Origin of the sequence: Cupriavidus basilensis, from assembly GCF_008801925.2 — a bacterium.
GTDB classification, from domain to species: domain Bacteria; phylum Pseudomonadota; class Gammaproteobacteria; order Burkholderiales; family Burkholderiaceae; genus Cupriavidus; species Cupriavidus basilensis.
In genome coordinates this window covers 1,751,044-1,863,717 of sequence record NZ_CP062803.1, presented here as the reverse complement: position 1 = coordinate 1,863,717, position 112,674 = coordinate 1,751,044, and the positions used below count along the sequence as shown (strand labels likewise).

Below are 112,674 nucleotides of genomic sequence, written 5' to 3'. Positions count from 1 at the left end.
GCATAGTAGCGTTCGCCCTCCGGCGTCAAAGATAGCTTTCGCGTAGACCGATGGAGCAAGCGCGTCTGCAAGTGATCCTCCAGAGCCGCCACATAGCGGCTGACATTGGGTTGCCCCAGCCCTAGATCGCGCCCTGCCGCCGAAAAGCTCCCGGTTTCTACGGCACGCGCGAAGCATGTCATCAAAAGGAATCGATCCACGCTTTCACCTCAATTCATGCTGAATTTGCATGAATGATATACGAACAGACAATCTTATGTAGATTTCTGCATGAGCGCATATTTCTCCCTGTCGACCGCGGTGGTCGTCATTCACCGGAGAATTCAAATGTCGCGCTTGCAAGGTAAACGTACCCTCATCACTGGCGGCACCAGTGGCATCGGGCTGGAAACGGCAAAGCAGTTTCTGGCGGAAGGCGCCCGCGTGATCGTCACTGGCGTCAATCCCGATACGATTGCAAAGGCACAAGCCGAACTGGGCCCGGAAGTTCTGGTGCTGCGCGCTGACTCGGCCAGCGTTGGAGCACAAAAAGAACTGGCACAAGCCATCAAGGACCAATACGGACAATTGGACGTTGCCTTCCTCAATGCCGGCGTATCCGTCTGGCTGCCTATCGAAGAGTGGACGGAGGAGATGTTCGACCGTTCTTTCGACATCAACGTCAAAGGTCCCTACTTCCTGATGCAGGCACTGCTCCCGGTCTTCGCAAATCCTGCGTCAGTCGTACTGACCACCTCCGTGAGCGCGCATGCCGGCGCGGACCGCTCGTCCGTGTATGCCGCCACGAAGTCCGCCTTCCTGAACATGTCGAAGACGCTTTCGACGGAATTGCTGGGCCGCGGCATCCGTGTCAACGCAGTGAGCCCCGGACCGGTCGAGACTCCGTTGTACGACAAGCTCGGGATTCCGGACGCGTATCGCGAGCAGCTCAACAAAGAGATTGCGGCAAGCATTCCGCTTGGGCGCTTCGGTACGTCCGACGAAGTGGCCAAAGCCGTGCTGTATCTGGCTTCCGACGAGTCGCGCTGGACGGTCGGCTCTGAAATCGTCGTTGACGGCGGCCGCTTGCTGAATGGTTAAGCGCGTAGCCCAGGAATTGGGCGAATTCCGTGCCACGGTTTCTGTTTGATAAACCATCCAGGGCCACAAGACTCAATGAACAATTGGCCAGGCTAAGCCGTTGCACGATTTTGTCTCTCGTCTGCGCGTAGCTCGCCGCTTAGCCAATCGATCAACCGCTTGGTCTCGGAACGCTCCGTCAGGTGCGAGGCCACCCAAATCGTGAGTCTGTTGGGCCCGGCAACGAAGCCGAACGGCGCAACCAAAGTGCCGCTGTTCAGGTCGTCCTGAACCAGCATGCGCGGTACGTTGGCGATGCCCAATCCGCATCGAGCTGCCTGGATCAGTAGATAAAAGTGCGGAAAGCCCTCATCTAAGATTAGCTCTCCCATCTCCGGGGCATAACATGCCTTCCATTCCAACCAAGCACGTTCACGCGTGTGTGAATAGATTAGCCGGGCCCGCTGCAAGTCTGAGGTCGTGCGTAGCTTGAGTGTCCTTAGATATTCGGGTGAGCAGACAGGGCCTACCCATTCACTGCAGATATCTGTGCGGATGACATCCCGCGGCGGTTCCTGCGACGACAAGCGAATGGCTACGCTTACCTTGTCGCGCGTGAAGTCGAGGGGCCCGGACGTCATGTGGTACTGCAGGAGCACGTCAGGATTCTTCTGTTGGAAGCTGGACAGTCTGGGCAGTACCCAGTACATCATGATGGACGTTGAGCACGCGAGCGTCAGCGGCCCAGGCTTAAGCTGATCGACGCTGCTTTGGATTTCATCAAAGCCACGCTTCAAACCGGCAGCTAGACGCTGGCCTTCCGGCGTAGGTTCTGCGCCTTGGGCCGTACGCCGCAGCAGGGATATCCCGAAGGTTTCCTCGAGCATGCGGACTTGGCGGCTGACGGCACCATGGGTAACAGCCAGTTCCTCTGCAGCGGCGCTGAAACTGCCATGCCGCGCGGTAGCCTCAAAGGCGCGCAATGCATTCAATGAAACGCGTGGGGCAACCATACATCCTCTCCTTCCATAAAAAAACGGACGACTCGCTGCGCGGCTAACGATGTGAGTTTTTCTCACAGGATGAGAAATTATATCGCTTGCTGCACCCTGCTCGCCTACCTAAGATCGTCTCATCCACGAACTTCGGTGTCACGATTGCCCGGCAACTGCTGGGAGAAAAAATCAGAGGAACCCATGACTATTACCGCTGCACGCGCCGAGTTTACTGCTCGGTATTTCGTTGAGAGTTCGCTTCCCGCCGAGAAGATTGCACAAGTCATCGCCGGCGAGCAATCAAGTGGCACCTTTTTGACGCTGCCCGGCGAAACTGCCCAGCTCAAGGAACGCTCCCGCGCCCGTGTCGTGAATATCCATTCATTACCGCCAACGCTAGAGCCTTCACTGCGGAGCGCCTATATCGAACGCCGCGGCAGCCAGGGCGTATTTCACCGCGCCGAAATTGAGATCGCTTTCCCGATCGAAAATGTTGGTCCCAATCTGCCGGTGTTGCTCGCAACCTTGGCCGGCAACTTGTTCGAGTTGGGGGAAGTCACTGGTCTGCGCCTGCTTGACCTGGATATGCCGGTGGACTATGCGTCTCAATTTCCGGGACCCGCATTCAGCATCGAAGGCACCCGCCGCCTGGCGGGCGTTCATGGCAGGCCAATGATCGGTACCATCGTCAAGCCCAGCATCGGGCTCACCGCGGAACAGACTGCCGCGATGGTTGACGAACTCTGCGGTGCTGGCATCGACTTCATCAAAGATGATGAGCTGATAGCCAATCCGCCGTACGAACCGTTCGAGCGCCGCGTGGCGGCTGTGATGTCGGCGCTGCACAAACATGCCGACCGTCTGGGGCGCATGCCGATGTACGCGTTCAATATCTCGGGCTCGATCGATGACATGCTGCGCCAGCACGATACGGTCCTGCAGGCCGGCGGCACGTGCGTGATGGTAAGCGTCAACTGGGCAGGATTCGCGGGCGTGGAACACCTGCGGCGGCACTCACAACTGCCAATCCATGGCCACCGCAACGGCTGGGGCAGCCTGACGCGCCATCCCTCGCTCGGCTTTAGCTTTAACGCCTACCAGAAGCTTTGGCGCCTGGCCGGCGTCGATCATCTGCATGTCAACGGCTTGCGCAGCAAATTTTGGGAGCCGGATGAGTCGGTGCTGTGCTCTGCGCGCGCCTGCCTGTCTCCATTTGCCGGTGTACCGGCAGTCATGCCGGTGTTCTCATCGGGACAATGGGCCGCCCAAGCGCCGGATATGTATCGGCAGCTGCAATCGACGGACCTGATGCATCTCGCCGGCGGCGGCATCATCGGCCACCCGGACGGCATTCGTGCCGGCGTGGCCAGCATGCGCGAAGGCTGGGATGCCGCAGTTGCGGGGAAAAGCCTTGACTCCGATGCCTTAACCCACCCGGCGCTCGCCCGCGCCCTCTCTCACTTCGGGCGGATGTAAAGCATGGATGCCAAGTCACAGCTGCGCCTGGCTTTTTACGGCGACGACTTCACCGGCTCCACCGATGCGCTGGAAGTGCTTGCATTCGCCGGACTGCGCTGCGCCCTGTTCCTGAAGCCACCCAGCGTCGAGACGCTTAACGCACTGGGCTCGTTCGATGCCATTGGCGTCGCTGGCGACAGCCGTAGCATGTCCCCCGAGGAAATGGATCAAACCCTGCCGCACACCCTGGGCGCGCTGGCAGCGCTACCTGTGCCGTTGGTGCATTACAAGGTCTGTTCCACCTTTGACAGTTCCGCCGCCGTCGGAAGTATCGGCCGCGTCATGGATCTCGCTCGCAAGGCATTCGGTGCGGGCCCTATTCCGATTGTCGCGGCAACGCCTGCGCTCGGCCGGTATTGCGCCTTCGGCCACCTCTTTGCCCGCTCTGGCACGGATGGTCTGGTGTACCGGCTGGATCGCCACCCCATCATGAGCCGCCATCCGACCACGCCGATGTCCGAAGCAGACTTGGCAGCGCACTTGGGGGCGCAAACTCGCCAGGCTATCGCCAACTTCACGCTGCCGCTGTACGAAGCAGGGCACCCAGCGATGGATAGCGAGCTGGCAGGCATCTCTTCGAGCGAGTCAGGCGGCATCGTTTTCGATGGAACTACCTCAGCCCATCTGACGCAAGTCGGACGCCTACTTGAACGTCTCAGCGCCGGCCGCTCCCGTCCGCTGTTCTGTGTCGGCTCATCGGGACTGGAATACGCGATGACCCAATGGTGGCGCGAGGCAGGAAAGGCAGCCGCCGTGGATACCACGCAATATGAATACTTCAAAGCCATCCCGCAGGTGCTCGCCGTGTCCGGCAGCGCTTCGCCACTAAGCAAGATGCAGGTCGACGCCGCCATTGCACATGGATTCGTCGACCTTGCTGTAGATGCATCCAGCCTGGTCGCGGATGAACGATGGGAAGCCGAGTTGGAGCGCCTGCATGGCGAGGCGGTGGCGGCATTGCGTGCGGGGCGTAGCGTCATGGCACATACCGCCCGCGGTCCCGACGATAACCGGATCGCGGCAATGACATCGCTGCTGATAGGACAAGGCATGAGCAAGGACATGGCCAAGCACGTTGGCGGGCGGCTGCTTGCACAGCGCTTAGGCCGCCTTGTCGATGGCGTATTACGTGCGGTGCGCATCAAGCGCCTGCTCGTTTCGGGCGGCGACACCTCCAGCCATGTCACCCAGCACCTAGCGCCCGACGCTTTGGTAGTTGCCGCCCGCCTTGCGCCTGGTGCCCCGCTGTGCCGTGTGCTTTCGGATCAGCCGCATCTTGCCGACCTGGAGATTGCACTGAAGGGCGGCCAGATGGGCCAGCCCGATTACTTTGTCAAAGCTCTACACGGAACTGCACGGAACTGAAGTGTAGAAACACAAAGATGTTATCAGAACGATAAGGAGACAAAAACCATGAATCGATTCACACGCCGTCAAGTCCTGATCAGCGCCGTAGCTGCAGTGGCCGCTCCAGCGCTGATCATGCCGAAGTCCGCTCGCGCCGCTGAAATCCGTCTCAAGTTCGGCACCAACCTGCCGGCAAACCATCCGCTGAACATTCGCGCCAACGAGGCAGCCGAACGCATCGTGAAGGAAACGGGAGGACAGGTACAAATCAACGTCTTCCCAAACAATCAGCTCGGAAACGATGCCGACATGCTGTCTCAATTGCGAGCCGGAGCCATTGATTTTTTCACTGTCTCCGGAGTGAATGTCTTATCACAGCTGGTAGCGGTGTCGTCGATGTACGGGCTAGGCTTTGCTTTCCCTAACGACGACGCCGTGCACAAGGCACTGGACGGCGATCTGGGCAAATTCCTGCGCAGTCAGTTCACCAAAGTCGGGCTGATGGCCATGGACAATATCTGGAGTTCGGGCTTCCGCCAGATCACCAACAGCGTTCGACCGATTAACACGCCCAGTGATCTCAAAAACCTGAAGATACGCGTCCCGGTGAGCCCGCTGTGGACATCACTGTTCCAGCATCTTGGCGCGGCGCCGGCTTCAATCAATTTCGCCGAAGTGTACTCGTCGCTGCAAACCAAGGTCGTTGATGGCCAGGAAAACCCGCTGTCTATCATCTCGATCGCCAAACTCTACGAAGTGCAGAAGTATTGCTCCATGACGAATCACATGTGGGATGGCTACTGGTGCATGAGCAGCGTGAAAGCATGGAACCGCTTGCCGGAAAAGGTACGACCGATCGTGGCGCAACACCTTAACCGCTCGGCCCTAGACATGCGTGGCGACGTCGCCAGGTTGAACACCTCGCTACACAGCGATCTGCAGGCAAAGGGAATGGTCTTCAACACGCCGGATCCGGCTGCGTTCCGCGCCATGCTGTCGAAGTCGGGTTTTTATGCCGAGTGGCGCAAGAAATACGGCGAGGAAGCATGGGCGATGTTGGAGAAGTACACCGGAAAATTGGGGTGAGCCATGCACATCGCACGCACGAATGCCGCGGCAAATCAGCCGCGAGACGCCATCAGCGCCGGCGCGGCGCGCTTACAACGCCTGCTCGGGCACTGCCTGGCGGTACCTGCCGCGCTGCTAGTGGCGGTAGAAATTTTCGTTCTACTGGCCGGAGTGATCGGCCGCTACGTTTTCCACACCCCACTGATCTGGTCAGATGAACTTGCCTCCATCCTGTTCCTGTGGCTGGCCATGCTGGGCTCCGCCGTAGCCTTCGAAAAAGGCGAGCACATGCGTATGACAGCTGTGGTAGGCAAGCTTTCTCCAGCCACGCGCGCATTCGTCGACGTGCTGGCAACGGTGGCTGCGCTGGTGTTTCTGTTGCTAGTGCTGCCACATGCGCTGGAGTATGCGCAAGAGGAAGCCATGATCAGCACGCCGGCACTGGATATCGCGAATAGCTGGCGCGTAGCGGCTATGGCTGTGGGTTTTGGCATGATGGCGCTACTTTCCTTGTTGCGCCTGGCCCAGTTCTCCGACCGAAAGACCGTGGGCAAGGCGCTTGCGCTCGCGGCGGTGTTAATAGTCGGCATGTGGATGCTGCAACCGCTATTCCAGAAGCTCGGCAACTTTAATCTGGTGATTTTCTTTGTTGTCGTGGTCGCGGCCTGTGTCTTTGCCGGCGTGCCGATCGCATTTGCATTCGGTCTGGCCACGCTGGGATACATCATGCTGACCACCACGACGCCGGTGCTGATCGTGGTTGGCCGCATGGATGAGGGAATGAGCCATCTCATCCTGCTTTCGGTGCCGCTGTTCGTGTTTCTGGGGCAGTTAATCGAGATGACTGGCATGGCGCGCGCGATGGTGGGCTTCCTGGCGACCCTGCTGGGCCATGTGCGCGGCGGCCTGCACTATGTGCTGGTGGGCGCCATGTACCTGGTATCAGGGATTTCCGGCTCCAAGGCGGCCGACATGGCTGCGATCGCGCCGGTGCTGTTCCCCGAAATGAAAAACCGCGGTGCAAGGGAAGGCGATCTGGTTGCCCTGCTGGCGGCAACCGGCGCCCAGACAGAGACCATACCGCCGAGCATCGTACTCATTACGATCGGCTCGGTGACGGGCGTGTCGATCTCGGCCCTGTTCACAGGGGGCATGCTACCGGGCATTGTGCTCGCCATTGGATTGATCGGCGTGGTGTTCTGGCGCTATCGCGGTGAGGACTTGTCGCAGGTGACGCGGGCAAACCGGGCCGAGATCGCAAAGGCCTTCGTGGTGGCCTTGCCTGCAATCGCGCTTCCCTTCATCATCCGCGCCGCCGTGGTCGAGGGCGTCGCGACGGCAACGGAGGTATCAACGATCGGCATCGTCTACGCGGTGGTCGCCGGGCTTCTCATCTATCGCAAGTTCGACTTCCGGCGCTTGTACCCGATGCTAGTGGAAACGGCGAGTCTGTCCGGCGCGATTCTCTTGATCATTGGCGCGGCCACCGCGATGGCCTGGGGGCTCACACAATCCGGTTTTTCGCGCACCCTCACCGATGTGATGCGCTCGCTGCCAGGCGGCGCCGTAGGCTTCATGGCTGTTTCCATCTTGGCTTTCGTGATCCTCGGCAGCGTGCTGGAAGGGATACCGGCCATCGTACTGTTCGGGCCTTTGGTATTTCCAATAGCACATGCCATCGGCATCCACGAAGTCCATTACGCGATGGTCGTGATCCTGTCGATGGGTATCGGCCTTTTTGCGCCGCCCTTCGGGGTTGGCTATTACGCGGCATGCGCGATCTCGAAAGTTCACCCGGACGAAGGAATTCGCCCCATCGTCGGATACATCGCCGCCATGGTTGTCGGATTGATCATTGTCGCGGCGGTGCCATGGATCTCCATCGGCTTTCTGTAACACAGGAGAACAGAATGCAAAATCAGAGCAATAAGGATCGCGTTGCCGTCGTGGTTGGCGGCGCTATGGGCATAGGCGCGGAAATCTGTCAGCGCCTTGGTGCAGCGGGCTACACGGTAGTCGTCGCAGATCGCGACATGGAAGCCGCAAAAGGTCGCGCGGGGGAGCTCAGCGCAGCAGGCTTGCGCGCTGAGGCCCAACAGATCGACGCTGGCGATGCTGCGTCCGTGGCACAGGCCTTTACCGAAATTGAAAGCCGGCATGCCCGCTGCGATGTGCTAGTGAACTGCGCCGGCATCGCAAAGGTTTTTCCATTCCTGGAATTTCCGCTTGAAAATTTCCTCGCAACGATGAATGTCAACGTCACCGGCACGCTACTGTGCGCCCAGCATGCAGCGCGACTGATGCTGAAGCACAAGTGGGGGCGCATCGTGAACCTGGCATCGGTCGCCGGGCAGCGTTCTGTGGGCACGGGGCGCACTGCCTACGGTACATCGAAGGGAGCAGTCATTGCGCTGACGCGGCAGATGGCCGTGGAACTCGCCGAGCATGGCATCACTGCAAATACGGTATCGCCTGGCCCGGTCGACACGCCGATGACCCGCGTGCTTCACACGGACCAGTTCCGCAAGGAATATACCCACGCCATTCCTATGGATCGCTATGGATCGACTGCGGAAATTGCTGCGGCCGTGATGTATTTTGTCGGCGATGAGGCCGGGTACACCACCGGTGTAGATTTGCCGGTAGATGGTGGTTTTCTGGCATCGGGAGCGCGCAAGCTGACGTAAGGGTGGACTTGAGTATTTCGGCAAGCAGAGAACGCAAACGGCATTGAGGAAAAAGTAAGTCAGCCGCAATCTGCGGCCGTCGTCCGGGGGAAGCTGACCGTAATCATCCCGAACTGGAACGACCTGGTCATGATGCATTCATCGCTGGGCAATCCTTACAAACATGAATGATTCTCGCGCGACGTTGATCACAGCAGCGGACTAAAGAGAGACTGGCATGCACCGCAATCGCAAGGCAAAAATTGTCGCTACCATCGGACCGGCAAGCAATACCAAGGAAACCATTGAAGCGCTATTTCATGCCGGGGTCGACGTATTCCGGATGAACTTCAGCCATGGCACGCACGAGGATCACAAGAGACGGCTCGACATCATCCGGACGGTTGAAGCGGAGGTAAGGCGTCCTATTGGCGTCCTGCTCGACTTGCAGGGGCCAAAACTGCGTATTGGCACATTCTCTGACGGACCGGTCATGCTGGAGAACGGTGCCCGGTTTCGTCTTGATCTGGACAATAAAAAGCCAGGAGACCAGCGCCGCGTCTCGCTTCCCCATCCGGAAATTTTTGCTGCATTGACCGAAGACGCAAGACTGCTGCTCGACGATGGCAAGATCCATTTGAAAGTCGAGCGTTGTGGCCCCGACTTCGCTGATACCAGGGTGATTAACGGCGGCATGCTGTCAGAGCGCAAGGGGGTCAATGTCCCCGGTGTGGTTTTGCCCATGTCTGCAATGACCGAGAAAGACAGAAGAGACCTCGACTACGGGCTGGCGCTGGGCATCGACTGGGTTGCGCTTTCCTTTGTGCAGCGGCCCGAAGATATCGAAGAAGCCAAGGAAATCGTGAAAGGCCGGGCGTCAATTCTGGCGAAGCTGGAAAAGCCGGCAGCCATCAACCAGCTCGAACAGATCGTGCAGGCTTCCGACGCCATCATGGTTGCTCGTGGCGACCTCGGGGTGGAAATGCCTGCGGAGCAGGTGCCGGCCATTCAAAAGCGCATCGTACGCATGTGTCGGCAGTTGGGAAAGCCCGTGATTGTGGCTACGCAAATGCTTGAGTCGATGATTAATGCGCCGGTGCCCACCCGCGCAGAAGCGTCGGACGTCGCAACCGCGATCTACGACGGGGTTGATGCGGTGATGCTGTCAGCCGAGTCCGCATCGGGAAAGTTTCCGATCGAAGCGGTTCGCATGATGAGCAGCATTATTGATCAGACCGAAGCCGATCCATTCTTCGTCGAGACGATGAAGGAATCCCATAGCCCTGCACGTGCTGAGATTGCCGACGCAATCGGATTGGCAATGCGCAATGTCGTAGACCTGCTGGGTGTCGCCGCCACCGTCGCTTATACCAGCTCTGGCTACTCCGCTTTACGCATGGCGCGGGAACGTCCAAAAGCACACATTATAGGCATGACGCCCAAGCTCAGTACCGCCCGCAAGCTTGCCCTGGTGTGGGGGGTACACCCGGTCGTGAACCACGACGTTGCAGCAGTCTCGGAAATGACCGTATTTGCGTGCCAGACCGCAGCACGCGAGGGATTGGCAAAAAAAGGCGAGACCATTGTCATCGCGGCGGGCATGCCATTTGGCACAGCTGGGACGACGAACCTGTTACGAATTGCGCAGGTTGAATAAGCGCGTCCTGATCTCAAATCCAAACTGTTTCAAGGAGATAAAGTTGAGCACTATCGTTGATATCATCGGCCGCGAAGTAATCGATTCCCGTGGCAATCGGACCGTGGAATGCGACGTGCTGCTGGATATTGGACGGTATTCCTGACGCTGCACCAGTCAAAGTCGCCTGCGCTCGCTACACAGAAGCGGGCCATCCATGCCGGCTGAGATGCCGCCGAGTTGACGCCGAAATGCCGCCGAGACGCCGGCGGGGATGGCGCCGGCCACCGCTTGCCATGCCCGCCTAGTCCAGCGCGTATGAACGAAGATACTCCGGCATCGTGACCGCCCAGCGCAGCTCCCGCTCGATCCGCTGGCGCAGGGCGTCGCTCGCGCACGGCTCGCCATGCACCACGAAGGTCTGCCGGGGCGGGCCGCCGAAGCCGCCAAGCCACGTCATCAGTTCATTGGCGTCGGCATGGGCCGAGAGTGAAGTGATCTGCTCCACCGAAGCCTGGATGGCGACCTGCTTGCCATGGATGCGCAGTTCACGCATGCCCGAGGCCAGCGCCGCGCCGCGGGTGCCGGCGGCCTGGAAGCCCGAGAGCAATATCGTATTGCGCGCATCCTGGCCATAGGTCTCCAGGTGATGCACCACCCGCCCGCCGGTTGCCATGCCGCTGCCGGCCAGGATGATCTTGGGTGCGCGGTCACGGTTCAGCCACATGGACTGCTGCATGCTCTGGATCAGGATGGCGATATGGCAGGCCGCCGCGCAGGCGGCGCGATCGATCCGCAGTTCGTCCGGGTGCAGGGCGAAGATCGTGGTGGCGTCGATCGCCATCGGGCTGTTGAGGTAGACCGGCACCTGCGGAATACGGTTTTGCTCGCGCAGCTTGTAGAGGCAATACAGCAGCGCCTGGGTGCGCCCGACGGCAAACGCGGGAATCACCACGCTGCCGCCGCGCCCGATGGTGCGGCTGACGACCTCGCCCAGCGTGTCGAGCGGATCCTCCGCGGGATGGGCGCGGTCGCCGTAGGTGGACTCGATCAGCAAGTGATCCGCTTCGCGAAGGATCTCCGGGGCGCGCATCACGACGTCGTGCTGGCGTCCCAGGTCGCCGGAAAACACAATCCGCTTGCCATCCACATGCAGCGTCACGATGGCCGAGCCGATGATATGCCCGGCGCGATGAAACTCCGCCTCCACGTCGGGCGTCACCCGCACCCGCGTGTCGTAGTGAAACGGGTCGAGCCGGCGCAAGGCGCGCACGGCGTCCGCGCCGTCGTAGAGCGGCAACGCCGGCTGATGCCGCGAGTAGCCCTTGCGGTTGGCGTAGTGCGCGTCCTCCTGCGCCAGGTGCGCGCTGTCGGGCAGCAGGATCTGGCACAGCTGCGCGGTGCCCATGGTGCAGAACACCCGCCCCCGAAAGCCGTTGCGCACCAGCAGCGGCAGGTATCCGCTATGGTCGATATGCGCGTGCGTGAGCACTACCGCGTCCAGCGTGGACGGATCGACCGGCAAGCGGTCCCAGTTGCGCAGGCGCAGCGCCTTGTAGCCCTGGAACAGCCCGCAGTCCACCATCACGCGGCTGCGGCCGGTGTCGAGCACATACTTGGACCCCGTGACGGTATCGGTCGCGCCGAGAAATTGCAGCTGCATGGCGCGCTCCGTCAATGCGACAACAACAGTGGCACCGGCGCGTGATGCATCAACGTGCGCGTGGTGCCGCCCATGATCAGTTCGCGCATGCGCGAGTGGCCGTAGCCCCCGGCCACCAGCATGTCGGCCCCCAGCGCGCCAACCGCGTCGAGCAGACAGGTGGCGACGGGCCCCGCCTTCTGCACGTTGCGCACGCCGGCCACGATGCCATGGCGCTGCAGGTAATGCCGCAAGCCGGCCACCGGCTCCGAGTCCGCCCGCGGTTCGCCGCGATCGTCCCAGACGCCGATGATGGTGACGTGGCTGGCGCGCAGCAGCAAAGGCATGGCGTCGGCCACGGCCCGGGCCGCTTCGCGCTGCCCGTCCCATGCGATCGCCACGTGCCCGCCATGCAGCCGGCGAAACGCCTGCGGCACCAGCAATACCGGGCGGCCGGCGTTAAGCAGCACGTACTCGGCCGCCCCGGCGCCCAGCGATGCCACTTCCTGCGTTGCCACCGGCCGAGCCATCACGGCCAGATCGGCTACGCGGGCCTCCTGCGCCAGGACCCAGCCGGTTTCCTCCTCCACCACGCGGTGCGAGAACGGTACGCCCGGCGCCTGCGCCGCCATGGTGCTGCTCAGTATCTCGCCCTGCAGCGTGGCCTGCGACAGCAGCCTGCCGCGCGACGCCGCCATATGCCGCGCAGCGTCATCGCCCGCGCCCCGGATCGGGTCCAGGCGCAGGCCGGTGGCGCTGACGCCGGTGACATGCGCGCCAAAAGAGGCTGCCAGGTCGGCAGCCATCCTGACGCGGGATGCGCAGTCGGGATCCGCTCCGAGCGCGACCAGCACGGTCCGGTAGTCCATGATGTGCTCCATGTATTGGCGAGCATGCCTGCTGGCAGACCCGGTCCAGTTCATGGTGGCACAGCGCGCCTGCCGCACTTTGTCCCAGATCAAGCGCAGCAAACGCGGGAAGCGCGGTAAGCGCGGGAAGCGCAGGAGCTAGATATCGCCTTCGTCAAACAGGCGATGCTGGATCGCATAGCGCACCAGCGCCGCCTCGCTGGGCAACCGCAGTTTTTCCATCAACCGCATCTTGTAGGTGCTTACGGTCTTGGCGCTGACGCACAAGGCGGCAGCGATCTCGGTCAGCGGCTCGCCCAGCACCAGGCGGCGGTAGACTTCCATCTCGCGATCCGACAGGCGCAGGTGGGGATCCTCGCGGCGCTCGTCCTGCAGGCTGTTGGCCAGCTTCTCGGCCATCGCGGGACTCACGTAGGTGCCCCCCGCCGCGACCTTGCCAATCGCGCTGACCAGCTCCGTGGCCGCGCTTTCCTTGGTCAGGTAGCCCGCCGCCCCGGCCCGGAACGCGCGCACCACGTACTGCTCCTCGGCATGCATGGTCAGCACCAGAATACGCAGCTCGGGCTGCTCCACGCGCAATTGCCTGATCAACTCCAGCCCGCTGCGCCCGGGCATGGAGAGGTCCAGCAGGATGACCCGGGCCTTGCAGTCGCGCGCCATCTGCAGCACGGCAGCGCCATCCACCGCCTCACCCACCACCTCGAAGCCACCCGCGCGGCTCAGGATGTGGCGCAGCCCGTCGCGCATCACGGCGTGGTCGTCGGCGATCATCACGGGGATCATGGGCTTGCCTCCGCGCTCGCGGCTGTGGCTGTGGCTGTGGCTGTGGCCAACGGAAAGCGCACGGTCAGGCAGAAGCCCTCGCCAGGCGCTTGGCTTGTCGCCACGGTGCCCCCAAGCAGCCGTGCGCGCTCCCGGATCCCCACCAGCCCCAGCGATACCCGCTCGCCACCGGCAGGCTGCGTGGCGGCATTGCCGTGGCCATTGTCCCGCACGGTCAGCTCAAAATGGTCGTCCTGGCGAACCAGCTCGATATCGACCCGGTTGGCCTGCGCATGCTGCACGACATTGCTAAGCGCCTCCTGCACGATACGGAATACCGCGGTGGCCGCGTGCTCGCCGACGTCTTCCTCCTCGGCGGCATGGGTGATGACATTGACGCCATAGCGGGCGGAGAACTCCTTTGCCAGCCATTCGATCGCCGGGATCAGGCCGAGCTCGTCCAGCAACGCCGGGCGCAGGTCGGCGGCGATGCGTCGCACCGAAGCCACGGTTTCGTCGATGACCAGGTGCATGGCGGCGGCCTGGTCCAGCAAGGCAGGCGCCGTTCCGGCATCCATGAGGTCGCTGACGAGGATAGCCAGGTCCATCTTCAGCGCGCTCAGGCGCTGGCCCAGGTCGTCGTGCAACTCGCGGGCGATACGGCGGCGTTCCTCTTCCCGCGATGCCTGGACCCGGTCGGAGAGTTGCTGGAGCTCCTCGCGCGACTGCCGCAGGGCCGTCTCCACCCTCACCCGCTCCGTGGTGTCCCGCAGGATGACGGTAAACAGCTTGCCGGCGCCGTCCTGCGTCTGGGAGATGGAAGCCTCGATGGGGAACTCCGTGCCGTCCTGGCGCAGCGCATGCAGTACCCGCTGCTGGCCCATCTGCCGGTCCGTGACCCCGGTGACGCCGAACCGGCGTACGTGCGCCTCATGTGCCATACGAAAGCGCGCCGGAATCAGGTCCGCCAGGGGGCGGCCGGTCACCTGGGCGGAGGTGTACCCGAAAAGACGCTCCGCCGTGGGGTTGAACAACACAATGCACTGCGCTTCGTCCACCGTGATGATCGCTTCCATCGACGAGCGGATGATCCCTGCCAGGCGAGCCTCGCTGTCCTGGATGCGCGCCAGGTTGTCTTCCCCCGCGCGCCGAAGCCGCCGCAGGCGCACCAGCAGCAGCGACAGTACCACTGCCACCGCCAGGCCCCAGGCGCCGAGCATCGGCGCGGCCAGGCCGCCTGGCCGGGGGGCAAGCACGGTAATGAACCACAGTGCCAGCAGCAGGAGCAGCGCGAGCACGGCGCCACCTGCCGCCAGTTCGCCAAGCGTGGCGTGAAGCGATGCCTTGCGCGCGGAAGGCAAATTCGGTGAAGGAGGCTCGTTGGTCGCCATGGCTGGTCGCGAAGTGCTCCCGGAGGGTCGGCAAGTCCTGCGTGGATCCCGCGAGGATCGCCGGAGGCTCTCCTGTAAAGGTAGGCGATTTGGGTGAAATGCACACGCCCTCTGTGATGTGCTCGCAATATAGCGAGGTGGGCATAGGGGGTGCCATCGTCCGGATAGCCTATGGTCTTTGTCAGGTTTGCCTGACAGGGGCCTTCCTCATTCAGACAGCACTCTCAGCGACCGCTTCTTTTTTCCTGCCACGGCGCAAACCATACTCGATGGCATGAACACCATGTTTCTTCCCGATCGTCTGAGCGTCCTGCTGCTCGAGGACTCGGCCCTGATCGGCGCGCGGCAGGCCAGGATGCTCAGATCGATCCAGGAAGTGGAACTGCTCGCCCAGGCCCGCGAGCCACGCGCCGCACTGCTGGCCGCGCAGATCCTGTTGCCCGACGTTGTCATCCTCAGCCTGAGCCGGTATGGCCGATCGGGGCTGAGCGCACTGCAGGGCCTGCGAAAAATGCGCCGCCAGGCGATCGTGGTCGTCCTGAGCAACTGCCCGGCGGCGCCAATGCGCAGTGCTTGCCTGCGGGCTGGCGCGTCGTACTTCTTCGACAAGACCATGGAATTCGACGCGTTGCGCAGCACCCTGCTGCGCCTTGCGGCGCAGAAGATAAGCGCTCGGGCGGCGGCACCGGAACACACCGCGGCATAGCGCGCGCAGCGCTTTGCCCGGCATCGGCGGCAAACACGCCCGAGCGCAGTGGCCAGTCCGAGCGGCCAGGGGCAAGAGATAAGAGACCAGAGACAAAGGAATCAGCCATGTCAGCGTACCTGCAACAGCAAGCGAAAGCGCCTGCGGCGATGCCCCAGGCCTTTCACAGCCCCCAATTGCTGGATTTCCTGCCCCTGGAACCCACCCCGCCGGCCACGGTGTCTCACAAGGCAAATTGCTCAAGCTGCGCCATGCGCGCCATCTGCATGGGTGGCAACCTGAACGATGCGGATCGCTCCAGGCTCGATGCCGTGATCCACAACTGGCGCATGGTCCGGCGCGGCGAAGCACTTTACCGGGCCGGCGACGCCTTTCAGAGCATCTATGCGCTGCGTTCCGGATCGTTCAAGACGGTGTTGGCGCACCAGAACGGCTGCGAGCAGGTCAGCGGCTTCTTCCTCACCGGCGAGACGCTCGGGCTGGATGGCATCTGCACGGAGCACCACGCCTGCGACGCCATCGCCCTGGAAGACAGCGCGGTGTGCGTCATTCCCTTCCATCTGCTAGAAGCGCTCTGCCGCGAGATGCGCTCGCTGCAGCAGCACGTGCACCGCATGCTAAGCAGCGAGATCGTGCGCGAATCGGGCGTGATGCTGCTGCTCGCCAGTTTGTGCGCCGAGCAGCGCGTTGCGGCATTCCTGCTCAATATCTCGGCGCGCCAGCATGCGCGCGGCTACTCCCGGCGCGACCTCGCGCTGCGCATGACGCGCGAAGAAATCGGCAGCTACCTGGGCATCAAGCTCGAGACCGTCAGCCGCACCTTGTCGCGCTTCCAGCGCGATGGCCTCATCGAGGTCAAGGGCAAGCGCGTGACCTTGCTGGATCTTGACGCGCTGGACCGCATCTAGGCGGGCACCGTTGCACAAGCCGCCCCTTGCGGCTGCAACCGTAGTGCCTAGACTGGCAGAAAGCTGCCGCGGCGTGCCCGCGGCGCTCGCCTTTCCCGTGCTCCGCCTTGCACTTCATGGCGCCGTCCTTTTTGCACCTTCCTTGTTTCTCTTCCCCGGGGTCGAGGCCATGACCATCAAGATCGTCTTTGCAAAAACCATCCCCTCGTATCGCCCGGCTGATCTCTGTCTCGAGTGCGCTGCCAGCGTCGACGGCATCCCGGCCAGCTACGCGATCACGGCGGAGGCACTGGAAGACCACTTCGGTGCGCGTTCGTACCGGCCGGACGACCTCATCCAAGCCTTCGAAGGGCACCGCGAGGATATCGAATGCGTGGCGCAGCAACTGTTTGAAATGACCTCGGCTCACCACATCGTGCTGCACAGCGGTCATTTCCGTTTCGCGCGCTAGACGCAGGCGTGCGCCGGCTGGCGCGGCGCCTCGATGGCAGCGGCAGTGGCTGCCAGCAACGGATCGGACAGGCGCATGGCATTCCAGGCGTGCATCGGGGCGGCGGGCGCGATCGCGTCGGCCTTGGGCCTGGGCGGCCGCCACCACTCGGGTCCCGGCGCGCAACCAGCGCAAAGCATGGCCGCCAGGCAAGCCGCAAGGCCGCGCCGGCTCACGCAGCCGCCCGTAGCAAGTTGGTGGGGAACTGTCATCTTCATCGCCGCCTCCGGTTGCCGGCGCTTGCGCGCACCGGCTTGTCACGCCCGTGGCCTGCCGCGCCGAACCCTCGTTCCGCTTCAATATAGGCGCGTGGTTGCCGCTCGGCTTGATCCGCATCAAGCTAACTTCCAGGCACGTGCATAGCATGGGTACATGACCTGTCCAATCGGGGAGACAGGCACCTGGGAGAACGCGGCATGGAACCGGCGGCACTCACGCAAGCGTTGATGCGGCCCGCGGCTTACCCGCATCCGGTGGGCAAGGTCAGCCTGATCGAGACGCACATCTCGCAAGTCTTCCTTGCCGGGCCCTTTGCCTACAAGGTGCGCAAGCCCGTGCGCCTGGACTTCGTCGACTTCGGCACGCTGGCCGCCCGCGAGGCGGATTGCCAGGCCGAACTCGAACTGAATCGCAGGATGGCGGCGGCGCTCTACCTCGGCGTGGTGCCGATCGTGGCGGGACCCGACCCCGGGGAGGTCCGGGTAGGCGGTACCGGCCAAGCGCTGGAGTACGCGGTAAAGATGCGCCGCTTCCGCCAGCAAGACCTGTTCTGCGCGATGGCGCAGACAAACCGGCTAACCGGCACCCATGTCGAGACGCTGGCCCGCCGGCTTGCCGCGATCCACCTGGCCGCGCCGGTCGCCAGCGGCGGCACCGGGCATGGCACGCCGGCACGGATCGCGGCGGTGGCGCAACAAGCCATGGCGGGCGTTGCCGCCCTCGCCTCGGGCACCGGCGCGGCGGCACGCGTGGCGGCGCTGCTGCGCGAGCGGGCCGTGGCGCTGCAACCGGCATTTGCCAAGCGGCTGGCAAGCGGCCATGTCAGGGAGTGCCACGGCGACCTGCACCTTGGCAATATCGCCTTGATCGATGGCGAGCCCACGCCATTCGATTGCCTGGAGTTCGATGCGGGGCTACGCTGGATCGACACCATCAGCGATACCGCCTTTGTTTTCATGGATCTGCTCCATGCCAGCCGGCAAGACCTGGCCTACCGGCTGATCAATACCTACCTGGAATGCAGCGGCGACTATGCCGGCCTGGCGATATTGCCGTTCTACACGGCGCTGCGCGCCGTGGTGCGCGCCCGCGTGCTGCTCGAGCGGGCGCACCAGCGCAGCGCGGCAGGCACCGGCACCGGCACCGCCGCGGAAATGGCGGCGGCGCAGATGCGCTGCAACGATCTGCTCGCGCTGGCCAGTGCCGCGCTGACGCGCAATCCGGGCGCGATCACCATCATGCATGGCCTCTCGGGCAGCGGCAAAAGCACCGTTGCCCACCAGCTGGCGCTGGCCGCGGCCATGGTGCGCGTGCGCGCCGACGTGGAGCGCAAACGCCTTGCGCTTGCACATGGCCATCAACTTGCCGATACACCTGGCAATCCGGACGCGCACGGCGACCTTTACACGGCGCAACACACCGCCCGCGTCTACCGGCGGCTGCTGGCAATCTGCCGGCTCGGCAGTGGCGCCGGATTCCCCATGATTGCCGATGCGACCTTCCTTGCGCGCGCCGAGCGGCGGCGGTTTGCGTCGCTGGCCGCGCGCCGTGGAGCTGGCTTTTCCATCGTCGACTGCCATGCAAGCCTGGCCACCCTGCGCGAACGGATCGTCACGCGCGCGCGCCAGGGCGGCGATCCTTCCGAGGCGGACCTCCAGGTGCTGGAGTGGCAGCGGCGCGCCCAGGAGCCATTGGGCAGCGATGAATGGCGCCATGTGGTGCGCATAGGCGATACCGTTTTGTCCGGCTGATTGGGCGGTTCGTGGCAACTTGCCCGCTCAGGCTTCCTTGGGCGACAGCCATGCTGGCCGCTGCGCGCCGCCGCTGCGGCCATTGGCGGCTTCCACCTGCTCGGTAAGCGCGCGCAGGGCCTGCATTGCCGCCCCGCTGGCCACATCGGCCTGGCGCAGCGCCAGTACCGGCGACGGCGGCTCCGTGGCCAGCCGGGCGACCTCCTCTGCCGCCCGGAAAGCGCCTTGCCGGGCCATCACGCAGATCACCGACGTCTTGCAGGTCAGTGGCATGTGGTCACGCAGGAAGCTGCGCATGGGTGCGGCCAAGTGGCCGATCCAGATGGGTGCGACGATGACAAGCCGCTGGCAATCGTCCAGCGCCGGGCCGGCGTAGCGGTAGCCTACATGGCGCTGCAACAAGATATCGAGCACGCAGCGCACATCGCCCAGCAAGCCGGCGCGGCTGGCCTGGTCGCCGACCTCCGCCAGCGGCCAGCCGGATTGCGCCGCCAGTTCTTCCGCGGCCTGGCGCGCCGTGCCGGTGCGCGAGTAATAAACGATCAGGATCTTTTCCATCGATGGCTCCTCAGCTCTCGATCCGGGTTATCCGCGTGCCGACCAGCGACAGGCTGATCATGACGCCGCCGTTGGCCAGCACGAAGCCCGCAATATCGCCCCGCACGGTGTTGCTATCCAGGCTGGCACCGATGCCCAGGCTCAGGACGGACACCGACCCGTCCACGCCCACGGTCCAGCCCTGGCTGGCACGGAAGCGTTCCAGCGCCTGCCCGGTCAGGAACACCAGCACCACGGCCCTGGATGCCATGCCCGCCTGCGCCCCGAGCGAGGCGCCAATCAGCCGGTAATAGGCCTTGTCCCCGCCTGCGCCACGCATCATGCCGTCGCCCTGCTCCACGCCCGCCACCGCGCCGCCGGCAAGCACATCGGGAAACACCAGCACGCCGCTGGCCTTGTCCAGCAGGGCCCGCACGCCGGGGTTGCGCGCCATCAGGCGCACCAGCACGGCTTCGCAGCGCGCATCGAGCTCGTCGGCATCCAGCACGCGCTTGTCGGCGGCTGGACCTGCCCACGCGGGCGCCGGCAGGCCTGCTGCGCAGCACAGCACGGCAGCTCCGGCGAGCGCCCGGCATGCCAGGCGCCGCCGCCTGGCGGCAGCCGGCAACGTTGGGGTCATGGCTTCGCCGTCGCGCCGGATGCCAGCTTTGTGGCCGCGTTCGCCTCAGCCTGGGGCGCGTGCACCAGCAGAACCGGCTGGCGGCATTGCCGCACCAGCGCTTCGGCAACGCTGCCCATCAGCAAGCGCCGCACGCCGCGGCGTCCGTGCGTGCCCAGCACCAGCAACTCCGCCCCGGTCTGCTGCGCCACCTGCTCGATCGCGTTGGCCACGTCGCCCAGCGCCAGGGCTTCATCCACCATCAGCGTCTTGCATGTCACCTGCGCAGCCGCCGCCTTGGCCTTGGCTTCGTCCAGCAGGATCTGCCCGCCTTCGAGCAGGCCGGCACGCAGGTCTGTCAGGTCGATGTAGCCGACCTCGTACCTGAGGTAGCTGTTATCGATCACATGCACCACGGTGAGTTCCGAGCGCAGCGCGGCGGCCAGGCGCAGCGCCTCCCCCAGCGCCCGATCGGCGGACTCGCTGCCATCCACGGCAACCAGGATCTTGCTGTACATCTTGTACCTCCCGCTGGAAAGACAGGCGCCGCAGCTTGCGGCAGACGCTTCCAGTGTGTACGCCCGGGCAAGCATGGTGTTGATGTAGATCATGGCATTTGCTGCTTTCCCGGGCACGCGCCGCTTGCGCGCTTTGTGCGCAGCGCCCGGGTGGCTTGACGTGCATCAATACGTCCCGTGCCCAGCCCTCTAAGCTGCAGATGGAAGCCGCTCCCATGCGCGCTTTCCTATCGACTATCGACATTGCAACATGGCGACATCCAGCCAGGAGGCACGGACCATGTACCAGAGAATATTGCTCGCGGTGGACGGCAGCCGCTCTTCGGAACTAGCGCTGACCCAGGCCATCACGGTGGCCAAGGCGACCGGCAGCGAGGTAAAGGTGCTCTTCGTGGCGGACGACAACGATATCTTCTTCACGGCGGGCAGCTACGACCCCCGCAAACTGATGGAAGGCATCCTGGCCGCGGGACGCGATGCGCTGGCAGCGGCCGCCGCGCGCCTGGCGGATGCCGGCGTCCCGCATTCGACGCTGATCCTCGAGAAGCCCGTTTCCCCCGGGCAGATCTCCACCACGATCGTGGAGCAAGCCGACCGCTGGAATGCGGACCTGATCGTGATCGGCACGCACGGCCGCCGCGGCTTCCGGCGCCTGGTCATGGGCAGTGTGTCCGAAGGCGTGGTGCACAAGAGCAACAAGCCGGTGCTGATGGTGCGCAGCGAGATCGAGGAATGAGGGCGCCCCGGGTCCTTGCCGGCCTGCTGGCCGCATGGGCCTTGAGTTGCCATGGCATCGCGCTGGCCGTGCAGGCCGCGCCGGCAGCGCTCTGGTTTTCGCAGGGCCATCCCAATGCCCAGGCCTGGCAGGCCGCCGGCATCCTCGACGGCGCCACGGCCGACGGGCTGGACCCCCGCGATTATGATGCCGAGGGCCTGCACCGCGCGCTGGGCCAGGCCGCGCACGGGCCGCCACTGACGCCCGAAGCCGCCGCCTCGCTGGACGAGAGGCTGACGGCGGCAATGCAGCGCTATCTCGCCGACCTGCACGGCGGCCGGGTCGATCCCGGCACGATCCACGAGAAATTTGCCCCGGCGCCGGACCGGCAGTTCGATCCGTCGCGCCTCCTGCGCGCAGCCGTCGCCGGGCAGGACCTGCCCGAGGCAGTCCGGCAGGCGGCGCCGTCGTTCCCGCTCTACGCCAGCCTGCGCGCGGCGCTTTCACGCTACCGCGCGCTGGCAGGCCACCCGGCCTGGCAGGCACCGCTGCCGCCGCTGCCCGGCAGGAAGCTGGTGCCCGGGCAGGCCTACGCCGGGCTGCCGGTGCTGGCGCAGCGCCTGATCGCACTAGGCGACCTGCCCGCCGCCACGCCGGTCCCGGAACGCTACCAAGGCGAACTGGTGGAGGGCGTCAAGGCGTTCCAGGTTCGCCACGGGCTGGAGGCGGATGGCGCCATCGGCGCGGGCACGTTCGCGCAACTGAACGCGCCGCTCGCCGGCCGCGTGCGGCAGATCGAACTGACGCTGGAGCGCCTGCGCTGGACGCCCCTGCTGGAGGGCCCGCGCATGATCGTGGTCAACGTGCCGGAGTTCGTATTGCGCGCCTACGAAATCCACGACGGCGCCATCCAGGTCAAGGCGGAAATGAAGGTGATCGTGGGCAAGGCGCTCGATACGCGCACGCCGCTGTTCAAGGAGGACATGCGCTTCATCGAGTTCAGTCCTTACTGGAACGTGCCGCCGTCCATCGCGCGCGCGGAAACCGTGCCCCGGCTGCGCCGCGATCCCGGCTATTTCGAGCGGCAAGGCTTCGAGTTCGTCACTGGCGACGGCAAGGTGATCACCACCCTGTCGGCTGCCAGCCTGGATGCGGTCCAGCGCGGCCAACTGCGCATACGGCAACGCCCGGGCCCGATGAATGCGCTTGGCGACATCAAGTTCGTCTTCCCCAACAACGAGAACATCTACCTGCATCACACGCCCACCCCGCAACTGTTCGCGCGGGACCGACGCGACCTGAGCCATGGCTGCATCCGTGTCGAGGCGCCGGAGGCGCTGGCTGGCTTCGTGCTGCAGGACACGCCCGGCTGGACCGAGGCGCGCATCCGCCAGGCCATGGAGAAGGGAGAATCCAGCACGCTGCGGCTGCGCCAGCCCTTGCCGGTTGTGCTTGCCTACGGCACGGCCATCGTCAAGGCCGATGCTCGCATCTACTTCTTCCCGGATATCTATGGGCTGGACAGCGTGCTTGACGAGGCGCTGCGGCAACGGTCGGCCCGCCTGCGGGCTTCCGCCTTGGCCAGCACGCAGGCAAGATAGGGCAATTGCACCAAAGGGGAGTGCTTTCGATGACCAGACCGCCCAGCGATCCTCGCCGCCGGTTCCTGCGGCACGCCGGCGGGCTTGTGCTGGCTGGCACGCTGCTGCCGTTGCCGGCCCGGGCCGCGCTGGCAAGCTTGCCCGATGCCCGCAGCTTGTCCTTCGAGCACACCCACACCGGCGAGCGCATCGCCTTGGTCTACGCCGTCGGCGATCAGTTCGTGCCCGGGTCGCTGGCCGCGCTCAATCACTTCCTGCGCGATCACTACTCGGGCGAGGTCGGCGTGATCGATCCGCAACTGTTCGCGCTGCTTTACCGCCTGAGGCAAACCCTGTGCTGCGAGACCCCCTTCCAGGTCATCTCCGGCTATCGCAGCCCCGCCACCAACGCGCGGCTGCGCAAGACGCGCGGTGGCGGCGTGGCCAGCCATAGCCTGCATATGGACGGCAAAGCCATCGATATCCGCCTGCCCGGCGTTGCGCTGTCCGACCTGCGTGACGCCGCGCTCTCGCTGCGCGCCGGCGGCGTGGGCTTCTATGCGCAGGAACAGTTCGTGCATACGGATACGGGCCGGGTGCGGGATTGGTAGGCAAGGCGCCGTTGAAGGCCATCGGCAGGTTCCGGCCAGGCTCACGCCTCCGGGTTTTCCCCATCGGCGGCCCCCCCTAGCCTGGGCGGCCCGGACAAGTTATGCTCTTGGCCGCATATTAGCCCGCACGGGGTAGACTAGCGCTCAATCGACAATCGCCCGGCAACGGGCGGGCATATCTGGACGGAAATCAGCCATGCGCACCCCTGCACAATCAATCTCTTGCCCGCGCGCATGCCACTAAGCCGGTTGTTGTTGCCCCCAGAGCCGCCCACGCTCGCGCCCGGCATCGCGCACAGCAGTTTCAGCGTGCAAGGCGACGCCCGCCAGAGCTTGCTGGCCTGGCAGGAGCGGATGAGTCCGGTCTATGATATCCGGCCTGCCACGGCGCAAGGCGAGCAGACGTTCGAAGCCTCGCTGTCTCGCTACTCCATCGACGATCTGAGCTTCTTCGACATCCGCACCGGTCCCAATCTGGCCGAGCGCTCGTTGGGGCGCGTGTCGACCGAGAACATTCGCGACATCACCTTCAGCGTGTTCCTGGAAGGCATGCCAGCCCAGTTCCTGGGCGGCAAGCCCGGGCCAGACGCGCCGCGGCGGCCCGGCGTGCCAAGCATCCTTGCGCTGGACATGGACCAGCCATGCACCATCCGGAGTTTTCATGGCCGCATGCTGCTGTTTTTCGTGCCACGCGCCTTGGTGGAAATGGCCTTCCCCGACGCCGCCTCGCTGCATGGCCGCCTGGTTGAGGCCACCACCCCGCTGATGCGGGTGCTGATCTCGCATCTGGTAGCACTGAATCGGCAAATCGTAGGCCTGTGCAAAGAGGAAGCCGAGCGGGCATTTCGCACCGCGGTCGAACTGCTGGCCGCTGCGTTCAGCCGGCACGCGGGGCTCTCCGGCAACGCCCGCGCTGCGGTGCGGGCGGCGGTGTACGGACAGGTGCGGCGCTATGTCGAGGCCAATCTGCATGACCCCGACCTGACCCCTGACAGCGTGCTGCAATCGCTGCATCTGTCACGCGCCAGCGTGTACCGCCTGTTCATGCATGAAGGTGGCCTGGCCGCCTATATCCGCAGCCGCAGGCTGCGGGCAGCGGCCGATGAACTGGTGCGGTTTCCCGACATGGCGGTGCAAGACATTGCCTCAGGGCTCGGCTTCAACAATGCATCGAGCTTTACGCGCGCCTTTCGCCGCGCCTACGACATCGCGCCGCAGGAATTGCACAGCTATGCCGCGCTGCTACAGCGCGAACAGGCAAGGCTGCAGCGCCATGCACCCTGGCGCGCGGCGGGATTCAGGTAGGAATCCGTTCGGGACACTGCCCCCCCCCCGCCCCTCTTGCCCCTTCTTGCCCCGTCACTCCACCGGCGCCGCCGACATCCACCCGTTTGCCGCATTCGCCGCCACGACCTGTTTCGCGATCGAATCGCCCAGGCGCCTGGCATCCGCGGAGATACTGTCGCGCTTGACTTCGGACACGCCATGCACGCCCGCGCCGGCCGCGGCGGACATCGCGAGATGGCCGGCGGCGGCACCGACGCCGGCGGTTTCCGCCACGCCCGGCATGTGGCCGCTGTTGGCCTCGGCCGCGAAGCTCTGCAGCGGCATGGGCGCACCGTCCGCCGGCTTGTACAGGATCTGGACCGACGCGCCGACCTCGCTCTTGCCTGCGCCAAGGCCGATCAGCAAGCGGCGCCGACGCTTGCCCTCGTCGATCTTCTGGATGCTTCCCGCGACGATCAGCGCATTGCTGTGCGCGGGCGCGGGGCCGTCCGCGCGTACCGCGTGCAGTCCCTGGGACTGCAGCTGGCGCACGATTTCATTGGACACCTGCTCGCTGGCTTCGCGCGCCGCCTGGCTCTGCTCGCTGGCGGCGGAACCGCCGGCGGCCATCGTCTTGAGTTTCTGAGCCATGCCGCTGTCGAGTTTCACCTGATCCGGGCTGGCATCGAAGGCTTGCACATAGATGATGTCCGCCTGCACCTGTGCCTGCGGCATGGCGCTGGCCTGGGTCACGCCGGTGACGCCCCAGGCGCAGCCCGCCATCAAGAGCGATCCTGCCGCCAATGCCGTCATCGCTAGACGCGTGGCGTTGTGCTTGATGAGTGAGTATGAATTCCGCATGTTGTTCCTGTCATCGGCTCCATCGAGCTGCCAATTGCTGCCAATTGCTGCCGATTGCCGAAATTGCCGAAAAATTGCCGAGAAGATGTCACCGACAATCATTCGATCCACAGGATCAGAAGCCATCGGAGATCACGCCTGCTTGCGTGCGGCTCATCTGCTATCGGTGTGAGCCGCAACCCGCAGACGCAAGTATGGGAGGAACCGGCTGCGCGCGCCATGCAGGAAATATGTCGCGCGATGTCATGCTTGCGCCGGGCCCGTGCGTACGGAATGCGCGGCTTCGCCTGAGGCCGGTGGCCGGTGCAGCGGCAACGCCACCACGGCTTCCAGCCCCCCGCCCTCGCGGGCGCGGAACTGCAAGGAGCCGCCGTGCAGGCGCGCAATGCGCTCCACGATCGCCAGGCCCAGGCCGGTGCCGCCCGAATGGCCGCGCGCGTTGCTGCCACGGCTAAAGGGCGCCTTGAGCTGCTCCAGCTCCTGCGCACTGATGCCGCTGCCCCGGTCGCACACGGCGGCATAGGCCATATCGCCCTCGGCCCAGGTGCGCACGAGCAAGCCGGTGCGTCCGTAGACGACCGCGTTGTGCATCAGGTTCATCAGCAGCCGCATCAGGCTCACCGGCCGGAACGAAAGCGCCGGCACGCTGCCGAGCGAAAGCGCGAACTCGTGCCCAAGCCCGGCATAATCCGCGGCGAGCTGGCTAACGAGCGCATTGAGGTCGCCAGGCTGCGGCACCTCGCGCTCGCCACTGCCCGCGTAGTCCATGAACTGCTGGAGGATCGTGTCGATCTGATCGAGATAGCCCTCCGCCGATGCCACGAACTGATCGGCGGCGCCGCGCGGCATCGCCATGGCCATCGCCAGGCGCAGCTTGGTGAGCGGCGTGCGGATATCGTGCGACACGCCGGCCAGCATCAGCGCGCGCGTCGCCTCCGCCTGCTGCAATGCCTGCGTCATCTGGTTGAATGCGCTGCTCACCTGGGCGATTTCCGTCGGCCCGCTGGTGGGCAGAGGCACGGGGGCTTCGCCGGCGCTGACGTGGCGTGCCGCGCGCGCCAGATCCTGCAGCGGACGGTTGATGTGCAGCTGGATCAGGTAGCCCGTGAGCGCCGCAAGCAAGGCGAAGGCCGCCGACAGCGCCAGTGCGGTGGTGACGCCGCTCGCCTGCGCGTCTTCGGTCATCGGCAAGGCGATCCATTGGGGCGCGCCGCCCACGTGTACGCGAATCCAGAGTTGCTCCCCTTCCCCCTCCCTCTCGCCTTTCCCCGTCTGCCATCGCACCGCCATGTCCGGCGGCAGGTAGCGCTGCAATGCCTCCATGAAAACATCGCGCTGGTAGGTACGAAAGATGTGGAGCGGACTGGCATGCGGCGCCTCTGCGCCTTGCTCCGGCGGCTGCGCCCGCGCCCCGAGCCGTGCGGCCGCCGCGCGGCCCTGTTCGGGTGGCATGGCGGCAAAGACGCGGTCGAGCGTCTTCACGTAATCCGAAAAGATGATCGCCGCACGCTCGATGTGCGGGCGCTGCACGAAATGCAGCAACACGGTGAGCGCGCTGACCTGGGTCAGCGCCACGAGCGCCACCAGCAGGGCGATGTTGCGCGCGAGCAGCGAGCGGGGCAACGCGAGCCGCATCACGGCCCGACGCCAGCGACCAGCATGTAGCCGACGCCCCACACGGTCTTGATGAAGCGCGGCTTGGACGGATCGTCTTCGACGATCTGGCGCAGCCGCAGGATCTGTACATCGATGCTGCGGTCAAGGGCGTCATGGTCGCGGCCGCGGGCGCGCGCCAGCAGGTTCTCGCGGCTCACCGGGCGGTTTGGCGACGACCCTAGCGCGTGCAGCAGCAGCATCTGCGCGGAGTGCACTTCGACCGGCTCGCCGCCGCGCTCCAGCGTCTGCTTGCCGACATCGAAGGCGAAATCGCCGAAGCGCAAGGTCTGCGAAGTCACGGTCGGATCTCCAGCCGCCATCTTCTGCCGGCGCAGCAGCGCGCGGATCCGTGCCACCAGTTCGTCCGGGAGGAATGGCTTGGCAAGATAGTCGTCGGCGCCGGTCTCCAGCCCCACCACCCTGTCGACCGGATCGCCCTTGGCGGTCAGCATCAGGATGGGCAGCGTCTGCCCTTCGGCGCGCAGCCGGCGGCAAATGGCCAGGCCATCTTCCGGTTCCATCATCAGGTCCAGCACGAGCAGGTCGTACGGCTCGCGCTGCAGGTAGCGGTCAAGCCGCTTGCCATCGGCAACCGCGCGCACCTGGAAGCCGTGCCCGGTCAGGAACCGTTGCAGCATGTTGCGCAGCTCGGCCTCATCATCGAGCACGATAATCCTGTTCACCTGCTCCATGGCGCGTCTCCGGCAAGGACCGCGAATCCCCTGAGATCCGCGGTGATCCGTGGTGATCAGCGGGCCATTGCCTTCTGTCTCATGAACCCCTCGATCTGCGCCAACGTGACGTATCCGGCCTGCTGCGTGTCGATCTCGTCGAAATGGCTGGCGACCATCGGCATGCCCGCCGCCGCTTGCTCCCGGGTCAGCTTGCCGTCACGCGTGGTGTTGGCATTGGCGAAGCGCATCTGCAATTGCTGCATCGCACGCTCCACCCGCGCACTGCCGGCCGCTGGTGGCGCGACGCTCTGCGCGGATGCGCCTGCAGAAACAATACACAAAATCAAAACCGCGATCATCTGCTTCATGGTGTTCTCCGTGGTGTAGCCGACATTCCATGCCGGCGGGGGTAATCGATCCGCATCGATCCCGAGCAATCAGATAGGGCGGATGGCCGTCAGGCCCAGTGTGCAGGCACCCAGACGCGGCCGACCCAGTGTCCGGGCACCATGACCGCCGCGCGCGGCGCCCGTGCCACGTAGACGGCACGCGGCGCCATATACACAACCCGCGGCGGGGGCGGCGGCGCGACCACCACCACCTTGGGCGCCGGCGGGGCGACGTAGACCGCCTTCGGGGGCTGCGCGGGCGGCAGGTAGACCGGCGTGGGCTGCACATAGGCCACCGGAGGCGGCGGCACATAGGCCACTGGCGCGGGCGTGACGACCACCGGCGCGGTGCCAACCGCCACGGTGGCGCCCACGGTGGTCACCGTGGCGCCGGTCGTGACGGTGCCTGCGGTCGTGACCGTGCCGCCATGCACCACCGTCGTGCCGCCGCCCGTCGTCACGACACCCGGCGCCACGCGCGTCGCGGTGCCCGAGTGGGTGACGGTGCCGCCATCCGCGCCGGTCACCGTGCCCGAGCGGGCGCACGTCGCGCCGGCGCAAGTGGTCGATGCCGCGTGGCTGACCGTGTTGCCGTTCGAGTCGGTGATCGTGCCCGACGACGAATACTGGCCTGGCGCATCACGCGTCACGCTGCCCGCCGTGGAGGCAGTCTGGCCGTTTGGCCCGGTGAGGTTGCCCGTGTGCGAGCAGGTGCCGCCGGCACAACTGGTGTCGCCAGCGTGCTGTACCGAGCGGCCGTTGGGCCCGGTCGCCGTGCCCGAGTTGGAGAACTGTCCCGGCGCGGTACGGGTCACCGTGCCGGTATTGGTCGCGATCCCGCCGTAGGGACCGGCGACGCCACCGGCGTGTGAACAGCTTGCGCCTGCGCAGGAACCGGCATGCGCGCCGTTATAGACGCCGTGCGGCGTGTAGGCCGTGCCGTGGCCCGACCAGCCGGCGAAGGCCGGGGTGCTGGCGAGGAGGATCAGCGAGGCGGCCGCTGTGACAAGGTGATGGCGTTTCATGAGATGTCCTTCGGGTTCGGTTTCGGGTCAGGTCACGCACTGCGGCCTGGCAACGGGTCGAACTATAGGACGAGGGGGCGAAACATTCGCCCTGGAAAACATGTCGCGGTGTTACACCGGCCGGGCAGGCGGATCGGCTGACATCGGGCGACATAGTTTCCGACTGGTTCCGGCGGCGGCCGCCCACTACAGTGGCCTCACCCGACGCGACGGCGGTCACTGCCGCAGACGACGCGTCCCACCCCAACCTGTTCCGCGCCCATCATGCACACCACTGGAAACATCGCGCTCTATCTCGCGTTAGCCACGTCGTTCATCGTCGCCGTCTCGCTCGTCGAGGCGTTCGTGCTGGCCCGAAAGCTGCGCCACAGCGCCGCGCCATTCGACTGGAATGAAACATGGCTGTCGCTGGCCGACCTGGCCGGCGGCAAGCTGTTCGCGCTGCTGCCGCTCTCGCTGGCAACGCCGATCTTCGCCTTCGCCTGGGATCATCGCCTCTTTACCGTCACGATCAACAGCGCGCTGATGGCGCTGCTGCTGTTTGTCGGCCAGGAGTTCTGCTACTACTGGTATCACCGCGCGTCGCACCGCATCCGCTTTTTCTGGGCCACGCATGCGGTCCATCACTCGCCGAACCAGTTGACGCTGTCGTCGGCCTACCGGCTTGGCTGGACCAGCAAGCTGAGCGGCTCGGCGATGTTCTTCGCGCCGCTCGTCTGGCTTGGCGTGCGCCCTGAGGTCGTGCTCGCCACGCTGATGTTCAACCTGCTGTATCAGTTCTGGCTGCACAACACGTGGATGCCCAAGCTCGGCTGGCTCGAATACGTGTTCAACACGCCGTCGGCGCATCGCGTGCACCACGCGTCGAATGCCGATTACCTGGATGCCAACTACGGCGGCGTGCTGATCGTGTTCGATCGCCTGTTCGGCACCTACGTCGAGGAACGCGCCGACGAACCGTGCCGTTACGGCCTGGTAACGCCGACGCATACGCGCAACCCCCTCGTCAATCAGTTCGAGCACTGGGTCAGCCTGGCGCGGGATATCGCGTCGGCCGGCAATGCATGGACCGCCATCCGTTACGTGATGCTGCCGCCCGGCTGGCGCGCGGACGGCACTGGCGAGACCACGGAGAACCTGCGCCAGCGCCACTGCGCCGCGCCACGGCCCGCGTCTACTCGCTGACCCCTTGCGCCAGCCAACGAATCGCAGGGTGTTCACCGGGCAGCGCCGCGCGGGCGGCGTCCTCCATCAGCCGCAAGCCGGTGTTGCTGTTGGTGAGCAGCACGACGCCCGCGCGCTGCTCGGTGCTGCCCATCACGAATGCCCTCACGCCTTGCATCTTGCCCCACTGGAAAAACGTGCCCCGGCTGGGCTCGACACCCCACCCCAGCCCCCAGCCGATGTCCGGCTCCGTGGCAGCCGGCGCGCCATCGAGGTAGACGATTTCTCCTTTTGGCACCATGACGGCTGCCGTCAGCCATTGTTGCCAGGTCGAGGCACTCAGCCCGTCGCCCCGAAGCACGGCGGCAACAAAGGCGCCGTAGTCGCCGGCCGTGGTCTGCAGCGAATAGGAGGCGCTCGCCGCGGGCGGGCGATGCACGTCGAGCCGCTGCGCCGCCTCATGCGGGTTGGCCGCATTGGCGAGGAACCGATCCTGCCACTCCAGGCTCGATGAGCGCATCCCGAGCGGCTCGAACACCAGGCGCCGCAGGATCGCTTCCAGGGTTTCCCCTGTTTTTGCCTCGACGGCGGACTGCAGAAACGTGAACCCCAGGCTGGAGTAGCTGAACCACGCGCCAGGCGGAAAGTGCAGCCGCAGCGGATTCTTGTCGCGCAGGTTCTGCAGGCCACAGGTATGCGTGAGCACGTGGCGCATGGTGATGCGCGCCGAGGCCGCATCGTCCGGCACGATCGGCTGGGCCGGGCGCGACAGCGGCTCGTCAAGATCCAGCACACCGGCGTCGACAAGCTGCAGCAAGGCGTACGAGACGATCGGCTTGGTGAGCGATGCCGCGCAGAACACAGTGCTGGCATCCACCGGTTCGGCGGTGTCGTGGTTCCTCACGCCGGCGGCGGCCACCTCGACCGAGTCCTCGCGCACGTGCGCCAGGCAGGCGCCGGTAACGGATTTGTCGGCCAGCAGATGCGCAAGGCGCATATCCAGCGATGCCCTTCCATAGCCCATGTTGCCTCACTCCGTTTGACAAAGAATCAGATCATCAGATCGTGCCCGTGAAGTCCCGGAGCGCCGTACTCACCGCCATGATGGCCGTGCGCCAGTCGTCCCTGGCCGGCTGGCGGAACAGCCGCGCGGTCGGATACCAGGGGCTGTCCGTGCGGGCAAGCTGCCAGCGCCAGTCCGGGGTGAACGGCACCAGGATCCACACCGGCTTGCCAAGTGCGCCGGCCAGGTGCGCAATCGCCGTGTCGACGCAGATCACCAGGTCGAGCTCGGCGATCAGGGCGGCGGTATCCCAGAACGTTTCCAGCTGCGCCGACGGATCGCGCATCGCGGGTAGCGCGCGCAAGGCGTCGAGATCGGATGCCCTGACGTCCTTCTGCAGCGAGACGAACGTGGCATCGGCCTCGAACAACGGGGCCAGGTCGCGCAGGGGTATCGACCGCTTGCGGTCGTTGAGGTGCGTGGGGCTGCCGCTCCACACCACGCCGACACGCGGACGGCGCGCGTCCTCGCCGAGCCAGGCTGCCCACCTGGCGCGGCGCGCGGCATCGGCGTGCAGGTACGGCGTGGCCGCGGGGATGGCGGTGCTCACCTTCCAGAGTGCGTACGGCAGGCTCAGCAAGGGGCAGTGATAATCGAACGCCGGCACCGCCTCGCTCTGGCCGATCACCGCGCTGACCCCTGGGAAATCCGCCAGCAAGGCACGCAGGGGTTCCTGCACGCGCAGCACGATCCGCGCGCCGATGTCCACCAGCAACGGGATGTAGCGCACGAACTGCAGCGTGTCGCCAAAGCCTTGCTCGCAATGCAGCAGCAGCGTCTTGCCGGCAAGCGGCGGCGCGCCGAGCCAGAGGCTATCCCCAAGGCCGTGCGGCCGCTGGATCCCGATTTGCCAGCGGCACTCGTATTCGCGCCACCCGTGCTCGAACTCGCCCAGCAGCAGGTTGGTGCCGGCCCGGTTGGCGCGCGCGCCGGGATTGTTCGGGGCGATCTGTATGGCCTTCTTGAACATGCGCAGCGCTTCCTCGAAGCGATGCGACTCGCCCAGCGCGACACCGAGGTTGGTGTAGGCGTCGGCGCAATCAGGCTTGAGCTCGATCGCGCGCCGGTACGCCGCCATCTCGGCATCGTACTGGTCCAGCAGGCCCAGGGCACGGCCCATGTTGTAGTGGATCTCCCAGGAGCCCGGGCTGAGGGCGGCGGCACGCTTGAGCATTTCCAGCGCGCGCCCGTGCTCGCCCAGCGCTGACAGCGACATCGCCGCCGCGTGCAGGGACGGCAGTTGGCGCGGGGCCAGCCCGATGGCCTGCTCCAGCAGGGCAACGGCGCGCGCATGGTTGCCCGCGGCCTGGTGCACCAGGCCGGCGGCATGGCAGCGCTCCGCCTGGGCCGGGAGGACAGTCAGGGCGCGGTCGAAGTATCCGGCGGCTGCCGCGGGGCTTTGCTTGCGCGCGGCGATGTAGGCGAGCCCCTCCAGGGCATCGCCGTGATGCGGGTCCGCGTCGATGACTTCCTGAAGCCATTGCGCTGCCGCGTCGAGCTGGCCAGCGTCGAAGTGGCGCTGGGCGGCTTCGAGCTGCGCGGTGAAATGCTGATCCATTACCCCTTCTGTCCTTCAATTTGATAGCAAGGCGGCCATTATCGCGCAGTCGCGGCCAGGTCCTCCTCCGTCCTCGCTCGCCTCCACAAAGTGCATGATCGCCGCCCGGCCCGGGGTGCTGGCAAGCCGGGGACGCACGATGCATAATCCTGAAACTGGTTTCACCGAGACCAACCTCCCATGCCACGCGCCGTGACACAAGCCAAGTCCGACCTGAAGCCCGCAGAGAAACTCACCATCCAGGACGTTGCCAACCATGCGGGCGTCTCGAAGGCAACGGTATCGCGCTACCTGAACCGGGGCGGCGAGCAGTTGTCCGCCGACGTGGAGGCACGCGTGGCCGCGGCCGTGCGCGCGCTGGGCTATAGCCCGAGTCCCATGGCGCAGGCGCTCAAGCGCGGCAAGTCGCGCCTGATCGGGCTGGTGGTGGCGGACGTTTCCAATTCGTTCTCGGTGGCCGTGCTGCGTGGTGTGGAAAAGGCCTGCCGCGACGCCGGCTATATGGTGATGCTGTTCAACCTGGGCAATGACGAGCAACTGGAGCGCGAAGCCATCCGCTCGCTGTCGGCCTACCGGGTCGAGGGCTTCATCCTGCACACGCTGGGCCACGACGGCGGCGCCCTCGCCGATGCCGCGCAACTGGGCAAGCCGGTCGTGCTGGTCGACCGCAAGGTCGGCGACGCGGAAGTCGACCTGGTGGCCCTGGATAACCTCTCCGCGGTCCACGAGGCTGCCGGCCACCTGCTCGAAGCCGGCTACCGGCGCCTGCTCTTCATCAGCGAGCCGATCAAGGCCATCAGCTCGCGCAACGAGCGCGCCCGGGCCTTCCAGAACTTCATCGCTGAGCATGCGGACTCGCTTGGCGGAAGCGTGTTCGAAGCCCGTACCGGTGACGACGCCGCCCTGGACGAAGCGCTGCGCGCCCTGCGCCGCGACGCCGGCGAGGCGCCGGTAGCCGTGCTGGCGGCCAATGCGGTGATCTCGCTGCGCGTGGCCGCCGCCGCGGCCAGGCTGGGGTGGCAGCTGGGCACCGACCTCGGCCTGATCGGCTTCGATGATCCGGAATGGGCTGCCCTGGTCGGCCCCGGCCTGAGCACCATTTCCCAGCCGACCGACGATATCGGACGCGCCGCCACCAACTGCCTGATCGAGCGCCTGCAAGGCGCGCAGCTTGCGCCGCGCCAGGTCCTGTTGCCTGGCACCCTGGTCAAGCGCGGGTCGACGCGCCGCGGCTGACAGGAACCCGGCAGTGGTTCCTGGCCACGCGACGGCGTAACGGGCGCCCACCCTCTCCCCCCGCTCCATCCCCCGGTTTCATCCGTAAGGGTTTCCACTGCTGGAGTTCTGAAACCGGTTTCCTATAATCCTGAAACCGGTTTCAGAACCGTACTTGCCGATCGCTGCGACGCCAGCGACGCATTCCACAGAACGTGCAGGAGACATTGATGACTATCCAACGCTTGTTGCGCCAGATTGCGGCGCCCGTGCTCACGCTGCTGGTCCTGGCCAGTGCCTCGGTCGGCGTCCGGGCACAGACCGTCGCCGAGATCGTCAAGAGGGGCAAGGTCACCATCGGCGTGGTGACGGGCGCGCCGCCCTTCGGCACCACGGACGCCACCGGCAAGCCCGCCGGCTACGATGTCGACGTGGCCAACCTGTTGGGCAAGTACCTCGGCGTGCCGGTCGATATCGTGCCGCTCACCTCGCCCAGCCGCATTCCGGCGCTGGAGGCCGGCAAGGTCGATTTCCTCGTCGCCACCCTGGCGCCGACGCCCGAGCGGGCGCGGGCCATCATGTTCAGTTCGCCCTACAGCGCGTTCGAGCTGACCATCTTCGCGCCGGTCGCGGCCAAGTACGCCAAGCTGGCTGAGCTTGGGAAGAAGAAAGTTGGCGTGACGCGCGGCACCACGCAGGACACGGCGCTGACCCGCCTGGCGGTGCCCGGCATGAGCATCGTCCGCTTCGAGGACGACGCCACTTGCGCGCAGGCGCTGATCAGCAACCAGGTCGAAGCCATTGCCCTGCCCAGCACCACCGGCAACGAGATCATGAAGGCGCGCGGCGCCGGCAAGTTCGATGCCAAGTTCGCGTTCTCGGTGCAACCGAACTCGATGGCCGTGCGCAAGGACGCCTTCGAGCTGCGCCAGTGGCTCAACACCACCATCTCCTACGTCAAGCTCAATGGCGAACTCGACGCCATTGCGCAGAAGTGGACCGGCAAGGCGCTGCCCGCGCTGCAAACGTTCTGACCCCGGCACGTCCGACGTTGCGCGCGGGCGTCAGCCGGCGCGCCAGGAGACCCGCATGAACTATCAATTTGAATGGAGCCCGGTGCTGTCGCAGCTGGACCGCTTTGCGGACGGCGCGGCCATGACGCTGGCGCTCAGCTTTGGCTCGATCCTGCTTGGCACGCTGGTCGGTACCGCCGGCGCCATCGCGGCAGCGTTTGGCGGCCCCTGGCTCCAGCGCGCCGCCAGGGCATACGTCGAGGCGATCCGCAACACGCCCTTCCTGATCCAGCTCTTCATCATCTTCTTCGGCTTGCCTACCATCGGCCTGCAGATCGATGCCATCACCGCCGCGGTGATTGCCATGACGGTCAACCTCGGTGCTTACTCGACCGAGATCATCCGGGCCGGCCTGCAGGCGGTTCATCGCTCGCAGCTCGAAGCCGCCGCCGCGCTGGGCATGACGCGCTGGCAGTTGATCCGCCACGTCGCCCTGGTGCCAGCCTTCGAGAAGGTCTATCCGGCGCTGACCAGCCAGTTCACGCTGATGATGCTGACCTCGAGCGTGGTGTCGGCGATCTCGGTGGAAGAGCTGACGGCGGTCGCCAGCCAGGTCGATTCGCAGACCTTCCGCACCTTCGAGAGCTACATCCTCGTCATGTTCATCTACATCGGGCTGGCACTGCTGTTGCGCGCCATGTTTGCCCTGATCGGCAATCTGGTGTTCAGGCGGCGCCGCGTGGTGGCGCGCGCCAGGAAGGCCGCGCGCACTGCCCGCGTTGCGCCCCTGGCGCATGCGGCGCTGACGCCGGCTGTTGCAGGGAGCGCGAAATGATTACCGAGTTCTCCTGGAATCATCTTGAAATCCTGCTCCTGGCAGCACGCTGGACGCTGTGGGTGACCTTGCTGGCCTTCGTCGGCGGCACGCTGGCCGGCTTCCTGGTCGCGCTGGGGCGGACCTCCAGAAGCGCCCTGCTGCGCCTCGCCAGCACGGTCTACATCCAGATCGTGCAAGGCACGCCGGTGCTGATCGTGCTGTTCCTGAGCTACTACGGCCTCTCCGTGCTCGGGCTCAAGCTGTCGCCGATGGTGGCGGCCATGCTGGCGATGTCGATCTATGCCAGCGCTTACCTTGGCGAGATCTGGCGGGGCTGCATCGAGGCCGTGCCGCAAGGGCAGTGGGAGGCCAGCGAGGCGCTCGCCCTCACCCGCTGGCAGCAGTTGCGCCATGTCGTGCTGCCGCAGGCCGTGCGGCTGGCCCTGCCGCCCACGGTGGGCTTCTCGGTCCAGCTGGTCAAGAACACCTCGATCACTTCCATCATCGGCGTCATCGAACTCACCCGCGCCGGCCAGCTGATCAACAACGCGACCTTCCAGCCCTTCGCGGTCTTCGTCGTCGTCGCACTTATCTACTTCGCGCTTTGCTTCCCGCTTTCTTCGGCAGCCAGGCGCATGGAAAGGAGGCTCCATGCCCATCGTTGAAGCACAAGGCGTGCACAAATCCTATGGCCCCGTCGAAGTCTTGAAGGGCGTGTCGTTTGCCATCGAGCCGGGCCAGGTGGTCGCCATCATCGGCCGCAGCGGCTCCGGCAAGAGCACCATGCTGCGCTGCCTGAACGGCCTGGAAACCATCAATGCCGGCAATATCACGGTCGCCGGGCACAAGCTGGATCACGACAGGAAGCGGCTGCTCGACCTGCGCCGCGACGTAGGCATGGTGTTCCAGAGCTACAACCTCTTTCCGCACCTGACGGTGGGCGAGAACATTGCGCTGGCGCCTGCCATCGTCAAGAAGATGGCCACGGGCAAGATCGACGGCATCGTCGACCAGGTGCTGGCCCAGGTCGGCTTGCTGGACAAGAAGGACTGCTACCCCGAGCAGCTCTCGGGCGGCCAGCAGCAACGCGTGGCCATTGCACGTTCGCTGGCGATGGAACCCAAGGTGATGCTGTTCGACGAAGTGACCTCCGCGCTCGATCCGGAGCTGACGGCGGAGGTGCTGCGCGTCATGGAGAACCTGGCCGCTTCCGGCATGACCATGGTGCTGGTGACGCATGAGATGGAGTTCGCGCGCCGCATGGCCCATACCACCATCTTCATGCACCAGGGCAAGGTGCACGAAGCGGGCCCGTCGAAGGCGCTGTTCGCGCAGCCACGCACACCGGAACTGCAGCAATTCCTCAGCGCGGGAGCCCTGAAATGACCCGGCGGCAACAAGATGGCGCGTTCCAGCCGCCGGTGCTGATCTCGCTCGCGGCCTACGGCGCGGACCTCGCCCGGCGCGACGGGCAAGCGGCCCTGGCGCGGATTGCCGCGGCGGCTGGGGCCGATGGCGTGGAATACCGCGGCGAACTCCAGCGCGGGCATAGGGATGAAGTCAGCGAGCAGCGCGCGGTCGCTGAACAGCATGGGCTAAGCGTGGTCTGGTCCAGCCCCGAAGGCCTCTGGAGCGAAAGCGGCAACCTCGACCTCGCCGCGCTCGACCGCGCCTTCACAACCGCGCTGGCGCTCGGTGCCGGCCGGGTCAAGATGTCGCTGGGTGGCTATCGCCAAGGCACGGCGCTGGAAGGATTGCTCCCGTGGCTGCGGCACGGCGGCATCGAGCTCGTCGTGGAAAACGACCAGACCACCAGCGCCGGCACCGCACCGCCACTGCGCGACTTCTTCGCGCGTGCCACGGCACTCGGCAAGACGGTACCGATGACCTTCGATATGGGCAACTGGCACTGGACAGGCGAAGATCCGCTCGACGCCGCGCAGGTCTTCGCCGCACAGGTGGGCTATGTGCACTGCAAAGGTGTGCTGCGCACGCCCGCCAAGTGGATCGCGGTGCCGCTGGACCAATCGGCTGCACCATGGCGCAGCGTATTGCGCCGCCTGCCCGCCGGCGTTGCGCGCGCCATCGAGTTTCCGCTGCAAGGCGAAGACCTGGTGCAGGTCACGCGCAACCATGTCGAACTGCTGCGTTCGGTGGAGATTCCCGCATGAGCCCCGATCTGGATGTGGTGACGCTGGGCGAGGCAATGCTGATGCTGGTGGCCGGTGAAGCCGGGCCGCTCGAAGGCGTGCAGACCTTCCACAAACGCACTGCCGGCGCCGAGACCAATGTGGCCATCGGCCTGTCGCGCCTGGGCTTGAAAGTCGGATGGGCCAGCCGCCTGGGCGATGATTCGATGGCGCGCTACCTGCTCGGTGAAATGCGGCGTGAAGGCGTGGATTGCAGCCAGGTGGTGTGCGAGCCCGGCGAGCGCACCGGGTTTCAGTTCAAGGGACGGGTCGACGACGGCAGCGATCCACCCGTGGAATATCACCGCCGTGGCTCGGCCGCAAGCCGCATGAACCCGGGGCATCTGGACGACCGGTGGCTGCGGCGCGCACGGCACCTGCACGTCACCGGCGTGTTTCCCGCGCTGGCCGAAGGCACGCAGGCCGCCACACGCCAGGCCATCGCCACCATGCGGGCCGCCAGCCGCACGATCTCGTTCGATCCCAATCTGCGCCCCGCGTTGTGGGCCACGCCCGAGCTGATGCGCGAGACGTTGAACAACCTGGCCCAACAGTGCGACTGGGTGCTGCCCGGCATCGAGGAAGGCCGCTTCCTGACCGGCCATGCCGAGCCCGAACGCATTGCCGCCTTTTACCGTAAGCGCGGCGCCAGGCTGGTAGTCGTGAAGCTGGGCGCTGAAGGCGCCTACTTCGATGGCGAAGCCGGCACCGGCCATGTCCCGGCGTTCAGCGTCGAGCGTGTCGTCGACACCGTCGGCGCCGGAGATGGCTTTGCCGTGGGCGTCATCAGCGCGCTGCTGGAAGGCCGGCCGGTGGCCGACGCCGTCCGGCGCGGCGCATGGATCGGCGCGCGGGCGGTGCAGGTGCGCGGCGACACCGAAGGCCTGCCGACCCATGCCCTGCTGGCGGCCAGCAACCTGTGAAGTCACAGCAAGGATTTGCGATGCGCAAGAATGTACTGGTGTTCCGTCCCATTCCGCCCGACCTGCTCGCCCGGATCGAATCGGAGCATGATGTGATCGTCGCCGACCCGCGCCAGCCGGCGCAACGGCCGGCCTTTCGCGCCGCGCTGGCAAACGCGCACGGCCTGATCGGCTCCAGCGTCAAGCTAGGCGCGGCCGAACTGGCAGAAGCCGGCCAGCTGGAGGTGATCTCGAGTATTTCGGTGGGGGTCGACAACTATGACCTCGCCTGCCTGCGCCGGCGTGGCATCGCGCTGTGCCATACGCCCGGTGTACTCACCGAAACCACCGCCGACACGGTCTTCGCACTCATCATGGCGGCCAGCCGCCGCCTGGTCGAGCTCGCCGCCCATGTGCGCGAAGGCCGCTGGGCCGCCAATATCGGTGAAAGCCTGTTCGGCTGGGACGTGCACGGCAAGACGCTGGCGATCCTCGGTTTCGGGCGCATCGGGCAGGCGGTGGCACGCCGCGCGGCGCTTGGCTTCGGCATGGAGGTGCTCTACGTCAACGAGACCGCCGCCGAACCACTCGATCTCGTGGGGCGCGCCACCCGCACGGAACTCGATGACGCCTTGCGGCGCGCCGATATCGTTGCCGTCACGCTGCCGTTGACCGAGAGCACGCGCGGCTTGATGGGGCAGCGCGAGTTCGCGCTGATGAAACCGGGCGCCATCTTTGTCAACGGCGCCCGGGGCCAGATCGTGCAGGAAGACGCGCTGCTCGCAGCGCTCGACAGCGGCCACCTGCACGCCGCCGGCCTCGACGTCTTTGCCACCGAACCGCTACCGCAGGATTCGCCGCTGCGCTGCCATCCTAAGGTGACAGCCCTGCCTCACATTGGCTCGGCCACGCATGAAACCCGCCGCGCCATGGCGGAACTGGCCACACGCAACCTGCTGGACGCGCTGGCCGGGCGGCCACCCGCCGCGCGCTTCGACCTGACAGCCACGGCCGCTTAGGCCGCTGCCCAAACTTTTCCGCAAGGAGCATCCGCAATGCCCCGTTCCATTCCCACGCTGTGCGGCTCGATCATGGGCGAGCCTTTCACCTTCAATGTGCGCATCCACAATGCTGCCTACCGGGCGCTGGAGATCGACTACACCTTCGTCTGCTTCGGCGTGCAGGACGTGCCCGGCGCCGTGCAATCGATCCGCGCGCTGGGCGTGCGCGGCATGAATGTATCGATGCCGCACAAGCAAGCCGTGATCCCTCACCTCGATCACCTCGACCAGACCGCGCGCGCCATCGGCGCGGTCAATACCATCAACAATGTCGATGGCGTGCTGACCGGCTACAACACCGATTGCATCGGCGCAGTGCGTGCCTTCCAGGAGGTGACCGAACTGCCGGGCAAGCGCATCGCGCTGCTTGGCGCCGGCGGCGCGGCGCGTGCCATGGCCTATGGATTGCGCGAGGCCGGCGCCAACGTGACCGTATTCAACCGCACCGCGGCGCGCGGCGAAGAACTGGCCGCCTCGCTTGGCCTGCGCTTTGGCGGCGCGTTGTCCGACTTCCGGGCGGCAGACTTCGACATGCTCGCCAACGCAACGGCCGCCGGTTTTCGCGCCCCCGATGTCAACCCCGTGGCCGGGCAGCTCGCCGCCCACCTGATCGTCATGGACGCTGCCTTTATCCCGGTCAGGAGCAAGCTGATCCGCGATGCCGCCGCGCTTGGCTGCCGCACCATCGACGGCACGCGCATGATGCTGCACCAGGCCTGCGCCCAGGTCGAGTACTACACCGGCTGCGCACGCGCGCCGATCGAGGCGATGGAAGCGGCACTGCTGGAGGAGATCGCACGCCTGTCCTAGCCACCCGGCGCTTGCCGCTTGCCGCCGACTCTCGCCGTTACCGGCTAGTCACTGGCTGCGAACCGTGCGGGCTTCGCGGTGAGGAACCCGGTAGCGGAAGCCTTGCCTATTCCCTCATCGCGATCGGGGCCGGATGGCTCTGATCGAGCCTTCTGAGTCATTTGTCTGCGCGGTGCCGAAGGACCGTGACGGCGAATGAAGCGGCGATCTCCGCCCCGCCCTGGATGACCACTCATGAGCCCTCAGCGGCAGCTCTTTTCGCTGGCCGAGCTCCAATATATGGTCGTCGGCGAAGCAGGCCCAGGGTCGGAGGCCGTCGGTTTTCGAGTCGAATCGTCCATTCCGCACCCGGTCAGCCCATTTTGATCGCACGCACCTCCGCAGCGCGTTCATCGACCGGGATCACGGGCAGTTCGCCCTTGCTCTTGACCGGCAGGCGTCGTAAATGATCCATGATCGCCTGCCACTCCTTGATCTCGCGCAGAGCGCCTTTCCCAGTCCCGGTGGCGACACTACTCTTGTCCACCTTGCCTGGCGGCGGTAGCAGGTAACCGGAGTTCTCGTGAGGCGCGTCAAGCGCCTCTACCCTCGATGTGAGGGCGCGACCCGCCTTGTTCTTCGGAACAAGAGCTAGTTTGCCTTTGCTCAGCTTGGGGATGCCCACGACAATGACACCGAGCATCAGAGGGCAGGTGAAGCTGTGCAAGCGATCGTCCTGTCCGGTAATGTCCATGGCGTGGTAGCCGCGATCAAGGTCTCCCAATTCGATAGCGGTCACGACATCGAACTGTGGCCGGGTCGTGTCGTACCGGAAGCGCATGCCGGAAGCGCGCGGGAAATACTCGCCGGGATGGGTCGGGTTGTCTACGAGGAAGAATTCGAGCAGATTCTTCAATTCCTGGCCAGTGAAGTAGCCGGTCACGAGTGCGCTGCCGGCCGTGGTATCCACCACGCCGTAGCCGAGGGGCGCCACCGCGAACACATCGTAGACCGTTTGCACACCTGATTTTCCTCGGGTAAGACCGGAGCGCATCAGCCCGTTGACGGTGAAACCAATATCGGCTTTCGTGGCGTTTCTGAATGCATCGGTGATGAGGTTGGCAAGGAGCGTGCTAGCGGCAATGTCGGTAAACGTGTTGGGCAGGTCTCGTGGCGCTACCGCCAGCGGCTGATCGATGCGGTAACCACGCGACACGAACACGGCCTCGTTGACCGTCTTCTTGAGGCTGTCGATCTCGCTGGCGATGGCGCGGTCGCCGAACAGGGTGTCGTCGATCGGGTGGAGCCGATAGGACTCAACGGTCAGCTTGCCACCGTCCAGGGTGACCAGCAGTTCTCCGAGGTTTTTGCCCTCCTTTCCCGTCTGCACCACAGGTGTGCGGCCGTTGACAATGATTGGCTCCTGCAGTTCGGTATGGCTATGCCCGCCGATCACGACATCGATGCCCGGGACAGCTTCGGCCAGTCGTATGTCGTCGCCTGCTGTGTAGCGCCCGTCCTTGCCTTGTTCCACGCCACCGTGGCTGAGAGCGATGACCACATCCACCCTCTCTGTTTCACGTAGGATCTTTACAGTTTCCCGGGCCGCTTCGATGGCGTCGGGGAACGAAGCCGCACCACCGTTGGTGTAGAAGACGGCCTCCTTGCCGATCACCCCGAACAGGCCGAAGCGAATGCCGCCGCGCTCAATGACGACGCAACGGCTGATCACACCACGCTTCGCTAATTGCTTAAGGTCAGCTAGCGTGGCATCGTCCTTCGAGAAGTCTGTATTCGCGGCGAGCACCGCAGGAATCCGCCCGGCTCTGGCGGCCACACTGATCGACTTGCCCAAGCCATCGGGACCATAGTCGAATTCATGGTTACCGAACGTGGTTGCGTCGTAGCCCATTCGCGACATGAGCTGAAGCTCGCCGCCGACTTCGCGGGTGGCGGCACCGAAGGCAGTCCCCATGCTGTAATCGCCTGCATCAAGTATTAGCACAGGGCCACGACCTTTACGCGCCGCACTCCGCTTCTCAATCAGGCCGGCCAGGCGAGCGAACCCGCCCCGGGTTGCGTCGTCGTTGAGCTTGAACGGCGTGTAGTCCTGGGCTGGACCCAGTCCGATGAAGGCAGAGTGCATGTCGTTGGTATGCAGGATCGTGAAGGTCTTCTTTCCGTTCTCTGCGGCGAACGGTGCGCCATGCACCAAGAGCGCGGTACCAACTGCTACCGAGCCAGCCAGGAATTCACGTCGGGTGTGTGCTTCGCGTGCCCTATAGGTTGACATAGCTGTGCCTTCCTTTGCTGTAGCATGCTCTGTTGCTGGGTGCGTCGGGCCGAGTCTGCTACAAAACGGCTGCGGCCCGATATTCCTTCTCTCTTCCTTTCTGGCACCCCAACTAGTTGTTGGCGCCGCCAGGCTTGCTGGTCACCGCCTCCATCACGCGGTCGAGGTTGAAGCTGCCGGGCTTCTGGCGCGGTGGGAACTCGCGGAAACTCTGCAGCCATTGCCCGACATAGGCGGCAGCCGGTGCAAAGGCGAACATATGATCGATATACCATTTCTGGTAGCCCAAGCCTTCGTACTCGGCACGCTCAAAGGGATCCGAGCGCAAGTTGCCCAGCATGGGGGCGCGCAGCTCCTCGAACGGCTGTTGCCACACCGCCAAGCCGTGGGCGTTCTGCTTCAGGAAGGTGATCTTCCATTCATCGTAGCGCAAGGCGGCCACGCTGCCGTCGTCAGTCCAGTAGATAAACTCGTGCCGCGGCCATGCGCCTTGCCCCTGGAAGGCGGGCAGCAGGTTGTAGCCATCCAGGTGCACCTTAAAACTTGCGCTGCCCACCTTGCGGCCCTTCATCAAGTCCTCTTTCACCGTGGTGTCGCCGAGCGCTGCCATCAGCGTGGGAATCATGTCTTCATGCGCGCCGATGTCGTTGATAACCGTGCCCGGCTTGATGACGCCAGGCCAGCGGATGACAGTGGGCACGCGAAAGCCACCTTCCCAGTTGGTCGCCTTCTCGCCGCGGAACATGGTAGTACCCCCGTCCGGCCAGCTCATCGTCTCCGCACCGTTGTCGGTGGAGTACATGACGATGGTGTTGTCGGCAATGCCCATTTCGTCGAGCTTCTTGAGCAACTCGCCGACCATGCCGTCGTGTTCCACCATGCCATCCGGATAGACGCCCAGCCCCGTCTTGCCAGCCGAGGCCGGCTTCAGATGCGTGAAGACGTGCATGCGGGAGGAGTTCCACCAGACGAAGAACGGTTTGCCGTCTTTATGCGCCTTGTCCATGAAGCCAAGCGCGCCCTTGGTGACTTCCTCGTCCACGGTTTCCATACGCTTCTTCGTCAACGGGCCGGTGTCTTCGCACTTCTGCTTGCCCCACTTGCCGAAGCGCGGGTCCACGGCGGGATCATCCCGATCTGTCGCGATGCAGTGAAACACCCCACGCGGACCGAATTTCGCCTTGAATTGCGGCGCCTTTGGATAATCGATGTTCTCCGGCTCTTCTTCCGCATTCAGGTGGTAGAAATTGCCGAAGAACTCGTCAAAGCCGTGGACCGTGGGCATGAACTCATTGCGATCGCCAAGGTGGTTTTTTCCGAACTGTCCGGTGGCATAGCCCCGGGCCTTGAGCAACTCGGCCAGCGTGACGTCTTCCTTCTTCAGCCCCTCCGGTGCGCCGGGCAGGCCGACTTTGGTAAGGCCGGTGCGGATAGGCGACTGCCCGGTGATAAACGCAGCGCGCCCGGCAGTGCAGCTTTGCTGGCCGTACCAGTCGGTGAACAGCGCCCCCTCTTTGGCGATGCGATCGATGTTTGGTGTCTTGTAGCCCATCATGCCCAGGTTATACGCGCTGATATTAAAGATGCCGATATCGTCGCCCCAGATGATGAGGATATTGGGCTGCTTTTGCTGCGCAGCAACGGGATACGCCACTGCAAAAAGTGCCAGCACCGACAGGCGAGCGCACCATCGTGAAAGTTGTTTCATCGTTTATCTCCATTCTCCGTTTGCCTATGTCGATACGGCCCCCTGCATGGGAACCTGGCCGCATCGAACGCCTTCCCCCGTTGCACCGCAAAAAAATACATGGCCGGCTCAACCCTGACGCCCCGCACCGTTTGCACCCGGTGAGCTGGCGCGCGATGCCTGCCGCCGCCAGTCCTCCTCATCCATCACCAGCCGGAAGCCAAGGTGCGACATGCTGTTGTACGGATCTGTACCGCGCCGAGCGCTGGGACGGTAACTCAGGCAGTAGTCCTCGTTGCAGAGGAACGAGCCACCACGCGTGACGCGGCGCGGCGCGTCGGCGGGCACGCCGGCTTCATCCGGCTCCCACGCTTCCTGTGGCCCAAGCGGGTTGACGATCAACCGGCCGGCCGCGGCCTCGCGCCGGAACTGGTCGGCCCGATACCAATCCGCCACCCATTGCCATGCGTTGCCGGTCATGTCAGAGAGGCCATAGCCATTGGCCGGAAAGCTGCCCACCGGGCTCGTGCCCACGGCCCCCCCGGCCTTCGCGCTGATCACCGGGAACGGCTGCGCCTGCTGCCCCTGCCAGACATTGGCCATCTGCTTGCCGCCGGGCGTGAACTGGTCGCCCCAGGCATAGGTGGCCTGCTCCAGTCCCCCGCGCGCGGCAAACTCCCACTCCGCTTCGGTAGGCAAGCGCTTGCCGGCCCATTTTGCATAGGCCTGCGCGTCCTCATAGGAGACCTGTACCACGGGGTGGTTGTCCTTCCCCTCGATCGAGCTGGCTGGCCCATACGGATGGCGCCAGTCCGCGCCCGGCACGAAACGCCACCACGCCGAATAATCCTGCAGAGGCACGGGCCGGTTGGTGCCCACGAAAACCATTGCTCCCGGTACAAGGGCGGCATCCGGCGGACGCGGCGTGCCCGGGGGCAGCTGCACGCGCAAGGTCTCCCAGTCCGGCTTCTTCTCGGCCGTGGTCACATAGCCCGTGGCCTGTACGAACTGGCGGAACTGCGCGTTGGTGACGTGGTGCTGGTCCATCCAGAACCCGTGCACGCGGACCTTGTGCGCCGGGCGCTCATTGGGCCGCGCGAGTTTGTGGTCGCTACCCATCAGGAATTCGCCGGCCGGGATCCAGGCCATGCCCTGGGGGCCTTGTTTGCCATCGCCCAGCCGCTCCTTGGCGATTAGCGAATGCGATGCCGGGACAAGTCGTGCCTGCCACGCGGCGACGCCGCCACCAAGCAACGCAAAGATCAATGCGAGCACCACCAGGATCCAGGGCTTGCCTGACATCTTGCCAGTACGCCCGTCCGCGCTGGGCGGGTGAGTGCCTGGTTGCGAGTGAGGCGTGATAGGCATTTTTTTTCTGCGATCCATACCAGAACTCCCGGTAGACGAACGAGGCAAACCGAGAATCGGCGGCCTGGCCTCATGCGCTTCATTTTGGCGCCATGAAACGCGGATAGCGGCACGCGATGACGGCACGTCGTTGCGGCCAGATCTCTCTACGCCCAGCCGCCAGATAACAGTAGTGGGCAGTGCACGGGACATCTTGACCGGGATCAAGGGAGTGACAGGTGCAGTCTGCCGGTAAGGGATCAGTTGCCACGGTGGATTGGCCGTCGTGCAACTCGCGGCTGCCGGTGGGATCACTTCAGACAAGGTGGCCGGCCTGTTGGTCTGGAGTCCACTGTCGCGCTGACATAGATCAACATGCGTCGTGGAAAGCCTTCTACCGTCAATTTGAACGCCTTAGAGAAACGGGAGGGGCCGCCATGGTAATTGCAACGAAATCGCCGGAAAAGGCTGAGACTGGGGCCGCTGGGCCATTTCCGCCCCGCGCTGAGCGTCTTGCCGCTGGCCAGGCCATGCGCGATCGCGTCCCGCGCGCCAGCCACGCCGACTGGGCGCAGCCGGACGGACATCGCGATCCCATCGAGATCCTGGAGGCATCGAATCGGGACCGCCTGCAGGAGCTGGTGCCGATTCGATACGGCCGCATGTTGCGCAGCCCCTTCACGTTCCTGCGCGGCTCAGCCGCACTCATGGCGCACGACCTTGCAGCCGCGCCAAGTACGGGCATGAAGGTGCAAGCCTGCGGGGACTGCCATTTGCTGAATTTTGGGTTATTTGCCACGCCCGAGCGCAATCTCGTCTTCGATCTGAACGATTTTGACGAAACACTGCCTGCTCCCTGGGAATGGGATCTGAAACGGTTGGCGGTCAGTTTCGCGGTCGCGGCGCGCGACAACAAATTGTCCGATGCGCAAGGCCGTGAAGCTGCCCAGGACTGCGCGCGCGCCTATCGAGAGCACCTGCGCGAGTACTCGAGGATGAGCCCACTGGAAGTCTGGTATACGCGCCTGGACATGGAGACCGTGATCGGACTGGCGCCTGACGAGAAGGCGAAGAAGTTCCGGCTCCAAATGGAGAAAAAGGCGCGCGAGCGTGTCGTCGATCACCTCTTTCCCAAGATTTCCAGCGAGGAAGGCGGCCGGCACCGGCTGATCGATCAACCGCCGCTGATCTACCACATCGCCGAGCATGACTTCGAGGAACGGGTTCGCGAGGGACTAGGGGTGTACCGCCAGACGCTGTCGGATGAGCGGCGCGTCTTGTTGGACCGCTATCGACTGGAGGATTTCGCCCTGAAGGTAGTGGGCATCGGGAGCGTCGGCACGCGCTGCTACATTGCATTATTCTCCGATGCAGAAGGCCATCCCCTCATTCTCCAGTTCAAGGAAGCCTGCCGGTCTGTCCTCGAGCCCTATGCGGGGCGCAGCCACTATGAGTTGCAGGGGCAGCGCGTCGTCATGGGACAACGCCTGATGCAGTCGTCCAGCGATATCTTCCTCGGATGGGCGCGGGGCCGAAGGGGCTTTGACTTCTTTGTCCGTCAACTGCGGGACATGAAGATGTCTGTACCCATCGAAGGACTGAGTTCGCCACAGCTCAAGCGCTATGCCGAGCTCTGCGGCTGGACGCTGGCACGCGCACATGCCAAGTCCGGAGACGCCACGACCATCAGTGGCTATCTGGGAAAAAGCGACACCTTCGACCAGGCAATCGGCGCGTTCTCCCTCGCTTATGCGGATCAGACTGAGCGCGACCACGCAGCATTGGTGAAAGCGGTGCGCTCCGGGCGGCTCGAAGCGCTCATCGAAGAGGCGTAACACCTATTGAGAGGCATGATCGATGATCGCAAACTGGCCAGTGCATCCGTCCTATCCACCAGTTGAATCCCCAACCCGAACAAGTCATTCGGATGTAGCCAACGCGAGCCTCTTCACCATGGGCATGCAGGCCAGCTGAAGTCCCGAGGGGGATTGGTAGATAGACGGCTTGTCGCCGATGAAACCACATCGCCGGTAAAAGGCGGCGGCGTTCAACGTGGCCTCGAGATTGATCTCGGTTAACTCGGCCTGGCGCGCCAGGCATTCGAGGTGGGTCACCATTTTCATGCCTACGCCGCGTTGCATGAAATCGGGGTGGACAAAGATTGCCCCCAACTCTCTCTTTTCAAGGTCGAGCATGCCTGTGGCGACGGGATGCCCCTGGATGCAGACCAGATGAAAGTGATTTTCCACCAGGTCTCTATACCACTCCGTGAGCGGCACGTCCGTCCATGCCTGGACCTGCTCCGGGGGATAAGCGGTGCCGCATTGATCTAGTATCGCCAGACGGCGAATATCGAATGCCGCCTGGGCATCGCTTCGCCTGGCTCGTCGAATTTCCAGCATTTCCATTCTCCGTTCATGGCCATCAGTGACGGAGAACTAAAAAGCCCCGTCATTGTTGGCGGGGCTTTGAGCAATACGCTGAATCCTGGATGCGTACGACTTCATGGCCCGCCGAAGGCGGTCATGGAGAAGCACATCATGTTCATCTGGCGTATGTGGGGCATCCCCGGATAATGGTGGACGCTATGCGGATTGTCAATGTCAGGGTCCGCTCCTGGCCGATCGTGGTGAAAACCCAATCTACCCGTTGAGCAGACCGGGCCTGCCGGTTGCCAACCTCTCAGATCGGCCCGTGTTGAACGATCATCGGTTCGGGGTTCTCCCCCTCCTGAAATCTCGCCGGGGGCCGGGGTAACAAGCGTCCCATGTGCTGGAATGGGGCCGAGTTTGGCCGGGAAGGGACCTCTGCCGGCAGCAACCCAGTCGACTCTTCCCGACCCACTTTCTGCGCTCGCACCCTCGACCTGCAAACGTCAGACCTCCGCCTCCACCACCCGAGCCTTCAAGCGCGGCGCGGCGAAATCGAGGAAAGCCCGCAATTTCAGCGGCAGGATGCCCTGTCCGGTGTGAACAAGGCTGATGGGCCACGGCGCCGGCTCGAACGGTGCGAGCACGATCTTGAGCGCGCCGGCGCGCAACGCGCTCGCCATGTGATAGGACACCACGCGCGTGATCCCGACACCGGCCACTGCCGCGTCGACCGCGGCTTCGGCAGTGCTGACGGCAAGCCGCGAACGGACGGGCACCGCGATCTCCGACTTGCCCGACATGAAGGTCCAGACCTGCCTGGAGGCCATCCGTTCGAACGTGATGCATGCATGCGCGGTGAGCTCAAGGGGGCTCGTCGGCATGCCGTGCTCGGCGAAGTAGGCCGGGCTTGCGCACACCACCCGGCGCACTGTGCCAATCCGTGCCGCGACGAAACTACTGTCGGGCAGTTCGGCAACCCGCAATGCCACATCGACGTGCTCTTCAAGAAGCGGCACCACGCGGTCGGTCAGCACCATCCGCACATCGATGTCCGGATAGGTCTTGAGGAACTCCGCGACCACGGGCAAGACGTGCAGGCGCCCGAAGACGAGCGGTGCAGTGATGGCGATCTCGCCCTTGGGCGCCGCATACTCCCCCGACGCCGCACGCTCTGCCTCCCCCACTTCCTCGAGAATGCGCCGGCATGCGGCGACATACGCTTGCCCGGCTTCGGTGAGGGAAAGCTGTCGGGTGGAGCGATGCAGGAGTCGGGTCTTCAGGTGTAGCTCGAGGTCTCCGACCTTGCGGCTCACCGTTGCGAGCGGCATCTTGAGCTGGCGCGCCGCTGCAGAAAAACTGCCGGCTTCGACCACAGCCACCAGGATCGACATGGATTCGAAGCGATCAGCCATGCTCTCATTTTTTGGGAGGATGATTCCCAATAATGGCAGATTATCTTGAAAGGTGGAAGAGCATATCATCGGCCGCACCTCCCCGGCAAACGAGGCGGCGAACGATTCGAGGCTTCTCGATTGGCTGCTCCGGGCCGCCACGTCTCAGGTCCCCAAAAAAAACTGGAGAATGTGCTGTGTCAACGCTTTCAAGTCCCCAACCGCAGTCCTTGCGGGCAACCGCTTCGATCAGAAATTTGCCCGTCAACCTGTTTGCGTCGGTCATGGGCATTGCCGGACTGTCCATTGCATGGCGCCAGGCCAGCCACGAGTTCGGGGTAAGTCCGCTGATCTCCGATGCAGCCGGCGTCCTCGCCCTGGTGGTGTTCGTCGTGCTCGGCGTGGGCTATCTCGTCAAGACAGTCAAACATCCTGAGGCGGTCGTCGCCGAGTACCGGCATCCCGTCGCCGGGAACTTCTTCGGCACGATCTCGATCGCCATCCTGCTGCTTTCCTCGGTCGTTGCGCAACTGAGCCAGACGCTCTCCGAAGTCATGTGGACGGTGGGTACCGTTTTCACCCTTGCGCTCTGCTTCGCGATTGCGGGCCGGCTGCTGCGGGGAAAGATCGACGCTGCGCACGCGGTTCCCGCCTGGTTCATCCCGGGTGTGGCCACGTTGGATATCGTCGTTGCTGGCGGGACCATGCCAATGCCGTGGGCGCATGAAGTCAACCTGTTCGCGCTGGCCGTGGGAACGATGATTGCCCTCTTGTTCTTTACGATGATCATGTCGCGAATGATTCATCACGAGCCGCTGCCCGCCAGCATGACCCCTTCCCTGCTGATCCTGATGGCGCCGTTCGAAGTGGGCTTTCTTGCCTACACCAACATTACGCAGCAGGTCGACACCTTCTCCGGCTTACTGTTTTACTTCGGTCTCTTTGTATTCCTCACACTGGCGCCCAAGGTGTTTCGCAGGGGAATGCCGTTCGCTTCGGGTTGGTGGGCAATCAGCTTTCCAATGGCGGCGCTAGCGATTGCGTCGCTGAAATACGCGATGTTCGTCCAGGCATGGCCCGTGAAGGCGATTGCCATCATCCTGCTCGCCATGCTGACCCTCGCGATCGTGGTTCTCTTTGTCAAGACGCTGCACATTCTCCTTAACGGCAAGCTGCTCGGCGGTTGAAACGGCGAACGACATGACCGAAATCCAGGACCTGCGCACATTCTCCGACCCGACAGGCGGTGCGCCGTCGCCACCGCTACCGGACGTGATATCGGAAGGCTTGGCAGTCGTTTTTTGTGGAATCAATCCCGGCATGAGAGCGGCGGCAAGCGGCCACCATTTTGAAGGAAGTGGCAACCGCTTCTGGCGAGTCTTGCATCTGGCCGGTTTCACGCCAGTGCTGATGCGCCCCGAAGATGACCGGGACCTGCTCGCCCATCGGTGCGGATTGACAACTGCCGTTGCCCGGCCTACAGCGCGGGCCGACCAGCTTTCACCGCACGAATTCCATGCGTCGACTTCGGCGTTGCTGAGGAAAATCGAACTACATCGCCCCACCTGTATCGCCTTCCTGGGGAAGGCCGCATACGCAGCGATTTCAGGTCAGCGGCATGTGTTGTGGGGACGCCAGACCGCTACGTTCGGTGGGTCGGCAGTGTGGATCCTTCCAAATCCGAGCGGTTTGAACCGCTCGTTCAGCCTCGATGACCTCGTTGGGGCTTATAGCGCGTTGTACCTTGCGTATGCCTCTCTATAAGCCTGGTTTGCACAATAGACCGCAAACCACAGGGCGTCGGAAAATGTCGGGGTCGCGGTGGCCGTTTCGGCCCCTTGCTCCCTGGCTCCCCACCCAGCGGCGCCTGCGGGTCGCCATCTGCGGTCCCCCTCCACTCACGTAGAACCTCCTTGCAGCCTCATGATTCGCCTGCTAGAGTCCATAACTAATCACCGCATAGTTAAAGAAGAATCGATCGCGCCGCCCGGCAGGCGCGACACAAAACCAACCGATCGGAGACAGCACCCATGGCCATCGCCTTTCCCACCAACGAGCCCTATTTGTCCGGCTACTTCGCGCCGCTGCATGCTGAGTGCGACGCACCCAACCTGCCGGTCACGGGCGAAGTGCCCGCCGGGCTGCGCGGCACCTATTACCGCAACGGGCCGAATCCGCAGTTCGCGCCGCGCGGCAAATATCATTGGTTCTCGGGCGATGGCATGCTGCACGCGTTTCATTTCGAGAAGGGCCGCGTGTCCTACCGCAACCGCTGGATCCGCACGCCGAAATGGATCATGGAAAACGAGAACGGCGAAGGCTTGTCGGGCTCGCTGGCAAGCCGGCACCTGACGGACCCCAGGCTGCTTGAGCTGAACTCCACCGTGGCCAATACCAACGTGGTCTGGCATGGCGGACGCCTGCTGGCACTGGAAGAAGCGCATATGCCGTTCGAAGTGGACCCGGTATCGCTGGCGCCGCGCGGCTACCAGACCTTCGATGGGAAATTCTCCGGGCCCATGACCGCGCACCCCAAGATCGATCCGGTCAACGGCGAGATGGTCTTCTTTGGCTATGGGGCCCGCGGCCCGTTCACGCCGGACCTGATGCTGCATGTGGCAGACAGCCAGGGCAAGCTGCTGCGCTCCGAGCATATCGTGGCGCCGTTCCCGAGCATGGTGCATGACTTCGTGGTGACGCGCACCCACATCCTGTTTCCCATCTTCCCGCTGACGGGGTCGATGGAGCGCGCCACCAACGGCCAGCCGGCCTATGCGTGGGAGCCGGACAAAGGCACGCACATCGGCATCTTGCCGCGCGACGGCACCGCGGCGAACGTGCGCTGGTTCACCGGGGATCCGTGCTACGTTTTCCATCCGATGAACGCCTTCGACGCGCCGCACGGCGGCATCGTCTGCGACATGATGAAGTACGACGTGCCGCCGCTGTTCCCCGGCCCGGACGGACGCCCGCTCTCCAACGGCGCACCCGTGGCCAGCCTGGTGCGCTGGACTTTCGACCTGGCAGGAAAATCCGGCACGTATCGCGAGCAGCCGCTATGCGATACGCCGGGCGAGTTTCCGCGCCTGGACGAGCGCTTTGCCATGCTGCCTTACCGGCACGGCTACTACTGCAGCGGCGATATCTCCGCCTCCACCAAGGGCGACAGCCTGCGCAGCGGCCTGGCGCATGTCGACCTGGCAACCGGGCAGGTCGCGCAGTACCAGCCGCCGGCCGGCGACAAATGCGGCGAACCCGTGTTTGTCCCGCGCCATGCCGATGCCGACGAGGGCGACGGCTGGCTGCTGTCCGTGATCTGGCGCGCCGCGGAGAACCGCAGCGATATGGCCATCTTCAACGCGCAGGCGCTGGCGGCGGGGCCGGTGGCGCTGGTGCACCTGTCGCATCGCGTGCCCGCCGGCTTCCATGGCAACTGGCGTCCCGCCGACTGAGGCGGATGCATGCCGCGATGCACGCGGCGCAAGTTGCTGGTTGGGCTGACGGGGCCAGGCGCCCGGCCTAGCGCGCCGTTGCCGATCCCCGCAATGCCGCCAGGCAGAACTGCACGACAACATCGGCCATCTGCTCGGCCGTGGGCTTGTGCGTGGAGGCGACAGGCAGGCGGCGGCGGTCGATGGTCAGCGTGGCCAGGCCATGGGTGGCGGCCCACACGGAGAACGCCAGCTGTTCTTCGCTGAGCTCGCCGACACCTGGCGCTTGCAGCACTGGCCCGATGGCGCCGCGCAGCACCTGGAACGAGGCAGCGCCCGCCTCCGTCAGCTCCGGATACTGCTCCCGGTCCGCGATCTCCGGCCCGAACATCAGGTGAAACCGCGCGGGATGCGCCTGCGCGAACGCCACGTAGGCGAGCATGATCGCCCGCAGCCGGCCCTGCGCATCGGCAGGGTCGATGCTCTCCACGCTCTGGCGGCGATACGCCACCAGGTCGCGAAACCCCTGGGCCGCAATGGCGGCCAGCAGCCCGTTCCTGTCCTTGAAGTGATAGGCCGGCGCACCCGGCGAGACGCCAGCCAGCTTGGCTGCCGTGCGCATGCTCATGCCGGCGATCCCCTCGGTATCGAGCAGATGGGTGCCCCAGGCAATCAGCGACGCGCGCAGGTCGCCATGGTGCCACTGCCCTTCCGGCTTGGTGGTGCCACCTTGGGACGGGCCCTGCTTTACCGGGTTGTCGCCGCGCGCTGTTGCTGGTTTTTTCATGGAGGCGGAGTTTATCAAATGCCTGGGCCGCGGCATGAATGCCCATGACTTTCTCAATAATTAGACGATTGTGCCGTCACGGCCGCTGCGGACGGGTACAAGGTGCCTACGGCTGCGGCCCCGGGATCCCACGGGTGCATAAAAATCCCTTGCAAACACGATTTCTCACGCGTAATCTAAAAAAAAAGACAGTAGCCGTATGGCAATGGCTAAAAGGCTATTTGCAGAGTAGTGCCTGCAGCCAGATCCATCCGGCTATTTTTTTCGCCAAGCTGTCTAAAAATTGCGACGGTTTTGGCTTGCCCGTGAGGTCCCGCAACCGGGGCCGGCCGGCGCACATGCTCAACAAAGGCTCAGAGGAACGCCCCATGGAAGCCAACGCTCGCGCATCGGTCCCCACGTCCGACGCCCCGCCCCTACGACCCGACCGGGCCTCGCCCTACGCCTGGAAAGCGCTGGCCGGCTCGGCCCTCGGTTACGCGATGGATGGGTTCGACCTGCTTATCCTCGGTTTCATGCTGCCTGCCATCAGCGTGGCCTTGAGCCTGAGCCCCGGACAGTCCGGCGCCCTGGTAACGTGGACGCTGATCGGCGCGGTTGCCGGCGGCATCCTCTTCGGCGCGCTGAGCGACCGCTACGGGCGGGTGCGCGTACTCACCTGGACCATCGTGCTGTTTGCGGTCTTCACCGGCCTGTGCGCGTTCGCGCAGGGCTTCTGGGATTTGCTGGCCTACCGCACCATCGCTGGCATCGGCCTGGGTGGCGAGTTTGGCATCGGCATGGCGCTGGCCGCGGAAGCCTGGCCCGCCAGCAAGCGCGCGCGGGTGTCGTCGTACGTGGCGCTGGGCTGGCAGAGCGGCGTACTGCTGGCATCCTTGCTGACGCCGCTGCTGCTGCCGCATATCGGCTGGCGCGGCATGTTCCTGCTGGGCGTGGTGCCAGCGCTGGTAGCCTGGTTCGTACGCAACCGGCTGCATGAGCCGGAAGTGTTTGTGCGCCATGCCGAGGCCCAGGACAAGGCCCCGCACAAGAACAAGCCGAGCGCGTTCAAGCTGCTGGTGGCCGATGGCCGCACCACGCGGACCAGCCTCGGCATCGTGATCCTGTGCTCGGTCCAGAACTTTGGCTACTACGGCATCATGATCTGGCTGCCGACCTATTTGTCCAAAGCGCTGGGCTTCTCGCTGACCAAGTCCGCCATGTGGACCTCGGTCACCATCGTGGGGATGATGGTCGGCGTCTATGTGTTTGGCCAACTGGCCGACCGCATCGGGCGCAAGCCCAGCTTCCTGATCTTCCAGGCAGGCGCGGTGGCGATGGTGATCGCGTATGCGCAGATGTCCGACCCCGTCACCATGCTCTGGGCCGGCGCGGTCATGGGCCTGTTCGTCAACGGCATGATCGGTGGGTACGGCGCGCTGATCTCGGAAGCCTATCCCACCGCGGCGCGCGCTACCGCGCAAAACGTCCTGTTCAACATCGGGCGTGGCGTGGGCGGCTTCGGGCCCATCGTGGTCGGGGCCCTTGCCGCAGCCTATTCCTTCCAGGTGGCCATTGCCCTCCTGGCCAGCATCTACGTGCTGGACATGATCGCCACGATCTTCCTCATCCCCGAGCGCAAGGGCGTCGAGCTGGAATAGGCGGCTCGCATTGCATCGCCCCATACCGTACTAGTCAGGACTCTGGAGTCATCATGCCTGCAACCTTGTGCAGCCCGGACAGCATCGCCACGGTAGCGTCCTATCGCTGCCGCGTGGTCGAACATTCGTGGGTCAACCAGCGCTACAAGCACATCCGCCTGGAAGCCGATGCGCCCATTGCCAGGATCACGAAGCCCGGGCAGTTCTACCAGCTGCGCTGCCCCACCACCGACACGGAGCAGCCGTTCCTGCTGCGCCCCATGAGCGTCTATGGCGCGGGGCCGCAAGCGGGCCGCATCGAGTTCCTCTACAACGTGACCGGCGTGGGCACGCGCGCCATGGCCAGCCTGCCGGTGGATGGCCACATGGAGATCGTCGGCCCGCTCGGCAACACCTTTACCTTCAGGCCGGATTTCAGGCAGATCCTGGTGGTGGCGCGCGGCGTGGGCCTGGCCACCATGGCGCCGCTGATCCAGCAGGCGGCCGAAGCTGGCGTCGCCATTACCGCGGTGATGTCGGCCCGCACCCGCGACGACCTGATGGCGCACGAATTCCTGCGCGGGGCCAACGCCCAGGTGCATAGCGTGTTCGATGCGGATGGCTCCTCGTCGGTAGAGGCCATGGAAGTCCTGATGCGCGGCCTGCTCGGGCAGCAGCGGCCGGACGCGGTCTACACCTGCGGCTCGCACCGCCTGCTGATGCTGCTGCAGCGCGTGCTGGCCGATCATCCCGAGGTGATTGGCGAAGTCGCCATGGAGCAGCGCATGGCCTGCGGCATGGGCGTGTGCCTGTCCTGCGTGCGGCTGTTCGATTGCGATGGCGACAAGCAATTCCTGCGGGTCTGCCGGGAAGGCCCGGTGTTTTCCATTCGTGAAGTCGTCGGGGAGGTGGAGTTTGGCTGATCTCACCGTTCGGGTTGGCGACTTGACGCTGCGCAACCCGGTCATGCCCGCCTCCGGCTGCTTCGCCATCGAGTACCGCGAGGCGCTGGACCTCAACCAGCTTGGCGCGCTGGTGATCAAGAGCGTCTCCCCCAGGTCCCGGGCCGGCAACCCCACGCCACGGGTAGCCGAGGCCTATGGCGGCATGCTGAACGCCATCGGCATCCCGAGCAAGGGGCTCGACTATTACCGCGAATGCGTGCTGCCGCCCTACACCCGCTACAACACGCCGGTGGTGGTGTCGATCTCCGCCGATACGGCGCAGGCGTTCGCCCTGGCGTGCGAGCAACTGTCCTTGCCCGAGGTTGCCGCCATCGAGGCCAATATCTCGTGCCCCAACCTGGAAGCCGACGGCATGGCCTTTGCGATGCTGCCCGAGACCACCTACCAGGCGGTCTGCGCCATCCGCCGGCGCACGCGCCACCCCGTCTGGGTCAAGCTCACGCCCAACGCCAGCCAGATCGCGGCCGTGGCCCGGGCGGCGGAAGACGCCGGCGCCGACGCCATCGTCATGGGCAACACGGTGCTGGGCATGGCCATCGACGTGCGTACCCGCAAGCCCAAGCTGGGTAACGTCATGGGCGGCCTGTCCGGCCCGGCCATCAAGCCGATTGCCCTGCGGCTGGTGCACCAGTGCTATCGCGCCGTGCGCATCCCCATCATCGGCTGCGGCGGCATCCAGAACGCCGAGGATGCCGTCGAGTTCATGCTCGCCGGCGCCGCCGCCGTCCAGGTCGGCACGGCGTCCTTCCGGGACCCCGGCGTCATGCAGAAGATCATCGACGGGCTGCAGGACTATTGCCAGGAAACCGGCACCGGGGCGCTGCGCGACCTGGTGGGCCAGGTCCGGCTCGACCCGCACTTAAGCGACCGCTGGCTGCGCTTCGCGCAGCAATCCGGCTGAGCGCCCTCGGCAAAAAGCCACTCGCGCCAGCGCATGCCGCTGGCGCGTCACTGCAACGATCCACAAACGTGTCATGGAAATTCTGGAACTCAAGCCGGTCGCCGAACAGCTCTTCGAGGACATACGCGAACTGTCGTCCGATGGCGTTGGCGTGACCCGCGACAGCTACGGCGCGGGCGAGACCGCGGCGGCCGCCTACCTGCGGGACTTCGCGCTGCGCCACGGCCTGGACGCGCAGGCCGACCGCGCCGCCAATCTCGTCTTCCGCCTGCCGCAAGCCGACGCGGGCGCGGGCGCGGCTGCGACGTGGGTCGGCTCCCACCTGGACTCCGTCCCGCAAGGCGGCAACTTCGACGGGCTGGCGGGAATCGTCGCTGGCCTGCTCTGCCAGCTCCGGCAAAAGCGCACCGGCCGGCACTCGCGCGTGCCGCTGCAGGTGGTGGGCTTCCGGGGCGAGGAAAGTGCCTGGTTCGGCAAGGCGTACATGGGTTCGGGCGCGCTGCTGGGCAAGCTCAGCGCCGACGACCTGGCGCTGGCGCACCGGCATTCCGGCGCGTCGCTGGCGGCCTGCATGGCAGCTGCCGGCGCCGACGTCGAGGCGATCCGCGCGCAGGCGCCGCTGCTGGACAAAGCCAAGGTCCATGCCTACCTGGAACTGCATATCGAGCAAGGCCCGGTGATGGTCGCGCGCGGCTTGCCGGTGGCGGTGGTGCCCGGCATCCGCGGCAATGTGCGGCACAACCGGATCCAGTGCATCGGCGAGGCCGGCCACTCCGGCGCGGTGCCACGGTGGCTGCGCAAGGACGCCATGTTTGCCGTGGCCGAGCTGATCACGCGGCTGGACGAGCACTGGCGCGTACTGCTGGAGCGCGGCATCGACCTGGTCGTCACCACCGGCGTGGTCAGCACCTGCCCGCAGGCGCATGCGATCTCCCGCATCCCCGGCATGGTGAACTTCAGCTTCGAGGCGCGCAGCAAGAGCGTGGAAACGCTGGAAGGCTTCTATCAACTGCTGCGCACGGAATGCAAGGCCATCTCGCGCGACCGCGGCGTGCGGTTCGAGTTCGACCGCCGCATCGAATCGGCCCCGGCCACCATGGACGGCAGGGTCTGTGAACTGCTCACGCAGGCATGCCGGCAACGTGACCTCCCGGTTGAGCAAGTGCCAAGCGGCGCCGGGCACGACGCATCGTTGTTTGCCAACGCCGGCATCCCCACCGGCATGCTCTTCGTGCGCAACGAACACGGCTCGCACAACCCGGACGAGGCCATGGACATCGATGATTTCCTGCTTGGCGTGCAGGTGCTGGACGACACCATCACGAGCCTCTGAGCCGCGGCCGAGCACAAACACTGAAGCACTGAAGCACTGAAGCATTGGAGCCCCGCATGTCTCAACTACGCCCTCAACCCGACCTGTCATTGTCGGTAGGCCAGGCCCTGCTGGATGCCGGCTGCGTGAAATTCCGCACGGACGAGCCGTTCCGGCTGCCCTCCGGCTGGGCCAGTCCGGTCTATATCGACTGTCGCCGGCTGATCTCGTTTCCCCTGCTGCGCAAGGCGCTGATCCAGCGCGGCTTGACCCTGCTGCGGGAACGCAACCGGCTCGGCGGCATCGATGCCGTGGTCGGCGCCGAATCGAGCGGCATCGCATTCGGCGCCTGGATGGCCGATGCCCTGGCGCTCCCGCTGCTCTATGTGCGCAAGGAAGCCAAGGGGCTGGGGCCCGCCTCGCAGATCGAGGGGGCCGTCAACGCCGGCGACCGCGTGCTGCTGGTGGACGACATGATGGCCGCCGCGCGCTCCAAGCGGATCTTCTGCGAGGCGCTGGCGGCAGCCGGCGCCGTGGTGACGGATATCTTCGTGGTGTTTGACTACGGCACGTTCCCCACCGAAAGCACCCTCGCCCCCTGGCAGGCCAAGATCCACTCCCTCGCGAACTGGCAGGACATCCTGCAAGCCGCGCGTGGCAGCGGCAACGTGGACAGCCGCGGCATTGACGAACTGCAGCGTTTCCTGGCCGACCCGGCCCGATGGTCGCGGGACCACGGCGGCATCGGGGCGGGCGAGACGCAACGCTAACAAGGTCGCCCGCGTCTGATCCCTGGCGAGGCAGCGGTGCTGTGGATCGACCATAATGACGCTCGATCCCAAACACCCAGCTGTAGCTGCACAACGTGCCAGACGCCGACAGTCCCCTCTCATCCGCTTCATCCGCTTCATCCGCGTCACCCGCCAGCGCCAGCGTTTCCAGCGCGCCGCCGGCCCTCCCCGCTTCGCACTGGCACCGCCGCGTGCTGGCGCTGGCATTCCCGATCATCCTGGCCAACCTGACCCAGCCGATCCTGGGTGCGGTCGATACCGCGGTTGCCGGCCACCTGCCGGACCCGGCCTACCTGGGCGGCGTAGCCGCCGGGGGCCTGTTCTTCAGCTTTGTGTTCTGGGGCTTCGGGTTCCTGCGCATGGGTACCACCGGGCTCGTTGCGCAAGCCTACGGCGCCCAGGACGGCGCGGCATTGCGCGCCACGCTGGTACGCGCCCTGATGCTGGCCACCGTCATCGGGCTCGGTGTGCTGGCCGTACAGATGCCCTTGATCCACGGCGCGCTTGGCCTGATCGGCGGCAGCGACACACTCCAGCACCACGCGCGGGTCTACAGCCATGCGCGGATCTGGGCGGCGCCGTTCGCCTTGTGCAATTACGTGGTGCTCGGCTACCTGCTGGGCTGCCAGCACGTGCGGCTCGGCCTGCTCATCCAGCTCTTCATCAACGCGGTGAACATTGCCGCGGTGCTGCTCTACGTCTATGTGTTCGACTGGGGCATCGCGGGGATCGGCGCCGCCACGGCCACCGCCGATGCATGCGGCTTCGTGCTGGGCGCCGCCCTGCTCTGGCGGCTGCGCCCACACGGCTTGGCGCCCCTGCGCTGGGCGGTGGTCGCCGATGCGCACGAACTGAAACGGCTGGTCGCCCTCAACCGCGACATCTTCATCCGCACGCTGTGCCTGGTGGCCAGCTTCGGCTGGTTCGCCCATGCGGGCGCCCGGCAAGGCGACGTGATCCTGGCGGCCAACGCGCTGCTGCTCAACTTCCAGACCTTCATGGCGTATGCGCTCGATGGCTTCGCGCATGCGGCCGAGGCGCTGGTGGGCGCCGCCATCGGCACCCGGGACCGGCACGCCTTCCGCCGCGCGGTCCGGGTCACGATGATCTGGGGTGCGGTGGGCGCGCTGTGCTTCTCCCTGGTATATGCCGGCGCCGGAGAATGGATCATCGCCTGCCTGACCGACCAGCGCACGGTCCACGACGCAGCGGTGCGCTACCTGCCGTGGGCGGTCGCCCTGCCGCTGGTTTCCGTGTGGGGCTTCCTGCTCGATGGCGTGTTTATCGGTGCCACCAGCACGCGCGACCTGATGCACTCGATGGCCTTGTCGTTCGCGGCGTTCATGGTGGCGGCGCTGACGCTGGCCGGCCCGTTCGGCAACGATGGCCTATGGGCGGCGCTGCTGCTGTTCATGGCCGCGCGCGGGGCCACGCTGGCGCGGGTGTTCCCGCGCATCGAGGCCAGCCGCCTGGCCTGATGTCGAACTTCAGGACTTCGGTGCCCGGCATCCTGCCTCGGTGTGGCTGCCGGCAGTTTGATCCATGTTCAGCCAATGAGATCGGCGCCTGTCGTAAGGACAATCTTTCCAAAGTGTGCGCCGGAATCGATCAGTTCGTGAGCGCCGCGAGCGTCGGCAAGCGCAAAGGTCTTGTAGACAACCGGCTTGATCTTGCCGCTCTCGATGTGCGGCCAGACCTGCCGCTCTAGTTCATGGATGATGGCCGCCTTGTCCGCGGACGTGCGCGATCGCAATGTCGAGCCCATATGCGTCAGACGTTTCGTCAACATCGGCACGATGTTGAGATCCTTCGCCGGCCCCTTGATCACGCCCACCTGGAGGATCCGTCCGTCCATGGCTGCGGCGTCATAGTTTCTAGCCACGTAGTCGCCGGCAATGATGTCGAGGATCACGTCGACCCCTCTTCCATCGGTAAACCGCTTCGCCGCGGCGACGAAATCTTCCTCGCGGTAATCTATTGCGAGGTCTGCGCCTAGCGCCAGGCTGGCCTCCCGGTGCGCCTGCGAGCCAACTGTCGTGACGATTTTCGCAGCGCCGAATGCCTTCGCCAGCATGGTCGCCGTGGTACCGATACCTGACGCGCCGCCATGGATCAACACCGATTCGCCGGCAACCAGCTTGCCGCGCTGGAACAGGTTCAGCCATACCGTCATCAACGTTTCGGGCATGGCCCCGGCTTCCACCAACGTCAGGCCTTTGGGGATATGCATCGTGTTGCAGGCGTGCGCGACCGCATATTCTGCGTAACCACCACCGGGAATCAATGCACACACCAGTTCGCCGATCCGGAATTGCGATACGTCGGAGCCAACGGCAACCACCTGACCTGCCACTTCCAGCCCCGGAATGTCGGAAGCACCGGGGGGCGGATCATAGAGCCCTTTGCGCTGGAAAACATCGGGACCGTTCACGGCAGCTGCGTGGATGCGGACCAGAACCTGATCGGCGGCCGGCATCGGCACCGCGCGCGTAGCCGGCACCAGGACCTCAGGACCGCCGGGCTGTTTGATCTCAATGGCTGTCATGGACGACGGCACACGATAAGCTGAAGCAGACATGGATATCACTCTTTCTAAAGATGAGGCTCGATGGATCCGGGCGGATCATTGAACGAGGAACTCTTGCGTTCAGTCTAGGCCTCGACGCTGATGAATATGTGCAGCATTATTCATGGTGACAGATGCAAATTTGCATCAGGAGGGCGGCACGATGAACTGGGATGACGCGCGAGTGTTTCTCGCGGTGGAGCGCGAAAAGACGCTCCGTGGCGCGGCCAGGACGCTCAACCTTGATCAGGCGACGGTCGGCAGACGGATCGCGGCGCTAGAACACGCCCTACGTGCAACGCTCTTCCTGCGCACCTCTGACGGTTACGCGTTGACCGCCGCAGGCGAGGCCGCGCTGAGATCGGCGGAGAAAATGGAACACGCCGCACACGAACTCGTCAGACGAACTCAAGGCACGGATACACGGCTTGCGGGGGACGTAAGAGTCACCAGCACCGACTTGATCGCGCTCCAATTCCTGCTTCCCGCCATCGAACGCCTGCATGCTGCGCATCCCGAAGTGCGCGTCCTGCTGGATACGTCGACGCGCATGCTAAACCTGGCCAGGCGCGAAGCGGATATCGCAGTCCGGTCGGTCAGGCCGGAAAATCCCGATCTTGTCGCACGGCGCCTGGCTCGCTGGCCCATGGGACTCTTTGCATCGCGTGCTTATCTCGAGCAGCACGGCAAGCCCGCCGCTGGCTCCGCCTTCGCGGGCCACGATCTTGTCGTCTATCAAGGAAACTGGACCGGGAATCGATCACCGACGCTTGCTGGCGAACCGATACACGCGGGGCGCATCGTATCGACCTTCAATTCCAGCCTCATGCTGCGCACCGCGGTAAAGGCCGGACTCGGCATCGGTGAACTTCCGATACATCTGGCTGAACACGACGGCCTCGTGCAGATATGGCCGGAACCCGCACGTGGGGCGGTCTACGAAATCTGGCTCGTCACGCATCAAGACCTTCGGCATACCGCGCGCATCACGGCAATGATTGACGGCATCGTCTCGGCGTTCGAAGATCACGCAACCCACACAAGATAGTCACGCACGACGTCACTGCGGCTGCTGCGCGGATGCAGGTGGCCAACTTATCAGGAGATGCGAAATGACCAGCAAGAACACGATCTGCCTGTGGTACGAAGGTGGCGCCGTTGACGCCGCGAACTTCTATGCGCAGACGTTCCCCGACAGCGCAGTCGGCGCCGTCCACCGCGCACCGGGCGACTATCCTGGCGGCAAGCAGGGCGATGTCCTGACGGTTGAATTCACCGTCGCCGGCATCCCCTGCCTTGGCCTGAACGGCGGCCCGTATTTCAAGCACAACGAGGCATTCTCTTTTCAAATCGCGACGGACGACCAGGCCGAAACCGACCGCTTATGGAACGCAATCATCGGCAATGGCGGCCAGGAAAGCGCATGCGGCTGGTGCAAGGACCGCTGGGGCTTGTCATGGCAGATCACCCCGCGCGCCCTCACCGCGGCAATATCCGACCCTGATCCTGCTGTGGCCAGGCGCGCGTTTGACGCGATGATGACCATGAAAAAGATCGACATCGCCGCGATAGAAGCAGCACGGCTGGGCCAAAACCTATCCGCAAGCTGAAGGAGCGTATCCCCCGCGTTGCCAATGATTCTTCCCGTGGCCTAAAGCATTTTCTCCTGTGCTATGATTTCTGCACTCATGTGACTGGCGCATACAGATAGGGCACTATCGGGGAGCGTGAGGTTGCTAGCCGCCGCGCGCCTGGGCATTACCTACTATCCTTGGAGATGGGTTATGCCTGATTTTGCACACTTGCTGATGTTCGCTCTTGTGGCCTTGGGAATGGTTTTAACGCCGGGGCCGAACATGATTTATCTGATTTCCCGCTCCATTTGCCAAGGCAGACGCGCAGGCCTCATTTCATTGGGCGGCGTTGCTCTGGGCTTTGTGTTCTACATGCTGTGCGCGGCATTCGGAATTACGGCTTTCGTATTTGCGGTACCTTACGCATACGACACGCTTCGCATTGGCGGCGCTTTGTACCTTCTCTATCTTGCCTGGCAAGCGGTCAAACCGGGCGGACGGTCCGCGTTTGCAGTGCGCGACCTGCCGGTCGATACCCCAAGGAAGCTCTTCAGCATGGGGTTTATCACCAACCTGGCGAATCCAAAAATCGCCGTCATGTATCTGTCTCTGCTGCCCCAATTCATTACGGAAGGACATGGCAGTGTTCTTACCCAGTCGCTGGCGCTCGGCGGCGTTCAGATTTCGATCAGCCTCGCTGTGAATGCACTGATCATCGTGACGGCCGGATCGATCTCCACCTTCCTGTCAGGACGCCCGCAGTGGCTATTGGTGCAGCGTTGGCTGATGGGAAGCGTTCTGACAGGTCTGGCGGTGCGGATGGCATACGAATCCAAGAAATAGCAGCACCTTGCCAATACGCCGGCGCGACACCTCGCAGAGATAGCGGCGCCTGCTTCCACGGCAGTCCACACTGCCGTGGAAGCGACCGGACATGGGCACGCGGTCCTAATGTAAAAGCAAAAGAAACTGCGTGACTATGCCGTCTATGCCGTCGACGCCAATTCCTGCATCCCTTGAAGCTCGCGAACCTCTAACGTTGACTCAGCGCTGGATAAACGCCAACGCCTGAGCCCCCGTCAAAACAAGGCCTTCTGCCCCGTCACCAGCGTCTCGAACGCATCGCCCAGGAAGGGCAGGATGGCGTCGGCCACCGGCTGCAGCTGGCGCGTGAGATAGTGGTCGTAGTCGATGGGCGAGCGCCGGGTTTCCAGCGGCTCGGGGCCGGCCACTGTCATCACATAGCTGATCCAGCCGCCGTCCTGGTATTGCAGCGGACGCCCTTCCTTGCGGTTGAACTCGTCCGCGATGCGTGCCGCGCGCACGTGCGGCGGCACGTTGCGCTGATAGTCTTCGAGCGTGCGGCGCAAGCGTTTGCGGTAGACCAGTTGCGCGTCGAACTCGCCGCTCATGGTGCGGCGGACGTAGTCCTGCACGTATTCCCTGTACGGCTGCTTCTTGAACACGCGTTGATAAAGCGCTTGCTGGAACTGCTGGGCCAGCGGCGTCCAGTCCGTGCGTACCGTCTCCAGGCCCTTGTAGACCATCTCCTCACTGCCGTCCGCCCTGGCGACCAGCCCCGCGTAGCGCTTCTTGCTGCCCTGCTCTGCGCCGCGCACGGTGGGCATCAGGAAGCGGCGGTAGTGGGTCTCGTACTGCAGCTCCAGCGCGCTGTCCAGGCCGTACTCTTGTTGCAGATGCTGCCGCCACCACTGGTTCACCTGCTGGACAAGCATGCGGCCAATCCTGTCGGCGTCTTCCTCGGCATGCGGCTGCTTCAGCCAGACAAAGGTCGAATCGGTATCGCCATAGATCACCTGGTAGCCCTGCGCCTCGATCAGCTCGCGCGTGCGGTGCATGATCTCGTGGCCGCGCATGGTGATCGACGACGCCAGGCGCGGGTCGAAAAAGCGGCAGACGCTGGACCCTAGCACCCCGTAGAACGCATTCATGATGATCTTCAGGGCCTGCGACAAGGGCTTGTTGCCTTCGCGCTTGGCCGCTTCCCGGCCTTGCCAGATCTGCTTGACGATGGCCGGCAGGCAATGCCGGGTGCGCGAGAAGCGCGCGCCGCGAAATCCCGGCACCGAGCTTTCGTCGGACGGATCCCGCAGCCCCTCCACCAGCCCGAGCGGATCGATCAGGAAGGTGCGGATGATGGACGGGTACAGGCTCTTGTAGTCCAGCACCAGTACCGAATCGTACAACCCGGGCTGCGAATCCATGACAAAGCCGCCGGGGCTGGCACCCTCCGGCACCTCGCCCAGGTTCGGGGCGACATAGCCCTGGCGATGCATCAGCGGCATGTACAGGTGGGTGAAGGCGGCCACGCTGCCGCCGCTGCGGTCCGCGGGCAAGCCGGTGACAGCGGCCCGCTCCAGCAAGAAGGTCAGCAACTCGGTCTTGGCGAAGATCCGGGTCACCAGCTCGCAGTCCTTGAGGTTGTAGCGGGCCAGCGCGGGCTTGTCCTCGGCAAAGCGGCGGTCGATCTCCGCCATCCGCTGATACGGGTTATCGATGGACTTGCCCTCGCCTAGCAGCGCCTGCGCCACGTTCTCCAGGCTGAAGGACGGGAAGTTCCAGGTAGCGGAGCGCAGCGCTTCGATACCATCGATGATCAGGCGACCGGCGGCGCAGGCAAAGAAATGGTTGTCCTTGAAGCCGTGCTCGCGCCACTCCAGCACATTGCCTCCCCGGCCGAACAGCAGCGGGACCTGATAGCGATCCGCATGCTTTTGCAGCACGCGCAGGTCGAACTGCACCACGTTCCAGCCGATGATGGCATCGGGATCGTGCTGGGCAAGCCATTGGTTCAGCTTTTGCAGCATCAGCGGGTGGCTGGCGCAGTACTCCAGGTCAAAGTCGACCGCACTGTCGTCGCCGTTGGGCGGGCCGAGCATATACACCTGGCGCTGGCCGCAGCCTTCGAGCGCGATCGAGTACAGGTCACCGTGGGCGGTGGTCTCGATGTCCAGCGACACCAGCTTCAGCGTTGGCCGATAGGCTGGCCCTGGCTTCATCTGGCTGTTGAGCAGGGGACCCCCGCCGTGGGCCACGTTGGCCTCGCCGGCAAACCAGACAGGCGCGGTGATGAAGCGCTCCATCAGGTAGCGCTCCGGGGGGCGGATGTCGGCCTCGTAGACGCTGACGCCGGCTTCCTTCAGCAGTTTTTCCAGCTTGGTGAGCTGGCGGTAATGCTGGCAGTACAGGCCCAGCACCGGGCGGCGATGGAAATCCGCGAGCGGGAGTTCGCGCAACGCCACATTGCGCTCGCAGCGCAAGACCGCCTCGGCGGTCTCGCGCTGCTCAGCCGGGATAAATGCCACCGAGGGCTGATGCGCCAGGCGGATATGCCGGGGGCCACTGTCGGTCGCCAGCCAGAACTCGACTTCTGTCCCGGCGGCCGTATCCCGCCAGTGCCGAGTCAGAAGAAAACCCTGTTGTCGTTGTGCCACCTGCCGCCTTTGAAAACCCACCCTGGCCGGCTATTTTACTGGTCCTTGGCCAATCAGGCCCCGTTCAGCCCCCGCTCAGGCCGCGGTCAGGCCGGATGGCGCGCCATGCCCGCCACGCTCCTGATGGAGCTTGAACACGGCCACCGCCTGCACCAGTTGCCGTGCCCGCGCATGCAGGCTTTCCGCCGCTGCCGAGCTTTGCTCCACCAGCGCGGCGTTCTGCTGGGTGGCCTGGTCCATCTGGCTCATGGCGGTTTCGATCTGCGCCACGCCCGCGCTCTGCTCCGTGCTGGCTGCGCTGATCTCGCCCATGATGTCGGTCACGCGCTTGATCGCCGTCACGATCTCCGTCATGGTCGCGCCGGCATGATCCACCATGGCCGTGCCCTGCTCCACGCGCTCCACGCTGGCAGTGATCAGCGTCTTGATCTCCTTGGCCGCCTCGGCGCTGCGCTGCGCGAGGTTGCGCACCTCGCCCGCCACCACGGCAAAGCCCCGCCCCTGCTCACCGGCGCGCGCGGCCTCCACGGCGGCGTTCAGCGCCAGGATGTTGGTCTGGAACGCGATGCTGTCGATCACGCCGATGATGTCGGCGATCTTGCGCGAGCTATCGTTGATCTCCTTCATGGTGCCCACCACCTGCCCGACCACGTCGCCGCCCTTGCGCGCCACCGTGGTGGCGCCAATGGCGAACTGATTGGCCTGCAGCGCGTTGTCGGCGTTCTGCCTGACCGTGGAGCTGAGCTCCTCCATCGAGGCCGCGGTCTGCTCCAGCGCGCTGGCCTGTTCCTCGGTACGGCCGGACAGGTCGCGGTTGCCATCGGCAATCTGCTGACTTGCGCTGGCAACGCCCTCGGCGTTCTCACGCACGTGGGCGATCACGCGCACCAGGTTGGCCTGCATGTCCTTCAGCGCGCGCATCAGCCTGGCGGTTTCACTATTGCCGCTGGCATCGAACTGCAGGCTCAGGTCGCCCGCGGCCACGGCCGCCGACACCCGCACGGCCTGATTGATTGGCCGGGTAATGGCGCGGATGATCCATGTGGCCATGCAAACGGCGACCAGCAGCGCGACGGCACCCGAAGCCCAGATCGTGGTCTTCATGCGCTCGACGGCGTCGATGGCCTCGCTCGTGGATTCTTCCATGCGATTGTCCTGATGCTGGATCAGGCCTTCCACGGCGGCGAAATAGGCCAGCTGGCCCGGGCGCAGCTCGCCCAGCAGCATGTTCCTGGCCTCGTCGGCATTGCCTGCCGCCACCAGCCCAAGGAACTTGTCCTGCAATGCACCGTACGCACCGCGCGCCGCGTTCACCTTGGCCAGCTCGGCCCGCCCCTTGTCAGAGACGATCTTGGCCTCTAGCCGGGCCCATTGGGCGGCAATGGTCTTTTGCGTGGCGGCGGTCTGCTCACGTTCCTTCTCGATATCCGCCGCCACCGTCATGATCACCATATTGCGCAGCGAGCGCGCGACCTGGTTCAGGTTTCCCTTGATCTCATTGAGTTCGGCGATTTTCCTGTAGTAATCGCTCAAGACGGTGTGCAATGCACCTTCCACCATATGAATCTTGATGATCGATGTGCCGCCCATGAAGGCGATCAACAGAACCAGAATGCCGAATCCGGCAGTAAGGCGGGTCGATATTTTCATGTCACTGAAACGCATGTTTGTCCGTCGTCCTGGAAAAAGAAAGGAGGATTGCAAGAGGTCATCGGCCAGAGCCATCCCGGATAGGCAAGCGAGAGACCGGCAGGCGGGTGCGTGGCAACGCCGCCTGCACGGATGCCTGACTTTCGCTTGTCGTGGCAACCGATCGAGCGTCGGCTTCGGGAGGAAGACATCGGCTCGTGCCGGCAAGGAATGCCGGCATTCTTCATGCCGATGACTACATATCGGCAAGCTTGAGTGGCTCTTTAGTCCCTCGCGCAATGGCATAGCGCGAATATCCGCGCTGCGGACATGGCTAGCCGGTCATCCCTTCTTTTAAGCAACTACTGCACACGGGGCGACGGATTGCGTGTCACACGAATTTCCCGGTGATGCCGCCATCCACCACCAGCTCCGTGCCGGTGACATAGGCCGCCGCATCGGAGGCGAGGAAGGCGCAGGCGTGGGCCACGTCCCATGCGCTGCCCATGCGGCCCATCGGCACTTGCGCGGCGCGCGCACGGCGCGCCTCGTCCAGGCTGGTGCCGGAGAACATCTTTGCCACCGTGGTGGCGATGCGCGGCGTGTCGATCAGCCCCGGCACCACGGTGTTGGCGCGCACACCATGTGGCGCGTATTGCTGCGCCAGCATGCGCGTGAACTGCGTCACGGCGGCCTTGGTCACGCTGTAGGCCAGGTGCGGGTAGCCCACGTAGCGCATGCCCGCCACCGACGAGATGGCGATGATGGCGCCGCGCCCGCGCGCCACCATGTCGGGCAGCACCTGCTGGCTGGCCAGCAGCAGGCTGCGCACGTTGACGGCGTGGATGCGGTCCAGGTCGTCCGCGGTGGTTTCCATCGGGCCACCGGTCTTGCCAATGCCCACGTTGTGATGCAGCACGTCCACCATGCCGAAGCGCTCGCGCGCTGCGGCAAAGAGCCGCACCACTTCGGCCTCCACGGACACATCGCCCGTGAAGGTTTCGGCGATGCCGCCTTCGGCCCGGATCAGCGCCGTGGTTTCCCCGGCCGAGGCCGCGTCGCGGTCCACCACGCAGACCTGCGCGCCCAGGCGCGCGTAGGTCACGCTGGCCGCGCGGCCGATGCTCCAGCCCGGCCCCGCGGAGCCTGCGCCGGCGACAAACACCGTGCGGCCCGAAAGATCGAGCGGCAACGCGGGCGGGCGAGCCGCCGCCGCGCTGTCGCCAGCGTTCGATGGCTTGGTCATGTCACGCCCCCTCCCCCGGCTGCTGCCCACCTTCGCCCACATAGGGGATCGCGTGCTCGATGGTGTCCCAGATAAAGCGGCCCGAGGGGCTTTGCTGCTCCTCCACGATATGCGCCACCAGCCCGGCGGCGCGCGAAATCACGGCAAAGCCGCGCATCACGGCCGTGGGCACGCCCAGCTCACCCAGCAAGGCAGCCACGGCGCCGGTGGCGTTGATGGTAATGGGACGGCCGGCCACGGCATCCACCGCGCTGGACAGGCGCTCCAGCGCGCGGATCTTGTCGCCGGCCAGGTCGGGCTCGGCGCGGCCCATTTCCAGCAGCTTGTAGGCGCGCGGGTCCACCGGCTTGTGCAGGTGATGGCCAAAGCCGGGCACATGGCTCTTGATGGACTTGTAGTGGCGTGCGATCGCCATGGCCTCGGCATCGGGATCGGCGGCCGCGCCGATGCGGTCGAGCAGCTGCGCGCAGTTCTCCATGGTGCCCACGAAGGAGCTGCCCACGGCCAGCAGGCCAGCGGATACGGCGCCCTGCAGGTTTTCGGGCGCGCTCATGTAGATCAGCCGCGTGGCGATGGCGCTGGGCGTGAGGCCGTGCTCCATCAGCACGATCAGCACCACGTCGGTGATGCGCAGGTCCACCGGGCGCGGCGCACGGCCCAGGATCTGCATGAGCATGACCTCGGTGAAGGTCTTCTTGCCCATCAGGTCCTCGACCAGGTCCGCGTCGCGGTAATGCAGGCTGGTAAGGGTATGGGTGCAAAGGCGGGTGACGGGCGTGGAGGAAGCGGAGGAAGTCATGATGGGTTCGCAGTGGATTCGTTGGCAGGGGTCGGGGCCGATGGGGCCGAAGGGGCGATGGCGCGTTCGCGCACCGCGGTCTTGAGCACCTTGCCCACGGCGGAGCGCGGCAGGCTCGCATGGAAGTGGATACGCTTGGGCGTTTGCACGGGGCCCAGGCGCTCGCGCACAAAGGCAATCAGTTCGCCTTCGGTGGCATGCTGGCCGGGGCGCAACTGCACGGCGGCCTGCACCGCCTCGCCCCATTTTTCGTCGGGCACGCCGAACACCGTGCATTCATGCACCGCCGGGTGCTGGCCCAGCGCGTTCTCCACGTCCACCGGATAGACGTTGAAGCCGCCGGTGATGACCATGTCCTTGAGCCGGTCCTTGAGGTACAGGTAGCCGCGCTCGTCGATCAGGCCGCGGTCACCCGTGTGCAGCCAGCCGTCCACCAGCGTCTCGGCGGATTTCTCCGGCAGGCGCCAGTAGCCGCTCATCACCAGGTCGCCGCGCGCCACCACCTCGCCGACCTCGCCCGGGGGCAGCAGGCGGCCGTCCGGGGACATGATGGCCACGTCGCTGAACCAGGTGGGCAGGCCCACGGCGGCCCAGTTGCGCTCGTCCTCGAAATCCGCGGGGCGCATCACGGTCAGGCTCTGCGGCGCCTCGGTCTGCCCGTAGGTGGTGCCCAGCACGGGGCCAAAAAAAGCGCGCACCTCGCGGATCTTCTCGGGCGGCATGGGCGCGCCGCCGTAGATCAGGCGGCGCAGGCAGGGGAAGTCCGCGCGCGCGGCGCCGGGCAGCGCCATCAGCATGTAGACCAGCGTTGGCGGCATGAAGCACACGGTGCCGCCGCGCTCGCGAAACGCCGTGCGCACCGCCTCGGCGCCGGCCTCGGCCAGCACCACGTGGCAGCCGCCTTGCGCCAGGATGGGCAACAGGTAGGTGGACGTGCCATGCGTGATCGGCGCGGCCACGATATAGCGTTCTTGCTCATCAAAGCCCCAGGCGTGGATCTGGTTGGCGACGTTGGTCATCCAGGCGCGGTACGGCTGCATCACGCCCTTGGGCAAGCCGGTGGTGCCGCCGGTGAACTTGATCGCCTGCGTGGCATCCTCCGGCAGCGCAAAGGCCGGGCGCGATGCGCCGGCATGCTGCGCGATCAACGCGGCCACCGACACCTCCCCGGGCGGCGGCGAGCCACTATAGATGCGCGCGCCGGCCGCGCCCTCCAGCAGGCCGGCGCAGGCCGTATCGAGCACCAGGATGGAGGGCTCGGTGGCATCGATGATGCGGCGGATCTCCGGCTGGGTGCTCTTGGGGTTCAGCGGCACCCAGACCTTGCCGCAGGCCAGCACCGCCAGGAGCGCGACGATGTGCTCGGCGCTGTTCTTCGCGCAAATGCCCACGCGGCTCTGCAGGGTGTTGTCGAGCGCATTGAGCGCCGTGGCCAGCGCGGCCACCTGGGCGGCCAGCGCGTCGTAGCGGATCGCGCCTTCGGGGGCGTCGATCGCAATGTTGCCAGGCCAGCGCGCCGCGGCACGCCAGAAGAAATCGATCGGGTACATGGTAGGCAACGCTCCTTGTTTCTTATTCGGCCTTGGCGCCAGACTGTTTCACCACGTCGTGCCAGCGCTTGGTTTCCGCCGCGATCAGGCGGCGCAACTGCTCTGGCGAGCCGGGCTCGGGGGTGGCCGCCAGATCCTGCAAGCGCTGGCGCACGTCGGGCGCGGCCAGCACCTTGTTGAGGGCCGAGTTCAGGCGCTCGATCACCGGCCGCGGCGTGCCGGCGGGCGCGGCCAGGCTGAACCACGATTGCACGTCAAAGCCGGGAAAGCCCGACTCGGCAACGGTCGGCACCTCGGGCAGCAGCGGCGAGCGCTGGGCGCTGGTGATGGCAATGGCGCGCAGCCGCCCCGCCTTCACGTGCGGCAGCGCAGAAGGCGTGTTGTCGAACATCGACTGGACCTGCCCGCCCAGCAGGTCGGTCACCGCCGGCGCGCTGCCCCGATACGGGATGTGCAGCATGTTCAGCCGCGCCTGCATCTTGAACATCTCGCCCGACAGGTGGATGGACGAGCCGCTGCCCGACGAGGCAAAGGTGATGCCGTCCTGCGACGCCTTGGCAAAGCGGATGTAGTCGGCCAGGGTTTTCACCGGCAGCTTGGGGTTCACCACCAGGATGTTGGGAATCCTGGCGATCAGCCCGATGGGCTCGAAGTCCTTTTGCGGGTCGTAGCCAAGCTTGTCGTACAGCGACGCGTTGATGGTGTTGGCGATGGTGTAGACGTAGAGCGTATAGCCATCGGGCACGGACTTGGCCACCACTTCGGCGCCCACGTTACTGTTGGCGCCCGCCCGGTTGTCCACCACCATCGGCTGGCCCAGCTGTTCGCCCAGCTTGAGCGCGATGATGCGCGCGATCACGTCCGTGGCGCCGCCGGCGGCGTAGCCGACCACGAGCTTGATGGGCTTGGTGGGCCAGGCAGTGGGCTGGGCATGAAGCGGCAGCGCGAGGCCGCCCGCCAGGCTTAAGGCCGCCGCGAACGCCAGCAGGCGCCGGCGCGATGCATGATGCAAGGTCATGGTTTGTCTCCTGTTTTGGCAGTGCAATGCCGTCGCTGGCCCCCTTCTGGCCGCGCTGCGGCATACTGCGGGTGGCTTCCATCGACCGAGAAATTCTTCCCCATGCCTGCCCGCTCCGCCAATCAAAACGTCCGCCTGCCGGACGTTTCCACCAAGAGCAAGGCAATCCTCAGCCCCCTTCCCGGCGCCGCCGATGCCACCGAAGCCGCCGAAGACGGCGGCAGCCGCACGCTGCGGCGCGGCCTGCAATTGCTGGATGCGGTGCTGGCCAGCGGGCGCGAAGGCCTGCGCGTGGTCGACCTGTGCCGCATCGCGGCGCTGGAGCGCGCCACCGTCTACCGGCTGCTGGCTACCTTGATGGAAAGCGGCTATGTGGCGCAGCGCGGGCGCTTTCGCTACGTGGCGGGACCGCGCCTGGCGGCGCTTGCGCAGCCGCACGCCACCGATGGCCTGGCGGCGCGGCTACAGCCAGTGCTGGCGCGCGTGAGTGCCGCTTGCGGGGATGCCGCGTTCGCCGTCGTGCGCGAAGGCGCGATCTCGCACTGCATCGCGCGCCATGTCGGGACGCATCCGGTGCAGATCCTCGTGATCCAGGTCGGCACGCGCCAGCCGCTGGGCGTCGGCGCTGCCGGGCTGGCCTTGCTGGCGGCCTTGCCGCAAGACGACGTGGCGCGATCCATCGCCGCCAATGCCGCGGCCCTCGGCCACTATGGCGGCATGACGCCCGAGCGCATGAACATCCTGGTGCGCGCCACACGCGAGCGCGGCTGGTCCGTGATCGGCAATCACGCCACCAGCGGCGTGCTGGCCGTGGGCATGGCGGTGCACAGCACGGACGGCGAACCGGTGGCGGGCATCAGCGTGGCCTCCACGCTGGCCCGCATGCCGCGCGAGCGGCAGCAACTGATTGCGCGAGCCATGCGCGAATCGCTGGCGGCGCTGTTGCCCAAGGGACTCTGAAGGCGATGGGTGCCCCCTAGCCCCAAGACACATCCCGAAACGCCTCCACCAGGAAATCCACCAGCCGGCGCACCTTGAGCGGCAGCTGCTTGCGCGTCGGATACACGGCGTAGACGCCGATCTCGATCGCGCGGAACTCGGGCATCAGTTCAACCAGGTCACCGCGCCGCAAGTCGTCCTGGAGCATGAAGCTCGGCTGCAGCATGATGCCGCCATGCGCCAGCGCAATGGCGCGGCACGTGTCGCCATTGTTGGCGTACACGCGGGCGCGGGTGCTCACGCTGACCTTGCCGTGCGGGCCATCGAACTGCCATTCGTCGCGCCCGGACCAGTTGGTGTAGGCCAGCACGCGGTGCGCGGCCAGTTCATGCGGATGGGTTGGCACGCCGTGCTGCGCCAAATAGCCAGGCGACGCGCATAGCACCATGCGGGTTGCGACCAGTTTGCGGCTGATCAGTGCGGAGCTTGGCATGTCGCCAATGCGCACGGCAAGGTCGTAGCCTTCGTCGACCAGGTCCACCACGCGGTCATTGAGGGTGATATCGAGATCAACCTGCGGATACGCCGCCATGAAAGCGCTCCAGAGCGGCGCGAGGTGAAGGATGCCAAACGTGAGCGGCACGTTGATGCGGATCAGCCCGCTGGGCTCCTGCGTGCGGGACGTGATCTCGGATTCGGCATCATCCAGCGCCGCCAGCACTTCGCGCGCGCGCTGGTAGAAAATGCGCCCCTCCTCGGTCAGCGACAGCCGGCGCGTGGTGCGCTGCAGCAGGCGCACGCCCAGGCGCTGTTCCAGTGCATCCACATGGCGCGAGACGGCGGCCTTGGACATGCGCAGGCCCTCGACCGCGCCGACAAAGCTGCCGGCGTCGACCACGGCGGTGAATACGGTCATTTCCAGGGCACGGTCCACGGGGTTGCCTGGGCTCCGGTTTATTGTCTCGATAATCGGGACTATATATCACACGAATGGCAGTTTATTGCCGCGACATGAATCAATAAACTAGCAAGATTCCTATGTCGTTGCACGCCGCGGGTTTTGCCGTGGCGACCGGAGATTCCGAGATGTCTACCGCACTGCCCGTCCTCTTTGTCTCCCATGGCGCGCCCACCTTCGCCATCGAGCCTGGCCTGGCCGGCCCGCAGCTCACCGCGCTGGGGCGCGCGCTGCCGGTGCCCAAGGCGGTGCTGGTGGTCTCGCCCCACTGGGAAACACGCGGCGGCGTGCGCGTGACGGCAAGCACGCAGCCCGAGACCATCCACGATTTCGGCGGCTTCCCGCGTGCCCTGTACGAGATCCGCTACCCGGCGGCCGGGCATCCGGCGTTGGCCGAGCGCACGGTGGCGCTGCTGGCGCAGGCCGGGTTCAACGCCGGGCTGGATCCGCGGCGCGGCCTGGATCACGGTGCCTGGGTGCCGATCCGCCACCTGTATCCCGATGCGCAGGTGCCGGTGTTCCAGGTGTCGCTGCCGCAGCCGCTGGACCCGGCCGGCGCGCTGGCGCTGGGCCGTGCGCTGGCGCCGCTGCGCGAGCAGGGCGTGCTGATCGTCGCCTCCGGCAGCATGACGCACAACCTCCATGAATTCCGCGGCCATGGCGGCGGCGATGCCCCTTACGTGGCGGCATTCACGCAGTGGGTGCGCGAGGCGGTGCGCAGCGCCATGCGCACCGGCGACCTGCAGCCACTGATCGATTACCGCCGTCTGGCCCCGCACGCGGAGCGCGCGCACCCGACCGACGAGCACTTCCTGCCGCTGCTGGTGGCCATCGGCGCGGCCGGGGTGGGCGAGCCGATGGCGGTGATCGACGGCGGCATCACCTACGGGATCTTGTCGATGGAATCGTATGTGCTCGGCCAATTCCGGCCGCTAGCCGCGCAGCCCATTGCGGCGTAATCCCCTGCCTGATCCCTTCCCTGATCCCTTGCTCACAGCCACGCGAGACGATATGAACACCACCCGCAATGAAATCGGCCCGCTGGCCGAAGACCCGGCGACCGGCCTGCGCTATCGCTTGCGAAAGGCGTCAGAGGCTGCGGCCGCAGCGCCTGCGGCGCGGCTCCTGCTGCTGCACGGCGTAGGCAGCAACGAGACCAGCCTCGCGCCGGTGGCCATGCGTATCGACCCGCGCGTGGAAGTGGTGCTGGTGCAAGGCCCGCTCACCTTCGGTCCCGGCCAGCATGGCTTTTTCGAGGTCAGCTTCGCCGGTGGCGCGCCCGCCATCAACGCAGCCCAGGCGGAGCGCAGCCGGCAGCAGCTGATTGCCTTCGTCCGTGCCCTCCATGCGCAGGATGGCGCCCTGCCCGCGCGCACGGTGATCGCCGGCTTCAGCCAGGGCGGCATCCTCAGCGCCAGCGTGGGCCTGAGCGCGCCAGCCGACGTGGCCGGCTTTGCGGTGCTGAGCGGGCGCATCCTGCCGGAGATCGAGCCGCACCTCGCCCCGCCCGAGGCGCTTGCCGGGCTATCGGCCTTTATCGCGCACGGCGAACTCGACAACAAGCTGCCCGTCGCGTGGGCCGAGCGCGCGGACCAGTGGCTGGACGCGCTGGGCGTGCCGCATCGGTCGCGGCGCTACCCCATTGGCCATGAGCTGACCGCCGACGTGGTAGCCGATTTCGAGCAATGGCTCACCAGCGTGCTTTTTCCTGTCTAATCCTTACCCTGCACAAACACCAAAAACCCCGCTACCCCGATACTCCGCCCCCTGATCGCATGTACAAGAAAGGCACCGCAGTAGAGATCCAGTTTTCCCCGAAGCGCCTGAACGACGGCGCGGGCGATCCGTACTGGATCGACCTGGCCACGGAAGAGGCGCAGGCGCTGCTTGCCCTGCTGCAGGCGCGCCTGGCGCCCGGCAGCGAAGCCACGGCGGCGCCGCTTGTCTTCAGCCTGGACGAGCCGGAACAAGAGAAGGCCGCCGCGCAGCCGGAGGCCCCCATCGCGGCAAAGGCCGCATCCGCCGCCACCGATGCGTTCAAGCAATGGGTGTGCATCATCTGTGGCTGGGTCTATGACGAAGCCGCGGGCCTGCCGGAAGACGGCATCGCGCCCGGCACCCGCTGGGAAGACATCCCCGACGACTGGCGCTGCCCGCTGTGCGACGTTGGCAAGGAAGACTTTGCGATGGTGGAATTCTGATCGGAGCACGGCAATCTGGTTGCGCACGCAACCAAATTGGACTATCTTGAACTGGTTGCGCACACAACCAGGAGACAAGACATGTACCAGCGCGAAGTCCACGCCGCATCCTTGCCGGTGCTGCACCCCGGCGGCATGGATGCCCCGCGCCAGGTCGTCATCGCCGGCGGCGGGCCAGTCGGGCTGGCGGTCGCGCTGGCCCTGGCCCGCCACGGCATTCCCAGCGTGGTGCTGGAAGCGGACGACGGCACCTGTGAAGGCAGCCGGGCCATCTGCATCTCCCGGCGCTCACTCGAAATCCTCGACGCGCTCGGGGTTGCCGCCCCGGTCCTGGACAAAGGCCTCGCCTGGACGGGCGGCCGCAGCTACTACCGCAACGAGGAGGTGCTGCACTTCACCATGCCGCATGAGCCCGGGCAGGCCTTTGCGCCCATGGTCAATATCCAGCAGTACTACATCGAGCAATACCTGCTCGACGCCATCGCGCGCTACCCGGACCTGATCGAAATCCGCTGGCAGAACCGCGTTACCGCCGTCACGCAAGACAGCAACGGCGTGACGCTGGCGGTAGCCGCGGGCGACCGTGCCTACACGGTGCGCGCGGACTGGCTGGTGGCAGCCGACGGCGGCCGCAGCGCCGTGCGCGATGCGCTAGGCTTGTCGTTGCGCGGCATGCAGTACGAGGGCCGCTACGTCATCGTGGATATCGCTATCGACGCCCCGCGTGAGGTCGAGCGGCTGGCATGGTTCGATCCGCCGTCCAACCCCGGCTCCACCATCTTGCTGCACCAGCAGCCAGACCAGGTGTGGCGCATCGACTACCAGGTCGGCGAGCACGAGGATGCGGAGCAGGCCGTCAAGCCGGAGAATGTGCTGCCTCGCGTAGCGAGCCACCTCAAGATGATGGGCGTGACCGCGCCTTGGGAGCCGCTGTGGATCTCGATCTACAACGCGAAGTGCCTCACGCTGGATAGCTACGTGCACGGCCGCGCGCTCTTTGCCGGCGACGCCGCGCACCTGGTGCCCATCTTTGGCGTGCGCGGCCTGAACAGCGGCTTCGACGATGCCTTCAACCTCGCCTGGAAGCTCGCGCTTGCCGTGCGCGGCAAGGCCTCCCCCGGCTTGCTGACTTCCTACTCCACGGAGCGCGTGGCGGCGGCGCGCGAGAACATGCGCTTCGGCGCGAAGAGCACGGAGTTCATGGCCCCGCCCTCGCCTGCCTTTGCCTTGATGCGTGAAGCCGTGCTGGGGCTATCGGCGGCGCACGCGGAACTGCGCTCGCTGATCAACCCGCGCCAGACCAGTCCGGCGGTCTTTGCCGACTCGCCCATTGCCGTGACGGACGACCCTGCCTTCAAGGCCGGTCCGGCGCCGGGCGCCACGCTGCCTGACATGCCGCTGGTCGGCCCGCACGGCACGCCGGCTTCGCTGGTCCGCTGCATCGGCAAAGGCTTCACAGCGTTTTGTTTCGCCGGCGCCGGCCAGGATCTGGACGACGCGGTGCCCGGGCTGCGCCAGCTTTGCGACAGCGGCCTCGAACTGGATTGCCACCTGATTGCGGGCACGGCACCCGCAGCGGGACGGCTGGCCGATCCACAGGATGCCGTGCGGCGCGCGCTGGACGCCGTCGACGGCACGCTGTACCTGGTCCGCCCGGATGGCTACGTCAGCGGCCGCTGGCGCCAGGCCCGCGCCGGCGATGTGCGCAACGCCATCGCCCTTGCCATGCAGATCGACTAAGCGGGAGAACAAAATGCAAACGACCATGAGCCCGACCGAGCTCGATGAAATCTACACGGCGATGTGCTACCGCATGACCGCGCTCGGAGAGCACAACACGCCGCTCTACCTGGCCCGCGTGGCGCTGCTGGCGCTCAGCCGCCATGCCGGCTTTGCCGATGCGACGCGATTGCTCGATGAGGTCTCGCGCAGCTTCGAAGCAACGCAGACGGACAACACGGCGGGCCGCGCGTCATGACAAACCCCAAGCTCTCCCTCTCCGACTTCGCCACGTACCGCCTGCACCGTATCGTCAAGCAGTTCGACCGCGGCATCGCGCAGGCCTATTCGGAAACGCTGGGCCTGTCGCTCAGCGAAGCCAGGACGCTCGCCGCCATCGGCGAGTTCGGCCCCTTCCTGGTCATCGACCTTGCGCGCTTCGCCAACCTGGACAAAAGCCAGGCCAGCCGCGCGGCCGATCACCTCATCAAGCAAGGCCTGGTCAGGCGCGAGCCATCCCCCACCGACGGCCGCGCGGTGCTGATCTCGCTGTCCGCCGAGGGCAAACCGCTGTTTGAGAAGATCATGCGGATCGCCGCCAGCCGCCACGAGACGCTGGTGTCCGCGCTTTCCCCCAAGGAGCGCGCGGTGATGGAGCGCGCGCTGGGCAAGCTGCTAGCGCAGGTGGAGGCGATGCTGTAGCTCCAGCGCTGGGCCAAGGTCCTGGCGCGCGCCCCCTCACTCGGCCGCTTGCTTCGCCATGTGGGTTAGCGCACGTGCCCGCGCACGGCACGGCCTTAAGCTCACCGCGTCAGCCATGTCACCGTTGTCAGCCTTGATTGAGGACAGACGCCATGACCCTGTACGTGCTCTCGCTTTTTATCGGCATCGTGGCTGGCCTGCGCGCCATGACGGCGCCTGCCGCCGTCAGCTGGGCGGTCCACGCGGGCTTGCTGGACCTGTCGGGCAGCTGGCTTGCCTTCATGGGCTATCGGTTCACGCCCTGGGTCTTCAGCGTGCTGGCCGCGGTGGAGCTCATCACCGACAAGCTGCCCGGCACGCCAAGCCGCAGAGTGCCGCCACAGTTCAGCGCGCGTATTCTCTCGGGGGCGCTGTGCGGGGCCACGATCGGGGCGGGTGGCGGCATGCTGGTGGGAGGGGGCATTCTTGGCGCCATGGGCGCGGCGATCGGCACGCTCGGCGGCGCGGCTGTGCGCGCGCGCCTTGCGGCGATATTCGGCAGGGGCCTGCCGGCGGCGGTCATCGAGGATCTGGTTGCCGTCATTGGCGCGGCGGCCATCGTCCTGTCGCTGGCTTAGAGACCATCATTTCCAAAAGATGCTGGCGTCGTTGCGCGGCCTTGGCCAATCCACTTGCACTGCCTGAGGCCGCGCGCCTGGGCAATACCGTTTCGTTTCATCTTGAAACAGCCTCTCAGGCACCGTCGCCAGTTGGCCCTACAAAGGATCGACCAGGCTGCGCACGACCTCAGCCAGGCGGGCCGCGCGTGCGCGCCCCTTCGCGTCCGGGCCCAGCGCGCCGCCCGCGGCCAGCGCCTGCAGGCCGAATGCGGCGTCGGTCATGTCGCGCCATGAGGGGTGGTCGGCGTGCATGGCCTCCAGCGCCTGCGCGCCCGCCGCCAGGCGCACCGCGTCCGGCTGCAAGCCGGCGGCCAGGTCTTCCAGTACCGTCGCTGCGTCGAGCAAACCCTTGCGGTCCATATCGGCATCTCCCTCTCAAACTTGATGGCAAATGGACGGTCCCGCAGTGCATTTTTTTGCAGGCTCGTCGATAGGTTTCGCTGCGGTTGGCGAAACGCCCTGCGCGGCGCCGACCCAAACGATATGCGCGGACTTTCACCCCTTATTCACTCAATTGGCCCCAGGCCCACGCCGCTACGATCTTGAGCGTGAAGAGTGAAGCACACGATCGGGATTACCCCCTGGTTTTCGATCGATGCGCACATCTTCAGCGCGAAACGAGGACAAGATCGGCGCCCACAGCCGACAGATCAGCGAGCCGGGGTGAAATCAGCAGCATCTTAATGGCCAGTGGCGTCCCACGGCTGCCCAGGCGTATCCGTATCTACCCTCGTGTCGACAACATCAAGGGCGACGCGACAGCCAGGCCACGGGCACCGGATTTCCTGCCAGGAACCAGCGGCTTGTCGCAATACAGCGCACGCCTATGGCGACGCCATCGATCAGTACCTCGCCCGAGGAAGCCCTGCGTGACGGCCGTATCATCCGCGCGCAACTGGCTCTCCTGACCAGCCGGGCCGCTTCGGCGGGCCGGCCTCCTCCAACATGCAATTAAGGGATTGCAACCATGGCTATTTCCTCGATAGGAGTCGGGTCCCAGCTAGACCTGAGCACCTTGCTGGACAATCTGCAAAAGGCGGAAGAGACCAAGCTCACCGCCCTGACCAAGAAGGCCACCGTCCACACCACCAAGCTCTCCGCTTATGGTCTGCTGCAAGGGGCGCTGGCTTCGTTCCAGAATGCCGCCAGCGCGCTTGGCACGGCAAGCCTGTACAACAGCAGCACCACCACATCCAGCAACACCGGCGTGCTGGGCGTCGTGGCGGACAAGTCCGCGCTGGCAGGCAGCTATGCGGTCAAGGTGTCGCAGCTGGCGCAGTCGCAGACGCTGGTGTCCAACGGCATCACCGACAGCACGGGCCAGTTGCTGGGCAGCGCCAAGATCACGATCGAATTCGGGACCACCGAGGGCGCCGTCTTTACGCCCGGCACCGCCAAGTCCGCCTCGATCAACATCAACGGCACCAACAACACGCTGACCGGCATCCGCGATGCGATCAATGCGTCCAATGCCGGCGTGACCGCGAGCATCGTCAACGATGGCGGCAGCACACCGTACCGCATGGTGCTGACGTCCAACACCACGGGCGCCAAGTCCAGCATGCGCATCTCCGTGGACAGCAACGGCGCCGGCGACCCCAGCACCATTGCCGGCTTGCTGGCGTATGACCCGGCCGGCACCAAGGCGATGAAGCAGAACATCGAGGCCCTCGATGCCAAGCTGAACATCAACGGCATCGACGTAAGCAGCCCGACCAACTCGGTGCAGGGCGCCGCGCCGGGCCTGACGCTGAACCTGCTGAGCAAGGGCGACAGCACGGTGACCGCCGTCACCGACACCGGGACGATGGCTTCCGCCGTACAGAGCTTTGTCACGGCCTACAACACGCTGCAGAGCACCGCCGCGAAGCTGTCAGCCTTCGACAAGACCAACAAGGGCACGCAGTCGCCGCTGCTGGGCGACGCTACGCTGCGCACGATCCAGAACCAGTTGCGTTCCGTGTTCAACACGCCGCAGACCGGCACCAGCGACTCGAGCCTGGTCAACCTGACCCAGATCGGGATCTCGTTCAAGGCCGACGGCTCCATGGGGCTCGACACCGCCAAGCTGAACAAGGCGCTCACCACCAACCGGACCGGCGTGGCACAGCTGTTCAGCGGTACCGATGGCAAGTCCGGCTATGGCAATCAACTGGCGGACATGGTGAAATCGTTCAGCGCTGCAAAAGGCGCGCTGACGACGGCCACCGAAGGCATCAACACCAACCTGAAGAACCTCGACAGCACCTACACCCGCACCTCAGCGGGGATCGATGCCACGATGGCACGCTATCGCGCGCAGTTCCAGCAGCTTGACCTGATGATGACCCGGATGAACTCCACCAAAACCTACCTCACCCAGCAATTCGCTGCGATGAACAAAACGACCTCCAACCAGTAATCACCGCCACAACCGTCCTGCCCGCAAGTGCGGGACGGCCCCGCCAACGGCTTACCGTCTCGCTTTCCCTTGGTGGCATAACCGTGCGATGCCGCTACACTGTCCCCTGATCCTAGCCAGTCAATCAGGAACCGCCCCACATGCGCGAACAAGAACAGAGCGGAAGCCCGCCTCCCTCACGCCCCCCCTCCCTGCGCCAGGCCGCAAGCATCCTGGTAGTGCGCGATGGCGCGGCCGGCATGGAAGTGCTGCTGGTGCGCCGCCCCGAGCGCAACGACGACCGCAGCAGCGGCGCCTTCGTCTTTCCCGGCGGCACGCTCGACCCCCAGGACAAAACCCTGCGCGATGCCTGCACCGGCCTGGATGATGCCGTGGCCAGCGCTCGTCTCAAGCTGCCTGATGGCGGCCTGGATTTCTACCTGGCAGCCGTGCGCGAGTGTTTCGAGGAAGCCGGCCTGCTGTTTGCAAGCGATACCGATGGCAAGCTGATCGCGCTGGACACGCTCGATGCCACGCAGCAGGCATGGCTGCGGCAGTCGGCGCGCAGCGGTGGACCGGGCATGGCGCAGCTCTGCGAGCGGCTTGGCGTGCGCCTGGCGGTGGACCGCCTGGCATATCACAGCCACTGGCTGACGCCACCTGGCTTGCCCAAGCGCTTCGACACGCGCTTTTTCGTGGCCGTGGCGCCCGCCGGCCAGTCCGCCACGCACGATGGCGACGAGGCCGTAGAGCATCTCTGGATACGCCCAGGCGATGCCATCGATCCGGCGCGCGGCCTGAAGCTGGTGGCCGTCACGCGGCGCACGCTGGCGTCGATTGCCCGCTTCGACACCGCCCAGGCCTGCTTTGACCACGCGGCACAGTTGCGCGACATTGCGCGCGTCATGCCCCGCCTGGCCCAGGGCAGTGGCGGCCTGCGGCCCGTGCTGCCCAGCGAGCCCGCCTATGCCGAGATCGAGCGCATCGACCCGCAAGGCCAGGGCCATGCGCGCTATGAGCTAGCGACCGGCGCCGCGGTGCGCCTGTCCGAACGCATCTGGCGCGTCACGGCCGGCAATGGCAGCGTGATGACCGGACCCGGCACCAATACGTACTTTGTGGGCGATCCCACGCGCAACGAATGGGCCGTGATCGATCCGGGCCCCGACGACGAAGCCCATGTGGACGCCGTGCTGGCGGCCGCGCCCGGCCCGATCCGCTGGATCCTGGCCACCCACACCCACATCGACCACTCGCCGGCGACATCCAGGCTCAAGGCCGCCACCGGCGCGGCGGTGCTGGGCCGACCCGCGCCGCAGACGCCACGCCAGGACCAGACCTTCCAGCCCGGGCGCATCCTGGTGCACGGCGAGCGCCTGGCGCTGGGCGAAGGCTGCACGCTGCGCGTCGTCCACACGCCGGGGCATGCATCCAATCATCTTTGCTTCCTGCTTGAGGAAGAGAAGACCTTGTTCACTGGCGACCATGTGATGCAGGGATCCACCGTCGTGATCAATCCGCCCGACGGTGACATGCGCGCGTACCTGGCCTCGCTCACCGCGTTGCAGGACGAAGACCTGGAGTGGCTCGCACCCGGCCACGGCTTCCTGATGCCCCGGCCCGCCGACGCCATCCGCACCTTGATCCGCCATCGCATGCAGCGCGAGGCAAAGGTGCTCAACGCGCTGCGAGCGCTCGGCGAAACCAGCATCGACGCCCTGCTCCTGCGCGTCTACGACGACGTGCCGGAACGCATGCTCCCCGTGGCAAAGCGCTCGCTGCTGGCGCACCTGCTCAAGCTGGTGCAGGACGAACGCGTGCAGGAGTCCGACGAGAAGTGGCAGGTGCTGGAGAGCGCAGCCGGCTGAAGCGCGGCGCGCGATGCAAACAAAAAGCCGACCTCGTCAGGTCGGCTTTTTCACATGCCGGGAGCCAGCGGCGCGCTGCTTGTTCGTCCTACTTGGATACCGAAGCCATCAGCAGCTCGGCGGCGGACTCCAGCCGCTCAGGCGCCCCAAACAGCCGCGCAACGATCAAGCCGTTCTGCAGCGCGCCGTAGATCACCTGCGCCAGTGCGCGAGGCGTCACCGGGTAGACCTTGCCGTATTCCTTCTGCGCGCGCTCGATCAGCCCCGTCAGCCAGTTCTCGTTCATGCGGTAGAACGCCTTGAGTTCGGCGTGGACCGCCTCCGGCAGGCATAGCGTCTCAGTGGACAACATGCCCGCTAGGCAGATCTGGTCGCCGCAGGCCGCGGTCCGCAGGAAGTTGAGGTAGCCCTCGGCCTGCGCGGCAGGGGAAAGCGACGAATCCACGCTGCGCAGCCGCTCGGAGATGCGGGCGCTGTATTCCTTCACCGCCTCCAGCACCAGGTCGCCCTTGGCGGGGAAGTAGTAATGGATGCTCGACGTCTTCACGCCGACCAGCTCGGCCAGGTCGCGATAGCTGAAACCATTGAAGCCGCGCCGGCGGATAAGCACCAGCGTGTGTTCGAGCAGTTGTTCGCGTACGGATTGCGTTTTCATAGCGCGATCTTATCTACCTATCGATAGATCCTCAAGCCAATTTCGTGTGCGGTCGCAACAAGCCGGCTTAGTTGCCCCTAAGTTACGCCTTCATTGCGCTTATCGCCGCCCTTTGGCGGCTCACGCCGGGAGCACTTGCGCCACCGCGGTGATGGCAGAGCCACTGGCAACGCACAGAACCACCCAGCCGGCCAGGATCAGGAAGCTGTCTCGTAAACTCATGATGCACCCCTACTCTGTTTCATTCTCATTCTGTTTCCCAACCGCCATCGGACATCCAGGCGGCGATCGCCGGGATGCCCTTGCCGCACTCAGGCATTGGCGCCTTCGCTGAACACGTCGAACTTGCCGCCGCGCGCGCCATCGGTGTAGGCGTCCACGCTGCGGGCCGGGCTGGCCGACACGCCGCTACGATCCAGGCCGGCAACAACGCGGGCACCATCCGTGTACGGATCAGCCTTGCCAACGCGTGCGCCTTCGGTGAACGGGTCGAACTTGCCGCTGCGCGCGCCATCGGTATAAGCGTCAACACTGCGGGCCGGGCTGGCCGACACGCCGCTACGATCCAGGCCGGCAACAACGCGGGCACCGTCCGTGTACGGGTCAGCCTTGCCAACACGTGCGCCTTCGGTGAATGGGTCGAACTTGCCGCTGCGCGCGCCATCGGTGAAGGCGTCGGGCGTGGTGGTGCGGAACACGTAGCCGTACTTGTCACCCGAGAACGTGCTGTCCTTCGGGCCCGAAGCCTGGGCGGTGCCGGCAACGAACGCGGCAGCCAGGGCGGCGGCGGTGATCAGGCTCTTGGCGAAGAGGTTCGAGGTCATGATGTTCTCCATTTCCATTTGAGGACCCGCGCTTGGGCGGAATCGAATCGGTACGCTTTGGAACCCTTCGCTTCTCTTGCTAGTTATCTACCAGTAGATAGATAAGCCAGCCAAAAAAACGGGGATTCCCCGGGTGATGCGCTGGATCCTCTTTCCTGCTTCAGCTTTCTTGCTGGGGCGGAGCAGCGGCTTCCATGTCGTGAATATTATCTACTGGTAGATAGACAGTCAAGGAGTTTTTCAGATCGGATGCCAGAAGGCCAAGATACCGCGCAAAGCGCACATGGGACGTGGCGCGGCCGAAAGGAAAAAGCGCAACAAGGATTTACAACGTTTTACTACGGCCTCTCCGGATTCACTCCTAGGATGAACTGCGCGGGACGCAGCATAGGCAGACGGGGGCGAGTTCTCATGCGCCCTGGCCTGCCTTGACTTGCGTGCCCCGCTGGCCCACCGAGGTTACCGCCCCAGCTTGCCAGGCGTGGCGCAGATGCCGGCTATTCCGGCCGGCCTGTGACCGGGCGCGCCCTCGCTGAACCATAGGCGACCACCTCCTTACCACCGGAGCAAGAGATGCGCAGAGTACTCACGTTGACGTTACTTGTCGCCGCCGCAACGGCTTCAGGCTTGAGCTATGGCCAGCAGAAGAAGTTCGACCCGTACACCGACGGGGCCAAGGCCGGCAAGGCCGATCCCTATACGGACGGGGCGAAAACCGGCAAGTTCGATCCGTACACGGATGGTGCGAAGCAATCCACGCAAATGGACCTGAATGCCACGCAAGGCAAGCCCGATCCCTACACGGACGGGGCCAAGGCCGGCAAGGCCGATCCCTATACGGATGGCGCGAAGGCCGGCAAGGCCGACCCATACACGGACGGCGCGAAATCGAAGTAGCGAGCAGCCCAAAGGCGCGGCCACCCAGGTTGCCGCGCCGCCGCATGGCAATCCTCGCGCTTGGGCAATAGCGCCCCGGGTTCGGACCTTTGCAGCGGCAACCGCGCGCGGCCCCTTCGCTTGGCCGCGCGGGGTGCGCTTGTCTGCGCGAGGTCACGCCACCCGCTTGCCCAATCTCCATGCCTAGCCGGCCAGGACCCGCTCCGCTTGCCAGCCGCTGGCGCCCAGCAACACCTCTGTCCCACGCTGCGACGCCAGGATGGCGCGCGCGCTGTATTCCCGCATCGCGGTTTCGTAGCCGCCAATGGCCGCCCGCAGCGAACGGCGGCCGGCGGCGGCCTCGCCCAGCTGCCGCGATAGCAGGAGCGCATCGTGCAGCGCCGTGTTTGCCCCCAGGCCGCCGGCCGGGCTCATGGCATGGATGGCGTCTCCCAGCACCGTGACGGCACTGCTTGGCCAGGCAGCGGGCACATCGGCCGTCCTGACGGGCACCATGGCCAGCGAGGCACGATCGCTCTGCTGGAACAGCGGGCGCAGGCCGGCATGCCATCGCGCCGTGATGCGTTCGAGGCGCGCGGCAAGCGCGTCCTGTTGCAACGCATCCCCGGCTTCCCAACCGATGCCAAGGGTTTCGCGCGCGCCGACGATGGCCCAGTAGAGGTAGTCGCCAGGCATGTTCAGGCGGTACCCCGCGGGCGGCGGGCGGAACCGCATCGGATCGATGATGACGGCCAGGCCATCGCCAAAGACGATCGACGTCCTGGCCGGCAGCAAGCCGGAGAGCCGCTCCAGCGTGGCAGGCGTGGGATCGGTCTTGCCGTAGAGGCAGGCAAACCCGGTATCGGCCGGTGCCGCGTCCGGCAGGCGCCGTCGGCGCACCCTTGAATTAATGCCATCCGCCGCGACGAGCAGGTCCGAGAAGGCGGATGAACCATCGGAGAAGCCCGTTTGCACGCGCGCGTCTTCGTCTTCACGGTAACGCACGAACGCCTTGCCGAAATGCACCCGATCCTCGATGCCATGCATCAGGACTTCGCGCAGCGTCTGGCGATTCACGCTCAGGTCTTCCGCCTGCGCCTCGGCTTGCGCTTCTGCTTCTGCTTGCGCTGCGGCGGGCGCATCGCCACGGGCACGCCGCCACGACTCCACCCACCTGCCGCTGACGGCCTCGAGGCCAGTGTCCACTACGTTGACGCCAGCGACGGGGATGGCGCTGGTCAACTGGAACACGCTGAACAACGCCGCCGGCAGGCAGCCCTTCAAGGCCTGCTGACCCGCGTGGTCGATCCGGATGCGGTAGCCCTGCGTACGGCTGGCCAGCGCGGCATCGCGCTCGTACACATCGAAGGCAATGCCCCGCTGCTTGAGCCCTTGCGCCAGGCATAAGCCTCCCAGGCCGGCGCCAACGATGGTGATGTGCAGTGGTTTCATAGACACGGAGAATTTCGCGGTTTGGGCCATGACGTTGGTTCTGAAGCGCTCAACGCGCGGCTGCCCCGGGTGCCTGCGCATCCGCGGACGCATCCAGCGTGGTCTCGTCCAGCACCCGCGCGGCCAGCGAAAGCGCGTCGGACATGGTGGCGGAAATCGCCATGGGAATGCCGAAGGCCTTGACGGCGAGCAACGCCTGGGCCTTGAGCGCTGCCCGCCTGATCGGGTCGGGCTCAATGTGGATCAGCGCCCTGCATACTGCGCCGAGCGGCGCCTTGTACTGTTTCAGCCACAAGGCGCGCTGCTTGCGGTCCTCCTGCGTTTCCTCCGCCGGCCGCTGGTCATGAATCAGGACAAAGGGCCGGCCCTGCTCGACCAGCGCGGTCATCTCCTCGCGCCACTGGATTGCATAGCCCGCCTGCATGGCCTGCGTGCGGCCGATCACGATGGGAAAACGGCTGGCATCGTAAATCTGGAGGTTGGGTATTGCGGATGTAGCCGCTACGGCGGCGATTGCGGTCTGCATGTAGATCTCCTGCGGCGCGGGAAAGTGTGGATGGCAGCGCCTTGGCAGCAAGTATCCGGCGCAAACGGGTAGACTTGATATCGTTATCAAGCCGATAAATAATGAAATCCAGCCATGTCATCGCGCCCATCCCATCCCTCGGCTTCCGTCAGCGTGGCGGCAGATACGGAAAGCCTCGTGGCCGCCTTTGCCGACGCCAGCGAGCGGCCGGACGGCCCGGCCCTGATCGCCATGCGCGGCGCCGACAAGGCGGACAACGAGTTCCGGCTCGGCACGCGTGAGCTGGGCTGGCACAGCCACGTGCGCGGCCAGCTGTTCTGCATCGACAACGGCCTGGTGCATGTCCGCACGCGGCGCGGCTCTTGGCTGCTGCCCGCCCAGCGAGCTGGCTGGATGCCGCCGGGAGAAATGCACCGGGTCACGATCAGCGGCGTGCTGAGCGGCTGGAATGTGTGGATCGCGCCCACCGCGGCGCAGGACCTGCCCAGCATGCCCTGCGTGGTAGGGACCAGCGATGTGATGCGCGCGCTCGTCAGCCGCGCTGCGTCGTGGCCTTCGCCATTCACGCTGGACGCCGCACAAGAGCGAATCACTGCGGTGCTGCTGGATGAGATCCGGCAGGCGCCACAACAACCCCTGCACCTGCCGCTGCCGACCGACCGGCGCGCCTGCCGGATCAGCAACGCCATCCTGGCACAGCCCGACGACCACCGCAGCCTGGTGGAATGGGCGGCCTGGGCCGGCTTGTCCGCGCGTACGCTTTCCCGCCTGTTCCTGGGCGAGACCGGCCTGAGCTTTGCCAACTGGCGGCAGCAGGCCCGGCTCACGCTGGCGCTGGAGCGGCTCGCGCGCGGCGAGGCCGTGGGCGACGTTGCGCAGGCGCTGGGCTACGCCACGCCAAGCAACTTCATCGCCATGTTCCGCCGAGCCTTTGGCGATTCTCCGGCCCGGTACTTCGCCAGCCGCGGGGTGAACGCGTAGCCATCCGCGCCGGCAATCGGCACATTCGGAACCTGCCGGCCGCCCTCTGCGCACGTGCCAAACCATGTAGATGCGGCCTTGAATTTATCTGACTTATCAAATATTATCCAGCCAGCCGACGAAAGACAGGAAGCAGCCATGAAGCACTACACGAAGGGGACCTTCAACCTGACGGAGAGCGTCGGTTTTTATCTCAACAAGGCCCGCAATCTTGTGCTGATGGAGATGGACGCGGCCCTGAAGGAACTGGATATCACCACCCAGCAGATGGGCATCCTGCTGTCGCTGTCGCGCGGCATGGCCACCACCCCGTTTGAGTTGAGCAAGCTGCTGGTGATCGACACCGGCCTGATGACCCGCATCCTCGACAAGCTGGAGCACAAGGGCCTGTTGACCCGCTCGCGCAGCGTGGATGACCGCCGCGTGGTGAACCTGGAACTTACCGCCAAGGGCCACAGCGTTGCCGACCAGATCCCGGAGATTGCCCCCGAGGTGCTCAATGCGCGCCTCAAGGATTTCAGCAAGAGCGAGTTCAACGAATTGTTGCGCCTGCTCGACAAATTCTCGGCCGCCTGAGCGCGCGTCTTTTTTTAACCATTTATCTGACAAATCAGAAAATGAAAACACAGACATCTCGAACGACCGGCCGCGCCCTGCGCTCCCCCAAGGTCCTGCCCCTGCTGCTCAGCGCCTGGCTCGCCGGCTGCGCCAACTACACGGGCATCTCCAGCGACAAGCACATTGCCGAGTCCGCTGCGCTGGAAACCACCGCCAGCCTGCCCGCCGAGCAAGGCCACTGGCCCGCGGCGGACTGGGCCGCCCAGTTCGGCGACGCGCAGCTGCGCGGGCTGATTGCCGAGGCGCTCGAAGGCAGCCCGTCGATCGACATGGCCAAGGCGCGCCTGGCCGCCGCCGCCGCCTACAGCGAAGGCGCCAATGCCAACACCTTGCCGCGCGTGGACGCCGGTTACGCCTTGACCCGCCAGCAGTACTCGGCCACGGCCATGGTGCCACCGCCCGTTGCGGGCTCCTGGCAGACCGAAAACCGTGGCGTGATCAGCGCCGCCTATGAACTCGACCTGTGGGGCAAGAACCGCGAAGCGCTGGCCTCATCGGTCTCGGCCCGCCGCGCCGCCGAGGCGGAATCGGAGCAGGTCCGCCTGTCCGTCAGCTCGGCCGTGGCCCGCGCCTATAACGAGCTGGCCCGCCTGTACGCCCTGCTTGACATCGCCCGGGACGAAGTCGGGCAGCGCAGCGCGCTGGCCCGCATCACTCACGCCCGCGCCGCCTCCGGCCTGGACACGGAAGTGGAACAACGCACCGCCGACGCCAACCTCGACGCCAGCAACGCAGCGGTCACGGCGCTCAACGGCGCCATCCTCAATACCCGCTACCAGCTGGGCGCCCTGCTCGGCCGCGGCCCGGACCGCGGGCTGGCCCTCGCGCGGCCCACGCTGAGCCCCGGCGATGCCGTACGCCTGCCGGACAACCTCCCGGCCGACCTGGTCTCGCGCCGCCCCGACATCGTTGCCGCACGGTGGCGCGTGGATGCCAGCACCCACGACATCAAGGTGGCCAAGGCCGGCTTCTACCCCGACATCAACCTGAGCGCCGCGATCGGCCTGGATGCCTTTGGCTTTGGCCGCTTTCTCACCGCCGCCAGCCGCACCGCCAGCGCCGGCCCGGCCATCCACCTGCCGATCTTCGATGCCGGCGCGCTGCGCGCGCAGTTGAAGGGCCGCTATGCGGAATTCGACCTGGCAGTGGCGAACTACAACCAGACGCTGATCGGCGCCCTGACCGACGTGGCGACGCAACTGGCACAGATCCGCACAATCGATGCGCAACTGGTCGATGCACTGCGCGCCGAGCAAAACAGCCGCCGTGCCCGCGACCTGGCTCTTGCGCAATATCGCCAGGGCCTGACGACCCAGCTCACCGTGCTGAATGCGGAAACCAGCGCGCTGGCCCGCACCCAGGCCGTGGCCCAGCTGCGCATGACGCGCCGCGACCGCCAGATCGCGCTGGCGGCGTCTCTTGGCGGCGGCTACACGGATACGTCCGGCGTGGCGGCCACCGCGGTGGCCGCCACGCCGCCAGTCCTTCGCGCCGCCGCCCCGGGCGCTCCCGGACAGCCGCAATAGCCGCAGTAGCCGCAGTAGCCGCAATCAGCGCAACAACCGCTCAACGCCGATAACACCACCGATACAGCGACCAAGGTGATCAACATGACCAAAGCTACCCAGACCGAAACCACCGCCGACAACAACAGCAGCAGCAGCACCGCCCGCAAGATGGCCACCCGCAAGCGCCTGCTCGCCGCGCTGGGCCTGGCCTCCCTGCTTGCCGCCGGCGGCTACGCGGGCTACTACTTCACCTACGCCGTGCATCACGAAGACACCGACGACGCCTACGTCAACGGCAACCTCGTGCAGCTCACGCCGCAGGTCAGCGGCACCGTGATCAGCGTCAACGCCGACGACACGCAGATCGTCCAGGCCGGCGAAGCCGTGGTCAACCTCGACCCGGCCGATGCGCAGGTCGCGCTGGGCAACGCCCAGGCTCAGCTCGCGCAGACGGTGCGCCAGGTCAGCGCCCTCTACGTCAACAACAACGTCTACCAGGCCGCGATCCAGCAGCGCCAGGCCGACCTGGCCAAGGCCCGCGACGACTTCCAGCGCCGCAGCCAGGTGACGGAAACCGGGGCCGTGTCCGCGGAAGACGTGGCCCACGCCCGCGACGCGGTCAAGACCGCCGAGGCCGCGCTCGAAGTTGCCCGCCAGCAACTTGCCTCCAACCGCACCATGACCGACCAGACCACGGTCGCCGAGCACCCTGCCGTACAGGCCGCCGCCGCCAAGCTGCGCGACGCGCATCTCGCCTTGGCGCGCAACACGCTGCCGGCACCCGTCACGGGCTATGTGGCGCGCCGCTCGGTGCAGGTCGGCCAGCGCGTAGCCCCGGGCGCGCCGATGCTGGCTATCGTCCCGCTGGATGGCGTGTGGGTGGATGCCAACTTCAAGGAAGTCCAGCTCCAGCACATGCGAATCGGCCAGCCGGTCGTGCTGCGCGCGGACGTGTACGGCAGCAGCGTGCGCTATCACGGCCGCGTGGTGGGCTTCTCCGCCGGCACCGGCAGCGCGTTCTCGGCCTTGCCGGCACAAAACGCCACCGGCAACTGGATCAAGGTGGTGCAACGCCTGCCCGCCCGCATCGAGCTCGACCCGGCGGAGCTGCGTGCCCACCCGCTGCAGATCGGCTTGTCGATGCAGGTCGACGTGGACACCCGGGACCGCAGCGGCGCGCAACTCGGCGCGGTCAAGAAGACCACCTACAGCACCGATGTCTACCGTGGCTATGGGGAGCAAGCCGATGCTGAAATCGCTCGCATCATCGCGCTGAACAGCACCTCGGGCGCATCCAGCCAGGCCGCACAGGCTACCGCGGTTGCCGCGAAGACGGCTGAAAAACCGGCCAAAGGGGCCGTCCTGTAATGCCTTGCCAGGATTTTTCTTCGTTATTTATCTGATAACTCAGATTCTTGAATGGCAATCAAATCCGGCAAGAGCCGGCAGACACCAGCCAGAAACCCGTCGAGTTCACCATGGAAAACGCCAACACAGCCGAACCGCTCCAGCCCCCGCCGCTTACCGGCGGCAAGCTGGTGCTAGCCACCTTCGCGGTAGCGCTCGCCACCTTCATGAACGTGCTCGACTCGTCGATCGCCAACGTGGCCATTCCCACCATCTCCGGCAACCTCGGTGTGTCGGTGGACGAAGGCACGTGGGTCATCACGCTGTTCGCCGCCGCCAACGCCGTATCGATCCCGCTCACAGGCTGGCTGACCCAGCGCATCGGGCAAATCCGCCTGTTCGTCGGCGCCATCCTGCTGTTCGTGCTGTCATCCTGGCTGTGCGGCATTGCGCCCACCCTGCCGATCCTGCTGGCCGCGCGCGTGCTGCAAGGCGCCGTGGCCGGCCCGCTGATTCCGCTCTCGCAGGCCATCCTGCTAGGCTCGTACCCCAAGCAACGCAGCTCCACCGCGCTGGCGCTGTGGGCCATGACGGCTACCGTGGGCCCGATTGCCGGCCCGGCGCTGGGCGGCTGGATGACCGACCGCTACTCGTGGTCCTGGATCTTCTACATCAACATTCCCGTAGGCCTGTTCGCCGCCGCCGTGACCTGGATCATCTACCGCTCGCGTGAAACACCGAAGCGCGCCCTGCCGATCGACAAGGTTGGCCTGGCTTCGCTCATCACCTGGGTGGCAGCGCTGCAGATCATGCTCGACAAGGGCAAGGATCTCGACTGGTTCCATTCGTCGCTGATCGTGGGCCTGGGTGTCGTTGCCTTGATCAGCTTTATCTTCTTCGTGATCTGGGAGCTGACCGAGGAACATCCGATCGTCGATCTCAAGCTGTTTGCCAGGCGCAACTTCCTGGGCGGCACCGTGGCGATCTCGGTAGCCTACGGCGTATTCTTCGCCAACCTGGTCCTGCTGCCGCAATGGATGCAGCAGTACCTTGGCTACCCGGCCGTGAATGCCGGCCTGGTGACCGCACCGCTGGGCATCTTCGCCGTGATACTGGGGCCGGTGCTGGGCAAGATCATGCCGCGCTCCGATGCGCGGGTGCTGGCGACCATGGCCTTTGCCGGCTTCGCCGCAGTGTTCTTCATGCGCTCGGGCTACACCACCACCGTGGACACCTGGACGCTGGTGCTGCCCACGTTGCTGCAAGGCATCCCCACCGCGCTGTTCTTCGTGCCGCTGACCGCGATCATCCTGTCGGGGCTGTCGCCGGACAAGATTCCGGCCGCCGCAGGCCTGTCGAACTTTGTTCGCGTGTTCACCGGCGCGCTAGGGACGTCGCTGGCCAGCACGGCCTGGAACGACCGCAATGTCCTGCACCACTCGCAACTCGCGGAGCAGGCCAGCCAGCACAACCCGGCCTTTGTGCACGCGCTGGAAGCCTTGCAGGCCACGGCCGGTTTCAGCCATGACCAGGCGATGGCGTTCTTCGAACGCAACCTCACCACGCAAGCCGCCATGCTTGGGTTGAACGATATCTTCTGGATCTCGGGCGTGATCTTCATCGTGATCATTCCGCTGATCTGGTTCACCAAGCCAGCCAAGGGCGGCAATGCTGCCGCTGGTGCGGCCGCGCATTGAAGGGTTACGCAGAGTTCGATCGAACCTTCACAGCTTCAGGTAACCACCAGCACCACCGTCACGCTGGTCGGCCTGAACCCGGGCCGACCTTGCCCCGGCGCCGCTCCCGCCAGCCGGGAGACCGGCGCAACGCGGACTTACTGCTCGCCGGCACCCTCGGCGGTCGCCCGAGAGGCCCTGGCCTTGCGCGTCACGTTCTTGACCGGGATGCCGGTCAGGGTGGCCGCGCCGCCGTCGCCAAACGCCCGGGTGAGCGCCGCAGGCTTCTCCACCAGATCCTGCAGGCTATACGCGTCCAGCACCTCGAAATAAGCCCGCAACGCTGCGGACAGCACGCCGCGCAAGCCGCATACGCGGGTGATGATGCAGTGATTGTCATCGCCCTGGAAGCACTCCACCAGGTTGAAATCCGACTCCATGGTCCGGATCACTTCGCCCACATTGATCTGCGCAGCCGGCCGGCCCAGCGCGATGCCACCTGCGCGCCCGCGCACCGTATGCAGGAAGCCGGCCTGGCCGAGCTTTTGCACGATCTTGATCAGGTGGTTCTTGGGAATGCCGAATGCATCCGCGATGTGCTGGATGGTGACCAGTTCGCCCGGATGGACCGCCACATAGATCAGGGTCCGCAGACTGTAGTCGGTGTAGTCAGTCAGTCTCATGGAAAAGTCCGGTTTGCGGCGATGATGCATGGGGTCGCCAGGATGGGGCTCCAGCAGGCACTGCAGCCTCGGTGTGACGGCTGCCGCAGTCTAACATGGACCAAAGATGCATCTTTGCGCGCTGCCGCAAATTTTATGTTGCATTGAAAATGCATGTTTAATAAAATCGGCTTCAAGGCGTCGCCACCTACCGCGTCCAGGACACACCGGGACTGCACCCAGACCGTACGCCGCCACCGCACCACGGTGCGGAGTCCTTTTTCTTTTTTGTTGCATTTTTCGCACATCTTTGGAGGTTGCCGTGCTGTCCGAACAATCGAGACCCCTGATCGACGCGAGCGTGCCCGTGCTGCGCGAACATGGCCTGGCCATTACCCAGACGTTCTATCGCAACATGTTTGCCGATCGGCCCGAGCTGACCAACCTGTTCAACATGGGCAACCAGGCCAATGGTTCGCAGCAGCAGTCGCTGGCTTCCGCCGTGTTCGCCTACGCCGCCAACTATGGCGACAACAGCGCCCTGGCTCCGGTGGTCAGCCGCATCGTCCACAAGCATGCATCGGTCGGCATCAAACCCAGCCACTACGCCATCGTCGCGCGCCACCTGCTCGGCGCCATCGGCGAAGTGCTGGGCGATGCCGCCACCCCGGCGCTGGTCGCCGCCTGGGACGAAGCCTACTGGCTGCTCGCCGCCGAACTGATCGCCGCGGAAGCCCGCCTCTACGCGCGCGCGCAAACCGGTCCCGATCACCGCCAGCCCGTGCGCATCGTCGCGCGCGAAGCACAAAGCGCCGACATCACCGCCTTCACGCTCGAAGCCGTGGGCGGCACCACGCTGGCCGACTTCCTGCCCGGCCAGTACATCTCCGTGGTGGTGGAACTCACCCCCAGCGCCTTCCAGCAGCGCCAGTACAGTTTGTCCGACGCGCCCAACGGCAAGACCTGGCGCATCTCGGTCAAGCGTGACCGTGGCAATGGCGAGGATCTGCCCGCCGGCGCGGTCTCGAACTGGCTGCACGAAAACGCCCGCGAAGGCGACGTGCTGCTGGTCAGCCAGCCCTTCGGCGACTTCGCCCCGCGCATCGAGCCCAGCACCCCCATCGTGCTGCTCTCGGCCGGCGTCGGTGTCACGCCCATGATCAGCGCGCTGAACACCGTCGCGCAGCGCAATCCTTCACGCAAGGTGGTATTCGGCCACGCCGCGCGCATGGCTTCGCACGTGGCGCACCTGAATGACGTCAGGCATGCCGCGCGCAAGCTGCCCAAGCTGCGCACGCACTTTTTCCTGGAATCCGGGGAGCCGGCGGAATTTCTGGCGCAACCCGCCCTGCCCGGCCGCATGGATATCGATGTGATTCTGGCCGACGAAGATCTTGCGGATGCGGACTTCTACCTGTGCGGGCCGCTGCCATTCATGCAGGCACAGCGCGCGGCGCTGCAGGCGCGAGGCGTGAAGGCGGACCGGGTGCACCGGGAGGTGTTCGGACCGGATCTGCTGGATACGCTGCTGTAACGCTGCTGTCACGGCAGGCGTCAGCCGCCACAAGCTCAGGAAGCCACGCCTTGCTGCCGCGGGAACCGCAGCGCAAACCGCACCAGCCCCGGCGCGGGGCAACTGGCCATCACGCCGCCGCCGTGCAGCACCATGATGGCCTTCACGATGGCCAGGCCGAGGCCGTTGGACTCCGCGACCCGGCTGCGCGCCGCATCGCCGCGATAGAAGCGGTCGAACAGGCGGTCGAGCTGGGCTTGCGGGATGGCCTCGCCCTGGTTTTCCACCGCAACGACGATGCCGTCAGGCTCTTCGGTGCTGCTGAGCCGCACCACGCTGCCCGGCGCGCCGTAGCGCACGGCATTGACCACCAGGTTGTTGATGGCGCGGCGGCACAGCAGCGGATTGGCCCAGACCGTGCCGAGCGCCTCCACGTCGAACGTCATCGCCTTCTCGTCCGCCGGCCCTTCGAAATACTCGGCGATCTTGTTGAGCTCGTCAGGCAGCGACACCGGGGCGCGCTCGATAACCAGCCCGGCATGGTCGGCCTGCGCCAGGAACAGGATGTTCTCGGCAATATGGCCAAGCCGGTTCAGCTCCTCCAGGTTGGACTCGAGGACGTCCTGGTATTCCTCCGGCCGCCGCGACTGGCTCAGCGTGACCTGGGTCTGGCCAATCAGCGCGCCCACGGGCGTGCGGATCTCGTGGGCCAGGTCGGCGGAGAACTGGGACAGCCGCTCGTAGCCGTCGGCCAGCCGGTCCAGCATGGCGTTGAACGCGCCGACGAGGCCGCGCAGCTCGGCGGGAGCATCCCGCTCATCAAGACGCACGGCGAGGCTGGCGGGGCTGATCTCGGCGGCCCGCGCGGCGATGCTGCCTACCGGCTTGAGCCCGCGCCGGATGGCGAAGAAGGCGAGCGCGGTCGCCGCCAGCATGCCGACCAGCGCGGCCAGCACCACGCGGTCGCGGTAGGCGGCGAGCATCCGCACTTCGTTGCTCATGGGATGCGCGGCAATCACCTCGACCACGCCGCCATCCTCGCTGGAGCGCGCCATCGCGGCCGCCCAGTGCACCGGCACGCCGTTGTCCAGCCAGGTGCGCAGGATGCTGGCCGCGCTCGGGCCGGCGCCGTCGCCCGGCGCAGAGGCCTCGAGCTTTGCCGGCACCGGCAGGTTGTCCGGGTTGACGTGGATAAACGGCGGCTCGCCCGGCTTGCGGAAAATCAGCACGTCGCGCTCGGCGCCAAGCATGGATTCGAACAGCAACGGCCGGTCCTTGAGCTCGCCGACGGTGTACACATCGCTGGCCAGCCGGCGGAAATGCGCCACGCGCCCGATCAGCTGCAGATCGGCACGGGCCTCCATCGAGGTCTTGACGGACTGGTAGAAATACGCGCCCAGCGCGCCGATCACCACGCAGGCAATCGCGGCGAACGACAACGTGGTGCGCGCGGTCAGCGAGCGCGAGGACCAGGCTTTCACGCGCCCTCGCCGAAGGTATAGCCGATGCTGCGCACGGTATGGATAAGCTTCTTGTCGAAGGGCTGGTCGACCTTGGCGCGCAGCCGCTTGATGGCCACATCGACGACGTTGGTGTCGCTGTCGAAGTTCATGTCCCACACCTCGGCGGCAATCAGCGTGCGCGACAGCGCCTCGCCCTGGCGCTTGACCAGCAGGTGCAGCAGCAGGAATTCCTTGTTGGTCAGCACGATCTCCACGCCCTGGCGCGTCACCTTGCGGCGCAGGACATCGAGCTTGAGGTCGGCGAACTCGAACAGCTCCGCCTCGCGCACCACGCCGCGGCGCAGCAGCGTGCGGATGCGCAGCACCAGTTCGATGAACGAAAACGGCTTGACGAGGTAATCGTCGGCGCCGAGCTCAAGCCCGTGGATGCGGTCGTTGACATGGTCGCGCGCGGTCAGGAAGATCACCGGCAGGTCGCGCCGCGCGCGCAGCGTGCGCATGATTTCCCAGCCGTCGATGCCCGGCAGCATCACGTCGAGCACGACGAGGTCGTAGGCGTGTTCCAGCGCCATGTGCAGGCCGTCCGTACCGGTGCGTGCGAGATCCACGGCGTAGCCGCTTTCGCGCAAACCCTTCTTGAGGTAATCGCCGGTCTTGGGGTCGTCTTCGATGACGAGGATGCTCATGATGCGCAATGCCATTCAACGGTATGCCGCCATTCTAGCGGTGGCCGAAGCCCCGATTTATGACATTTTGGTCATCAAAAAGTCATCCGAGCGACCCGGCCATCACCCTAAGCTACGTAGCACTTTCCACGCACCAGGAGTTCCAGGATGAAGATCGTTTCGAGCATGTTGACACGTACCTTGGTGGCCCCGGCGCTGCTCGCCGGCGCCATGTTTGCCGCAGCGCCCGCAGTGCTGGCGCAGCCCGCTCCCGCCGCCACGCCGACCGGCGTGCGCGGCACCGTGACCGCCTTCGCCGGCGACACGCTGAAGGTGCGCACGCGCTCGGGACAGGACCTGGAAGTGGGCCTGACCAAGGACACCGCGGTGCGCGCGGTGACGCTGGCCAAGGTCGATGAGATCAAGCCCGGCAGCTATATCGGCTCGGCCGCCGTGCCGCAGGCGGATGGCTCGCTCAAGGCGCTCGAGGTGCACGTGTTCCCGCCGAGCATGCGCGGCAGCGGCGAAGGCCACCGTGCGTGGGACCTCGGCAAGAACAGCAGCATGACCAACGGCACGGTCGGCAACGTGGTGGTCAGCAACGGCCGCACCATCACCGTGAAGTACCCCGACGGCGAAAAGCGCATCGTGATCCCCAACGACGTGCCCATCGTCAACCTGGAACCCGGCGACCGCTCCTTGCTGGTCCCCGGCGCGCATATCGTGCTGTTTGCCAGCAAAGGCGCCGACGGCGGGCTGACCGCGCGCTTTATCTCGGCCGGCAAGCAAGGCGTGGTGCCCCCGATGTAAGACCCGCCCGGGCCGGCGCCGTCCGGCCTGGATCCTTGCTGTCCTGCCAACGTTCCCCGTCATGCGCAAGCTCCCCTCCTCCGCATCCTCGCGGCGCGCCATCGTCCATCCGCTGCTCGTGCGCGCCACGCACTGGATCAACGCCTTCGCCATGGCCTGCATGGTGATGAGCGGCTGGGCGATCTACAACGCCTCGCCGCTGTTTTCCTTCAAATTCCCGGCCTGGGCGACGGTGGGCGGCTGGCTGGGCGGCTCGATCGCATGGCATTTCGCGGCCATGTGGCTGCTGGCCGCCAATGGCCTGGTCTACCTGGCTTATGGTCTCGCCACGCGGCATTTCCGGCGCCACTTCCTGCCGCTGAGCGTGCGCGGCGTCCTGCGTGACGCGTCCCTTGCCATCCGGCTGCGCCTGCCGCATCGGCCCGGCGCCTACAACGCGGTGCAGCGGCTGATGTATGTGGCGGTGCTGCTGCTGGGCGTGCTGGTGGTGGCATCCGGGCTGGCCATCTGGAAGCCCGTGCAGCTGGACTGGCTGGCGACGCTGTTCGGCGGGTTCGACACGGCACGCCATGTGCATTTCCTTGCCATGGCGGGGATCGTGGGTTTTGTGGTGATTCACCTGGCGCTGGTCATCCTGGTGCCGGCCACCTTGTTGCCAATGTTGACCGGACGCGCCGGGCGCGCTGGCCATGGAGATGTCCAAGCATGAGCGCCCCCAACGATGACAAGCGGATCGTCATGCCGGCCTCGGAGCCGCCAACCGCGGCTGATTTCAAGCCCCAGCTCGTGCAGCTCCAGCGACGCCTGTTGCTGCGCTCCTCGCTCTCGCTAGGCGCCCTGTCCATGCTGGCGGGCTGCACCTTGCAGGATGGCGATGCCGTGGACAAGGTGCTGTGGTCGATGTCGCGCTGGAACGATCGCGTGCAGGCCTGGCTGTTCAACCGCAACCGCCTCGCGCCCACCTACGCGCGCAGCCAGATCACGCAGCCCTTCCCGTTCAACGCCTTCTATCCTGAGTACGACGTGCCGGAGATCGACGGTGCCGGCTACCGCCTCGAAGTCTCCGGGCTGGTCGCCGACAAGCGCGCATGGAGCCTGGCGCAACTGCGCGCGCTGCCGCAGGCGGGGCAGATCACGCGGCATATCTGCATCGAAGGCTGGAGCGCCATTGGCGAATGGCGCGGCGTTGCGCTGCGCACCTTCCTGGAGCGCATCGGCGCGGACACCACCGCCCGCTATATCGGCTTCAAATGCGCGGACCGCTATTACTCCAGCCTCGACATGGAAACCGCGCTGCACCCGCAGACCATGCTGGCGCTGGATTTTGGCAGCGAGCCGCTGCCCGCCCGCTATGGCTACCCGCTCAAGCTGCGGGTGCCGACCAAGCTCGGCTTCAAGAACCCCAAGCATATCGCCGCGCTCTTCGTGACCAACGAGAATCCAGGCGGCTACTGGGAAGACCAGGGGTATAACTGGTTCAGCGGGCTGTAGGGCAAGAAAGCCCCGCCGCCGGCAAGTGACGAACTCCGGGTGATGCACTGTATGCCGGGCACCAAACACGGTGTGTGGTGTGCGCGCTGCCGCACTCACAAAGCGCGCCGCGCATTCCCACCGTCGACGCACATGGGTAATATCAAGGCCATGCGCGCCACCGCCACCGTGGCCGGCGCGCGGCCTGGATAGCGCAAGCCCGCCTGATCTCCCGCCGCGGGCACCGGCACGCGAACGAGGGAGACCATGGCATCAGCGGCATCAGTGACATCAGGCGGCAGCCCCTTCCGGCAACTCTGGCACCTTACATCCGAAGGATGGGGCTACTGCGCGCTCGGCACCTTCAGCCATGATGGCCTGCCCCCGGAATGGCGCGCCGTGCTGCCCATGCTGCCGCTGCGCGACCGCTACTCCCCGGTGAAAGCCGCCCGCATGGTGCTGGTCACCATGCAGATCCGCGGCGCGGCGCCGGCATCGGCCAGGCAATCGGATCCGCAGCGGCCGTTGTATTACGTTTATCAGGCCTGGAGTACGCGGCGGGTGGCTTGAGCGGGGAAGCCACGCGCTTCGCTTGCAGTGGCTCCTAGCTAAGCCACCCCTCTCCCCCCGAGGGGAGAGGGAGAGACAGCCGTCGTCATGGCACTCGGCTTTGGCCCGTTCCCCAGCTTCGGCAACTGCCCCGCACAACAAAGACAAAAGCCCGCTTGCGGGCTTTTGTCTTTCTACAGCGCGAAAAACAGCAGGCCGATCAACCCACCCACTTGCGCGCGTTGCGGAACATGCGCATCCACGGGCTGCCGCCATCTGCCACCTGTTTCCAGGCGTCCGGCGCCCAGCTCATGGTGGCGGTGCGGAACACGCGCTCCGGGTGCGGCATCAGCACGGTGAAGCGGCCATCGGTGGTGGTCACCGAGGTAATGCCGTCGGGCGAGCCGTTCGGGTTCAGTGGGTAGGTTTGCGTCGGCGCGCCGTGGTTGTCCACGAAACGCAGCGCCACCTGGGCCCGGCTCTTGTCGCCTTGCTGCGAGAAGTCGGCGAAGCCTTCGCCGTGCGCCACCACGATGGGGATGCGGCTGCCTTCCATGCCGGCGAAGAAGATCGACGGCGAGGATTGCACTTGCACGGTGACGTAGCGCGCTTCGTACTGTTCCGACTGGTTGCGGGTGAACTTGGGCCATGCGCCCGCGCCGGGGATGATCGGGGCGAGGTTGCTCATCATCTGGCAGCCGTTGCACACGCCCAGCGCGAAGGTGTCCTGGCGGTTGAAGAAGGCCGCGAACTGCTCGGCCATCTGCGCGTTGAACAGGATGGTCTTGGCCCAGCCTTCGCCGGCGCCCAGCACGTCGCCGTAGCTGAAGCCGCCGCAAGCGACAAAGCCGGAGAAGTCGGCCAGGTTGGCGCGCCCGGCGATCAGGTCGCTCATGTGGACGTCGTGCGTGTCGAAGCCGGCGCGGTCCATGCTGTACGCCATTTCGATCTGCGAGTTGACGCCCTGCTCGCGCAGGATCGCCACGCGCGGACGCGCGCCGGTGGCCACGAACGGTGCGGCGATGTCTTGCGCCGGATCGAAGGTCAGCACCGGCGAGATGCCCGGGTCCGCCACGTCGAGCACGCGATCGTATTCGCTGTCGGCGCAAGCCGGGTTGTCGCGCAGGCGCGCGATGCGCCAGCTGACTTCGCTCCAGGTGCGCTGCAGCTCGCTGCGCGCGGCGCCGAAGACCTTCTTGGCGTCGCGGTAGATCTCGATCTGGTCGGTGGCATTGGGCTTGCCCACCACGTGGCTGCAGGCCGACAGGCCAACTTCGCGCAGCACGGCGAACACGGCATCGCGCTCTTCCTGGCGGACCTGGATCACCGCGCCGAGTTCTTCCGAGAACAGCGCGCGCAGGGTCTGCTCGTCGCGGCGGCCGGAGATTTGCTGCGCCCAGTTCTTGGCGTCGCCGAAGTCCTGTTCCTGCACGGGGTCCAGCGCCAGCATGTCAACGTTGAGCGACAGGCCGCAATGGCCGGCAAAGGCCATCTCGGCCAGCGCTGCCATGAAGCCGCCGTCGGAACGGTCGTGGTAAGCCAGCAGCTTGCCCTCGCGGTTCAGGCGCTGGATCACGTTGAAGAAGTTCTTCAGGTCTTCGGCGCTGTCCACGTCCGGCGTGGTGTCGCCAACCTGCTGCGTCACCTGGGCCAGGATGCTGCCGCCGAGACGGTTCTTGCCACGGCCGAGGTCGATGGCGATCAGCACGCTGTCGCCCGCATCGGTGCGCAGTTGCGGGGTCAGGGTGCGGTCGGTGTCATCCACGGCGGCAAACGCCGAGATGATCAGCGAGACCGGCGCCACCACTTCCTTGTCGACGCCGTCGTCCTGCCACTTGGTGCGCATGGACAGCGAATCCTTGCCCACCGGGATGCTGATGCCCAGCGCCGGGCACAGTTCCATGCCGACCGCGTGCACGGTGTCGTACAGCTTGGCGTCTTCGCCGTCCACGCCGCAGGCGGCCATCCAGTTAGCGGACAGCTTGACCTTGCCCAGGTCCTTGACCGGCGCGGCGGCCAGGTTGGTCAGCGCCTCGCCGATGGCCATGCGGCCCGAGGCGGGGGCGTTGATCACGGCCAGCGGCGTGCGTTCGCCCATGGTCATGGCTTCGCCAGCGCGGCCCTTGTAGTCGAGCGTGGTCACCGCCACGTCGGCCACCGGCACCTGCCAGGGGCCGACCATCTGGTCGCGCGCATTCATGCCGCCAACCGTGCGGTCGCCGATGGTGATCAGGAACGACTTGCTGGCCACGGTCGGGTGGCGCAGCACGTCGCGCACGGCCTTGTCCAGCGCGATGCCGGTCACGTCCACCGGGGGCAGGCTTTGCGCCACGTGCCTGACGTCGCGGTGCATGCGCGGCGGCTTGCCCAGCAGCACGTCCATCGGCATGTTCACGGCATAGTGTTCCTTGAGCGCCGCGTCGACATGCGCATCGACCAGTTGCAGCTGCTGCTCTTCGGTGGCGATGCCCACCACGGCAAACGGCGAACGCTCGCGCTGGCACATGGTCTGGAACAGCGGGAAGGACTCCGGCGCCACCGCCATCACATAGCGTTCCTGCGACTCGTTGCACCAGATCTCGGCCGGACTCATGCCCGACTCTTCCAGGTGCACCTGGCGCAGGTCGAAGCGCGCGCCGCGGCCCGCGCCGTCCACCAGCTCGGGGAAGGCATTGGAGATGCCGCCCGCGCCCACGTCGTGGATCGACAGGATGGGGTTGTCGTCGCCGAGCTGCCAGCAGGCGTTGATGACTTCCTGCGCGCGCCGCTCCATTTCCGGGTTGCCGCGCTGGACCGAATCGAAGTCCAGGTCGGCCGTATTGGTGCCGGTCGCCATCGAGCTGGCGGCGCTGCCGCCCATGCCGATGCGCATGCCCGGGCCACCCAGCTGGATCAGCAGCGAGCCGGCCGGCAGCGCCTTCTTGTGCGTGTGGCCGGCGTCGATATTGCCGATGCCGCCGGCGATCATGATCGGCTTGTGATAGCCGCGCACGGTGCCGCCCACGTTTTGCTCGTAGACGCGGAAGTAACCGCCCAGGATGGCGCGGCCGAATTCATTGTTGAACGCGGCGCCGCCAAGCGGGCCTTCGGTCATGATTTGCAGCGGCGAGGCGATGCGGTCCGGCTTGCCGGTCACGCTCACCTTGTCGTCCGGGTTGCGGTGCGCCACCGGCTGGGCGGCGTCGCGCGCGTTTTCCCAGCCTTCCACGGCGTCGGGCAGCATCAGGTTGGAGACCGTGAAGCCGGTCAGGCCGGCCTTGGGCTTGCCGCCGCGGCCGGTGGCGCCTTCGTCGCGGATTTCACCGCCGGCGCCGGTGGAGGCACCGGGGAACGGCGAGATGGCGGTCGGGTGGTTGTGCGTCTCCACCTTCATCAGCGTGTGGGTGAGCGCCTCATGGCGGCCGTACTTCTGCTCGGTGCCGCGGGGGAACCAGCGCTCGGCCACATCGCCTTCCATCACCGCGGAGTTGTCCGAGTACGCCACGATCGACCCTTGCGGGTTGAGCTGGTGGGTATTGCGGATCATGGCGAACAGGGATTTGTCCTGCTGCACGCCGTCGATGGTCCAGGTGGCGTTGAAGATCTTGTGGCGGCAGTGCTCGCTGTTGGCCTGGGCGAACATCATCAGCTCGACGTCGGTCGGGTTGCGCTCCAGCTTGGCGTAGGCGTCCACCAGGTAGTCGATCTCGTCTTCCGACAGGGCCAGGCCCATGTCGGTATTGGCTTGCGCCAGCGCGGCGCGGCCACCGGAGATGTCGATGAAGCGCAGCGGCTTGGCCGGCAGTTCCTGGAACAGGCCGGCGGCATCTTCACGCGAAGCCACCACGCTCTCGGTCATGCGGTCGAACAGGTGGGCTGCCACCGCGGCACGCGTGCCGGCATCCAGCGTCTTGCGCCCGCGCAGCAGGCCCTTCTTGCAGATCACGGTGATCTCGATGCCGCGCTCGATGCGGTGCACGTGCTCGAAGCCGCAGTTATGCGCGATGTCGGTCGCCTTGCTGGCCCACGGCGAGATGGTGCCGAAGCGCGGAATCACCACAAAGCGATCACCGTCGGTTTGTGCCTCGAAAGGCGCACCATAGGTCAACAGCGCGGCAATGCGGGCGCTGTCGTCTTGCGACAGCGGCACGTCGGTGTCGACAAAATGCAGGAACTGGCCGTGCACCGACTCGATGTCGGCGTCGATCTGCTTGAGGGCGGTGAGCAGGCGTTGCTGGCGAAAGGCGGAAAGCGCCAATGCACCGGGGAAGCACGAGAAATGCGCCATGGTCTGAGCGGTCGGGAGGGCAGGAGGTAGGGGCTGCTACCGGCCGGCGCCGCTGGTTGGGGCGCCGTGCTGGCGGGAAACCGGGATTATACCTTGTCGAGAGCGGGTTCCCGCGTTGCAGCAGAGGTGGCTTGACGGACAAAAGGTGGTGGTGGCCCGGGCAAGCTCCGCAGCCATCACGCGGGCCGGGCGAGACCCGGGCCAATTACGCCTCATAAACCACTTGAATCACCTAAACCCAATCCGGCCAGGGCGCCGCGTCCACTACCGGGAAGCTGCCGCTGAACTGGTCCAGCAAGCCCATGAAGCGCGGCAGCAGCGACACATCGCCGCGCAGCGTGAGCCGGCCTTGCGCCACAGCCTCGGCCGCCGTCAAGCGCCGGGTCAGGATGGCGTCGAGCGTGTCGCGGCTGGTCTCGATGACCACGTCCGCCTTGTCCGCCACATTAGCCGCCACATCGGCCGCCTCCACCTGCAGGCTGCTCAGCGCGCAGTTGGATAGCGTGCTCACCCAATGTTCGCCGCTGTCGGTGAACTGCCAGCCGATCTGGCACGCCATGCCCTGCGCGCGCTGGCCGTGGATGCGCACCGCCAGCGCGTCGAACAGCAGCTCGTTGCTCATCGCGCCCATCAGCGCGTTAGCCGGCGGCCCCTGCGGATTGGCCTGCGGCGGGCCTTCGCGATACTCGCGCGCGGCCAGCAGGTAGGCATTGCGCCAGGTCGCCGACTCGGCCTGGAAGCCCATCTGCTCCAGCGCGCGGGCCGCCAGCTCGCGCGCTGGAGCATGGTCGGGATGCGCGTACACCGCGTGCTTGAGCACTTCGGCCACCCAGCGGAACTCGCCGCGCTCGTAGTCGGCGCGGGCCTTGGCCATCACGGCGTCGATGCCGCCCATGTATTCCAGGTGCTTGCGCGCGGCGGCCACCGGCGGCAGCGCATGCAGGTTGGCCGGATGCGCGTCATACCAGCTCAGGTAGTGCTGCACGATCGCCTTGACGTTGTGCGACACGGTGCCGTAGTAGCCGCGCGTGTGCCAGCGCCTGGCCAGCGCCTCCGGCAGTTGCAGCCCTTCTGCGATCTCGCTGGCCTTCAGGCCGTGGCTCATCAGCCGCACGGTCTGGTCGTGCAGCACGCGGTACAGGTCGCGCTGCTCGGACAGGAAGCGCCGGGCGCGCTCGGCGCCCCAGGTCGGCCAGTGGTGCTGGGCCAGCACCACCTCGGTACGCGGGCCGTAGCGGCGCAGCGCGCGATGCAGGTACTTGGACCACGCCAGCGCGTCGCGCACCTTGGCGCCGCGCAGCGGGCACAGGTTGTGCAAGTTGTGGGTAGCGTTCTCGGCCAGGTTGAGCGCGCCCTCGGACGGAATGAAGAGGTGCATCTCGGAGGGCGCCTCGGTCTCAGGCGTGAGCTGGAACTCGATCTCCAGCCCGTCGATCACGTGGATCTCGTGCTCGGCCTCGATCGACAGCGTTGGCGCGATCAGCGTCGAGCGGCCCATGGGCAGCGTCTTGCCCAGGCCGGCGTCCACCTGCGCGGCCGGCCCTTTGGCCAACGTGTGGCCAAACTGGAACTGCGCGCGGCGCGCCATGGCCACGCCGCCGATCACGTTCTCGGCGATGGCGTGGTGCATGAAGCCGGAGGGCGCGATCACCTGGACCCGCCCGGCGCGCACGTCGGCCTCGTCCACCAGCCCCGCCACGCCGCCAAAGTGGTCAGCGTGGCTATGGCTGTAGATCACGGTGTGCAGCGTGCGGTTGCCGCGATGCGCCCGGTACAGCGCGAGCGCCGCTGCGGCGGTCTCCGGGCAGGTCAGCGCGTCCAGCGCGATCACGCCGGTGTCGCCTTCGATAAAGGTGATATTGGCGATATCGAACCCGCGCACCTGGAAGATGCGCGGCGTGACCTGGAACAGGCCGTGGATGCGGTTCAGGCGCGCCTGCCGCCACAGGCTGGGATTGACGGTATCCGGCGCCTCGGCGGCGTCGAGAAAGCCGTAGGCCTCCATGTTCCACACGCCGTGCCCGTTGGCGCGCGCCACCTTGGCATTTGGGATGGTGCCGACAAAGCCGCGCTGCGCGTCTTCCCAGTCCTGCTCGTCGTGCTCCGGCAACTCGCGCGCCAGCAGGCGATGAAAGTCAGCCGTGGCCGCGTGGGCACAGCTTGCGTTGTCCGGCATGGGGTCTCCTTGGTGGCTCGTTGACGATGCTCAGGCAAGCCAACCGCACCGCCAACCGCGGCATCAACAGCGCCGGGATCGGTCAGCACAGCGTGAATCGGCACGCCACGCCATGGATGATCGAACGCAACCCGCTTGTGAGCGCAAAGGGCTGTTCCGCCGCGATGGGCATGGCGCGAATAACCTGAACAGGAATTGGGGTTTCATTCTTTGTCGCACCCTGCGTTCACGTTATCGGTAAAAACCCTCGCCACGCCCTTACACCTTGCCGTAGCCCCCGCCTCCCGGCGTTTCCACCACGAAGACATCGCCCGCTTGCATCTCGCAGCGCCCGACATGGCCCAGCGCTTGCTCGCTCCCGTCACCCCGCACCACGTAGTTGCGGCCCATCGCGCCGGGCTCGCCGCCGGCCATGCCGAACGGCGCGTGCAAGCGGTTGTTGGACAGGATCGACGCCGTCATCGGCTCCAGGAAGCGCACCTTGCGGATGCCGCCGTTGCCGCCGTGCCACTGCCCCGCGCCACCCGAGCCGGGCCGGATCTCATAGCTCTCCAGCCGCACCGGGAAGCGCCATTCCAGCACCTCCGGATCGGTCAGGCGCGAGTTGGTCATATTGGTCTGCACCACGTCGCAGCCGTTGAAACCCGGCCCCGCGCCGCTGCCGCCGGAGATGGTCTCGTAGTACTGGTAGCGCGCGTTGCCGAACGTGAAATTGTTCATGGTGCCCTGGCTGGCCGCCACCACGCCCAGCGCGCCATACAGCGCGTTGGTGATGCACGATGACGTTTCCACATTGCCCGACACCACCGAGGCCGGATAGCGCGGATTGAGCATGGATCCTTCGGGGATGATCACGTTGATCGGCTTGAGGCAGCCGGCGTTGAGCGGGATGTCCTCGTTGACCAGCGTGCGAAACACGTAGAGCACGGCCGCCATGCAGACCGCGCGCGGCGCGTTGAAGTTGTTGGGCAGTTGCGCCGAAGTGCCGGTGAAGTCCACCACGGCTTCGCGCCTGGCCTGGTCCACGGTCACGCGTACCTGGATGTGCGCGCCATTGTCCAGCGGGTAGCGATAAGCGCCGTCCTTCAGCGCGGTGATGACCCGGCGCACGGCTTCCTCGGCGTTGTCCTGCACATGGCCCATATAGGCGCGCACCACCGGCAGGCCGAACTGCGCCACCATCTTGCGCAGCTCTTCCACGCCCTTGGCGTTGGCCGCCACCTGGGCGCGCAGGTCGGCCATGTTCTGGTCGATATTGCGGGCCGGGTAGCGCGCGCCCGCCAGCAGTGCGCGCATGCCGGCATCGTCGAGCACACCGGCCTTCACCAGCGGAAAGTTGTCGATCATCACGCCCTCTTCCTCCACCACCGTGGAGTCCGGCGGCATCGAGCCCGGCGTGATGCCGCCGATATCCGCATGGTGGCCGCGCGAGCCGACGTAGAAGAGGATCTCCGTGCCGGCCTCGTCGAAGACCGGCGTGATCACCGTCACGTCCGGCAGGTGCGTGCCGCCGTTGTACGGGTCGTTGAGCACGTAGACATCGCCATCGGCCATGTGCCCGGCGTTGCGCGCGATCACCGTCTTGATGCTCTCGCCCATCGAGCCCAGGTGCACCGGCATGTGCGGGGCATTGGCGATCAGGTTGCCGCCGGCATCGAAGATGGCGCAGGAGAAGTCGAGCCGTTCCTTGATGTTGACCGAGTACGCCGTGTTCTGCAGCCGCTGGCCCATCTGCTCGGCGATCGACATGAACAGGTTGTTGAACACTTCCAGCATGACCGGATCAGCGTCGGTGCCCATGGCGCGCCGCTGCGCACGCGGCACGGCGCGGGTCAGCACCAGGTGGTCGCGCGCGGTCAGCTCAGCCTGCCAGCCGGGCTCCACCACGGTGGTGGCGTTGCGCTCGGCGATGATGGCGGGGCCCGGCAGCACGTCGCCGGGGCGCAGCGTATCGCGCGGGAACAGGCCGGTGTCGTGCCAGGCACCGCCGCTGAACATGCGCACCAGTTCCGCCGGCACTGGGCCACCGGAGCGCGGCTGCGCGTCGGGCAGCTTCTCCTCGGGCGGCGCGCTGCTGCCGATGGCTTCCACCGAGAGGGCTTCCACGACCAGGGGCTTGCCCTGCATCAGGAAGGCATAGCGCTGACGGTACGCGGCATCGAACGCCGCCTGCATGGCAGGCAAGGTGCCGAACGGCACCACCAGCGCCGAATCCGTGCCCTCATAGCGCAGGTGCGCACGGCGCACCACATCGATCTGCGCCTCGGCAACTTCCTGCTCCAGCAGTTCCTGCCGCGCTTCGCTTGCCAGCGCATCGAGCGTGGCTTGCAACGCAGGCAATGCACTGTCGTCCAGGCGCGCCTCCACGGCGCGCTCGCGCATGGCGGTGCGGTCGGCCAGCCCCATGCCGTAGGCCGACAACACGCCCGCCAGCGGATGCACGAACACGGTCTGCATGCCGAGGGCGTCTGCCACCAGGCAGGCATGCTGCCCGCCGGCGCCGCCGAAGGTGGTCAGCGTGTAGCCGGTCACGTCATGGCCGCGCTGCACGGAGATCTGCTTGATGGCATTGGCCATATTGCCGACCGCGATCTCGATGAAGCCTTCGGCCACCTGCTCGGCGCTGCGTTGATCGCCGGTCGCCTCTGTTACCGCCTGCGCCAGCGCCGCGAACCTGGCCACCACCGTGTCGCGGTCCAGCGCGGCATCGGCGCGTGGTCCGAACACCGCGGGGAAATGCCGCGGCTGGATCTTGCCGAGCATGACATTGCAGTCGGTCACCGCCAGCGGGCCGCCGCGCCGGTAGCTCGCCGGCCCCGGGTTGGCACCGGCCGAATCGGGGCCGACGCGGAAACGGCGGCCGTCGAAATGCAGGATGGAGCCGCCGCCGGCGGCCACCGTATGGATGCTCATCATGGGCGCGCGCATACGCACGCCCGCCACGCTGGTCTCGAACACGCGCTCGAAATCGTTGGGATGCTCGCCGTTGAAGTGCGAGACATCGGTCGACGTGCCGCCCATGTCGAAGCCGATGATGCGCCCGAAGCCCGCGCTCTGCGACGAGCGCACCATGCCGACGATGCCGCCGGCCGGGCCGGACAGGATGGCGTCCTTGCCCTGGAAGCGGTGTGCATCGGTCAGGCCGCCGCTGCTCTGCATGAACTGCAGGCGCACGCCCGGCATCTGCTGCTCCACTTGCCCGACATAGCGGCGCAGGATCGGCGACAG

At 65.6% G+C, this 112,674-nt stretch carries 102 protein-coding genes, 1 pseudogene and 1 riboswitch (2 of these 104 cut by a window edge); of the genes and pseudogenes, 60 read left to right on the top strand and 43 right to left on the bottom strand.

Annotated features, from left to right (window positions below; translation table 11 throughout):
- On the bottom strand, positions 1–200 hold the start of the coding sequence (locus F7R26_RS08490; protein ID WP_150985870.1) for a LysR family transcriptional regulator. It extends 709 nt beyond the left edge of the window; the window shows 200 of its 909 coding nt (coding positions 1–200); it begins with the start codon at positions 198–200; its stop codon lies beyond the left edge, outside the window.
- Positions 201–327: 127 nt separating this feature from the next.
- On the opposite strand from F7R26_RS08490, the gene F7R26_RS08485 reads away from it, so the two are divergent.
- The gene (locus tag F7R26_RS08485) at positions 328–1,080 is read left to right on the top strand and encodes an SDR family oxidoreductase (RefSeq protein WP_150985925.1); all 753 of its coding nucleotides are present in this window, start codon (positions 328–330) and stop codon (positions 1,078–1,080) included.
- Between the two features lie 92 nt (positions 1,081–1,172).
- Here the strand turns inward: F7R26_RS08485 and F7R26_RS08480 are convergent, their stop codons facing one another.
- Positions 1,173–2,072, bottom strand: coding sequence for a LysR substrate-binding domain-containing protein (locus F7R26_RS08480; RefSeq protein WP_150985869.1), 900 nt, complete (start codon positions 2,070–2,072; stop codon positions 1,173–1,175).
- A gap of 183 nt (positions 2,073–2,255) precedes the next feature.
- Between F7R26_RS08480 and F7R26_RS08475 the strand changes: the two genes are divergently transcribed.
- The 6 genes from F7R26_RS08475 (at position 2,256) to pyk (ending at position 10,310) form a co-directional block, all read left to right on the top strand.
- Complete coding sequence (locus F7R26_RS08475; protein WP_150985867.1) at positions 2,256–3,530, top strand: ribulose-bisphosphate carboxylase large subunit family protein; 1,275 nt, start codon at positions 2,256–2,258, stop codon at positions 3,528–3,530.
- 3 nt (positions 3,531–3,533) lie between these two features.
- On the top strand, positions 3,534–4,937 hold the full coding sequence (locus F7R26_RS08470; RefSeq protein ID WP_150985866.1) for a four-carbon acid sugar kinase family protein: 1,404 nt from the start codon (positions 3,534–3,536) through the stop codon (positions 4,935–4,937).
- A 48-nt stretch (positions 4,938–4,985) separates the two neighbouring features.
- Complete coding sequence (locus F7R26_RS08465) at positions 4,986–6,005, top strand: TRAP transporter substrate-binding protein (RefSeq protein WP_150985865.1); 1,020 nt, start codon at positions 4,986–4,988, stop codon at positions 6,003–6,005.
- Between the two features lie 3 nt (positions 6,006–6,008).
- Positions 6,009–7,883, top strand: a complete 1,875-nt coding sequence (locus tag F7R26_RS08460) for a TRAP transporter large permease (RefSeq protein ID WP_150985861.1) — start codon at positions 6,009–6,011, stop codon at positions 7,881–7,883.
- 14 nt (positions 7,884–7,897) lie between these two features.
- Positions 7,898–8,674, top strand: a complete 777-nt coding sequence (locus F7R26_RS08455; protein ID WP_150985859.1) for an SDR family NAD(P)-dependent oxidoreductase — start codon at positions 7,898–7,900, stop codon at positions 8,672–8,674.
- A gap of 217 nt (positions 8,675–8,891) precedes the next feature.
- A complete protein-coding gene (gene pyk, locus F7R26_RS08450; RefSeq protein ID WP_150985858.1) occupies positions 8,892–10,310 on the top strand; it encodes a pyruvate kinase in 1,419 nt (472 codons plus the stop codon).
- 283 nt (positions 10,311–10,593) lie between these two features.
- Here the strand turns inward: pyk and F7R26_RS08445 are convergent, their stop codons facing one another.
- The 4 genes from F7R26_RS08445 to F7R26_RS08430 all read right to left on the bottom strand — a co-directional run bounded on the left by F7R26_RS08445 (position 10,594) and on the right by F7R26_RS08430 (position 14,953).
- Positions 10,594–11,952, bottom strand: coding sequence for an MBL fold metallo-hydrolase RNA specificity domain-containing protein (locus F7R26_RS08445; protein ID WP_150985857.1), 1,359 nt, complete (start codon positions 11,950–11,952; stop codon positions 10,594–10,596).
- Positions 11,953–11,963: 11 nt separating this feature from the next.
- On the bottom strand, positions 11,964–12,800 hold the full coding sequence (locus F7R26_RS08440) for a universal stress protein (RefSeq protein ID WP_170301859.1): 837 nt from the start codon (positions 12,798–12,800) through the stop codon (positions 11,964–11,966).
- 138 nt (positions 12,801–12,938) lie between these two features.
- The gene (locus tag F7R26_RS08435) at positions 12,939–13,583 is read right to left on the bottom strand and encodes a response regulator (protein ID WP_150985854.1); all 645 of its coding nucleotides are present in this window, start codon (positions 13,581–13,583) and stop codon (positions 12,939–12,941) included.
- The gene (locus tag F7R26_RS08430) at positions 13,580–14,953 is read right to left on the bottom strand and encodes a PAS domain-containing sensor histidine kinase (protein WP_241754462.1); all 1,374 of its coding nucleotides are present in this window, start codon (positions 14,951–14,953) and stop codon (positions 13,580–13,582) included. The genes F7R26_RS08435 and F7R26_RS08430 overlap by 4 nt, the downstream gene beginning before the upstream one ends.
- A 274-nt stretch (positions 14,954–15,227) precedes the next feature.
- On the opposite strand from F7R26_RS08430, the gene F7R26_RS08425 reads away from it, so the two are divergent.
- The 3 genes from F7R26_RS08425 to F7R26_RS08415 all read left to right on the top strand — a co-directional run bounded on the left by F7R26_RS08425 (position 15,228) and on the right by F7R26_RS08415 (position 17,018).
- Positions 15,228–15,659 (top strand): response regulator, encoded by a 432-nt coding sequence (locus F7R26_RS08425; protein WP_150985853.1) that lies wholly within the window; start codon positions 15,228–15,230, stop codon positions 15,657–15,659.
- A 107-nt stretch (positions 15,660–15,766) separates the two neighbouring features.
- Positions 15,767–16,567 carry a helix-turn-helix domain-containing protein gene (locus F7R26_RS08420; protein WP_150985851.1) on the top strand — a complete coding sequence of 267 codons (801 nt, stop codon included), beginning with the start codon at positions 15,767–15,769 and terminating at the stop codon, positions 16,565–16,567.
- A gap of 169 nt (positions 16,568–16,736) precedes the next feature.
- Positions 16,737–17,018 (top strand): DUF1488 family protein, encoded by a 282-nt coding sequence (locus tag F7R26_RS08415; RefSeq protein WP_150985850.1) that lies wholly within the window; start codon positions 16,737–16,739, stop codon positions 17,016–17,018.
- Here the strand turns inward: F7R26_RS08415 and F7R26_RS08410 are convergent.
- Entirely contained in the window at positions 17,015–17,269 is a 255-nt protein-coding gene (locus F7R26_RS08410) for a hypothetical protein (protein ID WP_150985849.1), read from the bottom strand. The genes F7R26_RS08415 and F7R26_RS08410 overlap by 4 nt on opposite strands.
- A gap of 204 nt (positions 17,270–17,473) precedes the next feature.
- On the opposite strand from F7R26_RS08410, the gene F7R26_RS08405 reads away from it, so the two are divergent.
- Positions 17,474–19,027 (top strand): bifunctional aminoglycoside phosphotransferase/ATP-binding protein, encoded by a 1,554-nt coding sequence (locus tag F7R26_RS08405; RefSeq protein ID WP_150985847.1) that lies wholly within the window; start codon positions 17,474–17,476, stop codon positions 19,025–19,027.
- Between the two features lie 27 nt (positions 19,028–19,054).
- Here F7R26_RS08405 and F7R26_RS08400 read toward each other — a convergent pair whose 3' ends face one another.
- Genes F7R26_RS08400 through F7R26_RS08390 form a run of 3 tightly spaced genes read right to left on the bottom strand, consistent with a single transcriptional unit; the run spans position 19,055 to position 20,701 of the window.
- On the bottom strand, positions 19,055–19,585 hold the full coding sequence (locus tag F7R26_RS08400; protein ID WP_150985846.1) for a flavodoxin family protein: 531 nt from the start codon (positions 19,583–19,585) through the stop codon (positions 19,055–19,057).
- Positions 19,586–19,595: 10 nt separating this feature from the next.
- The gene (locus tag F7R26_RS08395) at positions 19,596–20,204 is read right to left on the bottom strand and encodes a lipid-binding SYLF domain-containing protein (RefSeq protein WP_150985845.1); all 609 of its coding nucleotides are present in this window, start codon (positions 20,202–20,204) and stop codon (positions 19,596–19,598) included.
- The gene (locus F7R26_RS08390; RefSeq protein ID WP_150985923.1) at positions 20,201–20,701 is read right to left on the bottom strand and encodes a universal stress protein; all 501 of its coding nucleotides are present in this window, start codon (positions 20,699–20,701) and stop codon (positions 20,201–20,203) included. Before F7R26_RS08390 ends, F7R26_RS08395 begins: the two co-directional genes overlap by 4 nt.
- Before the next feature lie 280 nt (positions 20,702–20,981).
- On the opposite strand from F7R26_RS08390, the gene F7R26_RS08385 reads away from it, so the two are divergent.
- The 4 genes from F7R26_RS08385 to F7R26_RS08370 all read left to right on the top strand — a co-directional run bounded on the left by F7R26_RS08385 (position 20,982) and on the right by F7R26_RS08370 (position 24,912).
- A complete protein-coding gene (locus F7R26_RS08385) occupies positions 20,982–21,437 on the top strand; it encodes a universal stress protein (RefSeq protein WP_150985844.1) in 456 nt (151 codons plus the stop codon).
- Entirely contained in the window at positions 21,434–23,017 is a 1,584-nt protein-coding gene (locus tag F7R26_RS08380; protein ID WP_150985843.1) for a L,D-transpeptidase family protein, read from the top strand. Before F7R26_RS08385 ends, F7R26_RS08380 begins: the two co-directional genes overlap by 4 nt.
- 29 nt (positions 23,018–23,046) lie before the next feature.
- On the top strand, positions 23,047–23,607 hold the full coding sequence (locus F7R26_RS08375; RefSeq protein ID WP_150985842.1) for a YcbK family protein: 561 nt from the start codon (positions 23,047–23,049) through the stop codon (positions 23,605–23,607).
- 309 nt (positions 23,608–23,916) lie between these two features.
- Positions 23,917–24,912 (top strand): AraC family transcriptional regulator, encoded by a 996-nt coding sequence (locus tag F7R26_RS08370; protein WP_241754461.1) that lies wholly within the window; start codon positions 23,917–23,919, stop codon positions 24,910–24,912.
- A 54-nt stretch (positions 24,913–24,966) separates the two neighbouring features.
- Here the strand turns inward: F7R26_RS08370 and F7R26_RS08365 are convergent, their stop codons facing one another.
- The 5 genes from F7R26_RS08365 to F7R26_RS08345 form a co-directional block, all read right to left on the bottom strand.
- On the bottom strand, positions 24,967–25,734 hold the full coding sequence (locus tag F7R26_RS08365; RefSeq protein ID WP_150985840.1) for a DUF4410 domain-containing protein: 768 nt from the start codon (positions 25,732–25,734) through the stop codon (positions 24,967–24,969).
- Positions 25,735–25,977: 243 nt separating this feature from the next.
- Positions 25,978–27,369, bottom strand: a complete 1,392-nt coding sequence (locus tag F7R26_RS08360; protein ID WP_150985839.1) for an ATP-binding protein — start codon at positions 27,367–27,369, stop codon at positions 25,978–25,980.
- Positions 27,369–28,082 (bottom strand): response regulator, encoded by a 714-nt coding sequence (locus F7R26_RS08355; RefSeq protein WP_150985838.1) that lies wholly within the window; start codon positions 28,080–28,082, stop codon positions 27,369–27,371. Before F7R26_RS08355 ends, F7R26_RS08360 begins: the two co-directional genes overlap by 1 nt.
- Positions 28,083–28,138: 56 nt before the next feature.
- Positions 28,139–28,432, bottom strand: a complete 294-nt coding sequence (locus tag F7R26_RS08350) for an EF-hand domain-containing protein (protein WP_150985837.1) — start codon at positions 28,430–28,432, stop codon at positions 28,139–28,141.
- Between the two features lie 89 nt (positions 28,433–28,521).
- The gene (locus F7R26_RS08345; protein ID WP_150985836.1) at positions 28,522–29,478 is read right to left on the bottom strand and encodes a hypothetical protein; all 957 of its coding nucleotides are present in this window, start codon (positions 29,476–29,478) and stop codon (positions 28,522–28,524) included.
- 264 nt (positions 29,479–29,742) lie between these two features.
- Here F7R26_RS08345 and F7R26_RS08340 point away from each other — a divergent pair, with 264 nt between their 5' ends.
- A complete protein-coding gene (locus tag F7R26_RS08340) occupies positions 29,743–30,663 on the top strand; it encodes a sterol desaturase family protein (RefSeq protein WP_150985835.1) in 921 nt (306 codons plus the stop codon).
- Here F7R26_RS08340 and F7R26_RS08335 read toward each other — a convergent pair.
- The gene (locus F7R26_RS08335; RefSeq protein WP_150985834.1) at positions 30,653–31,666 is read right to left on the bottom strand and encodes a serine hydrolase domain-containing protein; all 1,014 of its coding nucleotides are present in this window, start codon (positions 31,664–31,666) and stop codon (positions 30,653–30,655) included. The genes F7R26_RS08340 and F7R26_RS08335 overlap by 11 nt on opposite strands.
- A 34-nt stretch (positions 31,667–31,700) precedes the next feature.
- A complete protein-coding gene (locus tag F7R26_RS08330) occupies positions 31,701–33,263 on the bottom strand; it encodes a tetratricopeptide repeat protein (protein ID WP_150985833.1) in 1,563 nt (520 codons plus the stop codon).
- 180 nt (positions 33,264–33,443) lie between these two features.
- Here F7R26_RS08330 and F7R26_RS08325 point away from each other — a divergent pair, with 180 nt between their 5' ends.
- The 9 genes from F7R26_RS08325 to F7R26_RS08285 all read left to right on the top strand — a co-directional run bounded on the left by F7R26_RS08325 (position 33,444) and on the right by F7R26_RS08285 (position 41,270).
- A complete protein-coding gene (locus F7R26_RS08325; protein WP_150985832.1) occupies positions 33,444–34,499 on the top strand; it encodes a LacI family DNA-binding transcriptional regulator in 1,056 nt (351 codons plus the stop codon).
- A gap of 209 nt (positions 34,500–34,708) precedes the next feature.
- On the top strand, positions 34,709–35,512 hold the full coding sequence (locus tag F7R26_RS08320; RefSeq protein ID WP_150985831.1) for a transporter substrate-binding domain-containing protein: 804 nt from the start codon (positions 34,709–34,711) through the stop codon (positions 35,510–35,512).
- A 55-nt stretch (positions 35,513–35,567) separates the two neighbouring features.
- Positions 35,568–36,326, top strand: a complete 759-nt coding sequence (locus F7R26_RS08315; protein WP_150985830.1) for an amino acid ABC transporter permease — start codon at positions 35,568–35,570, stop codon at positions 36,324–36,326.
- The gene (locus F7R26_RS08310; protein ID WP_150985829.1) at positions 36,323–36,973 is read left to right on the top strand and encodes an amino acid ABC transporter permease; all 651 of its coding nucleotides are present in this window, start codon (positions 36,323–36,325) and stop codon (positions 36,971–36,973) included. Before F7R26_RS08315 ends, F7R26_RS08310 begins: the two co-directional genes overlap by 4 nt.
- Positions 36,960–37,694 (top strand): amino acid ABC transporter ATP-binding protein, encoded by a 735-nt coding sequence (locus F7R26_RS08305; RefSeq protein WP_150985828.1) that lies wholly within the window; start codon positions 36,960–36,962, stop codon positions 37,692–37,694. The genes F7R26_RS08310 and F7R26_RS08305 overlap by 14 nt, the downstream gene beginning before the upstream one ends.
- Positions 37,691–38,479 carry a sugar phosphate isomerase/epimerase family protein gene (locus F7R26_RS08300; protein ID WP_150985827.1) on the top strand — a complete coding sequence of 263 codons (789 nt, stop codon included), beginning with the start codon at positions 37,691–37,693 and terminating at the stop codon, positions 38,477–38,479. The genes F7R26_RS08305 and F7R26_RS08300 overlap by 4 nt, the downstream gene beginning before the upstream one ends.
- Positions 38,476–39,420, top strand: coding sequence for a sugar kinase (locus F7R26_RS08295; RefSeq protein ID WP_150985826.1), 945 nt, complete (start codon positions 38,476–38,478; stop codon positions 39,418–39,420). The genes F7R26_RS08300 and F7R26_RS08295 overlap by 4 nt, the downstream gene beginning before the upstream one ends.
- Before the next feature lie 20 nt (positions 39,421–39,440).
- On the top strand, positions 39,441–40,418 hold the full coding sequence (locus F7R26_RS08290; protein ID WP_150985825.1) for a 2-hydroxyacid dehydrogenase: 978 nt from the start codon (positions 39,441–39,443) through the stop codon (positions 40,416–40,418).
- Between the two features lie 36 nt (positions 40,419–40,454).
- On the top strand, positions 40,455–41,270 hold the full coding sequence (locus tag F7R26_RS08285) for a shikimate dehydrogenase family protein (RefSeq protein ID WP_150985824.1): 816 nt from the start codon (positions 40,455–40,457) through the stop codon (positions 41,268–41,270).
- Positions 41,271–41,622: 352 nt separating this feature from the next.
- Here the strand turns inward: F7R26_RS08285 and F7R26_RS08280 are convergent, their stop codons facing one another.
- From F7R26_RS08280 to F7R26_RS08270, 3 genes are all read right to left on the bottom strand, one after another.
- Positions 41,623–43,542, bottom strand: a complete 1,920-nt coding sequence (locus tag F7R26_RS08280) for a bifunctional metallophosphatase/5'-nucleotidase (RefSeq protein ID WP_150985823.1) — start codon at positions 43,540–43,542, stop codon at positions 41,623–41,625.
- A 112-nt stretch (positions 43,543–43,654) separates the two neighbouring features.
- Positions 43,655–45,250, bottom strand: a complete 1,596-nt coding sequence (locus F7R26_RS08275) for an arylsulfatase (RefSeq protein ID WP_150985822.1) — start codon at positions 45,248–45,250, stop codon at positions 43,655–43,657.
- A gap of 108 nt (positions 45,251–45,358) precedes the next feature.
- The gene (locus F7R26_RS08270; protein ID WP_241754460.1) at positions 45,359–46,597 is read right to left on the bottom strand and encodes a formylglycine-generating enzyme family protein; all 1,239 of its coding nucleotides are present in this window, start codon (positions 46,595–46,597) and stop codon (positions 45,359–45,361) included.
- A gap of 509 nt (positions 46,598–47,106) precedes the next feature.
- Between F7R26_RS08270 and F7R26_RS08265 the strand changes: the two genes are divergently transcribed.
- Complete coding sequence (locus F7R26_RS08265; RefSeq protein WP_241754459.1) at positions 47,107–48,411, top strand: DUF2252 domain-containing protein; 1,305 nt, start codon at positions 47,107–47,109, stop codon at positions 48,409–48,411.
- On the opposite strand, the gene F7R26_RS41695 is transcribed toward F7R26_RS08265, so the two are convergent.
- The 3 genes and pseudogenes from F7R26_RS41695 to F7R26_RS08255 form a co-directional block, all read right to left on the bottom strand.
- Positions 48,395–48,676, bottom strand: a complete 282-nt coding sequence (locus tag F7R26_RS41695; RefSeq protein WP_416351327.1) for a hypothetical protein — start codon at positions 48,674–48,676, stop codon at positions 48,395–48,397. The genes F7R26_RS08265 and F7R26_RS41695 overlap by 17 nt on opposite strands.
- Positions 48,580–48,978, bottom strand: a pseudogene (locus tag F7R26_RS08260) (GNAT family N-acetyltransferase); the annotation flags it as partial. The pseudogene F7R26_RS08260 and the gene F7R26_RS41695, both read right to left, overlap by 97 nt.
- A gap of 473 nt (positions 48,979–49,451) precedes the next feature.
- Positions 49,452–50,360 (bottom strand): LysR family transcriptional regulator, encoded by a 909-nt coding sequence (locus tag F7R26_RS08255; protein ID WP_241754458.1) that lies wholly within the window; start codon positions 50,358–50,360, stop codon positions 49,452–49,454.
- A gap of 176 nt (positions 50,361–50,536) precedes the next feature.
- Here F7R26_RS08255 and F7R26_RS08250 point away from each other — a divergent pair, with 176 nt between their 5' ends.
- The 3 genes from F7R26_RS08250 to F7R26_RS08240 all read left to right on the top strand — a co-directional run bounded on the left by F7R26_RS08250 (position 50,537) and on the right by F7R26_RS08240 (position 53,791).
- Complete coding sequence (locus F7R26_RS08250) at positions 50,537–51,526, top strand: SLAC1 anion channel family protein (protein WP_150985820.1); 990 nt, start codon at positions 50,537–50,539, stop codon at positions 51,524–51,526.
- Between the two features lie 13 nt (positions 51,527–51,539).
- Positions 51,540–52,103, top strand: coding sequence for a G/U mismatch-specific DNA glycosylase (gene mug / locus F7R26_RS08245; protein ID WP_150985819.1), 564 nt, complete (start codon positions 51,540–51,542; stop codon positions 52,101–52,103).
- A 266-nt stretch (positions 52,104–52,369) separates the two neighbouring features.
- Entirely contained in the window at positions 52,370–53,791 is a 1,422-nt protein-coding gene (locus F7R26_RS08240; protein ID WP_150985818.1) for a carotenoid oxygenase family protein, read from the top strand.
- Positions 53,792–53,858: 67 nt separating this feature from the next.
- Here F7R26_RS08240 and F7R26_RS08235 read toward each other — a convergent pair whose 3' ends face one another.
- The gene (locus F7R26_RS08235) at positions 53,859–54,557 is read right to left on the bottom strand and encodes a TetR/AcrR family transcriptional regulator (RefSeq protein WP_150985817.1); all 699 of its coding nucleotides are present in this window, start codon (positions 54,555–54,557) and stop codon (positions 53,859–53,861) included.
- Positions 54,558–54,925: 368 nt separating this feature from the next.
- On the opposite strand from F7R26_RS08235, the gene F7R26_RS08230 reads away from it, so the two are divergent.
- The 6 genes from F7R26_RS08230 (at position 54,926) to F7R26_RS08205 (ending at position 61,623) form a co-directional block, all read left to right on the top strand.
- On the top strand, positions 54,926–56,197 hold the full coding sequence (locus F7R26_RS08230) for an MFS transporter (protein WP_150985816.1): 1,272 nt from the start codon (positions 54,926–54,928) through the stop codon (positions 56,195–56,197).
- 53 nt (positions 56,198–56,250) lie between these two features.
- On the top strand, positions 56,251–57,099 hold the full coding sequence (locus F7R26_RS08225; RefSeq protein WP_150985815.1) for a dihydroorotate dehydrogenase electron transfer subunit: 849 nt from the start codon (positions 56,251–56,253) through the stop codon (positions 57,097–57,099).
- Positions 57,092–58,042: a dihydroorotate dehydrogenase gene (locus F7R26_RS08220; protein ID WP_150985814.1), complete on the top strand. Its 951-nt coding sequence runs from the start codon at positions 57,092–57,094 to the stop codon at positions 58,040–58,042. Before F7R26_RS08225 ends, F7R26_RS08220 begins: the two co-directional genes overlap by 8 nt.
- Before the next feature lie 73 nt (positions 58,043–58,115).
- On the top strand, positions 58,116–59,375 hold the full coding sequence (locus F7R26_RS08215) for a hydantoinase/carbamoylase family amidase (RefSeq protein WP_150985813.1): 1,260 nt from the start codon (positions 58,116–58,118) through the stop codon (positions 59,373–59,375).
- Positions 59,376–59,431: 56 nt separating this feature from the next.
- Positions 59,432–60,124 (top strand): orotate phosphoribosyltransferase, encoded by a 693-nt coding sequence (locus tag F7R26_RS08210; protein ID WP_150985812.1) that lies wholly within the window; start codon positions 59,432–59,434, stop codon positions 60,122–60,124.
- A gap of 95 nt (positions 60,125–60,219) precedes the next feature.
- On the top strand, positions 60,220–61,623 hold the full coding sequence (locus F7R26_RS08205) for an MATE family efflux transporter (protein ID WP_150985811.1): 1,404 nt from the start codon (positions 60,220–60,222) through the stop codon (positions 61,621–61,623).
- 68 nt (positions 61,624–61,691) lie between these two features.
- Here F7R26_RS08205 and F7R26_RS08200 read toward each other — a convergent pair whose 3' ends face one another.
- Positions 61,692–62,723: an NAD(P)H-quinone oxidoreductase gene (locus F7R26_RS08200; RefSeq protein ID WP_170301858.1), complete on the bottom strand. Its 1,032-nt coding sequence runs from the start codon at positions 62,721–62,723 to the stop codon at positions 61,692–61,694.
- Positions 62,724–62,874: 151 nt separating this feature from the next.
- Between F7R26_RS08200 and F7R26_RS08195 the strand changes: the two genes are divergently transcribed.
- From F7R26_RS08195 to F7R26_RS08185, 3 genes are all read left to right on the top strand, one after another.
- Positions 62,875–63,759: a LysR family transcriptional regulator gene (locus F7R26_RS08195; RefSeq protein WP_150985919.1), complete on the top strand. Its 885-nt coding sequence runs from the start codon at positions 62,875–62,877 to the stop codon at positions 63,757–63,759.
- Positions 63,760–63,823: 64 nt separating this feature from the next.
- A complete protein-coding gene (locus F7R26_RS08190) occupies positions 63,824–64,321 on the top strand; it encodes a VOC family protein (RefSeq protein WP_150985809.1) in 498 nt (165 codons plus the stop codon).
- A 70-nt stretch (positions 64,322–64,391) separates the two neighbouring features.
- Positions 64,392–64,475, top strand: a riboswitch (ZMP/ZTP riboswitch).
- A 20-nt stretch (positions 64,476–64,495) separates the two neighbouring features.
- Positions 64,496–65,128: a LysE family translocator gene (locus tag F7R26_RS08185; protein WP_150985808.1), complete on the top strand. Its 633-nt coding sequence runs from the start codon at positions 64,496–64,498 to the stop codon at positions 65,126–65,128.
- Positions 65,129–65,364: 236 nt separating this feature from the next.
- Here F7R26_RS08185 and F7R26_RS08180 read toward each other — a convergent pair whose 3' ends face one another.
- From F7R26_RS08180 to F7R26_RS08155, 6 genes are all read right to left on the bottom strand, one after another.
- Positions 65,365–67,740 carry a DNA polymerase II gene (locus F7R26_RS08180; RefSeq protein ID WP_150985807.1) on the bottom strand — a complete coding sequence of 792 codons (2,376 nt, stop codon included), beginning with the start codon at positions 67,738–67,740 and terminating at the stop codon, positions 65,365–65,367.
- Between the two features lie 75 nt (positions 67,741–67,815).
- On the bottom strand, positions 67,816–69,390 hold the full coding sequence (locus tag F7R26_RS41420; RefSeq protein ID WP_150985806.1) for a methyl-accepting chemotaxis protein: 1,575 nt from the start codon (positions 69,388–69,390) through the stop codon (positions 67,816–67,818).
- A gap of 370 nt (positions 69,391–69,760) precedes the next feature.
- A complete protein-coding gene (locus F7R26_RS08170; RefSeq protein WP_150985805.1) occupies positions 69,761–70,615 on the bottom strand; it encodes an SDR family NAD(P)-dependent oxidoreductase in 855 nt (284 codons plus the stop codon).
- Position 70,616: 1 nt separating this feature from the next.
- Entirely contained in the window at positions 70,617–71,414 is a 798-nt protein-coding gene (locus F7R26_RS08165) for a citryl-CoA lyase (protein WP_150985804.1), read from the bottom strand.
- Complete coding sequence (locus F7R26_RS08160; protein ID WP_150985803.1) at positions 71,411–72,964, bottom strand: class I adenylate-forming enzyme family protein; 1,554 nt, start codon at positions 72,962–72,964, stop codon at positions 71,411–71,413. The genes F7R26_RS08165 and F7R26_RS08160 overlap by 4 nt, the downstream gene beginning before the upstream one ends.
- A 22-nt stretch (positions 72,965–72,986) precedes the next feature.
- Entirely contained in the window at positions 72,987–73,982 is a 996-nt protein-coding gene (locus F7R26_RS08155; protein ID WP_150985802.1) for a tripartite tricarboxylate transporter substrate binding protein, read from the bottom strand.
- Between the two features lie 102 nt (positions 73,983–74,084).
- On the opposite strand from F7R26_RS08155, the gene F7R26_RS08150 reads away from it, so the two are divergent.
- A complete protein-coding gene (locus tag F7R26_RS08150; protein WP_150985801.1) occupies positions 74,085–74,942 on the top strand; it encodes an IclR family transcriptional regulator in 858 nt (285 codons plus the stop codon).
- A gap of 16 nt (positions 74,943–74,958) precedes the next feature.
- Here F7R26_RS08150 and F7R26_RS08145 read toward each other — a convergent pair whose 3' ends face one another.
- Complete coding sequence (locus tag F7R26_RS08145; protein ID WP_170301857.1) at positions 74,959–75,855, bottom strand: LysR family transcriptional regulator; 897 nt, start codon at positions 75,853–75,855, stop codon at positions 74,959–74,961.
- A 152-nt stretch (positions 75,856–76,007) separates the two neighbouring features.
- Here F7R26_RS08145 and F7R26_RS08140 point away from each other — a divergent pair, with 152 nt between their 5' ends.
- From F7R26_RS08140 to F7R26_RS08110, 7 genes are all read left to right on the top strand, one after another.
- On the top strand, positions 76,008–76,838 hold the full coding sequence (locus tag F7R26_RS08140) for a dioxygenase family protein (protein ID WP_150985800.1): 831 nt from the start codon (positions 76,008–76,010) through the stop codon (positions 76,836–76,838).
- Positions 76,839–76,890: 52 nt separating this feature from the next.
- Entirely contained in the window at positions 76,891–77,595 is a 705-nt protein-coding gene (locus tag F7R26_RS08135) for an alpha/beta hydrolase (RefSeq protein WP_150985799.1), read from the top strand.
- A gap of 59 nt (positions 77,596–77,654) precedes the next feature.
- Positions 77,655–78,080 carry a rubredoxin gene (locus tag F7R26_RS41415; RefSeq protein ID WP_150985798.1) on the top strand — a complete coding sequence of 142 codons (426 nt, stop codon included), beginning with the start codon at positions 77,655–77,657 and terminating at the stop codon, positions 78,078–78,080.
- Positions 78,081–78,161: 81 nt separating this feature from the next.
- Positions 78,162–79,820, top strand: coding sequence for an FAD-dependent oxidoreductase (locus F7R26_RS08125; protein WP_150985797.1), 1,659 nt, complete (start codon positions 78,162–78,164; stop codon positions 79,818–79,820).
- A gap of 13 nt (positions 79,821–79,833) precedes the next feature.
- A complete protein-coding gene (locus F7R26_RS08120) occupies positions 79,834–80,058 on the top strand; it encodes a hypothetical protein (protein ID WP_150985796.1) in 225 nt (74 codons plus the stop codon).
- A complete protein-coding gene (locus tag F7R26_RS08115) occupies positions 80,055–80,501 on the top strand; it encodes a MarR family winged helix-turn-helix transcriptional regulator (protein WP_150985795.1) in 447 nt (148 codons plus the stop codon). The genes F7R26_RS08120 and F7R26_RS08115 overlap by 4 nt, the downstream gene beginning before the upstream one ends.
- Before the next feature lie 152 nt (positions 80,502–80,653).
- Positions 80,654–81,118, top strand: coding sequence for a DUF4126 domain-containing protein (locus tag F7R26_RS08110; RefSeq protein ID WP_150985794.1), 465 nt, complete (start codon positions 80,654–80,656; stop codon positions 81,116–81,118).
- 138 nt (positions 81,119–81,256) lie between these two features.
- Here the strand turns inward: F7R26_RS08110 and F7R26_RS08105 are convergent, their stop codons facing one another.
- Entirely contained in the window at positions 81,257–81,520 is a 264-nt protein-coding gene (locus F7R26_RS08105) for a hypothetical protein (RefSeq protein ID WP_150985793.1), read from the bottom strand.
- A 607-nt stretch (positions 81,521–82,127) separates the two neighbouring features.
- Here F7R26_RS08105 and fliD point away from each other — a divergent pair.
- Positions 82,128–83,561: a flagellar filament capping protein FliD gene (gene fliD / locus F7R26_RS08100; protein WP_150985792.1), complete on the top strand. Its 1,434-nt coding sequence runs from the start codon at positions 82,128–82,130 to the stop codon at positions 83,559–83,561.
- 140 nt (positions 83,562–83,701) lie between these two features.
- A complete protein-coding gene (locus F7R26_RS08095) occupies positions 83,702–85,408 on the top strand; it encodes an MBL fold metallo-hydrolase (RefSeq protein ID WP_150985791.1) in 1,707 nt (568 codons plus the stop codon).
- Between the two features lie 88 nt (positions 85,409–85,496).
- On the opposite strand, the gene F7R26_RS08090 is transcribed toward F7R26_RS08095, so the two are convergent.
- Both F7R26_RS08090 and F7R26_RS08085 read right to left on the bottom strand, forming a co-directional pair.
- A complete protein-coding gene (locus F7R26_RS08090) occupies positions 85,497–86,063 on the bottom strand; it encodes a TetR/AcrR family transcriptional regulator (protein ID WP_150985790.1) in 567 nt (188 codons plus the stop codon).
- Positions 86,064–86,374: 311 nt separating this feature from the next.
- On the bottom strand, positions 86,375–86,887 hold the full coding sequence (locus tag F7R26_RS08085) for a copper resistance protein CopQ (protein WP_170301856.1): 513 nt from the start codon (positions 86,885–86,887) through the stop codon (positions 86,375–86,377).
- Positions 86,888–87,460: 573 nt separating this feature from the next.
- Between F7R26_RS08085 and F7R26_RS08080 the strand changes: the two genes are divergently transcribed.
- Positions 87,461–87,784 (top strand): hypothetical protein, encoded by a 324-nt coding sequence (locus F7R26_RS08080; protein ID WP_150985789.1) that lies wholly within the window; start codon positions 87,461–87,463, stop codon positions 87,782–87,784.
- 183 nt (positions 87,785–87,967) lie between these two features.
- Here the strand turns inward: F7R26_RS08080 and F7R26_RS08075 are convergent, their stop codons facing one another.
- Positions 87,968–89,215: an FAD-dependent oxidoreductase gene (locus F7R26_RS08075; protein ID WP_241754508.1), complete on the bottom strand. Its 1,248-nt coding sequence runs from the start codon at positions 89,213–89,215 to the stop codon at positions 87,968–87,970.
- Positions 89,216–89,264: 49 nt separating this feature from the next.
- The gene (locus tag F7R26_RS08070; protein WP_150985787.1) at positions 89,265–89,741 is read right to left on the bottom strand and encodes a hypothetical protein; all 477 of its coding nucleotides are present in this window, start codon (positions 89,739–89,741) and stop codon (positions 89,265–89,267) included.
- Between the two features lie 114 nt (positions 89,742–89,855).
- Here F7R26_RS08070 and F7R26_RS08065 point away from each other — a divergent pair, with 114 nt between their 5' ends.
- From F7R26_RS08065 to F7R26_RS08045, 5 genes are all read left to right on the top strand, one after another.
- Entirely contained in the window at positions 89,856–90,722 is an 867-nt protein-coding gene (locus F7R26_RS08065; RefSeq protein ID WP_150985786.1) for an AraC family transcriptional regulator, read from the top strand.
- A 138-nt stretch (positions 90,723–90,860) separates the two neighbouring features.
- A complete protein-coding gene (locus F7R26_RS08060) occupies positions 90,861–91,298 on the top strand; it encodes a MarR family winged helix-turn-helix transcriptional regulator (protein ID WP_150985785.1) in 438 nt (145 codons plus the stop codon).
- A 41-nt stretch (positions 91,299–91,339) separates the two neighbouring features.
- Positions 91,340–92,866 (top strand): efflux transporter outer membrane subunit, encoded by a 1,527-nt coding sequence (locus F7R26_RS08055; RefSeq protein WP_150985784.1) that lies wholly within the window; start codon positions 91,340–91,342, stop codon positions 92,864–92,866.
- An 84-nt stretch (positions 92,867–92,950) separates the two neighbouring features.
- Positions 92,951–94,216, top strand: coding sequence for an HlyD family secretion protein (locus F7R26_RS08050; protein WP_150985783.1), 1,266 nt, complete (start codon positions 92,951–92,953; stop codon positions 94,214–94,216).
- A 110-nt stretch (positions 94,217–94,326) separates the two neighbouring features.
- Complete coding sequence (locus F7R26_RS08045; protein WP_150985782.1) at positions 94,327–95,892, top strand: DHA2 family efflux MFS transporter permease subunit; 1,566 nt, start codon at positions 94,327–94,329, stop codon at positions 95,890–95,892.
- A gap of 137 nt (positions 95,893–96,029) precedes the next feature.
- On the opposite strand, the gene F7R26_RS08040 is transcribed toward F7R26_RS08045, so the two are convergent.
- Positions 96,030–96,554 (bottom strand): RrF2 family transcriptional regulator, encoded by a 525-nt coding sequence (locus F7R26_RS08040; protein WP_150985781.1) that lies wholly within the window; start codon positions 96,552–96,554, stop codon positions 96,030–96,032.
- 301 nt (positions 96,555–96,855) lie between these two features.
- On the opposite strand from F7R26_RS08040, the gene F7R26_RS08035 reads away from it, so the two are divergent.
- On the top strand, positions 96,856–98,067 hold the full coding sequence (locus F7R26_RS08035; RefSeq protein WP_150985780.1) for a globin domain-containing protein: 1,212 nt from the start codon (positions 96,856–96,858) through the stop codon (positions 98,065–98,067).
- 35 nt (positions 98,068–98,102) lie between these two features.
- On the opposite strand, the gene F7R26_RS08030 is transcribed toward F7R26_RS08035, so the two are convergent.
- Entirely contained in the window at positions 98,103–99,527 is a 1,425-nt protein-coding gene (locus F7R26_RS08030; RefSeq protein ID WP_150985779.1) for a heavy metal sensor histidine kinase, read from the bottom strand.
- Entirely contained in the window at positions 99,524–100,195 is a 672-nt protein-coding gene (locus F7R26_RS08025) for a heavy metal response regulator transcription factor (RefSeq protein ID WP_150985778.1), read from the bottom strand. The genes F7R26_RS08030 and F7R26_RS08025 overlap by 4 nt, the downstream gene beginning before the upstream one ends.
- Positions 100,196–100,342: 147 nt before the next feature.
- Between F7R26_RS08025 and F7R26_RS08020 the strand changes: the two genes are divergently transcribed.
- The 4 genes from F7R26_RS08020 (at position 100,343) to F7R26_RS08005 (ending at position 103,024) form a co-directional block, all read left to right on the top strand.
- Complete coding sequence (locus F7R26_RS08020) at positions 100,343–100,984, top strand: hypothetical protein (protein ID WP_150985777.1); 642 nt, start codon at positions 100,343–100,345, stop codon at positions 100,982–100,984.
- Positions 100,985–101,045: 61 nt separating this feature from the next.
- Positions 101,046–101,693 (top strand): cytochrome b/b6 domain-containing protein, encoded by a 648-nt coding sequence (locus F7R26_RS08015; RefSeq protein ID WP_150985776.1) that lies wholly within the window; start codon positions 101,046–101,048, stop codon positions 101,691–101,693.
- A 29-nt stretch (positions 101,694–101,722) separates the two neighbouring features.
- On the top strand, positions 101,723–102,475 hold the full coding sequence (locus tag F7R26_RS08010; RefSeq protein WP_150985916.1) for a molybdopterin-dependent oxidoreductase: 753 nt from the start codon (positions 101,723–101,725) through the stop codon (positions 102,473–102,475).
- A 246-nt stretch (positions 102,476–102,721) separates the two neighbouring features.
- A complete protein-coding gene (locus tag F7R26_RS08005) occupies positions 102,722–103,024 on the top strand; it encodes a hypothetical protein (protein WP_241754457.1) in 303 nt (100 codons plus the stop codon).
- Between the two features lie 199 nt (positions 103,025–103,223).
- Here the strand turns inward: F7R26_RS08005 and purL are convergent, their stop codons facing one another.
- Both purL and F7R26_RS07995 read right to left on the bottom strand, forming a co-directional pair.
- Positions 103,224–107,270 (bottom strand): phosphoribosylformylglycinamidine synthase, encoded by a 4,047-nt coding sequence (gene purL / locus F7R26_RS08000; RefSeq protein WP_150985775.1) that lies wholly within the window; start codon positions 107,268–107,270, stop codon positions 103,224–103,226.
- 232 nt (positions 107,271–107,502) lie between these two features.
- Positions 107,503–109,446 (bottom strand): alkyl/aryl-sulfatase, encoded by a 1,944-nt coding sequence (locus tag F7R26_RS07995; protein ID WP_150985774.1) that lies wholly within the window; start codon positions 109,444–109,446, stop codon positions 107,503–107,505.
- Between the two features lie 26 nt (positions 109,447–109,472).
- Here F7R26_RS07995 and F7R26_RS07990 point away from each other — a divergent pair, with 26 nt between their 5' ends.
- Positions 109,473–109,634: a hypothetical protein gene (locus F7R26_RS07990; protein ID WP_170301854.1), complete on the top strand. Its 162-nt coding sequence runs from the start codon at positions 109,473–109,475 to the stop codon at positions 109,632–109,634.
- A 70-nt stretch (positions 109,635–109,704) separates the two neighbouring features.
- Here the strand turns inward: F7R26_RS07990 and F7R26_RS07985 are convergent, their stop codons facing one another.
- On the bottom strand, positions 109,705–112,674 hold the 3' portion of the coding sequence (locus tag F7R26_RS07985) for a hydantoinase B/oxoprolinase family protein (protein WP_150985773.1). The gene runs 681 nt beyond the window's last position; 2,970 of the gene's 3,651 nt are visible here — the last part of the coding sequence; its start codon lies beyond the right edge, outside the window; it ends in the stop codon at positions 109,705–109,707.

Coding starts and splice junctions, on each gene's coding strand:
- F7R26_RS08135 (WP_150985799.1), top strand. CDS start 76,891: ATGAACACCACCCGCAATGAAATCGGCCCGCTGGCCGAAGACCCGGCG.
- F7R26_RS08400 (WP_150985846.1), bottom strand. CDS start 19,585: ATGGAAAAGATCCTGATCGTTTATTACTCGCGCACCGGCACGGCGCGC.
- F7R26_RS41420 (WP_150985806.1), bottom strand. CDS start 69,390: ATGAAAATATCGACCCGCCTTACTGCCGGATTCGGCATTCTGGTTCTG.
- F7R26_RS08070 (WP_150985787.1), bottom strand. CDS start 89,741: ATGCAGACCGCAATCGCCGCCGTAGCGGCTACATCCGCAATACCCAAC.
- F7R26_RS08315 (WP_150985830.1), top strand. CDS start 35,568: ATGAACTATCAATTTGAATGGAGCCCGGTGCTGTCGCAGCTGGACCGC.
- F7R26_RS08295 (WP_150985826.1), top strand. CDS start 38,476: ATGAGCCCCGATCTGGATGTGGTGACGCTGGGCGAGGCAATGCTGATG.
- F7R26_RS08365 (WP_150985840.1), bottom strand. CDS start 25,734: ATGCGGAATTCATACTCACTCATCAAGCACAACGCCACGCGTCTAGCG.
- F7R26_RS08110 (WP_150985794.1), top strand. CDS start 80,654: ATGACCCTGTACGTGCTCTCGCTTTTTATCGGCATCGTGGCTGGCCTG.
- F7R26_RS08310 (WP_150985829.1), top strand. CDS start 36,323: ATGATTACCGAGTTCTCCTGGAATCATCTTGAAATCCTGCTCCTGGCA.
- F7R26_RS08080 (WP_150985789.1), top strand. CDS start 87,461: ATGCGCAGAGTACTCACGTTGACGTTACTTGTCGCCGCCGCAACGGCT.
- F7R26_RS08325 (WP_150985832.1), top strand. CDS start 33,444: ATGCCACGCGCCGTGACACAAGCCAAGTCCGACCTGAAGCCCGCAGAG.
- F7R26_RS08075 (WP_241754508.1), bottom strand. CDS start 89,215: ATGAAACCACTGCACATCACCATCGTTGGCGCCGGCCTGGGAGGCTTA.
- F7R26_RS08005 (WP_241754457.1), top strand. CDS start 102,722: ATGGCATCAGCGGCATCAGTGACATCAGGCGGCAGCCCCTTCCGGCAA.
- F7R26_RS08155 (WP_150985802.1), bottom strand. CDS start 73,982: ATGACCTTGCATCATGCATCGCGCCGGCGCCTGCTGGCGTTCGCGGCG.
- F7R26_RS08040 (WP_150985781.1), bottom strand. CDS start 96,554: ATGAGACTGACTGACTACACCGACTACAGTCTGCGGACCCTGATCTAT.
- F7R26_RS08065 (WP_150985786.1), top strand. CDS start 89,856: ATGTCATCGCGCCCATCCCATCCCTCGGCTTCCGTCAGCGTGGCGGCA.
- F7R26_RS08015 (WP_150985776.1), top strand. CDS start 101,046: ATGCGCAAGCTCCCCTCCTCCGCATCCTCGCGGCGCGCCATCGTCCAT.
- F7R26_RS08380 (WP_150985843.1), top strand. CDS start 21,434: ATGAGGGCGCCCCGGGTCCTTGCCGGCCTGCTGGCCGCATGGGCCTTG.
- F7R26_RS08375 (WP_150985842.1), top strand. CDS start 23,047: ATGACCAGACCGCCCAGCGATCCTCGCCGCCGGTTCCTGCGGCACGCC.
- F7R26_RS08270 (WP_241754460.1), bottom strand. CDS start 46,597: ATGCCTATCACGCCTCACTCGCAACCAGGCACTCACCCGCCCAGCGCG.
- F7R26_RS07990 (WP_170301854.1), top strand. CDS start 109,473: ATGCTCAGGCAAGCCAACCGCACCGCCAACCGCGGCATCAACAGCGCC.
- fliD (WP_150985792.1), top strand. CDS start 82,128: ATGGCTATTTCCTCGATAGGAGTCGGGTCCCAGCTAGACCTGAGCACC.
- F7R26_RS08410 (WP_150985849.1), bottom strand. CDS start 17,269: ATGACAGTTCCCCACCAACTTGCTACGGGCGGCTGCGTGAGCCGGCGC.
- F7R26_RS08430 (WP_241754462.1), bottom strand. CDS start 14,953: ATGGCGACCAACGAGCCTCCTTCACCGAATTTGCCTTCCGCGCGCAAG.
- F7R26_RS08275 (WP_150985822.1), bottom strand. CDS start 45,250: ATGAAACAACTTTCACGATGGTGCGCTCGCCTGTCGGTGCTGGCACTT.
- F7R26_RS08445 (WP_150985857.1), bottom strand. CDS start 11,952: ATGCAGCTGCAATTTCTCGGCGCGACCGATACCGTCACGGGGTCCAAG.
- F7R26_RS08185 (WP_150985808.1), top strand. CDS start 64,496: ATGCCTGATTTTGCACACTTGCTGATGTTCGCTCTTGTGGCCTTGGGA.
- F7R26_RS08090 (WP_150985790.1), bottom strand. CDS start 86,063: ATGAAAACGCAATCCGTACGCGAACAACTGCTCGAACACACGCTGGTG.
- F7R26_RS08095 (WP_150985791.1), top strand. CDS start 83,702: ATGCGCGAACAAGAACAGAGCGGAAGCCCGCCTCCCTCACGCCCCCCC.
- F7R26_RS08330 (WP_150985833.1), bottom strand. CDS start 33,263: ATGGATCAGCATTTCACCGCGCAGCTCGAAGCCGCCCAGCGCCACTTC.
- F7R26_RS08355 (WP_150985838.1), bottom strand. CDS start 28,082: ATGGAGCAGGTGAACAGGATTATCGTGCTCGATGATGAGGCCGAGCTG.
- F7R26_RS08420 (WP_150985851.1), top strand. CDS start 15,767: ATGTCAGCGTACCTGCAACAGCAAGCGAAAGCGCCTGCGGCGATGCCC.
- pyk (WP_150985858.1), top strand. CDS start 8,892: ATGCACCGCAATCGCAAGGCAAAAATTGTCGCTACCATCGGACCGGCA.
- F7R26_RS08190 (WP_150985809.1), top strand. CDS start 63,824: ATGACCAGCAAGAACACGATCTGCCTGTGGTACGAAGGTGGCGCCGTT.
- F7R26_RS08290 (WP_150985825.1), top strand. CDS start 39,441: ATGCGCAAGAATGTACTGGTGTTCCGTCCCATTCCGCCCGACCTGCTC.
- F7R26_RS08475 (WP_150985867.1), top strand. CDS start 2,256: ATGACTATTACCGCTGCACGCGCCGAGTTTACTGCTCGGTATTTCGTT.
- F7R26_RS08265 (WP_241754459.1), top strand. CDS start 47,107: ATGCGCGATCGCGTCCCGCGCGCCAGCCACGCCGACTGGGCGCAGCCG.
- F7R26_RS41415 (WP_150985798.1), top strand. CDS start 77,655: ATGTACAAGAAAGGCACCGCAGTAGAGATCCAGTTTTCCCCGAAGCGC.
- F7R26_RS08320 (WP_150985831.1), top strand. CDS start 34,709: ATGACTATCCAACGCTTGTTGCGCCAGATTGCGGCGCCCGTGCTCACG.
- F7R26_RS08215 (WP_150985813.1), top strand. CDS start 58,116: ATGGAAATTCTGGAACTCAAGCCGGTCGCCGAACAGCTCTTCGAGGAC.
- F7R26_RS08440 (WP_170301859.1), bottom strand. CDS start 12,800: ATGGACTACCGGACCGTGCTGGTCGCGCTCGGAGCGGATCCCGACTGC.
- F7R26_RS08020 (WP_150985777.1), top strand. CDS start 100,343: ATGAAGATCGTTTCGAGCATGTTGACACGTACCTTGGTGGCCCCGGCG.
- F7R26_RS08425 (WP_150985853.1), top strand. CDS start 15,228: ATGAACACCATGTTTCTTCCCGATCGTCTGAGCGTCCTGCTGCTCGAG.
- F7R26_RS08300 (WP_150985827.1), top strand. CDS start 37,691: ATGACCCGGCGGCAACAAGATGGCGCGTTCCAGCCGCCGGTGCTGATC.
- F7R26_RS08010 (WP_150985916.1), top strand. CDS start 101,723: ATGCCGGCCTCGGAGCCGCCAACCGCGGCTGATTTCAAGCCCCAGCTC.
- F7R26_RS08435 (WP_150985854.1), bottom strand. CDS start 13,583: ATGATCCCCGTGATGATCGCCGACGACCACGCCGTGATGCGCGACGGG.
- F7R26_RS08160 (WP_150985803.1), bottom strand. CDS start 72,964: ATGTACCCGATCGATTTCTTCTGGCGTGCCGCGGCGCGCTGGCCTGGC.
- F7R26_RS08050 (WP_150985783.1), top strand. CDS start 92,951: ATGACCAAAGCTACCCAGACCGAAACCACCGCCGACAACAACAGCAGC.
- F7R26_RS08255 (WP_241754458.1), bottom strand. CDS start 50,360: ATGGCTGATCGCTTCGAATCCATGTCGATCCTGGTGGCTGTGGTCGAA.
- F7R26_RS08200 (WP_170301858.1), bottom strand. CDS start 62,723: ATGTCTGCTTCAGCTTATCGTGTGCCGTCGTCCATGACAGCCATTGAG.
- F7R26_RS08405 (WP_150985847.1), top strand. CDS start 17,474: ATGGAACCGGCGGCACTCACGCAAGCGTTGATGCGGCCCGCGGCTTAC.
- F7R26_RS08085 (WP_170301856.1), bottom strand. CDS start 86,887: ATGACCTCGAACCTCTTCGCCAAGAGCCTGATCACCGCCGCCGCCCTG.
- F7R26_RS08165 (WP_150985804.1), bottom strand. CDS start 71,414: ATGACTTCCTCCGCTTCCTCCACGCCCGTCACCCGCCTTTGCACCCAT.
- F7R26_RS08120 (WP_150985796.1), top strand. CDS start 79,834: ATGCAAACGACCATGAGCCCGACCGAGCTCGATGAAATCTACACGGCG.
- F7R26_RS08140 (WP_150985800.1), top strand. CDS start 76,008: ATGTCTACCGCACTGCCCGTCCTCTTTGTCTCCCATGGCGCGCCCACC.
- F7R26_RS08210 (WP_150985812.1), top strand. CDS start 59,432: ATGTCTCAACTACGCCCTCAACCCGACCTGTCATTGTCGGTAGGCCAG.
- F7R26_RS08105 (WP_150985793.1), bottom strand. CDS start 81,520: ATGGACCGCAAGGGTTTGCTCGACGCAGCGACGGTACTGGAAGACCTG.
- F7R26_RS08360 (WP_150985839.1), bottom strand. CDS start 27,369: ATGCGGCTCGCGTTGCCCCGCTCGCTGCTCGCGCGCAACATCGCCCTG.
- F7R26_RS08230 (WP_150985816.1), top strand. CDS start 54,926: ATGGAAGCCAACGCTCGCGCATCGGTCCCCACGTCCGACGCCCCGCCC.
- purL (WP_150985775.1), bottom strand. CDS start 107,270: ATGGCGCATTTCTCGTGCTTCCCCGGTGCATTGGCGCTTTCCGCCTTT.
- F7R26_RS08455 (WP_150985859.1), top strand. CDS start 7,898: ATGCAAAATCAGAGCAATAAGGATCGCGTTGCCGTCGTGGTTGGCGGC.
- F7R26_RS08415 (WP_150985850.1), top strand. CDS start 16,737: ATGACCATCAAGATCGTCTTTGCAAAAACCATCCCCTCGTATCGCCCG.
- F7R26_RS08115 (WP_150985795.1), top strand. CDS start 80,055: ATGACAAACCCCAAGCTCTCCCTCTCCGACTTCGCCACGTACCGCCTG.
- F7R26_RS08195 (WP_150985919.1), top strand. CDS start 62,875: ATGAACTGGGATGACGCGCGAGTGTTTCTCGCGGTGGAGCGCGAAAAG.
- F7R26_RS07995 (WP_150985774.1), bottom strand. CDS start 109,446: ATGCCGGACAACGCAAGCTGTGCCCACGCGGCCACGGCTGACTTTCAT.
- F7R26_RS08055 (WP_150985784.1), top strand. CDS start 91,340: ATGAAAACACAGACATCTCGAACGACCGGCCGCGCCCTGCGCTCCCCC.
- F7R26_RS08125 (WP_150985797.1), top strand. CDS start 78,162: ATGTACCAGCGCGAAGTCCACGCCGCATCCTTGCCGGTGCTGCACCCC.
- F7R26_RS08280 (WP_150985823.1), bottom strand. CDS start 43,542: ATGTCAACCTATAGGGCACGCGAAGCACACACCCGACGTGAATTCCTG.
- F7R26_RS08225 (WP_150985815.1), top strand. CDS start 56,251: ATGCCTGCAACCTTGTGCAGCCCGGACAGCATCGCCACGGTAGCGTCC.
- F7R26_RS08340 (WP_150985835.1), top strand. CDS start 29,743: ATGCACACCACTGGAAACATCGCGCTCTATCTCGCGTTAGCCACGTCG.
- F7R26_RS08045 (WP_150985782.1), top strand. CDS start 94,327: ATGGAAAACGCCAACACAGCCGAACCGCTCCAGCCCCCGCCGCTTACC.
- F7R26_RS08285 (WP_150985824.1), top strand. CDS start 40,455: ATGCCCCGTTCCATTCCCACGCTGTGCGGCTCGATCATGGGCGAGCCT.
- F7R26_RS08485 (WP_150985925.1), top strand. CDS start 328: ATGTCGCGCTTGCAAGGTAAACGTACCCTCATCACTGGCGGCACCAGT.
- F7R26_RS08335 (WP_150985834.1), bottom strand. CDS start 31,666: ATGGGCTATGGAAGGGCATCGCTGGATATGCGCCTTGCGCATCTGCTG.
- F7R26_RS08470 (WP_150985866.1), top strand. CDS start 3,534: ATGGATGCCAAGTCACAGCTGCGCCTGGCTTTTTACGGCGACGACTTC.
- F7R26_RS08240 (WP_150985818.1), top strand. CDS start 52,370: ATGGCCATCGCCTTTCCCACCAACGAGCCCTATTTGTCCGGCTACTTC.
- F7R26_RS08305 (WP_150985828.1), top strand. CDS start 36,960: ATGCCCATCGTTGAAGCACAAGGCGTGCACAAATCCTATGGCCCCGTC.
- F7R26_RS08235 (WP_150985817.1), bottom strand. CDS start 54,557: ATGAAAAAACCAGCAACAGCGCGCGGCGACAACCCGGTAAAGCAGGGC.
- F7R26_RS08025 (WP_150985778.1), bottom strand. CDS start 100,195: ATGAGCATCCTCGTCATCGAAGACGACCCCAAGACCGGCGATTACCTC.
- F7R26_RS08465 (WP_150985865.1), top strand. CDS start 4,986: ATGAATCGATTCACACGCCGTCAAGTCCTGATCAGCGCCGTAGCTGCA.
- F7R26_RS08385 (WP_150985844.1), top strand. CDS start 20,982: ATGTACCAGAGAATATTGCTCGCGGTGGACGGCAGCCGCTCTTCGGAA.
- F7R26_RS08150 (WP_150985801.1), top strand. CDS start 74,085: ATGCCTGCCCGCTCCGCCAATCAAAACGTCCGCCTGCCGGACGTTTCC.
- F7R26_RS08390 (WP_150985923.1), bottom strand. CDS start 20,701: ATGTACAGCAAGATCCTGGTTGCCGTGGATGGCAGCGAGTCCGCCGAT.
- mug (WP_150985819.1), top strand. CDS start 51,540: ATGACCGAAATCCAGGACCTGCGCACATTCTCCGACCCGACAGGCGGT.
- F7R26_RS08350 (WP_150985837.1), bottom strand. CDS start 28,432: ATGAAGCAGATGATCGCGGTTTTGATTTTGTGTATTGTTTCTGCAGGC.
- F7R26_RS08170 (WP_150985805.1), bottom strand. CDS start 70,615: ATGACCAAGCCATCGAACGCTGGCGACAGCGCGGCGGCGGCTCGCCCG.
- F7R26_RS08060 (WP_150985785.1), top strand. CDS start 90,861: ATGAAGCACTACACGAAGGGGACCTTCAACCTGACGGAGAGCGTCGGT.
- F7R26_RS08480 (WP_150985869.1), bottom strand. CDS start 2,072: ATGGTTGCCCCACGCGTTTCATTGAATGCATTGCGCGCCTTTGAGGCT.
- F7R26_RS08345 (WP_150985836.1), bottom strand. CDS start 29,478: ATGAAACGCCATCACCTTGTCACAGCGGCCGCCTCGCTGATCCTCCTC.
- F7R26_RS08460 (WP_150985861.1), top strand. CDS start 6,009: ATGCACATCGCACGCACGAATGCCGCGGCAAATCAGCCGCGAGACGCC.
- F7R26_RS08395 (WP_150985845.1), bottom strand. CDS start 20,204: ATGACCCCAACGTTGCCGGCTGCCGCCAGGCGGCGGCGCCTGGCATGC.
- F7R26_RS41695 (WP_416351327.1), bottom strand. CDS start 48,676: ATGCCTGGCGCGCCAGGCCGAGTTAACCGAGATCAATCTCGAGGCCAC.